Source organism: Leucobacter sp. PH1c (assembly GCF_000633415.1).
In the GTDB taxonomy this organism is placed as follows: domain Bacteria; phylum Actinomycetota; class Actinomycetes; order Actinomycetales; family Microbacteriaceae; genus Leucobacter.
The window spans coordinates 1-89,848 of the sequence record NZ_AYMV01000030.1; the positions used below are offsets into that span (position 1 = coordinate 1).

The window sequence follows — 89,848 nt, forward strand, 5'->3', positions numbered from 1 at the left end:
CCGCGATCCAGCGCGCCGCCGCCACCCGGATCCAGCGCCCCGCCGCGATCCTCTCGCTGGGAGCCCGCCCAGCCTCCGGACACGAAACTCCCAGGCGCGTGGGAAAAGCTTGTCGCAACAACCAATTGCGAATGCGGGGAACACTGTGGCGGCACCCACCGGGCGAAAGACGATCAAGCAGGAGCGCGCCGAGCGCCGCGCCGAGAAGGTGCAGCAGTACCAGCGGGAGCAGGCCGCGAAGGCGCGCCGACGCCGGATCGGCATCATCAGCGGCGCGGTGGGCGGTGCGGCCGTCGTTGCCCTGCTCGTCACGTTCATCGCGACGACGTCCGAGCCGCGGCAGCGCCCCCAGGACATCGCGATCGAGGGGCTGCAGGAGTACCCGAACCTCCCGGCCACCCACGTGGGCCCGGCGCCCGTCGACTACGCCGCGGAGTACGGCATGACCCCGCCCGCGGGCGGCAATCACTTCCCGGCCTGGCTGAACTGCGGCGTCTACTCCGTGCCCCAGCCCAACGAGAACGCCGTGCACTCGCTCGAGCACGGCGCCGTCTGGGTGACGTACAACCCCGACTCCGTCTCCGAGGAGCAGCTCGCCGAGCTGCGCCGCAGCATTCCCGAGCTCTACACGATCATCTCGCCGTTCCCCGATCTGGAAACGCCCTTCGTGGCCTCCGCCTGGGGCGCACAGATCACGTTCGAGGAGCCCAGCGACCCCCGCCTCGGCCAGTTCATCGACCGCTTCTGGAAGTCGGCCGACGCCCCCGAGCCCGGCGCCTCCTGCTCGGGTGCGGTCGAGGGCCTCGGCCGAGTCGCCGCGTGACCGAGGAGCGCGCTCGCCGCAGCGTCGGGTTCACCGCGTTCATCGCCACGATGCTGGCGCTCGTGCTTGTCGCCTCAGCGCTCATGATCGGGCGGGTCACGGCGACGCCGGATCCGGTGCCGAGCACGCGCAGCGCGGAGGCGGGCTTCGCGCGCGACATGCAGACCCACCACGATCAGGCGGTCGAAATGTCGATCATGGTGCGGGATCGCACCGACGACGAGGCCGTGCGCCTCCTCGCGTACGACATCCTCACGTCGCAGGCGCGGCAGTCCGGGCAGATGTACGGCTGGCTCGCGGTCTGGGGCCTTCCGCCCGCCGCTCCCGAGCCCGCGATGACCTGGATGCACCGCCCGATTCCGGGGGAGGGTGGCGCGCACGCTGGGCACGAGGCGGAGGCCGAGGTCGATCCGGCCGTGGTGCCCGCGACGATGCCGGGCATGGCCACGCGCGAGCAGCTCGCGGAGCTCGGCTCGCTCTCTGGCCGCGCGGCCGAGCGGCGCTTTCTCGAACTGATGATCGCGCACCACGAGGGCGGCGTCGACATGGCCGAGGCCGTGGTGGCGCGCAGCTCCCTGCCCGTCGTCACCGACCTCGCACGCAGCATGGTCGCGGCGCAGCGCAGCGAGATCCAGCTCATGCAGGACATGCTCGCCGAGCGGGAGGCCTGATCCGCCCGGCCGCGACCCGCACGACCGCACTCACGTCCCCACGCACCCACCCATCCACGTCCCCACGCACGCACCCCGCCCACCCACACGCAGAGAAGAGACCTCACCGCTATGCCCGCAGCACCTCAGTCCACCCGCCGCAGCCCGCGCCTGCGCGCGGCGATCATCGGCGGGGCGGTCCTCGTCGCGCTCGCGATCGGCGCGATCTGGTGGTTCACTGCCCGCGCCCAGGCCTCCGGCACCGCGGGCGGCGCGAGCTCGGGGGAGGTGCGCGGGCCCGACGGCGCCCCGCGCGAGCGGGCCGACGGGCTCCCCGCGGCCACGCACCTCTCGGTGAACGAACTCCGGGTGCGCGATCTCGCCGGCGTGCGCGCGTTCTACGCGGACGCGGTCGGGCTCGACGTGCTCGACGAATCGGAGGACGAGGTGCTGCTCGGCCTCGGCGGCGAGGGGATCATACGGCTCGTGCGCTCGGAGCAGCCGCTGCCGCAGCCCGACGACGCCGGGCTGTACCACACGGCGATCCTGTTCCCCGATGAGGCGACGCTCGCCGCGACCCTCCTGCGCGTGGCCGAGCGCGCGCCGAGCAGCTACCAGGGCGCCGCCGACCACGCGGTGAGCCGGGCGTTCTACTTCGGCGATCCCGAGAACAACGGCGTCGAGCTCTACGTCGACCGCCCCGAGACCGAGTGGGTGTGGGAGGACGGCCAGGTCGTGATGGGCAGCGAGGCGCTCGATCCCAATCAGTTCATCACCGACTACCTGGATGGCGAGGCCCGCGGCACCGCGACCGTGGGGCACGTGCACCTGAAGGTGGGCGACCTGGGCGAGGCGCGCAGCTTCTACGCGGACACGCTCGGCTTCGACGTCGTGTCCGAGGCCGACGGCGCGCTCTTCTACTCAGCGGGCGGCTACCATCACCACCTCGCGACGAACACGTGGATGAGTGCCGGATCCGGCCCGCGCAGCACCGAGGTGGGCCTCGGCGCAGTGACCGTCGTGCTGCCCGATGCCGCGAGCGTCGATGCGGTGGCGGATCGCCTCGCCGACGCCGGCGTGACGACCGGGACCATCCCCGACGGGATCCGCGCAGACGATCCGTGGGGCAACACGATCCGGCTCGTCGCGGCGGGGGAGTAGCCCGCCCGGACACGCCCGAGGCCCCGGACCGCAGGAGCGGGCCGGGGCCTCGGGCGTCGGGTGCGCCGCTCAGTAGGCGACCGTGAAGCGCTCGCGCCGGTGCGCGGGGCGCTCGATCTCGTCGACGAAGGCGTGCGCGAAGTCGGCGCCCGAGATGCTCGACTCGCCCGCCGCGTCGGTGAGCAGCACGTCGCCGCCCAGGCGGAACGTGCCGGTGTGCTCGCCGGGCGCCCACGCGCCGAAGCTCGCCGCGGGGCTGACGAGGAACCAGTCGAGCGCTGCGTCGGAGGCGCGCAGATCGGCGAGCACGGCGCCCATCTCCTCGGCCTCGGCCTTGAACGCCTCGGGGAACTCGGGGCCCGAGGAGACGGTGGGCCCGCCCTCGGCGACGAGCAGCGATCCCGCGCCGCCCACGACGCCGAGCCGCGCGCCCGCGGCCTGCGCCTCCGCCGCGAGCGTGCCCATGAGGCCCCGCAGCTCGCCCTCGAGCGGACCGCGCGGCGCGAGGGCGCCGACCACGACCTCGGCGCCCGCGACCGCCGAGCGCAGTGCTTCCGCGTCGCGCACATCGGCGGCCACGTACGTGACCCCCTCGACGGCCTCGCTCGGCACGGAGCGGGAGACCGCCGTGACCTCGTGGCCGCGGGCCGCCGCCTCGCGCACGATGTTTCCCCCGGCGTAGCCGGTGCCGCCGATCACGGTGATGCGTGCCATGTGTTTCGTCCTTTCGTCAGGGAGGGCTTCCGTTCGGAGCCGCCAATACTTACGATAGGAGAGTAAGGAAGTATTCGTAAGTAGGCACTTTCCGGTAACCAAGGTTCCCGGCGGTGCCGGAGGGGGCGCGCATGACCGAGCCGCACTGGGATCCCTACGAGCGTGACTGCCCCACGCGGCAGCTGCTCGACCGCATCGGCGACCGCTGGACGGTGCTCGTGATCGGCGCGCTCGCGGACGGCCCGCTCCGCTTCGGCGAGCTCTCGCGCCGCGTCGACGGGGTCTCGCAGAAGATGCTCACGCAGACGCTGCGCGCGCTCGAACGCGACGGGCTCGTCACCCGCACGCTGTTCCCGCAGGTGCCGCCGCGCGTGGAGTACGAGCTGACGCACGCGGGGCGCACGCTGCGCGAGCCGCTCGGCGCGCTCGACGCGTGGGCCCGCACGCACATGGCCGACGTGCTCTCGGCCCGCGAGGCCTACGACCTCGCGGGCTAGCTGCGCAGCCTACGACCTCGCGGGCTCGTCGCGCAGGGAGCGCGCGAGCTCGGCCAGCCGCAGCTGCAGCCACAGGGCGAGCGTGCGATCCGGATCGTCGAGGTCGATGTCGAGCCGCCCCGCGAGCTGCCGCATGCGGTAGCGCACGGTCTGCTCGTGCACATTGAGCCGCTCGGCCACCCGGGGCGCGCTGCCGCGCTCTTCGAGCCAGGCGAGCAGCGTCGCGCGGGTCTCGCGCTCCTCGGGGGCGAACAGCCGCTCCGCCTCGGGGAGTTGCAGGTCGGTCGCCTGCAGGGCGTCGGCGCACTCGCGGAGGATCAGCTGCGGCTGCACCGCCTCCGGCGTCGCGACCGCGAGGCCCAGGCCGCGCGCGCACTCGGCCACCCGGATCGCGCGCTCCGCGTCGGCCGCGAGCGTGGCGCTCGGCTTCCGCGGGTGGCTGATCCCGCAGTGCGCGGCGCTGCCGATGAGGCGCGTGAGCTCCGGCAGCAGCCGCTCGAGCGACCGGGTGACGGGATCCGTCGCGCTGCTCGGCAGGAGCGCGACGACCTTGCCCTCCATGATCGTGCACACGCTGCCCGGGAAGTACACGGACAGGTGGCGCGACGCCGCCGTGCGCACCTCGGAGAGATCCCCCTCGGGCACGGTGCCGCAGTCGACCGCGAGCACGAGGTAGTGCTGCTCGGGGCGGATCCCGAGCACGGTCGTGTCGTTCTCGTGCGGGGTGCCCGAGAGGAGTCGGCGCAACGCCGTCTCGCGTGAGCGCTCGTCGCCGTGGTCGAAGCGCCACGCGTCGACGATGTAGCCAGCCGCGAGCTCGGCCGCACTGCGCAGCACCTCCTCCTTCTCGGGCGGGATCGGGGTGTCCAGCTCGTCGCCGAGCGGGTCGATCACCCAGATCGAGCCGAGCGGGATGTTGCCCGCGCGGAGGGGGAGCGCGGCGCGTGGCGCGAAGCCGTTCTCGGTGGGAAAGCGCGAGACGCCGTCGGCCGCGAAGACCTGGCGATAGCGGACCTCGTTGAGCGGGCCATCTGGGGTGCGGCGCGTCAGGATCCCGTTGGCGCGCAGGCTGTCGATCGCCTGTCCAGGCAGCGCCGAGTACGCGAGGATGTTGCGGCGGTGATCCTCGATCGCCACCGAGCCGCCGAACGCCTGCGCCACCGAGTTCGCGAGCGCGAAGAGCCGGTCGCCCGAGTTCGTGCCGAGCTGCAGACCCGCGCCGTGCTCGCCGAGGAGCCGGCTCACGAGCGCGTCGAACTCGCGCCAGCCCACGCTCGGCGCGAGCCCGAGCAGGTGGATGTTGTGCCGCACGCACGCGCTCACGAGGCCGGCCGCCGCTTCGCCGTGCGCGGCGCGCGCCACGATCCCGCTCGCCCGCGCCGCCGCGAGCCGCTCGCAGAGCAGGTCGATGCGCTCGGGGCTCAGCTCGGCGTGGGCCGTGAGCATGACGAGCTGCCCGGCGAGCTGCTGCTCGAGCAGATCCGTGTCGTAGTAGGCCACCCCGAGGAGGGCCGCGGGGTGCTGCGGCGCGTGCAGCACCGTCAGCACGCCGTGCCCCATCTGCGTGACGAGGCTGCCGATGGGCAGGCCGGTCGACAGCGGGGAGAGGGCGCTCGTGCGCGAGTTCGATAGAGCCACGGGTAAATATTAGCGATTCCGATAACCGTGCGGCACTTTTCGCTTTCTACAGTCGGTACTGACGAAAACAAAGGAGTGGTCAAGTGGTAGCGAGCGGGTTCTACGATCCCCGGTTCGAGCGGGTGTTTCCCCCGAACGCGGCGGTCAACGCCGAAGGCGTCCTCGAGGTGGGCGGTTGCTCCGTGCCCGCCCTCGCCGAGGAGTACGGAACCCCGCTGTACGTGATCGACGAGCAGGGCCTGCGCGACCGCATGCGGGCCTACCGGGAGGGCCTCGCCGCCCGCTGGCCGAACAGCCAGGTCGCGTTCGCCTCCAAATCCTTCCCCGTGCTCGCGGCCTACGCGATCGCCGCGGCCGAGGGGCTCGCGATCGACGTCGCCGGTGCCGGCGAGCTGCTGCTCGCCCTCGAATCGGGCGCACCCGCCGAGCTCATCCACCTCCACGGCAACGCGAAGAGCCACGAGGAGCTCGTGCTCGCGGTCGACGCCGGGATCGGCGCGATCGTGCTCGACGGCGAGGCCGACGTCGAGCGTCTCGACGCGCTCCTCACCCGCCCGCAGGACGTGCTGATCCGGATCATCCCCGGCGTCAACCCCCGCGTGCCCAAGGCGATCTCCACGGGCGGCGAGACCTCGAAGTTCGGTCTCCCGATCCCGCAGGCGAAGGCGCTCATCGCGCGGCTCGAGAGCCACCCGTTCATCAACGTGGTCGGCCTCCACCTGCACATCGGCTCGCAGGTGCTCGAGGTGGAGCCGTTCGAGCGGGCCGTCGAGGCCGTGCGCGAGCTGGGGGAGTTCCCCGTCTACAACATCGGCGGCGGGCTCGGCGTGAACTACAACGTGTCGCACGACGCCCCGAGCCTCGACGCCTACCTCGACGCGATCACGGCGGCCGCGCGCCGCGTGCTCCCCGCGGGCAGCCGCCTCATCATCGAGCCCGGCCGCTCGCTCGTCGCCCGCGCCGGCATGACCGCGTACCGGGTGAACAACGTGAAGCGCACGGGCGCCACCTTCGTGGCCGTCGACGGCGGCCTCGCCGACCAGCTCAACGTCGCGCTCATGAACATGGAGTTCACCCCCATCGTGGCCGACCGCGCGAACGCGCAGCCCGACACGACCGCGCAGCTCGTGGGCCGCCAGTGCGAGTCGGGCGACCTGCTCGTCGACCGCGCCGAGCTCGCCGCCCCCGCCACGGGCGATACCATCGTCCTCGCCGCGACGGGGGCCTACGGCTACACGCTCTCGAACAACTACAACGGCGCGCTGAAGCCCGCCGTCGTGTTCTGCCGCGACGGCGAGAGCCGCCTCGCGGTGCGGCGCCAGACGTACGCCGAGTTCCTCGGCCACCACGTCGGCCCGAGCGAGGAGGCCTGGGCCTCCTGATCCGGCCCCGGTGCTCTGACCCGGCCTGCTGACCCGACTTTCTGCCCGATTTCCCACCCCACCGACCACGATTCCCCAAGGAAGAGGAACCCACCATGAAGAAGCTCATCAAGATCTCCGCGGCCGCGGCCTTCGTCGCAGCGCTCGGCCTCACCGCCTGCTCCGGCGGCGGCTCGGGGGACGCGGCCCCCGCGAAGGACGACGCTGCGGCGACGCTCACCTCGGGCGTCGACAAGGCCGCAGAGGCGGCCCTGCCCCAGTCGATCCGCGACGCCGGCGTGATCCGCGCCGCAGCGGGCATCCCCTACCCGCCGTTCATCCTCCTCGAGGGTGAGAAGCAGGTCGGCCTCGATCCCGATCTCGCGCAGGCCCTCGGCGAGAAGCTCGGCGTCGAGATCAAGCTCTCGCACCAGGCCTTCGAGACCGTGATCCCGTCGCTGCAGGCGAAGAAGTTCGACATCATCATGTCGGGCATGAACGACACGATCGAGCGCGAGGGCACCCTCAACTTCATCGAGGAGATCTACGCCGGATTCACGATCGTCGTGAAGCAGGGCAACCCCGAGGGGATCCAGAGCCTCAACGACCTCTGCGGCCACCCGGTCGCCGTGCAGAAGGCGAGCGCGCAGCTCGATCTGCTCACCGAGCTCGCCGCCACCTGCGAGGCCGAGGGCAAGGGCACGCTGACCATCCAGCAGCTGCCCACTGCGCAGGATCCGCAGACCGCGCTGAAGGCCGGCCGCGTGGTCGCCTACCCCGTCGACGCGCCCGTCGCCGCGTACACCGTCGCCACCGCGGGCAACGGCAAGGACTTCGAGATGGTCGAGGATCCCGAGTACCCGGCTGGCGTGAACCCCGTCTACACGGGCATCGGCACCCTCAAGGAGAACACCGAGCTGACCGAGGCGCTGCGCCTCGCGATGCAGGCGCTCATCGACGAGGGCGTCTACCAGGACATCCTCGCGAAGCACAACCTCGGCAACTTCGCGACCGACGAGGCGATCGTCAACGGCGCATCGCTGGAGGGATAACCCACACCATGAGTACCGCAACTGTGACGGCCCCGGAGCGGGATCGGAGCTTCGACATCGAAGCCCTCCCGCTCCGGCGGCCCGGCCGGTGGATCTGGGCGATCGCCCTGATCCTGTTCGCCGCCTGGTTCATCCAGGCGCTCTGGACCAACAAGAACATCGACTACTCGGTCGTTGGCCAGTACATGTTCAACCCGGAGATCGTGTCGGGCGTCGGCGTGACGCTCCTCATCACGGCGATCTCGATGATCATCTCGACCGTGCTCGCCGTGATCCTCGCCGCCATGCGCCTGTCGGGCAACCCCGTCGCAGTCGTGTTCTCCTCCTTCTACGTGTGGCTCTTCCGCGGCACGCCGCTCCTCGTGCAGATCGTGATCTGGGGCTACTTCGGCCTCATCTTCGAGAAGATCTCGCTCGGCATCCCGTTCACCGACGTGGTGTTCTGGTCGATCGACACGAACGTGCTGCTGACCGCCTTCGTGGCCGGCATCATCGCGCTCACGCTCAACGAGGCCGCCTACTCGGCCGAGATCGTGCGCTCGGGCATGCTGTCCGTCGACGCCGGCCAGAAGGAGGCCGCCGCCTCGCTCGGCATGAGCCCGCTCGCCACCTTCACGCGGATCCTGCTGCCGCAGGCGATGCGCGTGATTATCCCGCCGCTCGGCAACGAGCTCATCTCGATGATCAAGAACACCTCGCTGCTCTCGCTCATCGCCGTGATGGAGGTCTACACGCGGGCCACCCAGATCTCGGCGCAGAACCTGAAGCAGGTCGAGCTGCTCATCGTGGTGAGCATCTGGTACCTCCTCATCGTGTCGATCCTGTCGATCCCGCAGCACTACCTCGAGCGCTACTTCGGCCGCGGCGTGGAGCGCAACGCGCCCACCTCGCCGCTGCAGAAGGCCCGCGAGATGACCGGCGCGATCGCCGTCCAGTTCCAGGGAAAGAAGAAGGGGGAGCGTCGTGGCTGATCTCACCACCCCGCAGCTCAGTGATTCCGCCCTCGTGCAGCTCCGCGGCGTGCGCAAGCACTTCGGCAGCCTCGAGGTACTCAAGGGAATCTCCATGGACGTGCACGCCGGCCAAGTGTCGGTGCTGCTCGGCCCCTCGGGATCCGGCAAGTCCACCCTGCTGCGCTGCATCAACCACCTCGAGACGATCGACGGCGGCCGCATCTCGGTCGACGGGGAGATCGTGGGCTACCGCCCGGAGGGGGACCGCCTCCGCGAGATGCACCCCCGTGAAGTGGCCAAGCAACGCCGCTCCATCGGTATGGTGTTCCAGCGCTTCAACCTGTTCCCGCACAAGACCGCGCTTGAGAACATCATCGAGGCGCCCATGGTCGTCTCGAAGCGGAACAAGGCCGATGCCGTGGCCGAGGCCCGCCAGCTGCTCCGCCGCGTGGGCCTCGACGCCTGGGCCGACCACTACCCGTCGCAGCTCTCGGGCGGGCAGCAGCAGCGCGTGGCCATCGCCCGCGCGCTCGCGATGAAGCCCAAGCTCATGCTCTTCGACGAGCCCACCTCGGCGCTCGATCCGGAGCTCGTGGGCGAGGTGCTCGACGTGATGAAGGAGCTCGCCCAGGAGGGCATGACGATGATCGTGGTGACCCACGAGATCGGCTTCGCCCGCGAGGTGGCCGACCAGGTCGTCTTCATGGACGGCGGCGTGGTGGTCGAGGCGGGCGCCCCCGCTGACGTGATCGACAACCCGCAGCACGCCCGCACGCAGGGCTTCCTCCAGAGCGTGCTCTAGCTGGGGTGGGGTCCGGGCGCGGCGCGGCTGCGGCTCCCTGTCCCGCTCGGTGCCTGTGCCTCCATCCCGCTGGGCGAGTGTGCCGCTGTCGGCCGCGCTCTCATCCCGTTCGGTGCGTGTGCTCCGGTCGGCTGCCTCCCCATCCCGCTCGGTGCGTGTGCCCCGGTCGCCGTTTTGGCGACCGGGGCACAGCCGTTTCAGGGCGCGACGCGCCCGGCCTGCGACCGTGGTCAGCGGCCACCAAAAGTATGGGTAAGATAGAGGAGTTGTCCACGAGCAATCGTGACCAACGGGCTGTGGCGCAGCTTGGTAGCGCACTTGACTGGGGGTCAAGGGGTCGCAGGTTCAAATCCTGTCAGCCCGACCAGAAAGCCCTGACGAGATTCTCTCTCGTCAGGGCTTCTTTCGTTTTGGGGAACACTTGCTAAAGTCCGGATTGGAACCGAAGGCCTACCGGTTCGAGGGCTGTGTTGCCTGACTTAGCCAACGAGCTTACGGGCAGATGGGCGATCTGGCGGCCTGTTTCGGGCAGAAAGGGCGCTGGAGCCCCTAGGAAGTCGGGTTCACGGACAGGTGCCAGGGCGCTGAAAGTCGTGGCGAATGATGCAGACACCTGTTGAGTAACGGCCCCCCAGTGCGAGGTAATAGCTGCCGCTGTCGGGTGGGGCCAGTGTCAGCGGTTGCTGGGAGCATACTCGCAACCGGCAAGGCGGATTCAGCGCCGGTTGAAACGATGAGAGGATAAGACACATGCCGACAACGTCCGAACTTAGTGTCCTGGAGATCTGCGCAGGTGCCGGCGGGCAATCATCGGGCCTCGAACATGCAGGCTTCAGCCACTCGCTCGCCGTCGAGATCGACAAGGATGCCGCCGCTACGCTCCGCCTGAACCGGCCCGAGTGGGACGTACACGAAGGCGATGTGCGCGACATCAACGGCAAGGATCACCGCGGCATCGATCTCCTGGCTGGCGGCGTACCCTGCCCCCCGTTCAGTGTCGCCGGCAAGCAGCTCGGCGCCGATGACGAACGAGATCTCTTCCCCGAAGCTCTCCGGCTAGTCCGGGAGGCCAAGCCGACCGCAGTCATGCTGGAGAACGTCAAAGGCCTCGCATCAGCCCGGTTCGCAAATTACCGCGAATCCATCATTGAAGCACTCGACAAAGCCGGATACGAAGCCGACTGGCAGCTCATTTACTCCAGCGAGTACGGGGTGCCCCAGCTGCGCCCCCGCTTCATCCTGGTAGCGCTCAAGCGCCGTCAGTTCCGTAAGTTCGAGTGGCCCCGCCCGATGGGAACCCCGCCGACCGTGGGGAAGGTACTCCGCCCGCTCATGGCCTCCCGGGGCTGGACCGGCGCGGAGCAGTGGGCCAAGCAGGCGAACAATATCGCTCCGACGCTCGTCGGCGGTTCCAAGAAGCACGGCGGCGCGGATCTCGGCCCGACCCGCGCGAAGCAGTCCTGGCTGGCCCTCGGCGTTGACGGCAAGGGCATCGCTGACGAAGCTCCCGCAGCTGACGCCCCGCTCGACTACATTCCACGGCTGACGAACGAGATGGCCGCCCGCATCCAGGGCTTCTACCCCGAGTGGCAGTTCGCCGGACGGAAAACCTCAACCTACCGGCAGATCGGGAACGCGTTCCCGCCGCCGGTTGCTGCCGCAATCGGCGGCGCGATCGCTGAAGCCCTCGGCGCCGTGAGCCAGCGCACCACTGACACCGGAAACGTGCTCCGGGCTGTCAGCTAACCCTTCGGGTTCTGCGCTTTCCTGGCCTTTTCCCGCCTACGGATCTCCGCGGCAGTATCTCCTTCTGGCCATTCAGTCCATTTGGTGAGGATGTAGAAGGTGTGGACCCGCTCGGGGCGAGTCTCCTTACGGGTGGTGTAGTCCCAGCCAAGTTCACGGAGCTCGCGCATGCGCTTCTGCCAGTCTTCCTGGTACTGGTGCATCGACGCGACGACGCCCACGACCTGGGACGGTGCTTCCGCTCCAGCAGCGGCAAAGGCCTTCAGGAGCTCGCCGATACGCCTATGCGGCTCCATGTGCTGCGTTGCTGCACGGATCTGGTCCTCGAACGGGTCCATCGTGGCGTAGAACGCTTGCTTGTCATGGTTGCACTGGGTGCACAGCGGCTGCAGGTTGTCTATGTCGTCGGTACCGCCCCAGCTCTGCGGAACCTTGTGGTCTACTTCGAGCTTCACGCCGTCTTCAGACGGGGTCTTCCCGCACTGCGCGCACCGATTGCTGCTAAGTACTTCGCCACGGACCTTACCCGAGATTCCTGCGCTATCCGAGGTCGGGCCGGTCTGCCAGCCACGCAACTCGTAATAGTGAGTCCTGCCTTTCTGCACGGTACGAAGCAAGAACCACTTGCGAAGCTCTCGAACACGGCGACCGGTCTGCGCATGAGATTCACCACGGCCAGCGTCCGCATGAGCCTGGATCTCAACCATTGTCGGCGGATTGTCGCGGCGCTCGTAGAGGAACTTGTAGAGCTTGTGCTTCTCCTTGCTTCTAAGAATTCCAGCGAGCTCGGCGCTGTCAGGCTCCGGCAGAGGCCGCTCGGCCGCCGTCATCGCGGCACTACCGGCGCAGGGACTGTGACAGCTTCGCCCTCCTCGGCCAGGCGCCAGAATGCCTCGCCGATCTGCACCCCATCCGCTGGGGACGCCGGAACGACCTGAATGCTCACGAGCTCACCGGGTTCAGGGATCGCAGCACCGAGCGCTTCAGCAAGATTGCGCTGCACCTTGTAGTCGCCGCCGAGGATCAGATACCCTTCGGGGCGAAGCGCACCGCGGGAGCCGCCGTTGTCACGGACGCGCTTCATGTAGTCGTCCTGCTGCGCGACTGTCGCGATGATGTTCCGGGAAAGCCGCCGGTTCGTTGCGCGGCGGAAGAGCTCATTGAGCCGTGCTTGTCCGCTCCTGCCCGACATGATCTCGGCGACGACTTCAGTGGGTAGCTGGAGGAGCGCGTTCGGCTGCATCGGGGCGTCTTTGAACAGCCAGGTGATCTGGCTCCGCCCGTGCGTGTTCAGGCCCGTCTTCTTGTCCCGATTCTCGCTCGTGCGCCGGTTCTCTACCGTGACCCGCACTACTCCGGCGCTCCACACGGACTTCTGGTCATTGGCCTGCGTGACGAGCACGATCTGCTCGAAGCTCTCCACCGGGAGCATCCAGGCGCCCGTGTGCGAGTATTTGCAGTCGACTTCCAGGCCCGCGATCTTGAAATCCAGCACATCGCCGTCCTCGAACTTCAGCTCACGCTGCAAGTTGATCTCGATGAGCGTGCCGAAGTGAGTCTTCTCCGTTTTGAAGAGCTGGTCGACGCTGTACCGGCCGGTGTGTTGACCATCATAGAGCTGATCAAAAGTCGCCCGGAAGACTTTCGCCATACGGGAGCCGTCGGGGTCGAGCTCCCGGAGCTTCTTGACAACCGCAACGACGCCAGCGTCGGCCTGCTCGGCCTCATTACCTGGGAACATCATGCTCACAGCCTATGGGCTAGTGCACTTGACTATTGGCCCACTAACCTCGCCATCGTTCCTCACCCAACTCAGAGATGGGCAGATTCCAGGGAAACGACGACTCGGGCCATTCCTCTCTCAACGACTTTGTGCTCCCAAACTCGGACGACGACCCAGTCGGCCTCGGTGAGCATTCTCGTGTTGCGAGTATCTCGCTCGACGTTCCGCGCAAGTTTCGATGACCAGTAGGACTGATTGACCGAGGGGCGGCTTCCACGCTCGGGGCAGGAGTGTCAGAAGCAACCATCGACGAAGACGGCAACCCGTTTCCGGGTGAAGACGATGTCGGGTCGTACTCGGCCCTCCGGCAAGTCGATTGGGAAATCGCAACGATAGCGGTATCCATCGCGATGGAGAGCAGAGCGCAGGGCGAGTTCCGGACCCGTATCTCTCCGGCGGTTCGCCGGCATGTTCCTACGTCGCGCGGTGCCCACCGCCCCGGACCGGGTATTTCTTTCGGACGCAACCTGTTGACCCATGTGGACACCTTGCGGCCTGAGCAAGGAAGCGGGGCAGAATTCTGACGCATGACGGCTGTCTGACGTCCCGGCTGATGTGATTGAAACTTGATTAGTGCCAGACCTACTCGTGTGAGTCAGGCCTCCGGCAGGTCCTTGAGGAGTAGCGGGTAGCGGAATCTTGAGGCTAGTTTGCTACGCGATGTCTCTGCGCGCTCGCCGGGGTCAATGGACAAGTAGTAGTCGAGCTGTTTGGGCAGCGACTCAGCTGCCCAATGCTCTCTTCGCAACTCTTTCCGCCAGTTCTCGGCTCTTAGACGCGCGGTCAAGAGCCCACCCCTTCTCCTCTGAGAGAATACGAGCAACTTCGGCTACTGCTAGGAAGGCTCTTTGCACATCCTCGATCGTCAGATCAGGTCCTGAATCGACTATCCCCATTAGCTGATGAGGGCTGCGAACTTGAGAGCCTACCTTTTGAATCGCGACAAACATGCTGACCAAGAACCGGGTGTTTGTTCGCGTGAAACTGTCTGTTTCCAGCTCCGGCGCAAGCAGCAGGGAATCGATTCTTCGTTGAAGCTTTGCTGCCCAAAGATATACGGGAAGGGGGACAGACTCCGAGAACATCGCCTTATAGTCAGCTTCGTTGTTCAGGAGAGTTGTCGGGCGAGCTCGCGCGTCGTCTGGTCGCCCCAGCGTAATTGCCGCCATTGCCTGCCCAAGCGCCGGAATGCTTACTATCCGGTCGCTGGGTTTCCCCATGTTCTTGTAGAAGTTCTTGCGGCGATCGTAGTACCAGCCTTCCGCCGCGAAATGTGACTCAATCTGCCGATGAATGTCTTCCGTCGCGTGCAGGGATGCATCGGGCACCTTTGTCTGACTATTCGTGGCACGAATGACGTCATCGCGCGTCTTCTCGTCCCTTGTCTCAATAATGCGAACTTGTACCGACTTGCCAGAGTTTGGTTCTGAGTCAAGGTCTGTTTCACTCAAGGCCTGATGGATGGTGTGAGAAGTCTGCAGTCCATTGACGATTTGAACATCAGAAAGGGTGAAGGTCTTGCTGCCGCCGATGTGTGCCTTGGAACATATGACCGTTACGCCGTTATTGAACCACCAGAAATCACGGGCCTCATCGTCTCTAAGGCTCTGGCGAATCTGCCTATTTACTGCGATGGACCCCTGATAATCGCGGACATTCGAGTCAAAAAGATGTGAGAGCAGGTTCCCCGACTCATCGGTAAAGAAACGGTAGAGATCGGGTAGCCGGACCAGCCCGAGGTAGGAGTCTTCCTTTGACACATAGTCTTCGAATCGGATCTGAAGGTCGTACTCCGGAAGTGTAGTTGCGCTTTCCCAGAGCTCGTGAGCGCCGAGCATGCTTGCTTCTCCAGTAGCGCCAGGGATCTGTGCTGAGACATGGTCGATGAAGTCTTGTGCTTTGTGCTGAACGCCCGCCGCGATATTGGTTGTCGACGCCTTTGTCGCGTAGGAAAAGTGGACTGTAATCCTGGGCGCCCTAATTCCGAGAAGCAGCCACGCTCGAGTGAATATCCGGATTCTCTCAACGAGCTCGGGTGAGTAGATCTTTAGAACCTCCTCGTCACTGAGGTTGAGATCGAATAGCTTTGTGGTACTGAGGATTGCTTTCTCAAAGGCCGTTTCCTTAAACGAGGACTCGCGCTTTGCCTGAACAAGGTGAAGCGTGAGTTCAGGCCCGCGTCTTAGGCTTTTAGGGCTGAATCCATCTTCGAAGATGGGATCATCTGATTCGAGCAGGGCGCCGTCAAGGAATGTGTAGACCCCATCGATGCCACCATCTCTGCCGCCGCCAATGCGACCAGCGGCGATCTCCTCATCTGTCAAGTTCATATCTGCGAGAACCATAGTGGCCGAGAAGATCTCGAAGGCCACGTCGTCGGGGAGTGGGGTATCTCTCGCTCGCTGAGCTTCATCGATGAACTGCTCGATCAGGATCACTTCGTTGGCACCCAAAAACGAACCACTTTCTTCTCGACGAGTCGTTCCTCTTGAGGGAGCCTATCGCAGGAGAGTCGAATGCATAGCGGGAGGCTCTGATAACGCATGAAGTTCTCCGGTGCGCAACCAGTGAATTTAGTGAGTCAACATAGTGGTCGACTTCCTGCCCATGCAAAATGTGACGCGCCCTGCAATGTATGGAACGTCTTGGTTCACGAGAGGATGACCGCGGTGCTCGGGAGACGCGTTCCTCGTCCGTGGAACTGGAAACGTCAAAGATCCGAGGCCTCCTGCTGCCGGAAAGTATCGAATGCGTTGAGGTCGAGTGCGCCGAGCAAGTCCGGTTCCAGCTCGATTGGATCAGCTGGGTCGGTACCGGCGGAAAGGAGCTTGACGATTCGGTAGCGGTCTATGACAGTGCTCTTGTGAATATGCCTGCTCGTGTACCACTCGGCGCCGGGCCGACGGTAGTCATACGGGATGAAAACCATGTTCACAGGGTCTGCGGTCAAAGTCATAACTGACGACCAGGATGAAGAATGCGAGGAGTGCTGCTTCGAAACCCAGGCCGGCGTGCATGCAGCTTGCCCGAAAACCGTAAGGCGGCCGGGCAACTCATCATGTAAAGGCACCCATGCGATAAGGTCCAGACCGTTATCCCCGCGGTCTCCCCGTTCGAAGTCAGTGTTCGTTGCCAGCACACGTTCCCCGAGATCGGCGGCGAGGGCCTTCACCTTTTCGAAGAGCAGGCCGGAGTATTTGCCGGTCGTCAGGGAGTTCGCGCCGAAGAGGTGAACTTCCGCGCTTGTCGGCAAAATACGCTTGAGCACCTCGATGCCTGCCAGCTCGAACTGGGCGGCCAACTTAGTGCGGTCAGCTGGCTTCTCAACGTAGCGCAGGCAGGCGCATGCCAGGAGAAAGAGGTAGAAGCGGCGGGAGTTGGTTGCCGACCGCAAGGAAACCGTACGTGCGTTCAAGTCGACTTCAAACGGATATGCCGGGCCGTATCGTGTTGCACGATCCTGCAGATAGCTGAGAACGTCACCGGCGCGCCGTGCGAGGGCATCCTGATACTTCGCTGGCTCGCCCTGAGATTCCTCAATTAGCGGCTCTGATTCGAGCTCACTCTCGTCCTGATCGTCTTCAGATTCGGTATCTATGAAGTCTGTCCGCCGTTCGGTGGTCTCGGCAAGTTCAGGCATCGAGATCGCCCCGACCGCAGACGTGTATGCGAGTAGCTCAGCCCAGTCCGTCCATCGATGCAGCTGCGGAGCACCTGGCAGGCGCTCTACTTCGTCGAACACGCCTAGACCGATCCGTCGATCCGGTGTTGCACGAGATTGCGCAACTCCATGGCGCTTACTCGCACCCGCTCCACCGCTTCCACGTCTTGAACACCGACGCTGACGCCGACGGACTCCTGACGTGCCAGCTGAAGATCTTGTTCCGCCTGCGACACCAGGCTGCGGAAAGCGCTTCCGCTGCCGCCGAGCAACTGACGCGCCTGGGCGAGAGTGGCAGAACCATCTTCTAAGGCAGCCCGTGCTCGGGCGTCTGCCAGGACATCCGCCAGGATTCGGGTATTGCGAGATTCGCCGAGACCGGTCTTGCCATTGTCGTCCCGCTCGAAGATGAAGCGCGCGATAAACTTCCACTTCCCAAGGACCAGCTCGTGCATGCTCAAGTCCTGGCTTCCTTGCAGGCCGAGATAGTCCACGATGTTTGAGTACGCAAGGACTGAGGGAATAAGGGAGAAATTGATGCTCGTTTCGGAGAGGCCTCGGATATCGAAAAAACCGTTCTCTTCCAGCACCTGGTACAGCCCGTAAGCTGTCAGTAGCCGTCCGACATAGTCTGACCGGCTTCCGATGGATCTGGCCGTGCTCCGCAGGCGCTCCTCAACCGTTCCCTCTTCGCCCTCAAACTGTTGTTGGAGGAACCGCGCCTTGGCAAGCGGATCCCACTCCTTAATTCCTGTTACGTGCCGGTACCCCAGGTGAGCGAGGATGGCATCGCGTGACGCAAATTTGAGACACGGGATATGAAGGACCTTGGTCGGGTCTGCACCTGCAGCAACCTCACGTACCGCGTGCTGGCTGATCGGTGCTAGGTGCGGCTCCGACAAGAGAGTGCACGCTGCGAGACGCCGGTTGCCTTCCACTACAACCCAGCCTCTGCTCTCCATTGCGGGCGAAACTAGCAATGGCTCACCCGGGAAGAACCCCTGCTTCGCGATTGATCGCATCAAGTCGATCAACCCTGCATCCTGAAGCATGAACTTAAGAACTGCTCGCTGGTCCCCTCCATCAAGAGACGTTGGGAAGCGCGGGTTTGCGGTGTCGAATTGGAGATCGGCTAACGGTACATAGTCAAAATCGGGGGTGTTCGAAGGCATGGCGCTCCTTCCAGGGCGGGCACTATCAGCGTGTCCTTTTAGGACAAGACTGTCGGAGTACCCGGAGCGCGGTCAAGTCGAGGCGCTTTGGGGTTCGCTGCAGGGCGTCGGATGGGGCATCATGTTCATTATCTGCGTCGCGAGGTGTTGGTTTGGTTTGAGGAGTTGGACTCCGATGGCTAAACAGAAGCTTCGCGCCGGAGAGCTTGGAACCATTCAGGTGATCACGCTACCCAGCGGCAGGTTTCAAGCTCGTGCCCGCCTCTGTGATGAGGTGGGGAAGTTGCATCAGCTCAAAGCCAGTGGCGCTACCGCAGCCCTTGCAGAGACCGCGCTGCGGGAGAAGGCTGATTCGGTGCTGAACGATTCGGGCGGCCCGACCCTCGGTAAGGACGCCACTATTACGCAAGCTGCTGTTGTGTTTCTCTATGACAAGGGTCGCTCGGGCACGGTTGAGGACTCCACAACGGAGGCTTACGAGGCTTCGGTACGGAACGTGATCACCCCGACCTGCGGCGACCTGTTGTTGCGGGATTTCACGGTGCGTCGGTGTAATCGCATCCTTGCGGATATTCGGGAGCAGCGGTCGTTGGCGGCGGCGCGGAAAGCGCGGAGCGTGCTGTCGTTGATCTGCCAGACCGAGATCGAGTACGACATCTTCTCCTTCAACCCGGTGCGGGACGCCAGGCGGTTGCCGTTGCCGGAAAGGAAGACCTCGGTGCTTACTCCGGAACAGCTTCTGCTGGTGCAGCGACTCATCCGTGCTTGGCGGAAAGACTCGGGCTATGGGCCGCGCCCAAATGTGGAGACGCTGGAAAACGCGATGTGGATCATGGTCGGCACCAGCGTCCGCATCGGGGAAGTCCTCGCGCTGCGCCGTTGCGATGTTGACGTGGCGTCGAGCCCATCGAGCGCGTTGGTGAACGCGACGATCAAACAGCAAAGAAGAATGGCATTTACCGGAAACCGTCACCGAAGCGGACGCGGCAGAAGCGGCGGATCGTGCCGCCGAGTTTCACTGCGGCCGCCGTCCGTAGCCAGCTCGCCCGGACGGGTAGGGGAGTGGAGGCGTACTTGTTTGCGACGAAGACGGGCAAGCCGCTCAGCGTCAGCAACTACGAACGCCTTCTGCGCACCTTCATCGACGACAATAAGCAAGAGTTAGAAGCAGCGGGCATCGAGACTGACCAGTTCAGCACGCACATCTTCCGCCGCTCTACCGCGACGCTCATGGAAGCCGTTGCGGGGACTACGCTCGCCTCCCGATTGCTCAGGCATGCGAACGAGCAGATCACCCGCGCTAGCTACGTTGTCAGCGCCGAGTTGGTCGACCCGATCACGGCAGACATTATCGACGATGCCTTCTCAGAACTTCGTTGACACCCGGTGGCCTATGGGTAGCGCGCCATGCTGCGGTCAGCGCAGTAGAGGATTCGGTATAAGGAGCTGAGCTGCATTGGACTGACTCTATGGTGCCGTGAAGTTCGTTCCTCACACAAGTACGCGACTCGCTGCCCGTGAACCGCAACTGAAGGAACGGTGCCATCACCAATGATGATTGAACGACTCAGCGACTTGGGCAACGACGGAGCTGCAAAAAACCGTCAAGGCTTGCTTGCACCCGGCCGCGTAGAGACCCCTGCGCATGGAAGGGTATCGGAGGCAATTGCTCACTGTCGGGAGTGAGCGAACCATCGCAGATGTGGGCTTCATTGGGTGGAAATTCTGACCGTTCATCTGGCTGTTGGTCTAGGCGGTGAGGAATCTCACACCGAGAATTCCTACATGCCCCTGACCTGCTGGTTCTCGGGGCGGGGGTTCCTGTCGTTCAGAACAACAGACCGTACTTTCTCCCGCTATTCATTGATAGGTCAATACTGTTGGCGGCAGATGCCTTTTTGGCGTCGATTCCTGCTTCGTCTGTGACAGTCAGGGTGTAGCGGCGACGATTGTCAGGCCCTGGTGAGTCGCGAGCAAAGAGCAAAAAAGTACCTTGATAAGTCTCGACGCCGTTCTCTTCAGGGATCGGCAGATTGATGATATCCATACTGTTGTTGCTGAAGCGAACGGTGCGGTCGTGGTAGTCGTGACCGATGACTCTCAGATCTATCGCCCCGAGGGTGGTGTCTCGGGGGACTTTCTCGGACGCGAAACCGAAAAAAACGCGAGTCCCTCGAGGGGTGTTGAGCTGGCTTCCCGGTCGAGTGCCCCGGTTACGAATCACTGACGAGGCATCTATCCACAGTTCCTTGGCTGCCGCGAGTTGGACGGAAAGATCTCCGGAAATCTCATGGTCTTCCATGGAAGCTAGATAATGCCGCGTTGCTGGGGTCTTTTCCTCGCGGATTCGTGGGGGTCTCGGTAGCGCACTGCGCTTTAGTCGGTACTCATCGAGCACGTTATCAAGCGCGTCAGCATTTTCCCATGTGTCTTCGAACCATTTGTGGACAGATTGTGCCCGTCTCAAGTCGTTCCAGGCGGTTGCGTGTGACTTCCAGGTCTGAGTTGTGACCACTTCGGCACCGGTCGAGAGCGCGCTTGCGGTTAGGTTGGCGGATCCGACTACCAACGCGCGCAGGTTTGGATACTGTTCCACGCCGAAGCTGAACACCTTGGCATGGAACGCCGATTGTGGTCGCAGAGCAGGTGAACTTAGCACTTCTCGTCCGTTGGGAATACGCACCTCAGTGTTGCCGATCTCGGCGAGACGCGTGAGCGCCTTGGGCTGCGTAAACCCGAAGTCTAAACTGACGAGAAAACGTTTCCGGGCTTCGGCCCAGCTCGGGCCTGCCAGTTTCTCTTCGAGAAGTCGGACTCCCTCAGCGGATGCATACGCGACAGCGATATCGATGCATTCGTAGTCACCGGCCCTGTCGGCAGCATGAGCAATCGCTTCAAGCACGACACCGACTCGGCCGATGGTGGAATCCTGCGCGTGAACCGCGACCTGGTAGCAGGAGTCCTCGAAGTCGGCTAGCCGGTTTGTGGTTCGCGTTGAGCCCCTGGGCTCAGCGGCGTGTGCTTCCCGGTCATACTTCGCACGCGCTGCCATGAAGACTCGGGCGTTCACGTCATATCGTGTAACGGCAGCGACAACCCCATCCTCGGATTGGAAAAGATCGGCGTTGCTGTACACTCGCCCGCAACGTGAGCACACCGCGAACGCTGCAGGATCAGATGATCCGGAAGCTGCGAATGTCAGTCGGCCGGTCGGATCAGCGTAAGCCCAATCCTGGACGTACAAGTCACTTCCTCCGCACGCACATCGCTGCTTCTCACTGTCGACGTCCATGGTGAGGCTCCCACGGACGGGAATAGTGGGGTACGGCCAGCTTCTCTCAATCATTTCGTGGCACCAGATTCGACATTCTTTCGGCGGGATCTTTTGACAGCGATCGGCAGCTCGTTGGCTGTCGTGAGCTTGGCGTAGCTGGTGAACAGCGCGCGCAGTCGGCTTTCGTCGCTGACGGCACCTCTCAACCCAAAGCACTTGTCGACGGAGGAGTCGAGTTCGCGGTGTGCTCGCACGAGTTCCGGGGACATCGCGAGGGGGTTGTAGTGGTCTGCCAACGAGCGTTCAGGGTGTAGCGCTCGCGCATCCAACACGGCCCGGCCGCCAGCGATGACGGCAGCCCGCTCTTTGTCGGTCATTGGCAGCAGGGGAAACGTGTTCCAGGTCAGCGTGTTCGAGAAGCGCAAGTCCGACTTGATACGACCGCCCACCGCCTTCTGCCAGGCGATGAAGGCTGAGGAGGAGATGATTGCGAACGCGATGCCATCCGGGTCATCAGCTTTGAAGTTCGCATCACCGCAGATTACTTCCGGTGGAAACACTGCGGTCGGAAAGTAGCGTCGGGTTTCGCTAACGTGACGTGGAACGCACACGTATGGCGTGTCTGGTTGGGAGCGCTGACCGAACAGGTGCGGAGTCTCAGCCATCTTTCGAGTTGACTCCGCAGCGGAGTCCGCCCGGAACTGCCGGACGGCATCCAGTCGGCGCCGCAGAATGGGCGAGCGGGCGATGTCACTCGGGTCCAGATCGACGAGCCAGAAGCACCAGCGCGGCTCGTTGTGGATGAGCTGACGCGCACCTACAAACGGTCGGATGTATTTCGCCGCTACGGGGTCTGCGGAGACTTCGTCGTAATCCTCGACCTCGATTAGGAGGTTCCCGCCATCACGAGCCATGTTGCCGAACACCATCTGTGGAAGTTGCGGAGCCAATAGCGTACGACGCTGCTCGACGAGTACGTTAGGTCCGTCCACCAAGTAGCCGTTGAGCTGTCCGATAACTGGCAGCTCAACGGCTTCACCCTTCACGTTGCCTGAGTAGTCGAACAGGCGAGCGCGTTTTTTCTGTGTTCGGTCGAATCCTATGACAGAGCAGTGCACCGCGGCGGCACCGGGTGCTTCGCTTGTCCAGGCGAAGGTGCGGTGCGCAAACTTGATACGCCATGCGGCAGCGAAGACAGGACCGAACAGTGCCGGCACCGGTTCGCCCTGCGCAATTGAGTTCGTGGACACGAAAGCGAACTCTCCTGCATACCCTGGTCGGTTGAACAGATCGAGGGATTTGGCGTACCAGCCGGTGACGTAGTCGAGTCGGCCGATGTCTTTGCGGCGCCACACGTCCCGCAGTTCCTGGGCCTGCTCATTCGAACGGGTCGCGTGGCCGAGGAATGGCGGGTTGCCCATGATGTACAGATGTTCGGTGGGCTCGACGACGTCGCCCCAGTCCGTGCGTAGCGCGTTATCGACCTGGATGCTTCGGATTTTGTTCAGTGGAAGGGTGTCTGGCGCAGCACCGAGGGCCAGCTCCATTGCTTGATTGGCCTGGTGTTCTACCAGGTGGAGGGCAGTGGCAGCGATCTGTGCTGGCCATTCCTCAAGCTCAATCCCGTGGAAGCTCGACAGCCGGACGGAAAGGTGCTCCTCGGTGAAGAACATCGTGCGAGCTGTGTCGCCCGAGAGCTCCTGGATACGGAGGAGGATTTCAAGATCGAGCGCGCGCATCTGTCTGTAACCGACGACGAGGAAATTGCCGCATCCGCACGCTGGGTCGAGGAATCGCATCTGGCCCATGTCCGCGCGCAGCTTCTTGAGCGTGGCGGTGTCGTAATAGCCGTCCGTGAACCGCTGCCGCAGCTCGTCAAGAAACATCGGGCCGATGACCTTCAGAATGTTTGTTTCGGTGGTGTAGTGCTCGCCGAGCTCGCGACGTGCGGATTTATCTTTGACGGCTTGGAAGAGGCTGCCGAAGATGGCAGGCGAGATCGCCGACCAGTTGAACATCGCCGAAGCGATCAGCCGATCGCGCATTTCAGTATCGAACGAGGGGATTGACACCGATTCCTCGAAGACGCCGCCGTTGACGTATGGGAAACGTGAGATCAACTCGTCTAGGTTTGATTGCCGCCGGCTAGGGTGCCGACCCATAACCTGGTATAGCAGCGATAGCTGCGGGCCGAGATCAGAGCCGTCATGAGCGGTACGCGTTTCAAGGAACTCGAGGAATAGATCGCGATCCCACACGCCGGCGTCATCGGCATAAAGTGCGAAGAGAGTGCGTACCAAGAACACCGAGGCCTCGTGATCGTCGTACCCCGACCCCTCAAGAGCCTCGTACAGCGAAGCCATCAGCTTCGCGGCCTTGATCGATGCAGCTTCCTGATCCTTTGATCCGAAGGTGCGTTCACCGTATCCTGAGAGGAAGGCCAGCTTGTCAGCGTGTTCCCGCAGCTGAGTCAGCGTGAACTCCTGGACACTGTCATTCTCGGCGTGCAGGTCGAGTAGGCGGAGCCTGCGGAAGTCGCTGGTGAGAACCCAGCGGGGGACCTCCGGATCGGGGAGGTCATCAATGTAGTCGAGCGCTTGTTTTTCGGCGGCGACGAGATCTTTACCGGCGGATTTCATCTCGATCAGTGCGAGACCGGGGACCAGGGCATCGATGTATCCACGTGAGCCGGTTGAGGAGCGCTTAACACGCTTCTCATAGAAGGCAGCTCGGGTCTGGGTGATCCCGTATACCCCGAGCAGGTCCCGAACGAATGATTGAGCTTGCTGCCGCTCGTCCCCGGGCTCGTCTTGCCAATCGCGAATGAACTGCGAGGCTCGAGTTCGGATCTCATTCATCGACAAAGACTTTGGCACGGTTACTACAATATCGGTCGACCGTCAGGCCTCGACTGAGCGCTTAGCGCATCGGAGGTCCTCTGAGCCTTCGCTGAGCTAGGCGATTGGCGATGTCAATCACCAAGGTCCTCGAAATAGCATCACAACCGCACTCAACCACGGGTCTGATGCACGTTTAGGTGACAGTTTGGTCAGGCAGCGAGTGCGAGCTGTTCGTTCATGATGGTCGCGTATTCGATCGGCGTCAAACGCCCCAACCGGGCCTGTCTGCGGCGTCGATGGTACGTGCGCTCGATCCAAGTCACGATCGCTGACCGGAGCCCGTCACGAGTACCCCAGGTCTTGCGGTTCAGGACGTTTTTCTGGAGCAGGCTGAAGAACGAGTCCATCGCCGCGTTGTCACCTGCAGCACCAACGCGCCCCATCGAACCGGCCATGCCATGACCGGTGAGCGCGCGCTGTAGTTTCCGGCTTCGGAACTGCGATCCGCGATCCGTGTGCAGTTACACACCCACGCACGTCTCCACGGCACAGCACAGCGTTATTCAACGCCGTCACCGGGGGCGCGGACGTCATCTTTGAGTCGATGGAGTAACCCACGATCCGGTTTGACCACACGTCTTTCACCGCGCATAGGTAGAGCTTGCCTTCACCAGTCCAATGCTCGGTGATGTCCGAAAGCCATAACTCGTTCGGGGTAGCGGCCACGAACTCGCGCTGCACCAGGTCGTCATGAACGGGTGGGCCAGGATTCCTGCCTTTCCCGCGGGCTTTCTTCTTCCCAAACGCTGACCACCACTGCTGATCGCGGCAGAGCCGCCACGCAGTCCGGTCACACATCGGTTCCCCGAGAGTCCTCGCTTCGTCGGCGAGGAACCGGTACCCGAACTCGGGGTCCTCAAGGTGGGCGTCATGGAGCGCGTTCGCGCGATACGCCTGCACGAGGTCACGCCCGGTGACTGGACTACGCAGCCACCGATAGTAGGGCTGGCGTGAGAGCTTCAATACCCGGCACGACACCTGGACGGGGATCCCGTCGCGGGCGAGCTCTTTCACGAGCGGGTAGAGCCTTTTCCCGGCAGGTGCGCCTGCGAGAGATACGCGGCCGCCCGACGAAGCACTTCCACTTCTTGTTCAAGGAGCTTGTTATGTTTGCGAAGCTCACGAAGTTCCGCATTCTCGGAACGCGTGACGCCGGGCTTCTGGCCATGTTCGACGCGTTCTTCTCGGAGCCATTTGTCGAGGGTGCTGACGTGGATTCCGAAGCCTTTCGCGATCTGCGCCAGTGTGACCTCCGGGCCGCGATCCAACGCGATCCTCACGACGTCATCACGGAACTCTTTGGGATAACGAGGGGGCATAGGTTCATCCTTCCAGGCCAGCAGAAACTAGCCATGTTGAATGTCACCTAAACGTGCATCAGACCCTTCCTCCGCTTGCTCCAGAAGTAGGTCAGGTCAGAGCGGAAACCAAACTTCATGTCAAGTCGGGCGCAGGCTGAGAGCGCAAGACGGCCCATGCCCGAGCTTGGCGACAACGCTTGCGTCGTCGTCGTCGCCAAACAAGACTGACGTGCGGGAAACCACATGCGGACCACATCACGCCTCATTTGCGGTGTCGCGTGCAGGGCGTGAATCCATACGGTTGGGCCATGTCGGGTTCCCCAACCATCCGCGTTTCAGCTCAGCTCGGACGCGCCGCTAGCAGGCCCTCCCTGGTCGTTCTGTCGGCCTGCCTCGCTCAAGTCATCATCGTTCTCGACACCACGATTGTTGCAGTCGCGCTCCCTGACGCGCAGTTGGATCTGGGGTTCGCCAGCGCTGACCGTCAATGGGCTGTCACTGCATACACACTCGCATTCGGATCCCTGCTCCTTGTAGGGGGACGCGTGTCAACCTTCCTTGGCGCAAAACGCGCCTTTCTGATCGGCGCAGCAGGTTTTGGCATCGCGAGCCTTCTTGGAGGCCTTGCGAATGACTTTGGAACTTTGATCGCTTTCCGTGTCCTCCAAGGAGTCTTCGCCGCGTTGCTTGCCCCTACAAACCTCTCGCTCATGAATGCTGCGTTCCCAGGGGCAGCTGGACGGTCCAAGGCCTTTGCAATCTTCGGCTCCGTCGCAGGGGCTGGTGCTGCGCTGGGGCTTGTTCTGGGCGGAGCGCTTACTGAGTTGGGGGATTGGAGGTGGTGCTTCTTCATAAATGTCCCCCTGGTCGCTGGAACAATCCTCGTCGCGATCAATGGGCTCCGCGGCACGGCCGGCAGAACTTCGGGTTCACTCCTTGATGACGTGACCGGACTACTGTTGGGAACCGCGTCGGTGTCGGCACTGGTGTTCGCTTTCTCGTGCGCCGAATCCGACGGCTGGACTCACTTATCGACTCTGGTGTTGCTCGTCGGCGGCGCAGTTCTCGCCATCGTATTCGTGATCCGTGAACGATTGGCGGCTGAACCTCTTGTCCCGTTGAGCCTGCTCGCTGACGCTCGGCGTTCGTCTTCGTATCTCGCGATCGCCCTGGTCGGCTTCGCTCAGATGGGCGCGTCCGTGTACCTCACCTTTTACCTGCAAGAGGACCTGGGGTACTCGCCGCTGCGAACTGGACTCGCTTTCCTCCCCATGGTTGTGGGGCTGATCGTCGCTGCAATCGTTAGCACGCGATTCCTTGTGCCTCGCTTCGGACTCGGAGTCGTCCTGACTGTTGGCCCTCTCATGCAAAGCATCGGCTTCATTTGGTTGTCTGGTCTGGGAACCGTGGACGAATACGTTTCAGAGTTGGTCTCGCCCATGGTGGTGATAGGGATGGGGCTCGGGACCGTTATGGCTCCCGCGATGTCTTCCGCGACCGTGGGTCTTAACCCAGCACGGGGCGGCCTTGCCTCCGCACTCGCCAACACAAGCCAACAGCTGGGGGCCTCACTTGGTGTGGCTTTCCTCAGCACGATCGCAACGTCGATTGTGTCCGAGCGAATAGAGGCTGCGGCTCCTCTGACGCGAGCTGAGGCTGCCACTGTTCGTCTCTCTGCCGACGTCGCGGCCTACTCCGCGGGATTTCAATGGCTCGCAGGCATCACCGCGTTGGTCGCGGCCCTCATCGCGATGCGCTTCGCCCTCGGCCGACTTGTCGGTGGCCAATGAGCGTGAGAATCATAGCGGCCCGCCTCCCCGCAGACCTGGCAACGCTCGATCGAGGCGGCTGGAGCCCAGCGTCAGCCGCTCGAGCGGCGATGATCGCCCGCAAGCACCGCGCAATTGACCGGGTTCGATCACGGATGGCTGATTACCTCCTTCACCACGTCTGCGGCGCTCCAGCAGGGTACGACCACATCGGTCGGCCGATACATCCCACTGGCGCTGGTGCCTCTGCAAGCCACGATGGAGTATGGGTGGTCGCGGCTACTGCAAGGTACGCGATTGGGGTCGATGTCGTCGCCATTGACCGGGCTTCATCTATCCCCAATACTGCGTTCGACCCGCTTGAGCTCACTCGAATCGGCAAGGGCGTTACCAGCGAAGCCCAGCTACTCAAGGCCCGGATATGGGCGGCGAAGGAAGCTCACCTCAAACGACTGGGCATAGGCCTACTCCGCCATCCGGGCACGATAGTCAGCAGTCCGTCCGCTCGGCACATCCGCATTCTCGACGGCAACGATTCTTCGTGTGTTGCCCTCCAAAGTCTCGACGCGAGCCACATCCTCGCTGTCACGGTCCCTGACGAGAACACCGGGGTCCAGCTCCTTGAATACACCACTCCGATCGATGCGCGGCGCAATCAGGCCCGCCCCCGCTACTCGGCCCCCGAAAGGACTTAGTGATGATGACGAACACCTTCGGCCCTTACCCTGCAACATCGGCACAGCGCAGCATGTTTTTGCACTCTGCTGCCCACCCGTCCGACACTGCGTTCGACCTCGGATTCGTCTTCCGGGTCGAAGGGGACGTCGACCGCGCTCGCCTCATCGATGCGACACGCGCCGTATTCTCGGCTACGACAGCATTCTCAACCACCTTCCGGCACTCTGACGATGGTTTGATCGCTGCGCCGGGAACAGGTGTTGCGCGAGTGCTCGAGTTCGATCGGACACAGACGCCGACAGAGCTTCTCGAAGCCATGGTCCTTGAGGAAACCGAGCAGATGCTCGCATCAGGTCCGATTGCCCCGCACGATCCTCATCAGGTCACGGCTCGTTTCTACTACGGTCGGAAGACGTTGCTCCTCTCCTTCGTTGCCTCACACCTCGTCAGCGATGCGTACTCCTTCTATCGAGTCGTTGGCATGATCTCGACGCTGTACGCATCGATCGAGGCTGCATGGCCCGATCTCGTAAGTGGTCTAGGTGAGCACCCCGGCACCGTCGCTCCGCCGCCCATCTCTCCCCGGTCGATCGATCGCTACCGTGCACTCGTCGAAACGGTACCTGAGCCAGCTTCCTTGCCACTTGCAGTTCGCGACCGTGGGCGAATCAGAGGAACCCGCTCGCGGCTCCGGCTCGATGGGCCCGAAGTTCGTGCGCTGCGTGAGAGCGAGATGGTGGGGGAGTACGGTTTGGCGGCCGTTCTCTTCGCCGCCCACGCCCATGTCCTGAGTCGCCTTGCTGGCTCCGGGGCGATCACCGTCGGAGTACCAGTTGCAGGCCGTGCGGGGCATCGAGCTAAGAATGCCGTCGGCTTCTTCGTAAACACTCTTCCGCTCCCCGTTTTGATCGACGGAAGCACGACGTGGCGGAGCCTGTGCGGGCAGATCTCCTCCGGTATCCGAACCCTCCAGGGCGCTCAAGGTCTCAACATCCACGGGGAAACTGGCTCCGTCCTGTTCCCGGGGCCGAGAGCGACGGTCGACAACGCCGTGACGTTTTACGCTCAGGATCTCGCTCTCGAACTTGAGGGCGCTAGTGTGGTCTCTCTTCCCATAAATCGCACGGATCTCCCGTATCCACTCACAATCACTTTCGCCGATGAACAGGATGCGATTCGCATCGAGGTTGGCGTGTCGGATGCCTTCCATCAGCCGACGGCAGCGGCGCAGGTGATGCAAGCCCTCGCTCTCGCGACGGCACAGCCTGACGCTCTCGTTGTCGACGATGCCGTGTTCGACGATGCATCAACGTCATCCAGCCCCGTGGAAGTTGCGAAGCCCGAGCTCACGGTTATCGACCTCATCCGTTCGATCGCCGTCACCCAGCCCCACTCCATCGCCCTGAGCGCCGACGAAGAGATCAGCTACGCGGAGCTCGCTGACCGGATGCTCTCGGGCGCCGGTGAACTGGACGCCCATGAAGCCAGCCGGCTCGTGGTTGTGCGGATGAGAAAGAGCATAGACGCCGTGATTGCGATCCTGTCCGTCCTCGCATCCGGTCGAGCCTACGTTCCGATCGACCCCGCCGCACCTCCCCACCGCGTCCAGCTCATCCTGAGCAAGATCGCCAAGGAACTCGATGCATCACCAACGATTCTCGTCGACGATAGTGCCACCGGCCCTGGCGAGATGTGTGCCGCAGTGATTACCCGCACATCGCGGCGCACTCGGCCAATGCGCCCGCCGACAGTAGCGGATCGCGCCTATGTGATCTTCACATCGGGCTCCACGGGGGAACCGAAAGGAGTCGTCGTCTCTCACAGTGCGCTTTCGGCGCTACTCGGCTCTGCTCGTTCGGTCATCAGTTCGAGCGCCGGAGACCGCTGGTGTCTCTTTCATTCACTTGCGTTCGACTTCAGCGTTTGGGAGCTCTTCGGAGCGATTACTACGGGTGGCACGCTGATAGTTCCACGCCCAGAAGAGGTGTCCCACCCTGATGCCTTTGCCGACCTTGTCGAGCACGCGGGTATTACGGTGCTCAACCAGACACCATCCGCGTTCCGGCGACTGGCTGACGCTCTGCGCAGAAGCACTCGCACTTTTCCCGACGTTCGCGTGGTTGTCTTTGGGGGCGAGGCGCTCCACCCCGCTGATCTCCGGTCCTGGCGAGGCGAAGCGAACGCCCAGACACGATTCATCAACATGTACGGGATTACTGAAACGACGGTACATGTGACGGCAAAGGAGATCACGGAGCCCGAGATTGACTGTGAAAGTCGGAGCATGATCGGGGAACCCCTGGCACATCTTGGCATCATTATCCTCGACGAGCTCGGCCGCCCAGCAGCAGTTGGCGTGGCAGGCGAATTGCTGGTCTTCGGCGCTGGCCTCGCGGACGAGTATCTCGGGCAGGAAGAGCTGACGGCAGCCAGATTCCGCACCATCGAGGTCCAGGGGCGCAAGCTACGCGCATATTGCACAGGCGACCGTGTGCGCCGCGACATCGACGGAGAACTCGTCTACCTGGGGCGCATCGACCAACAGGTCCAGCTGCGTGGTTACCGAATCGAGCTAGGAGAGATCGAAGCCGCCATCGCTGCGACCGGCCGAACGAGCGCAGCGGTAGCTGCGCTCGTCTCACCGGAGGGGCGGGAACCGTTCCTCTGCGCTTGGGTCGTCACCACCTCTGAGGAGGACGCAGACGCCATCCGCGCGGAGCTCGGGGATCACATCCCGTCGTACATGGTTCCGGCCGTCGTCGTAGCCCTCGAGACGATCCCGATGACTCGGAACGGGAAACCGGATGTCGCCGCCCTTCCCCTTCCTGCACATGAGACGGACGAGGAAGTCGACGATAGCCTCTCCGGGCGCATCGCTCGGGTCTGGGCGGAGGCGATTGGGGCTGGGCGTGTGCGAGCTCAAGACCGCTTCCTCGAAGTTGGCGGCACCTCGATGCACGTGATGGAAGTCCACGAGCGATTGCGCACTGACCTCGGGCTACACGACTTGACGCTCGTCGACCTCTTCGAATATTCCACCCCAGCCGCCCTGGCCGACTACGTGCTCAGCACTCGCGCCTAACCCAGAAGAAGGCTTACTATGACCGTACAAGATCCTGCTCCCGCCTACGGGAACGACGTTGCGATAACCGGGATCGCTCTCCGTGTACCCGGAGCCGACGATGTGAACGCCTTCTGGCAATTGACCGCTGAGGGGACGTCAACATTCCGATCCGTCTCAAGGGCAGAATCAGAACGATTCGGATACACGTCCGCTCAGATCGACGATGAGGACTTCGTGTCCGTAGTGAGCGCGCTCGACGATTTCGATGCCTTCGACCACGATGCGTTCGGCATCTCAGCACGTGACGCGGCGCTCATGGATCCACAACACCGCGTCTTCTTGGAATGCGCTCGCAGGGCACTCGATGATGCTGGATTCGGTGACGTTACAGGACTCAAGGTCGGCGTTTTCGGCTCAGCAAGTTCGAGTACCTACCTCACCGGACCCGTGCGCGCGGCAGGGCTTTGGGATGAGTCAGATCTCAATTTCAGTGCCATGCTCGCCAACGACAAGGACTTCCTGTGCACGCGCACGAGCTACGCGCTCGGACTCACCGGTCCGTCTGTAGTGGTGCAGTCCGCGTGCTCGAGCTCGCTTCTGGCTGTCCACCTCGCCAGGCAAGCACTCCTGCACGGGGAATGCGACGCGGCAATCGTCGGTGGTGTCTCCATATCGATCCCGCATCTCGGAGGCTACCTCAAGCGCTCCGGAAGCATCTTTAGCCCAACCGGATCGTGCCGGCCATTCGACCGCACTGCCGATGGAACAGTAAAAGCACATGGTGCCGCGGCCGTTGTCCTAGTGAGATCAGAGGACGCCAACCTTCAACATGTATATGCGAACGTGGCCGGAACCGCTGCCAACAACGACGGGGCTGACAAGGTCGGATTTCCCGCGCCAGGGGTATCTGGGCAGGCTGCCGTAATCCGATCTGCAATGGCGTCTGCTGGCATCACCGCCGACAAGGTGCGCTACATCGAGTCTCACGGGACAGGCACGCTTCTGGGGGATCCGATTGAGATTCGCGCTCTTCGACTTGCGCGCGAAGGTTCAACCAAATCGTGCTATCTCGGTAGTGCGAAGGCGAACGTCGGCCATCTCGACGCGGCTGCCGGTGTCATGGGGCTCGTGCGAGCTGCACTCGTGCTCGAGAAGGGCGTCATTCCTCCGCTCGCCGGTTTCTCCGAATCGAATCCGCTCCTCGATGTGGGTGAGGAAGTCGTCCTCCCTACAGAACCCGTCGATGCGCCGTGGCTGACCCACGCTGGTGTCAGCTCGTTCGGGATGGGCGGGAGTAACGTGCATGCCATTCTTCGCCGACGCGCCGACGCGCGCGGCCGGCAGGTTTCCCCCCAAGGCCGTCGCCTCGTGCGAACGCGGCACTGGGTTGGCCACCCCCGGCACACTCGAACACCGGAAGTCTCGAAGGCCGCCGGTCGCGCGACGGAATCGGCACGTTCAGTATCGCTTCCATCTCTGGAAGAACTGCTTGCTACCGTCCGCGAGGTCCTGCAGCTTCCCGAACTCGCGGCCGAGGACCGACTCGTGGATGCTGGTGCCGATTCGCTCGCCCTTATCGATATCACGGCAGCTCTCGCGGAACGGCACGGAACGGCATTGGACGTCGCCGAACTCGAACGGATCGGCACGGTCGAGAAACTGTTTCAGACACACGTCATCGACAGGACGTCTGGCAAGGTGGGCCCGGTCGATGAACCGACCCGCCGTCACATAGCTCGGCAGCCACGATCGGCCTCCGATAACGCCGTCCACATCACGCCACCTCGTGAGCGTACGCTTTTCCTTGTACATCCCGCTGGTGGGACTACGACCTGCTACGCCGGCGTCGCTACTCACATTGGAGAGGATGTCGGAGTCACTGGTCTCGCTTTCCCTGCTGACTTCCTCGGGCAGCGCATTACGATGAGAGAGCTAGCGGCCTCCTATCTCGCCACGATCACCGGAATCCAGCCGTCCGGACCTTACCTAATCGGTGGGTACTCATTTGGCGGGAACCTTGCCGCCGAGCTGGCACTGCAGTTGGAGGAGGCTGGCGAGACAGTCGAGCTTCTCGTCATGATTGATTCGCATCCTCCGCACGCCTACACCAGCGGTGCCTGCGATGAGCAGGCGTACGTCGCTGCCTTCCCGGCGCTGCTCAGCACGCTTGTCCCTGGCATTCGATTCGCCGAGGACGTTCGTGCTCGCGCGGACGCACGCGGAATCCTCGAGGCTGTCGAACACCCGGCCTGGCCTGAGAGCGTGCGCAACGAATTCGCGCGATTCTTCGAGATCTGGCGAGAAAACCACGGCATGCTTAAGCGCTGGACGCCAGATCGACTGATCGACTGTCCTGTGCTCATCATCGAGGCTTCCGAACCGGAGCCCGAGGAAGTGCTCGATTGTCTCTCGATCTCCCCGTCGACTGTGAACGAGTGGTCGAGATATCTCTCCCGGGCCCCGCAGATTATTGGCGTCGATGGCGACCACTACTCCATTTTCCGAGATCTGACCTCGCTTCGGCGCATCGGTGAGATTCTCGGTCAAGCGGCGACGCAGCGAGAACTGGTTCGATGAGCGCCGAGCGCAGTGCCGGGGCAGGACGTACGGCGATGCTCATCGCCTTCGGATGTCACAACGCCGAAGAGATCGCCTTCTCTGACCATGGCAGCAGGCTTGATCCCCGTTTCCTCGCCAATCTCGGTCTTTCTGAAGAAGACTATCGCGCGGACCGAATGAGTATCGCCACCGCGCTATTGAGCGCTGTGGTGACCTGTGCAACGCATTCGAGAGGTGGTCGAGCTCGGCGGCCGATCACTGCCGCGATCGCGATTGCGTCTGCTGGTGCACTGTCCGTGAATGCTGCAGGGCATCTGCTGCAGGCCTTGGTGCGGCGTAATTACAACCCTGGTCTTGTCACCGCACCCTTGCTCCTGATGAGTTCTATCGCCGCTATCCGTGGGTTCCGGGCCGATTCCAGTATCTCCAGAGTGGGCGCCGGAACCGCGGTCGTGGCTGGAACGGCACTCTCCGTGCCCGCGATCGTCGCCTCGCTCCGCATTGCTCGGCTTGTCAGACCCACCACCATACAAACTCGAAAGGAAAGCTCCCAATGACCGCACAGCTCATTCATGGGCGCCCAGTGCAGCAAGGCCTCGTCGCGGCGGCACTCGCCAAGACCTCCTCGGCAGGCGTACTGCCGCGTGTCGCCCTGCTTTCAGTGGCCAGTGATGACCCGATGCTCGCAATCAACCGAGAGCTTCACTTGCGCACCTTCGCCGCCTACGGCGTTGAGGGTATTGACGTCGCACTTCCCGCCGACGCAACGCTCGACACTCTTCTCGAACGCATCCATGAGGCCAACGACGACCAAGCGGTCCACGGCGTCATGGTGCTGATGCCGCTTCCCTCGCGCCTTTCCATCCGCGACATCCTTCCAGCAATTGATCCAAGGAAAGAACTTGAAGGCCTGCATCCGGAGCACACCGCTGGATTGCTCCCATCGAACCGTCCGGCACCCACTGGTGTCCTGCCCCTCGTTGGAGAGGCGGTCATCCTCGCTCTTGCCGAATATGGCATCCCGCTAGAAAGCCGAAACATTGTTCTCCTGACGGAAGAGCCATTGATGCGCAGCAACCCCGTCGCCAATGTTGTCGCCAGATGCGTCGCGCCTGCGATGCTCCCGCCGAGTTCACCGTTGGCGATCGTGCCCATCGATCATCCCCAAGCTCGCCGACTCGCTTCCGCGGCTGATGTTCTGATTGTGAGTCTTGAGCGCCCGGAGGTCGTCTCCGCTGAGTGGGTGAAGCCCGGCGCAACTGTGATCGATTTCAACCCGAGTCTCGTCGGCTTCGTCGAACGTGAGGACGGCACCCAGGCACCGATTCTTCGTGGTGGAATCGCGACTGAGGACGTCGCCTCCGTCGCGGGACATATCCTCCCCGTGCCTGGGGGTATCGGTCCCGTCATGCTCGGTGTCCTCATTCGGAACGCTGCGCTGGCGGCGCTCGCATCGCGCACCCCGTAAATAGTTTGTCGGGTGAGCTCGACCCCACCCGATGCGCAGGGTCGGGGCCACACCGCGTGAGAATGACTTCTCCACGTAATATTGACACCAGCTCAAGAGTATCGGGGGGACTGCATCTCAAACACGTATCGCTGAATGACCGACTAATCGAGGAGCTGGAGAAATCAGATGCCGTTCTTCCGACGCAACGAGTTGATGAAAGCCGTAGAGCTGACAAACGGTGGCGCTGGCGCGACGGTCATCGTGCACGGCGCAGCGGGTTCCGGCAAATCTCGCTTTGTGACAGAGGCTGCAAGCATCCTTCAGCACTCAATAGCGGTGAGAGTGAATCCAGCCGAGTCGAACCGTCCCTTTTCCGGCATTGTGAATCTCCTTGCTGCGCTACCCAACCCTCGTACGCATCACCTATCCCGCGCAATCGCAAGTGCGAAGGACCGTGATTCGTTTATCGTGGCTGAACGGGTTGTGTCATGCCTGCAGGACGCAGAGGATCTCCCTGAGCTCATCTTGATCGACGACGCTGATGTGATGGACAGCGAGAGCACGAGTGCTCTCGCTGTCATCTCTCGCCGCCTCGGCGGAACATCCGTACGCCTCGTGATTATGGTCTCGACATTCGGGGGGCGCCGCCCGTTCGACGGCTTGCCTACCCTTGAGATTGGGGCCCTCGACCACAGCAGAATCCGAACCCTGGTCGAAACAGAGACGGGTGCAACGCCACACGATGCGGTTCTCGAACACATCGAAACGATCTCTGCTGCAATTGCGGGCAGAGTTGTCGATGCGGCTCACCACCTGAAGCCTGCGCAGCTCACCGGGTCCTCCCCATTGCCGACCCCACTCCGACAAGGCCGGCATGTTGCCGCGGCTTTCCTCGAACCACTCGAGGGGATGGACGACCGAATGGTGGAGGCGATCGAGTATCTCGCTTCTACGCCGAGGATGCGAGCCTCCGACTTGCGCTCCCTGGTCGGGAGCGGAGTAGTTGACGAATTGCTCGATAGGTCATGGGTTGTAGCAGCCGACCAATGGGTAGCCATACGAGACGCCTCGGCCCGTTCGGCGATCTACTACCAACACCTCGACACAGCTTCACGCCAACGTATCCATTCGTTCCTAGCGGAAATGAGCGACCAACCGGTCGACGTTGCGTGGCATGCGGGATACCTGGATCCTTCCCCGGAGCATGCATCCGCGCTACGACAAGTAGCTGCGGATTTGCTGCACTCAGGCGACGTAGCACTAGCACTCGAGTACATCGAACGCTCACTCTCACTTCCTGTCTCGGACGATACTGGTCCAGAGCTGTTGATGCTCGCCGAGACGCTCTTTTACCGAAAGAACACCTCTGCGGCAGGGCGGCTCATTGACATTGTGGATCGCGCTGCGCCGACAGTTCCTCGAACTCGCCTCGCAATGGTAAGCCTGCGCGTTCGTATCGAGTATCTAACTTCGCAGAGCATACTCGGCACACTCGCGGCAGAAGCTCTGGACCGCGACGAACACGCTGCTCCAGAAGACGCGACGCTCCTCACCGCCCTTCTGGCTATCTACTGCGCCGAGCGCTGGGAATTCAAGGAAGCAGAGTCGTACCTCGCACGTCTCAACGACCTGTCCGTGGGCAACGACCGCACGGCCACAGTTGTCGGGAACGCTCGCATCCAGATCGCGGCCATGCAAGGCCAGACGCCGCAGCTCCCCACCGCCGCTGAAATTGCAATCAGTGTCGCGGACAAGTCCGCAGCCGTCCTCGCCCGACTCGCGTACGGCCGCGCCCTCACCTTTGCGGGCCGCTATCACGACGCACGTGACTTATTCGCACTCATCGTAGGGGCGTCGGCGGAGAGCGACCCACTCTGGGTGTCGACAGCACGGTTCTATTCCATTGAGAACGACCGACTTGCAGGCGACTTCCACGGCGCATTCAGTGCGCTCGCGGACATTCTCCGCATGTCCAGCGGAGAGGGTGCGCCAGAACCGTTTCGCTTGTTCTATGAGTACTGGTACCACATCGAGCATGACGCGGATGCGGCGGCCAATGTGGTTCTCGATAGACTGTATGCGACTCTTCAAGGCCGTCGGAACCCCGCAATTGCAGCTCGTCTTGACGCTTACCTCGGTGCGCTTGCCCTTCACCGCGATGATCTTTCGGATGCCGTTCGGCTTTTGATGCGCGCCAGACTGATCACTGCGGAGATAGAAGATCCTCAACTCGCACGCGTCGATGCTGACTTGGTGGAGAGCCTTGTCCGATCTGGAGACGAGAGCACGGCCCGCACGATCTTGTCTGACTTTGAACGGCGAGCTGCGCTGGCGCCATCGCGCTGGGCCGAGCTCGCAATCGAACGCTGCCATGCGGTAATGGCTCCACCTCCAGAAACAGTGCGCACCTTCGAGAGGCTCCTCGCGCAGTTTGGCCCACACGACTCCGACTACGAGTACGCCAAGACGCTCCACGCGTACGCGGGCGCACTGGCTGCAGCAAACATGCCTGCAGAGGCCGGTCAGGCCGCTTCTGCGGCAGCAAGTGTTTTCCGCCGCATCGGCCTCCCCAGATGGGCAACACGCGCTGCCGCGGTACCGGTGTCGGATCTGAGCCGTTCAGAGAAAGCCGTCGTGGATTTGGTCGTTGCTGGACGGCGCAATAGAGAGATCGCAGCGACGCTGTTCATTTCAGTGCGCGCCGTTGAGGCGCGGCTCACGGGGGTGTATCGCAAGCTCAATATCTCTTCACGAGCTCAACTGATTGCGCGATTCAGCTCGACGGCCGATATGGGCTGAGCGCTGTTGGGACTCTCCACGAGTTCTTGAGCGAAACGCCCTTCGACTTCCGCTCGTTGTCGCTCCCGGTGGGGTTGTGGGCGTGGTCCGATTGAGTCTGTCCACTGATTCCGGCATCGGGTCGATGATCATTGTCATAAGGACGCCGGTGTTCCCATACTGCGTCTCTGGCCTCATTGCGGTCATACGTGGCCGCATACGCCCACTACCCACGCACCGCGCGGCGCGTCCCCAGAGTAGGGGCTGAGCATACCTACGCAGATCCCTGGTCAGCGCGACGATTGGGCATGGGTGCTAGGTAGTGCTCGGCTTTCGCCGTGAGTGCGAAAAAAATGCTCCCTAGTGCAGGTGCCTGCGTGGTGAAATTGCTGTGCACTCGTGAGAAGCACCCCAATGATGTGACGTGACACGCTGCTCCGGGCGCCTCGATGGATGGGAGGCAGCTGATGCTGGTCTACGGAGAAGCGGTCCAGGAGGCCGCGGCGGCGATTCGCGCGAGACGCAACGTTCGCATCGTGGGGCGCCGCCTGAGCGGACGCACCTCGGTGCTCGACGCCACGGTGGCCGCGCTCGAGAGCGGCGGCGGCCGCGTGTTCTCGGTGGCCGGCGACGAACTCGCCAGCGAACACCCGGGCTATGCGCTCCAGAAGCTGCGCGATTCGCTCGCGCTCGGCCCGCGCCAGCGGGATCTCTCCTCGGTGGTCGACTCGCTCGCCGGAGCGCTCACCGTGCGCGACGTGATCGCGCTCGACGACGTCCACCTCATCGACTCGCTCTCGCTGCGCGCGCTGACCGTGCTCCGGCGACGGGTCGGCCTCGTGATCCTCAGTACCGAGCTCGCGGGTCGCCCGAACGACGTGGAGTTTCCGCCGGTCTGGCCGGAGGCCGTGATCCCGATCCCGGATCTCGATCTCGCGAGCAGCGCGATGCTCCTCGAATCCGCGCTCGGGCACCCCGTCGAGTCGCGCACCCACCTGCAGATCTACGGGAAGGTGGGCGGCAACGCGGGGCTCACGATCGCGCTCGCGGAGAGCGCGCAGTACGCCGGGCTGCTCGAGCTCGACGGCTCGCACTGGCGGGCAAACGGCCCGCGCCTCTGGAACAACCATCTGGCGCCGCTCATCGACGGGCTGCTCGCTGAGCTCGAACCTGACGAGCGGGAGCTCGTCTGCTGGCTCGCCGATGAGGGGCCGGTGCTCCACGACCGCGTGGTGGAGCGATTCTCTGAGCCGCTGCTGCGCCGCGTCTTCGACCTCCACTACGCCGCGCCGGTGGGCGTGCGCGCCTCGCTGCTCGTGCAGGCCTGGCCGCCGCTGCTCGTCAACCGCGCGCGGCAGAACACCTATGTCGGTGCCGCCGGTGAGCGCGTCACGGGACCCGGGGGAGAGCTCCTCGCTGAGGCTCCCGGCAACGAGCTTGCGCTGCTCGCCCGGAGCTTCGTGGAGCACGAGGAGCGCACGACGCGGGAGACGTTCCGGGCGTGGAGCGTCGCGCCGACGCCCGCGAACGCGATCGCCTACGTGCGGGCGGCGATGGGCGTCACGAGCGAGATCGATCGCGTGCGCCGCGTCTTCACGCAGACGACGATGTCGCACCGGCTCGGGGATCAGCCCGTGCACCTCGCCTTCGCCATGCGCCGACTCCAGTGGCTGCGCTTCGAGGAGCACGACGCGGAGGGGGAGCAGACGATGCTCGCCCAGCTGCTCGATCTGAATCCGAGCATGGAGACCTCGATCATGGCGGCGATGGCCGCGGTCGAGATCGCCGACGGCAACGGCGTGCCCATGGAGGTCGCCCGCCTCGAATCGCCGCCTCACGACGAGTGGGAGCTCGTCGGCCGCATCGCGTGCGCGCTCTCACTCGGGGACGTCGAGGGGGTGCGCCGAGGCATCGCGGGCGCCGCGCACCTCGCCGGGCACAGCGTCTTCGTCGGCTTCGTCGAGGCCGCGAAGCTGTACCTCGAGGGGGAGGTGCGCGCCTCCGTGCGCCTCGCACTGGAGCAGCGGGAGCACGCGCGCGAGCGGTTCAGCCGCTCCGAGTTTTCGATGCTCAGCTACGTGGCGGCCGTCGGCGCGCTGTACCTCGGGGACATCGCGGGGATGCGGCAGTACGTCGACGAGGGCACCGTTGCCGGGCAGCCGTCGAGCTCGCTCAACATCTTCTACGGCGCGCTCTTCGGGCTCGAAGCCGGCCTGGCGCACTACTCGGGGCAGACCGGGCTGCGCGATACGCTCCACCGCGAAGCGGCGATCCGGCTCCCCGCCGCGGGCCCCGGCATCGGCATGGGCGCCGACTTCCTCGACGCGACCATCCGCCTCTCCGAGCGACCGGAGGCGTTCGCGGGAGCGGTGGAGGCGGCCGTGGAGCGGAGCCTCGGCCTCGGCTACCGCCTGAACGCGGTGCAGGTCGGGGCGCTCAGCCTCACGATCCGCTGGAGCGCGGTGACCGCGGGCGCGTTCCTCCGCGCGTTCGAGGCGGCGCCCATTCCGGCGTTTGCCTCCGCGGCCAGCGGCGTGCGGCTGATCCTGGACGGGGATCTCGCGGGGCTCACGGCCTGGGCCGCGACGCTCGAGCCGGATCGGGACGATGCCGAGATGCTCGTGCGCGTGCTCGGCGCCGCCTACCGCCAAGCGCGCCGGGCCGAGCTGCCGCTCGCGGACGTGCTCGAAGAGATCCTCTCGACGGTGCTCCAGCGGCGTACCGAGACGATCGCCTCGGGGAACCTGACGGAGCTCCTGAGCGCTCGCGAGCTCGAGATCGGGCTGCTCGGGGGAGAGCTCAGCAACATCGAGATCGCCGAGCGGCTGCGCATCAGCCGGCGCACCGTCGAGAACCACATCACGAACGGGCTCAAGAAGACGGGCCTCGCGAACCGCAAGGAGCTCGCGCGGCTCCTGCACTCGCTGCAGTAGCCTCGCGCGGGCGCCGCCGCGCATACCGAGTCCCGGCGCAGCCCTCACCCGCGCCGCCGCGCCGAACACACCTATTGTTCGGAGCCGAATACCCACTCTGGACGGGCATACGCACACGGCGGATGGGTAGTGATACCTAGTGCGTCGGGCCCCGTGGTGCCATGGAAATGGACACTCCCGCCAGCCGGGCGGAAGTGCCACGGCATGGGAAGTGTGAGGGGCTCGGATATGGCTCTGACGGGAACGCGCGCCACGGGCGCTCGCTCGCTGCGGCGCAGCGTGGGGCTGATGATCGGGGCGCTCGCAGCGGGCGCGGTCATTGCGGGCGGCGCGATCGCGCCGCCGGCGGCGCAGGCGCTCTCCGCCGAACTGGCGGATATCCCGGTCGGCGCGGATTCCGGGCTCGGCACGACCGAGCCGAGCGGCCTCGCGACCGCAGCAGCCGACGCGGACACCGCCGCGGATGCCACCCCGGAAGCCGCCCCGGAAGCCAACGCGGACGCCGACGCGCTGAGCGCCGAACTGCTCCAGAGCCGTGCCCTCCCCGACGATCGTGAGCCCGCGGTGATCCCCGATCCCGTGCTGCGCCGCGAGATCGCCCGCAAGCTCAACATCAGCTCGCCGCAGTCGCTCACGAAGGGCGACGTGCGCCGCCTCCAGTCGCTCACCGCGAAGAACGTCGGGATCACCGACCTCACCGGGCTCGAGATCGCGACGAACCTCGACCTGCTCTACGTCGACCAGAACAACATCACCTCCCTCGAGCCCCTGCGCAATCTGACGGCCATGCGGCAGATCACCGCGAGCCGGAACCCGATCACCGACATCTCCGCGCTTGAGACTCTGCCGAACATCAACTGGCTCGAGCTGAACTGGACGGACATCACCTCCCTCGAACCGCTGCGCGGCAACACGAAACTGTCGTGGCTGCAGGTGGCGTACACGGGGATCGACTCGATCGAGCCGCTCAGCGAGAGCACAAACATCGGCAGCCTGTACTTCCAGAACACGCAGGTGTCGGATCTCACCCCGCTCAGCGGGATCGACAACATCATGGTGATCTCGGCGCCCGATGCGCAGATCCGAGACCTGGAGCCGTTGCGCGGGAAGCAGAAGCTCTACCTGCTGAACATCAACCGCAATCACGTCACCGACCTGTCGATGCTCGAGACCTGGCCGGACATCTCCACCGTCGGCTTCAACAACCAGCTGATCGACGGTGGGGCGGCGCTCGTGCCCGCCGCGGCCACGGGCTATACCCGGAGCGACGTCGTCTCCCTGTTCGCGATGCCCTTCGGGGAGCGGCAAGCCGTCGCGGATCTCGCCGCGCCCACCGACGATGGGGAGGGGGCCGTGTGGAGCGACATCGAGGCCGACGCCGATCGCCTCGACGTGTTCGTCTCGAAGCCCGTGGTGCCGAACGGCCCGCCCTTCTCCGCGACCGTGAGCTACGCGGTGGAGCGGGCGGAGTTCCTCTCTGGCGAACCGGACGAGGCCGCGCTCGAGACGCCGTACGAGTTCGAGTTCCGCACGACGGCAGGGTTCACCGACGCGGCGAAGACCCGCGCCACGTCCGAGGCGGGCTATCGCCTGACCGCGGGCGAGGTGCCCGGCCTGCAGCTGAGCGCCGCGGGCGTGCTCAGCGGCACGCCGACCGAGCAGGGCGACTTCGCGCTCACTGTTCGTGCAGCGGACCGCCACGGCAACGTCCTGGACCGCGACGTCACCGTCTCGGTCGGGGCGGCGCCCGAGCGGCCCGAGCCGCCGGTCGTTGAGCCGCCCACCGTGACGCCGCCGACGACCCCGCCGACCGTCACCCCGCCCACGACCGTGCCGCCCACCACCCAGCCGCCCACGACGGCTCCGGTCACCCCGGGGACGCAGGCGCCGGGCGTCGGCGAGCTGGCCACCACGGGCGCGGCCCTGCCGTGGGCCCTGGGGGCTGTCGCGCTGCTGCTCAGTGCAGCAGGCACCGTTCTCGCGCTCCGCGCGCGGCGACTCCGCGCGAACGCGTAGCCGCTCCCCACAGATCCGAACCCGAACCCGAATACGAGGATCCCGTATGCAGAAGCGAACACGACGGTTCGCCGCGAGCGCCGCAACCGCCGCGGCGCTCGCCGTCGGCCTGCTGCTCGCACCCGCGCTGAGCACCGCCCCCGCACTCGCGGAGGACAGCGCTCCCGACGAGCGCGGCGCGACGACCGAGCTCACGCCGCCCGGGCCGCAGACCCGAGCGATCGGACCGGCCCAGGTGACCCGCACCTTCGCTGGCGTGCCCGCTCAGTTCGGCGCGGGCGCCGCCGTGGTGCTCCCGGGCGCTGACGGTGTGCCGCCCCGCGCCGTGGTGAGCTCCTTCTACACGGGCATCGCGCCGATCCTCGACCTCCCCACGGGGAACGCCGCGGTCACCGCGGTGACGGGGCTGAACGGTGCCCACGGGGTTGCGGCGGCCCCCGGAGCGACTTCGGCCAGCGGGCGCCTCTTCTTCGTCTCGGTGTTCTCGCGGAGCGTCGGGGTCTACGACATCGCCTCGCGTAGCTGGGTGGACGAGATCTCGGTGCCCGGCCCGCAGCCAGTATCTCTGGCCTTCGTGGGCAGCGATGACGGCACCGAGGGCACACTGTTCGTTGGCGCCGACACCGAGGACTCGATCTACGGCGTGGACGTCGCGACCGGAGACACGGTCATGGAGGCGCACGTGCCCTGGGGCGGGTGGATCGGCGGGCTCGCCCCCGGCGCCGACGCGCAGGCGCGATCCGGCAGTCTCCTGGTCGTCGACGCCGGGATCAAGGGCCAGATCCTCCGCATCGATATCGCGACGGGCGCGGTCACCGAGACGCACCGCCTGCCGAACACGGAGGGGCCCAACTCGGCGCGCAACATCGCCGTGATCCCCGGCGGGACGGCGGGATCGGAGCACGTGCTCGTGACGAGCCAGGAGAGCGGCGCGATCCGGCGCATCGACCTGGCGACCGACCAGGTCGTGGCCACGTACGCGTACGGCCCGGCGGAAGCATTCCCGAGGAACGACGCGGGCATGTCCGCCGTCGCGTACCTGCCCGGTGAACAGGCTGGTCAGGGCACCGTGCTCGGCTTCCTGCCGCGCGGCGGGATCGTCGCGTTCGCCGAGGCGAGCACGCAGCTCGAGTACGTGACGGACACGCTCGGATACCCCACGGGCGGGATCGGGTTCCGGCCCAGCAGCGCGGGGAGCGCCGACGGGGAGGTGTTCGTGGCGGATCGGCTGTCGAAGAACATTAAGGTCTACGACACCACGAGCGACACGCTCGCGCGCGAGCTCACCCTGTCGGGTAAGGACTTCCCGATGGTCGCGGTGAGCGGTGCGGGGGACGCGCGTCTCGTGGTGGGCTGGGCCGATGGCCCGGTCGAGATCCGCGACCCGGACACCGGAGCCGTGCAGCAGACGCTCTCGCTTCGTGCGAACGCGATCGGCAGCGCGCCGGGATCGAGCCAGGTGTTCGTCTCGGAGGAGGCGGCGTCCTCGTTCACGATCATCGATGCGCTCACCGGCAAGACCGTGGGTGCGCACAGTCTCCCGTACGCACCCGGCGCCGTGACGGTCGCGGACTACGCGGGGGCACCCGCGTACTTCATTCCGGATCGCGCGGGCGGCCGCGTCGAGGTGCGCAGCGTCGACACGTTCGCAGTGCTGGCGGCCTTCTCCGGGTTCAACGCGCCGATGCACGTGAGCGTTTCGGACGGGACGCTGAGCGTGCTGGAGCGCCGGGGCGTGCTCCACCTCGTGACCCTCGAGGACGGATCGGTGCTGCGCTCGGTGCGCACCGGATTCAGCGGCGCGGGCGTGGCCTCCGTGGCGGACACCGCCGCCGGCGGCACCCTGGCCTACACGACCGACGGGACGATGGGGATCGCGCGGACCCGCGTCTCGGGGCTCACGCTCGCGCCAGACTCGCTCCCGAACGGGCTCGTGGGCGACGCGTACACCGCAGAGATCGATGCCTTCGGTACCCCCGAGCCGACGCTCAGCCACACCGGCGAGCTGCCGGACGGGCTGACGCTCGACGCGGCAACCGGCGTGATCACGGGCACGCCGAGCCGCGCCGGGAGCTTCGAGTTCACGGTGACCGCGGCCAACGGGGTCGATCGGGATCAGGTGCGCAGCTACACGGTCGTGATCGGAGAGCTGCCGACCATCCAGACGGACTCGTTGCCCGAGACCGAGGTCGGCCGCGCGTACGACAGCCGGATCGAGTTCCGCGGCTTCCCCGAGCCGAGCCTCTCGGTGAGTGCGGGCGCCCTCCCCGCGGGCATCGAGCTCGATCCCGCGACCGGGCAGCTCATGGGCACCGCCAGCGCGGCCGGCGAGTTCACCTTCACCGTGGTCGCGCGGAACGACTTCGGCGAGGCCGCCCAGCCGCTCACCATCGTCGTGGCGCAGGACGCGGTGACCCCGCCCGGGCCGGGTAAGCCGGGCAAGCCGGGCGGGAAGACGCCGGGCGGCGCGGAGCAGCCGAAGCCGACCGCCCCGAAGACGGGTGCGCCCGCGCTCGCGTCGACGGGTGCCGCGTCGTGGGGCGCCGCGGGCCTCATTGGGGGAGCGGCGCTCGTGCTCGGCGGCTCGCTGCTCGTGGTGCGTCGCCTCCGGCGCCCGCGCGCGGACTAGCGCCGGGCGGAGCGGGCTCGGCTGGTCCGGGCCCGTTCCACTCAGCGCCGCGCGCTGCGCTATCGAGGGGATCGGGGTGCTGCACTCAACTCTTGGCGTGCTTTCCACTCACATCGCCCCTGGGCGTTCGGGGAGCGGGCCGCGTTCTGAGAACGTGGGTCGCAGGACGGCGGCATCCAGCCGCCCGAACTCCTGAGAGGTGGCGCCGTGATGAGCTGCACAGAATCGAAGGCTCAGCGCATGCGCCCGCTCACGCGACTGCACCGTCGAGCACGGCTCTGGTGGATCCTGCTCATCCTTGCAGGGCTCGGCCTCCTTGCCGCCGGCGCCACGTCGGCCATCAGCGAGGGCTCCGCAGCAGACACTGAGGGGCGGAGCGCGAACAGTCTTATTCCGTTCGTCATCATGGGGGCGGGAGGCGCGGGATGCTGCCTCGCCGGGAGCGTCGGCGTCGCCCTGAGCGGCCGCGTGTCAGCGACGTGAACGGAAGAACGGCACGCGGCTCTGCGGGGTCTCCGCGGCCCGGTCAGCGGGGCGCTCAGGCTCGGGGAGCAGGGTCAGATCCTCGTGGACGCGATGCTCGACGACGGTGGCGGGATGCCAGAATTCCGCCGGGGTGACCCCGTTGATGACGGGCATCTCAACTTCGATCCGGCGCACCTGACCGCGCTCCACTGAGAACACCTCGGTGAAGATCGAGTTCGTGCTCCGGATGAGGCAGACGGACGTGATCCAGTGGCGCCCGTCAGCGGTGAAGACCTGGCTGGCACTCATACGGGTGATCTCGCTGGGAGCGTTTCTCGTGAAGATGTGTGCGGAGCGCGGTCGCCTAGCCACGTCAGGAATTCCCCGCACGGCCGAGGATCCTGGCGACATCGGCATCGGAGACATCGAGGTACCCGACGAGGATCGGGTCGAACGGGTGCTGGGCTGCACCAGGGGCGGCTGCGGGAGGCTCGCCGGGCGCCGCGGGTTCGGCTGGCTGGGCAGAGTGGCTCGCAGTGATGACGTAGAAGTCGAAGCGGTCCGAGCAACGCAGATCGAGCACGAGGTCTGTGCCGCCCGACGGAGCAGAGAGGATCCCCGAGCGGGCACCGAGGTGCACCCCAGGCTGATCCACGTGCACGGTTCCCTGCGCCGCACCGTCGGCGGTCGAGGGAAGCGGGATCGTCAGCGTCTCGCAGTCGCCGATCGCCGCAGGCCAGTCGTCCACCGCATCCGCTTCGGTGTGCTCCTGCGTCGGCTCGAAACGCCACTGGCCAACTGGGTGGGTCGTTTCTGTTCGGTCATCCCACATGACGACAATCTCGTCGAACTCGAACGGCTCCGTGCCGACGGGAATGGGAGCCAGGATGCTTGCGATACTCACGCCCGAACGTGTCTCTCCGCGGCTGAGGGGCGCCGCGTCGGCATCGAACACGGCGACACCGTCGATGCGGATGCCCGCGTAGGAGTCGAGACTGCGCGTGTGCGGTCTCGCCGCCAGCACGAGCGTCGCCGGGAACTCCGTGTGCTTCGGCTGGAGGATCCGAGCGCTCGTGAGAGCGAAGTGCGGCGCTTCGGTGCGCGATGCGCAGGCTGAGAGCCAGCTCGGGCCCAGCAGCGCGAGCGCCGCGGTCGTGGCGAGCACCGTGAGCCCGGCCGGGCCCCAGCCGAACTGCTCACCGTGCACAGACGAACGCCCAGCCGATCAGGTTCGTGGGGCCGGGGGCGCAAGCCGCGCTCTCGGGGCGGCAGTACTCGCCGAATACCGAGACGATCCCCTCCTTCGGGAAGAGCCGCGCGTCGAACTCGAGCGTGCGGGAGCGCGGCCCGAGCGTCACCGTGCCCGGGCCGGCGGCGCTCAGCCCGTCGATGGAGAGGGCGGGCTCGCCCAGGGGATCGATCGTGGCGAGCGGCCCGGCGTACGCGGCGATCGAGAGGCCCGCCGGCTGCGCGGGGGAGGAGAGCACGAGGCGCAGCACCCCCGCGATCTGCAGGCGCTGCTGCGGGAGCTGTTCCTCGGGGCGGAGCAGCGCGTGCCCCTCGGGGGTGCACCAGTCGAGCGACGCGCGCTCGATGCGCACGCCGTTCACGGAGAGCTCGGGCGGGCGCGACGGGCCTGCGTCGGGGGAGTGCGGGGTGAGCGGGGTGAGCGGGGTGCGAGTCCTGGGGGCCTTTCCGGGGTCTGGCGGCGAGGGTACCGCCAGCCTGCGCCCTCGGGGCCGTGCTGGGTGCGGTGCAGTCGTGGAATGAGTGGGTCTGGGCCGGGCGAATAGGTGCGCGCACCCCGAATTCCACCCCCGCGACCATCATCAGACGTACTTTAGGGTAACCTTATCCCCGGAAATCTTCACCGCATAAGGAGCCCCATGTCCGTCACCCGTTCCCGCTCCCGCTCGGCCGGCCGCGCGCTCGGCGCGCTCGCCGCCGTCACCGTCGCCGCCTTCGCCCTCTCGGCCTGCGCCGCCCCCGCGGCGGACGAGAACGCCGGGGGAGGATCGGCCGCCGCCGAGAGCGGCGCCTTCCCCGCTTCGGTGACGCACGTGTACGGCACGACCGAGATCCCGGCCCAGCCGGAGCGGGTCGCCACGATCGGCTGGGGCAGCTTCGACTCCGCCATCGCGCTCGGCGTCGATCCCGTCTCGATCGGGAAGGCGACGTTCGGCGCCGACGCCGAGGGCTACCTGCCCTGGACGAAGGAGGCGCTCGAAGCGTCGGGGAGCCCGCTGCCCGCCCTGCACGACGAGCTCGACGGCGCCCCCTACGAGGCGCTCTCCGATCTCGGCGTCGACCTGATCCTCGGCACGAACTCCGGGCTGAGCGAGCAGGAGTACGACACGCTCAGCAAGATCGCCCCCACCATCGCCTACGCGGACACCCCCTGGGGCACGCCCTGGCGCGAGAGCACCCGCATGGTCGGCGAGGCGCTCGGCGTGCCGAAGGCCGCCGATCAGCTCATCGCCGACACCGAGCAGTTCACGGCCGACGAGATGGCGAAGCACCCCGAGGTCGCCGGCAAGACGGCCATGATCATCTGGGTCGACGCGAAGGACCTCGGCAAGGTGCAGTACTACACGCCGAACGACACGCGACTGCAGTACCTCACCGACCTCGGCCTCACGATCGCGCCGTCGATCGAGCAGCTCGCCGAGGGCTCGCAGGAGTTCGTGTCCTCGATCAGCGCGGAGGAGGCCGACGCGCTCGATGCCGACATCGCGGTCGTCTTCGTGCAGGGCGGGGGAGACCTCTCCACGCTGCAGAACGATCCGCTGCTGAGCAAGATCCCGGCCGTCCAGTCGGGCGCCCTCGTCTACATCGACGACGACGCGCAGCTCATGGCCATCTCCTCGCCCACCCCGCTGTCGATCCCGTGGGCGCTCCCCGGGTACGCCACGCAGCTGGGCGAGGCCGCCGCCAAGGTCCGGTGACCCGCACCTCCGCGCCGACACGGGTCCCGGTGCGCCGCAAGGCGCGCCTGGCCCCGGCCTGGGCGATCGGGATCGCGCTCCTCGCGGTCCTCCTCGCGGCTGCGCTCTCCCTCGCCGTCGGGGTACGCGACGTCCCGCTCGCGTCGGTGTGGGCGGCGCTCACCGTCGGTGACACCGGGCAGATCGAGCAGGCCGCCGTGCTGGCCCGGATCCCCACGACCGTCACGGGGCTCGTCGTGGGCGCCGCGCTCGGCGTCGGCGGCGCCCTCATGCAGGGCATGGCCCGCAACCCGCTCGCGGACCCCGGCCTGCTCGGCGTGAACGCGGGCGCCTCCCTCTTCGTGGTGCTCGGCATGAGCCTCCTCGGCTTCGAGGCGCCGCTCGCGATCGTGTGGTGCGCGCTCGCGGGAGCCGCCGCCGCGGTCCTCGTCGGCTACGGCGCCGCGAGCGCGAGCCCCGCGGGTGCCACGCCCGTCACCCTCGCCCTCGCGGGGGCCGCGGTTGCCGCGATCGCCGCCTCCGTGATCTCCGCGATCCTCATCACCGACCAGTCCACCCTCGAGAGCTTCCGTTTCTGGCAGATCGGCTCGCTCACCGCGGGCACCCTCGACACGATCGCGCAGCTCGCCGGGTTCCTCGGTGCGGGTGCGATCATCGCCGTGCTCTGCGCCGGTGGGCTCAACGGGCTGGCGCTCGGCGACGATGTCGCGCGCGGACTCGGGATCCGGGTCAGCCTCGTGCGCGCGCTCGCCGCCGTCGCGGTCGTGCTGCTCTGCGGCACCGCCACCGCGATCGCCGGGCCCATCGGCTTCGTCGGCCTCGCCGTGCCGCACGCGGTGCGCCTCGTGGCGGGCAGCGACTACCGCCTCGTGGTGCCGCTCTCCGCGTGCACGGGGGCGGCGTTCCTCCTCGTCTGCGACGTGCTGGGGCGCCTCATCGCGCGCCCCGGGCTGCTCGAAGTGGGCATTGTCACCGCGGTGCTCGGCGCCCCGCTCTTCATCGTGCTGCTGCAGCGGCGGAAGACGGTGGGGCTGTGAGCGCGCCGCTCGCGCAGCGGCTGCGCACTTCCCGCACGGCCCGGATCCGGCGCGACGCGCTCGTCTGCGCGCTCCTCGCGCTTCTCGCCCTCGCCCTGTTCGCGGTCTCGCTCGTCTGGGGCAACTCGGTCACGCCGATCGGGGAGGTGCTGCGCGTGCTCGCGGGCGAGCCCGTGCCCGGCGCCTCGTTCGTGGTGGGCGAGCTCCGCCTGCCGCGCGCGCTCGGCGGTCTGCTCGCCGGGCTCGCGTTCGGCCTCGGCGGAACGCTCTTCCAGACCATGCTGCGCAACGTGCTCGCCAGCCCCGATGTGATCGGGATCTCGGCCGGGGCGAGCGCCTCCGCGATCATCGCGATCGGCCTGTTCGGGGCCTCCGGGATCGTCGTCTCCGGCGTCGCCGTGCTCGGCGCGCTCGCGGCCGCGCTCCTCGTGTGGGCGTGCGCGTACCGGCGCGGGCTGTCCGGGATCCGCTTCGTCCTCGTCGGCATCGCGGTCGCGGCCGCGCTCCAAGCCGTGATCAGCTACGTGCTGACGCGCAGCGACGTGCGCGCGGCCCAGGAGGCCGTCGTGTGGATGACCGGATCGCTCAGCCGCAGCCTGTGGGATCAGCTCGGCCCCACCGCCCCCGTGCTCCTCGTGCTCATCGCGCTCGGCCTGTTCGCCGCGGCCCGCCTCCAGACGCTCCGCCTCGGCGACGACACCGCCGCCGCGCTCGGCGTGCGCGTGCAGGCGGCGCGGCTCGGCGTGATCCTCTGCGGCGTGCTGCTCATCGCCGTCGCCACCTCGCTCACCGGCCCGATCGCGTTCGTCGCGTTCCTCGCCGGCCCGATCGCGCTGCGCCTCGTGCGCCGCGCGGAGGCGGTGCCGGTCGCCGCCGCGCTGGTGGGCGCCCTGCTCGTGCTCGGCGGCGACCTCATCGCCCAGCACCTCACCCCGGCCGTGCTGCCGGTCGGCGTCGTCACCGGCCTCCTCGGCGCCCCCGTTCTGCTGATCCTGCTCATGAGAGGACGCACCCGCGTATGACTCGCGCACGCACCCACGCCACCCCCGCGGCCCGCTCCCTCCGCGCCGACGGCCTCGTGGTCGGCTACGACGGCGAGCCCGTGATCGCGGGCCTCGACCTCGCGCTGCCGAGCGCCGGGGTCACGATGATCGTGGGCGGCAACGGCTGCGGCAAGTCGACGCTGCTCCGCGCCCTCGCCCGGCTCATCCGCCCGCGCGGCGGCGCCGTGCTGCTCGACGGCGAGCCCATCGCCCGGCTCGCGACGAAGCAGGTGGCGCGCATCGTCGGCCTGCTGCCGCAGGCGCCCACGGCGCCAGACGGGATCACGGTCTCCGAGCTGGTCGACCGCGGCCGCACGCCGCACCGTGGCGGCTTCGGGCGGCGCGGCGCCGGCGACGACGCGGTGGTCGCCGAGGCGCTCGAGCTCACCGGCATGGTGGAGTTCGCGGAGCGCGGCGTCGACGAGCTCTCGGGCGGTCAGCGGCAGCGGGCCTGGGTCGCGATGGCGCTCGCGCAGGAACCCGACATCCTGCTGCTCGATGAGCCGACCACCTACCTCGACCTCGCCCACCAGGTGGAGCTGCTCGAACTGCTCGTGCGGCTCTCCCGCGAGCGCGGCACGCAGGTGGTGGTTGTCATCCACGAGCTGAACCTGGCGACACGCTACGCGGACCACCTGATCGCGATGGCCGACGGCGCCGTCGTCGCGCAGGGCCGCCCGGCCGAGGTGGTCACGGTCGAGCTGGTGCGCGAGGTGTTCGGCCTCGAGACCGTGATCTGCCCGGATCCCGTCGCGGGTACGCCCATGATCGTGCCCGTCGGCTCGGGCGGGGGCGCCGCATGAGCGGGCTGGGCGCCTACCGGCTGTTCCGGGTCGAGGTGCGCTCCGCCGAGTGGGTGACGCCGGGCTTCGTGCGCGTCACCTTCACGGGGGCGTCGCTCGCCGACTTCGGCTTCGTCGGGATCGACCAGCGGGTGAAACTGCTGCTGCCCGACAGCCGCGGGGTGCTTCCCGAACTGCGCGCGGGGGACGACTGGTACGCCGAGTGGTGCGCGCTGAGCGCCGCCGAGCAGCCGCCCATGCGCACCTACACGCCGCGCGCACTGCGCCCGGCCGACCCCGCGACGGGCGAGCCCGCCACGGTCGCGATCGACTTCGCCTGGCATCCGGATCCCGGCCCGGCCGCGGCGTGGGCCGCGGCGGCGCGGCCCGGTGACGTCGCCGCGATCGTGGGGCCGAACGGCGCGTACTCCGCGAGCACCCGCGCCGTGGGCTGGCTCCCGCCGCGCGACGCCCGCCGCCTGCTCATCGTCGGCGACGAGAGCGCCCTGCCCGCGATCGCGGGGATCCTCGAGACCGTCGACCCGGCCGTCGCCGCGGTGCGCGTGATCCTGGAGCTCGGGGATCCCACCGATGCTGCCCTGCTCGACGCACCGGCCGGGGTGACCGTGGACGTGCACGAGCGGGCCGGGCGGCCGTACGGGGAAGCGCTCGTCGCCGCCGTGCGCGCGCTCGACGACCCCGCGTTCCGGCCGGCCTCAGCCGCGCGGGAGGTCGAGGACATCGACGTCGACACAACCGTGCTCTGGGAGGTGCCCGGACTCGACGAGGCGACGGGGATGCCGCTCGCGCACGACTCCCGCTCGGCCCGCGCCTACGCCTGGCTGGCGGGGGAGGCCGGGGCGATCAAGCAGATCCGGCGCGAGCTCGTGACCGAGCGTGGCATGCCCCGCGATGCCGTCGCGTTCATGGGCTACTGGCGCTTCGGCCGACCGGAGCGCTGAGCAGATCACGCAGCGACGCGGCAATGCGCGCACTGTTTGGGGGATCGCCGCCCGCGGGGCGCCCCGCATTGTTAGCGTTCTCGCGTGAAAACATCTGGAACTGGATTCTTGCGCGTGGCACGTCGCCGTGCCGCGCTCGCGCTCGGTGCCGCGCTCGGCATCGTGGTCGGTGGCCTCGGCGCCTCCGCAGCGTTCGCGGCCCCGAGCCCCGAGCCCCTCACCGTTACCGCGACGGCGCCCGCCGGGAGCACCCAGGTCTGGATCGATCTCGAGGGAGCCGATCCCGCCGAGGTCCAGGTGACGCTCTCCGCACCGGACGCGGCGGATCAGCCCGTGAGCTGGACGGCCACCGTGGCCGGCGCCGGCTTCCGCGGCGCCGTGCAGCCGGGGGACGTGACGGCCTCGGTCGTCGCCTCGGCAGAGGCGCTCGCGGCGGAGCCCGCGCTCGCCCTCACCTTCGCCGATGACGCCGGGACGGTGCTCGCGGAGCAGCGGACCACGCTCGCAGCGAAGCCCGACGGCGGCACGGACGGTACGACCGACGGTTCGAGCGATGGCGGCACTGACGGCTCGACCGATGGATCGACCGATGGCTCGGGCACCCCGGCCGGGCCCGGCTCGGGCACCGGCGCGAAGCCGGGCGGGCCGCTCGCCACGACCGGCTCCGGGCCGATGCTCCCCATCGCGCTCCTCGCTGGCGTGCTCGTGCTCGGCGGCGGCGCGGCGCTCGCGCTCCGCGGGACGCGCGCCCGTCGTGCGGCAGGACACCCCGCATCCGTGCACTCCGCATCCGTGCACCCCGCATCCACCGACTCCGAGGAGCCGCGCGCATGACCCGCTCACCGAACCGAACGTCCGCGTTCGGCCGCATCATCGCCGCGACCGCCACGGCCGCGCTCGTCGGCGGTCTCGCCACCGCGACCGCCGCCCCCGCCCTCGCGATGCCCTCGGATCTGCGCGAGGTCGCCGACGCCGCGAACATCTTCACGCCCGTCGGCGGGCGCCTTCCCGCCGTCGAGAGCAGCCTCGGCTGGGGCGCGGCGCTCACCGCGGCACCCGGCGCCGGCGTCGTGCTGCCCGGGCTGCAGCCCGGGCAGACGGGTGCGCTCGTGCGCGTCTCGCTCGCGGCCTCGCCGCAGGCGCGTACCCTCTTCACGGGAACGGCGGATCACCCCGTCGCCGTGCTCAGCGTCCCCGCGGGCCAGGCCGCCTCGACGACCACGCTGCTGCGGGTCGCCGACGGCCAGGCGCCGCTCTGGGCCTCCGACGCCACCGACGCCCGGGTCGAGCTCCTCGCGGGGCTCGACGGCACCGCCCCGACTTTCGGCGAGGACGGCACGCTCCTCACCGCGGGCACTCCGGGCTCCACGCTCACGCTCGACGCCCCCGTCACGCGCGCCGACAGCGCGGCCGGGCTCGGCGGCTTCGGCATCGCGCCGAACCGCCCCATGGAGATCGGCGTCACCGGCGAGGGCGGGATCCCCACCACCGATGTGCGCGCGATCTACGCGGCCGTGACGGTCGAGCTCAGCGATCCCGCGAACCTCACCCTCGACGACTCCGAGCTGCACCTCCCGGCGGGAACGACCTCGTTCACGACGGTCGTGACCCCTGACGAGCAGGGCCTCGTACGCGCCGAGATCGACGGAGGCAGCGCCGCGCTGCGCCTCGACGTGCTCGGCTGGATGCCCGACGCCGACGAGTTCCACTCGCGCGTCAACGTGACCGGCAGCTTCGACCTCGCGAGCGACCGCGATCTGGAGTTCACCACCCCCGTCTCGTCGCGACCGAGCGAGGTGCCCATCGGCGACACGAGCGAGGGCGGATCAGTGCTCGTGCTCGTTCAGGCGGAGCCCGGGAGCGAGCCCGCCATGCTCGACTTCGGCGACGCCCCCGCGGGCCGCGCCACGGGCGCCCTCGTGGATCCCGCGCGAGGCGCGGGGCCGCAGCTCGCACTCGTCCCCGCCGCCGACATCGATCGGATCCAGCTCACCCGAGGCGCGAGCCGCGCGGGGATCCACCTCATCGGCGAGTACCTCGGCGCCCCGGATCCCGCAGCGGGAGCGCCCGCATCGGTGACGATCGACTCGCAGCGCGACGGCGCCGCGATCGACCTCTCCGAGTTCGGCTTCACGGAGCTCGCCGGCGCGCTCGACGCGGGCGACCAGCAGGTGGACCACGTCGAGATCGCGATCGCGGGGGTCGACGCCCCCGGCTTCGATCCCGCCGACTTCCCCGGGGAGATCGGCCCCGACGGATACATCGGCAACGCCGAGGTGTTCGTCACGGACGACGGGCGGCTCCGCTTCGCGGCAGACGTCGGTGCGCCCGTCGACGGGCGGTACCGCTTCACCGTGACCCTCGTGGACCGCGTCGGCGGCCGCACCTCGCAGGCCATCGAGCTCCAGCTCACCGCGGTCGCGGAGGACGCCGACACCATCAGCGCCGACGCGCTCGTGGTGAACGGCACGGGCGGGCCGCAGATGGGCGCGAGCGACGATCCTCGCGTGGTGACCTTCGCTGAACTGCCTGAAGGCCTCGACCTCGACAGCCTGATCGTGTCGCAGGCGACCGAGGAGCTGCCGGACGGCTTCCTCGGCCGCGTGGCGAGCATCGAGCGGCGCGGGGACACCTGGTGGGTGCGCACCACGGAGGCCGCGCTCGGCGATGTGATCCTCAACTCCTCGCTCGACGAGACGCTCGACTTCACCGCCGACACCGTGGATCCCGAGGGCGAGGCGCTCGCGCCCCTCGCGGGGGAGCCCGGGGAGGATCCGCTCACGGTCTCGGTGACCGATCCCGAGACCGGCGAGACGCTCGAGCGCGACCAGCTCACCTACCGGAACGAGCGGGTCGGCACCGGCACGATCGTCACGGGCGAGGACGCGCTCTTCCCGCACGAGCCGGGCACCGCGCGCGCGGCGAGCGCCGACGCGCTCGCGTCGGACGCCCCGGCCGCGGGCGCATCGCTCGCAGGCACGTGGGACAAGGAAGCCGCCCTCGAGGTGAACCCCGTGTTCTACCTCATGGTGGGGAAGGGCTCCGGCTCGAGCAACGTGATCGTCACCTCCATGACGGACGCGAAGCGCGAGGACACCGACAACATCCGCGACCGCATCGTGAACTACCCGGTGACGGGGCTCTTCGAGGCCATGATCCGCGCCGAGGTGAAGGCGAAGGCGAACGTGCACATCGTGCTCGACGTCCAGCTGATCAAGAAGCTGCGTGTGGTGCCCGTCGGTGCCCGGGTCAACGAGTTCACCGTCTCGGCCGAGGTCGTGGCGAGCGTGGATGCGGAGATCGCGGCGAACGGCAGCGCCGAGCGCGCGGTGAAGCTCGCCGAGCCGATGAAGCGCACCGAGGTGGGCTCGTTCACGGTGTATCTCGGGCCGATCCCGATCGTGGTGAAGAACTACGTCACGCTCACGATCGACGCCGAGGCGAAGATCCAGGCCAACGTGCAGATCACCAATCTGCGCTACGACCGCACCGTGGTGCAGGGCTTCACTTACTCCTCGGCCCACGGGGTGCAGCCGATCGACAAGCAGGGCAGTTCGAAGATCGCGACGCCCGTCGTCACAGCGCTCAACGGGAAGATCGCCCCCGAGCTCTCGGGGGAGCTCGCGATCGGGCCGACGCTCAAGACCGAGACCCTCATCTACGGCGCCGTCGGGCCGCAGTTGCTCGTGAAGCCGCGCGTGAACGTCTCGGGCACGCTGACCGATGTCGTCACGCCGCCGAATCAGCACAACCTCTCGCTGAATGTGCGCACGTGGGCCTCGCTGGAGGGCAAGTTCTCGGGCAAGCTGCGCATCTACAAGTGGGACATCGTGAACATCAACGCGGCGTCCCCGAAGCGGGAGTGGCCGATCTGGAGCCACACGTGGTTCTGGACGATCAACAAGCCGAATCCGCCGGCCCCGGCGTTCGTCGATCCGGCAGCTGCGGATCCGGCACTCCTGGATCCCGCGTCCGGGGATCCTGCGCCTGGGGATCCCGCGCCCGGGGATTCGGAGTCCGAGGCGGAGCAGACGACTCCGGACTCGGCGCCTGAGGCGGATCCGGCCTCCGAGGCGCCCGCTCCCGAAGCGGAGCCGGCACCCGCGGGCTAGGCGGAGCGTCACCGTGCGGGCCGGGCCGGGGGAGTCCCCGGCCCGGCCCGCACCCGGTTACGGGAGCAGCGCGAAACCGGACTCGTTGCGGGTCTTCCCGGCCGCCGCGAGCGCGATCTGCAGGAATCCCATGGCCTCCAGCTCTCGGGCGCGCGGCAGCGGGCCGACATCGACCGCGCGGAGCCCCGCGCCCTCGATGAGCCCCGCGACCGCGATCTTCGCCTCCGCGTAGTCGCCCGCGAAGAGCACGGTGGTGGGGGTCGTGCCGTTCGTGCCGCTCGTGAGCGTGTCGCCGAGGTTCACGTTGAACGCCTTCACGACGGCCGTGCCCGGCGGGAGGAGCCGCGCGAGCTCGGCCGCGGTGGAGGAGCCCCCGGGCAGCGCGAGCGGCTCGTAGGTGGTGAAATCGATCGGGTTGCTGATGTCGACCACCACGCGGTCGGCGAGCTGGTCGCGGTAGTGCTCGAGTACGCTCGGGTAGGCCACGAACGGGACGGCGAGCACCACGAGCTCGCCCGTGAGAGGCTCGCCGAGCGCGCTGTACGCGACACCCGGCAGCTCGCCCGAGCTGCTCGTCGTGCTGCGGCGGACGATCTGGGTGGGGGCGCCAGCCCGTGCGGCGACCGCGGCGAGCGCCGCGCTCATCTTCCCGCTGCCGATGATGCTGATCGAGGTCATGCGACCGGGGTCCTTTCGAATCGGGTGAGCGCCTGCTCGGCGACCTTCTGCGCGTCGTAGTCGAAGACGGCGCTGCGGCGGAAGTCGCGCCCCACGCGCAGATCGGCGTCGCGCTTCGCGAGATCCGCGAACTCGTGCTGCGCGTCGAACATCCAGCCGGAACGCCGCGAGCCGTGCTGCAGGATCGCGGTGCGCTGCATGCGCACGGCCGTGTAGCGCCGGAACGCCTCGGGAATGTCGGCCGGGGTCTTCGCGGCCCTGAGGAACGTGGCGAGCGCCATACTGTCCTCGATCGCCTGGTTCACCCCCTGCCCCTGGTGGGGCAGCATCGTGTGGGCGGCGTCGCCGAGCAGCGCGATCGGTCCCCGCGACCAGTTCGTGAGCGGCTCGTGGTCGAAGAGGCCCCACCAGAACGTCTCCTCGATCGCGTCGATGAACCGCGCGAGCCGGGGATCCCAGATGTCCGAGGAGAACTCGGCCGCGAGCTCGCTCACCTCCGCCGGTCCGGACCAGGGGCCGGCGAGCGGGCGGTCGCTCGGCACCCCGGCGACGAAGTTGAAGAGCTTTCGCTGCTTGAGCGGGTAGCACATGAAGTGGCGCTCATCGCCCATCCACACCTGGCTGATCATGGGCCAGTCCGCGGGTAGGCGCGCGGCGTCGACGACGCCGCGATAGACGATGTACCCCGAGTAGACCGGCTCGGGGAACTGGCCGATCGCGCGCCGCACGACCGAGTGAATGCCGTCGGCGCCGATCAGGGCATCGAACTCGGCCGTCTCGCCGTTCTCGAAGTCGAGGCGCACGCCGGCCCCCGAATGGTGGACAGCGGCCAGCCGATGCCCGAGCCGGATCGTGGCGGGGGCGACCTCGCTCGCGAGGACGCTGATCAGGTCGGGGCGGTACATGCCGATGTTGCGGTACTGCCGCGCCGAGTCCTCCCACGCGGCGTCGGTGACGAGGCCGCCCATCGAGTTCTGGTACACGCCGTGCCCGTCGGGGACCGCGCCCGCCTCGCGCACGCGGTCGAGCACCCCGAGAGCGTCGAGCACGCGCTGCGCGTTCGGCGCGACCGTGACCCCGGCGCCCACCTCGCCCAGGCGGCTCGCCTGCTCGAAGATGGTGACCTCGACGCCCGCGATCCGGGTCAGCGCGATGGCGGCGGTGAGGCCGCCCATCCCGCCCCCGATGATCGCGATGCTGGTGGATTGACTGACCATTGCTGCTCCTTCGTACTGCTGGTCAACGTGGAATGCTGCGGTGCGGGATCAAGCCGCGCGGCTCACGCTCGCGCGGCGAGCTCGCGCGCGGGTGCCGCCGGCGTGAACACCGTCGCGCCGCTCGCCTGCTCCGCCTCGTGGTCGGGGCCGAGCGGGATCCCGCTCCGATCCCGGAGGCAGAGGGTCGCCGCGCCGCCGAGGAGCGAGGCGAGGAGGAGGTACGCGGAGACGGCGATCGTCGATCCCGTCGATTCGAGCAGCATCTGCGCGATGAGGGGAGCGAACGCGCCGCCGAGGATCGCGCCGAGCGCGTAGGTGATGGAGACGCCCGAGAAGCGCACCGACGCGGGGAAGATCTCCGAGTACCACGCCGCGAGCGGGCCGTAGGTGAGGCCGAGGCTCGTGGAGATGAGCACGAGCGCCGCGTAGAGGCCCGGGAGGCCGCCGTGATCGACGAGCCAGAACACGGGGAACACGATGAGCGCCTGCAATGCGAAGCCGAGCAAGAAAGTGGTGCGGCGGCCGATCGTGTCGGCGAGGATGCCCGCGAGCAGCGTCGAGCCGAACCAGACGAGCGCCGCGAAGGCGGCCGCGATCAGCACGGCTGTGGTGTCGATCTGCTGCACGTTGATCGCGTAGTTGTTGAGGAAGCCGCCCGTGGTCATGTACCCGAGCGTGCCGTTGCCCGCGAACACGAGCGCGGCGAGCAGCACGAGGTGCCAGTGGCGGCGGAACAGTTCGAGCACCGGCACGCTGCTCTGCGCGCCGCGCTCGGCGATCTCGGTGAAGACGGGGCTCTCCTCGACGGAGCGGCGGATCACGAAGCCCACGGCGATGAGCACGATGCTCACGAGGAACGGCACGCGCCAGCCCCACTCGAGGTAGGCCGCGCCGGGGGAGATGAGGCCTGTCATGAGCGCGGTCATGCCGGAGGCGAGGAGGAAGCCGAGCGGCACCCCGAGCTGGGGCCAGGAGCCCGCGCGGCCCCGACGATCCGCGGGGGCGTGCTCGACGGCCATGAGCACGGCGCCGCCCCACTCGCCGCCCGCGGACAGGCCCTGCAGGATCCGGAGCACGAGGAGCATGATGGGCGCTGCAATGCCGATCTGGGCGTAGGTGGGCAGCACCCCGATGAGGGTCGTCGCCGCGCCCATGAGCACGAGGGTGATGACGAGCACCGCGCGTCGCCCGATCACATCGCCGAAGTGGCCGGCGAGGAACGCGCCGAGCGGGCGGAACAGGAAGGAGATGCCGACGGTGGCGAGCGAGAAGAGCAGGCCGAGTTCGCCGCCCGCGGGCTGGAAGAAGAGCTGCGCGAACACGAGGCCGGCGCTCGTGGCGTAGATGAAGAAGTCGTACCACTCGATCGTGGTGCCGATGATCGTCGCGAAGGCGATCCGGCGCAGCGAGGTGGAGCGGCCAGCGGCGGTGCCTGCTGTGGTGCCTGCGGAAGTGCCGGCGGAAGCGTCGGCGGCGGGGGAAGAAGTCATCGTGGTCCCTAACGTCATTGTCGGGCGCCGCAGCGGGGAGCTGGCGGCGGGTGACTCTCATGTTCCCGGCCCCGGCTCTCCGTGTAAATCACAGTAATATGAGGAACAAGTTCGGTTGAACTGAAGTAACCCGAGGGAGGTGCGGCGAAGTGGCCGACGTCAGCCTGCGCCAACTGGAGCTCTTCGCCGAGCTGCCCAACTTCACCACGCTCAGCGCGGCCGCCGCGCACCTGCACATCTCGGAGTCGGCGCTCTCCCAGGCCATCACGGTGCTCGAACACACCGTCGGCGAGCAGCTCTGCGTCCGGCGGAAGGCGCGCGGCCTCACCCTCACGCCCACGGGGCAGGAGTTCGCGCGGCAGGCGCGGCGGATCGTGGCCGACACCCGGGAGCTCGTGCTCAGCGCGGGCCGGGGCGAGGAGCTCCGGGGCCCCGTGAAGCTCGGCTGCTACTCCACCTTCGCGTCGAACGTGGTGCCCGAGCTGCTCGAAGGCTTCCCGCAGCGGCATCCCGGCGTACAGGTCGAGATCCTCGTGGGCACGAACGAGAAGCTCCTCGCCGAGCTGCAGGGCGGGCGCCTCGACGTCGCCCTCGTGTACGACGTCTCCCTGCCCGCGGGGTATCGCCGCAGGAACATCTACGAGACGCGGCTCGAAGCGCACCTCCACCCGGAGCACCCCCTCGCCGCGGCCGACGCGATCGACCTGGCCGAGCTGGCGCCCGAGCCCTACATCCAGTTCGACGCGACCCCCGGCACCACGAACGTGCTCGACGCGTTCGCGGCGCGCGGCCTAGAGCCGGACATCGCCGCGAGCGTGACCGAGATCGGACTCGTGCAGGCGCTCGTGGCGCGTGGCCTCGGCTACGGGCTGCTGATGTCGCGGCCCCACGTGCTGCCGCTGAGCCTCGAGGGGCGCCCCGTCGTGATCCGGCCGCTCGACCCGCCCGTCACCGTCTCGCACGTCGTGGGGATCTGGCCCCGCGACACCGGGCTCACGCCCCGCGCCTCCGCGCTGCTCGACTTCGCGGAGGAGCAGTTCGGCGCCGCCCCGCTCAGTGCCGCCCCGCTCAGCGCCGGGTCGCGAAGCGCGAGAGCTCGCGCCGGTTCGAGTGCCGCGTCTTCTTGAGCGCGTTCGCGATGTGGTTCTCCACCGTGCGCCGGCTGATGCCGAGCCGCTCCGCGATCTCGTGGTTCGTGAGTTCGCCCGCGAGGACCGCGACCTGCTGCTCCCGGGTGCTCAGCACGGTCGCGTCGTCCTCGCTCAGCTGCGTGGGCGCCTGGCGGTCCAGCACGAGCGTAACGATCTCCTCGAGCGCCCGGGCGAGCTCATCGGCCCCGCGACTGCGCGCGTCGCGGAACGCGGCCCCGAAGAGCCGGATCAGGAGATCGGCGTCGTCCTCCTCCGCTGAGAGAGCCTGCCCCCACGCCCGCAGCTCGGTCACGTCGCCGGCCTCGACGAGCCGCGCGCCGGCCGCCGCCGCAGCGTAGAGCGGCAGCGGAGTCTCCTCGTGGCTCGCGAGAAACGCCGCGGCGAGCTCGGCGCTCCACTGGATCGTGAGCGCGGTCACGGCCGTCTGCTGCGCGCCGACGCGGTAGCCGAGCTCGCGGCTGCGCGTCACGACCGAGACCGAGTCGCGTGCGAAACTCGGCGGGGTGTCCGAGTGCCGGATCACGGTGTCGAGGAACTCGAGGCTCATGCCGAGGAACGGGCCGATCGAGGGGATCCGCGCGGCGGCCTCGCGGAGGAGGCTGTCGCGCAGCGCGTGCTGGTTGTTGAAGTGGGCGGCACCCGCCTCCATGTTGAAGAGTGCGCCGTAGAACGCGCTCAGCTCGCCGCGCGGGGCGCCGACGACGGTGCCCTCCGAGAGGTACTGGTGCATCCGCTCGGTGGCGCCGAGGTGGTGGGCGCAGACGGCGGCCCAGTAGCTGAGCACGCAGAACTGGGTGCGATCGGACCGCTCCCGCGCGTCGAGCCTGCGCTCGAGCGTGAGGCGGAGCGCGTCGCGCACGCGGCCGTCGAAGAGCAGCTTCGCGGAGGCGATGCAGGCCGGGATCGCGGCAAGCGCCGCGCGCGACCGGGCGAGTTCGAGCAGTTCCTCGACCCGGTCAAGCTCGCCGCGCGCGAGCGCCGCGACCATGCTCCCCGTGAGCGTGAACGCCTCGCCCGGCGCGGTCGCCGCCGCGCCGAGCTGGGCGAGCTCGGGCACGCCCTGCCCCGTGAACACCGAGACGGTGGCGTCCGCGCCGAGGAGCGCCGACTCGTGCAACGGGTTGAGTGAGCGCAGCTGCTCGAGCAGCGCGTCGGCTCCCGCCTCGTCGTGCTCTTGGAGCCGCAGCCACTGCATGCGGCGCACCGCGTACTCGAGGTGGGCGGCGGACTGGCCGATCCGCGTGCCGTGCGGGGTCTGGCGGAACACGCGGCGCACGTGCTCGGCCTCCCGCGGCAGACCGAGCGCGAGCCGCAGGTAGGTGAGCGCGTTCGCGAGCGTGGGCGCGATGCGCCAGGCGCGGAGCGCCTCCTGGGCGGCGCGGACCTCGTGATCGGCGAACTCCTTCGCGAGCATGGCGAGGCTGTTCCCGGCGGCGTCGGTGGTGTGCTGCCCGTGGCGGGCCACGGCGTCCTCGGGGAACGCGGTGTGCGCGTCCGCGGAGTACTGGTGGCGGCTCGCGAGGATCGGCGGCCAGACCTGCACGAGAAGCGCGCCCTGCGCCCCCATCTGCGCCGCGAAGTGCTGCTCAAAGACGCGGCGCAGCACGCTCGCCGAGAAGCGCTCGGTCACCGATTCGAGCGGGGTGGGGCCGTTCTCGGCCAGCCAGGACACGAGCTCCTGCTCCTCCGGTTCGAGCTCGGCGACGAGCCCGCTGAGGAGCGGCCCGAGGTGGGTGTTCCACAGCCGGAGGTTGCGGGCCTGCCACGAGCCGTTCGTGAAGATCAGCAGCTCGGCGTGCCGCGCGCTCTCGGCGAGCGCGACGGTGAGGCCCACGTTGCCGCCGACCTTGCCGTAGATCTGGGCGTGCGCGTGCGGGTCGACGGGCCCGCCGAGGACCGATTGGAGCAGCAGCGCGCTCGTCGCGAGATCGACCTCGGGGATCGCGAGCACGTGCTCGGGCCAGAGTGCGGGGAACTCGTCGTCGCGGCTGCGCCCCGTGACCTCCGTCGTGATGACCCGCACGCCGACCCGCTGGCGCACGGCCGAGACGACCCGGAGCGAGAGCGAGTCGGCGAGGTTCACGTTGTCGATCGCGATGATGTCGCGCGCCGAGAGCACCGATGCGAGCGTGTCGACCACCGTGTACAGATTGTGCCTGCGCTGCGAGATGGCGAGCGATTCGAAGAGCTGCTCGAGTACGTAGCCCGGCTGCTGCCGTGACAGCTGATCGCCCGCGGCCTGGAACACATTGTGCCCCGTCAGTTCGAGCGCCTCGACGATGCCGCGCAGCACCGTCGACCGCCCGCTCAGTCGGCGGCCGAGCACGCGGATGCTGCGGCCCGCTCGGGCCGCCTCGACGGCATCCTGCACGTTCTGGTCAAACACGAGCATGGTCGGCTCCCTCGGGTCTCGGGTGTGCGGGGGCGGCGCGCGTGCCGTCCGCCGGGGCGGCTGCGCATACCGTGCCTCGTCGCGGGCGGGATCGCGGCCAGCGGCGAGACCCCGCACGTGGCGGGACCCTGCAAGTGTTGACCGGGGGCCGTGCGGTGAGTGTGACGGGGGAGCGGCGCTAGGTGCCGGCAGGGCGCGCTCGCGCAGGCCCGTCGCGGTTTGCGCACGGGCCGGGGGCCGAAGCGCAGCTCGAATGAGTGTGGGGCTCGGTCGACTGAGTGTCGTCGCCGCTCGTCCGTGGGTGTCGTGGCGGGTGTGGTGGCGGTGTTGTGGCGGGCGGCGCGCGGGCGCCGCCGACCGGGGACCGCTACCGGGTGAGCAGCAGCTCCGCGAGCTCCGCCCGGTTCGTGAGCCCCGTCTTGCGCAGCGCGTTCGAGATGTGATTCTCCACCGTGCGCTTGCTGAGGCGCAGGCGCTCGGCGATCTCCAGGTTCGAGAGCTGCCCGCCGAGGCGGCCGATCTCGCGCTCACGGGCGCTCAACTGCGCGAGTGCGCGCTCCGCGGCCGAGTAGCCCACGGCCTCGCCGAACTCCGCCGTGATGATGCTCAGCAGTTCCTCGGCGATCTCGGAGTCGGCGCCGGGCACGGGGCCGGATCCCGCCTGCGCCGCGACCCGTGGAGCATCCGCTGCCGCTCGCACCGCTTCGGCCGCAGTCTCCGCGTCGGCAGCAGTCCCAGCATCGGGAGCAGTTTCAGTACCGGGAGCAGATTCAGCACCGGCAGCCGTCTCCGGCTCGGGCGCGATCGCCTCGGCGCGGAACGCGCGGAGCGCGGCCCCGAGCATGCGGAGCAGCAGCGCACGATCCTCGGCGTCGTCTCCGGCCTCGGCGAGCACGGCGCGTACCCCAGCGAGGTCCCGCGCGAGCAGCCGCTCCGTCACCGCGACCGCTCGCGCATAGGCGGGGAGGTGCACGCGCTCGGCCGCGCGGAGGAGGGCGTGCGCGAGCTCGGCCCGCCACACCAGTTCGAGCCCGGTCACCGCGGTCTGCACCGCGCCCACGAGGAAGTTGCGAGAGAGGCGGGCCTCCACGCACGCGCTCGCGAGGGCACCGAAGCGATCCGGATCGTCGGAGTGCTGCACCGTCGCCGTGATGAAATCGGTGCCCATCCCGAGGTACGGCCCGGTCTCGGGGGCGTAGCTCGTAGCCTCGCGGAGCAGCGAGTCGCGCAGCGCGGTCTGCCCCGTGAAGTGCGCCGCCCCGGCCCGGATGGTGAGGAAGGCGCTGTAGACGATGCCCCAGACGACGCGCGGCCGCCCGACCACGGCCGCCTCCGAGAGCACCCGGTCCAGCAGTTCGTACTCCCCGAGGTGCTGCGCGCAGAGCGCGGACACGTAGGAGAGAATGCAGAACTCCGCGCGGTCGAGCCTCCTGCGCGCGTCTTCGCGGCTCAGTTCAGCGAGCTCGAGCGCGGCGCGCACCTCGCCGTTCAGGAGGAGCACCGCGGGCTCCAAGTACGCAGCGATCGGGCGGAAGTCCGGGCGATCGCCTGCCGCCTCGAGCCCGGCGCGGACCCGCGGCAGATCGCCCCGCACGAGCGCGAGCCCGAGCGAGACGGAGACGAGCGAGACGTCGGCGTTCGCGAAGTCGATGTGCTCGGGCGCGCTCGGAGCCGGTTCGCCGTTCAGCACGCCGAGGGCCGCGGCTCCCGTGCGCAGCGTGAACTCGTGCTCGGGGAGGAGCGCGATGGATGCCTCGAGCAGCTCACGCGCGGCCGCAGGATCTCGCTCTTCGAACAGCAGCCAGTCCAGCTTGCGGAACGCGAGCAGCACGTTCTCCGGCGCCGAGCGGCGCTGCGGATCGAAGCGGGTGCGCGCGAGCACGGTGCGCACCCGCGCGGTCTCCGCGGGCATGCCCATCGCGGTCTGGAGGTAGTGGATCGCGTTGCGGAGGGTGGGGGTGAGGCTCCAACTGCGGTACGCGGACGCGGCGAGCTCCTCGTCGTGCACCGCAAAGGCGCGGGCGAGGAGCGCGAGCGGGTGCGACGGGCGTTCCCCGAGCAGTACCTCGCCGAGGCCGCTCACGTCGTCCCCGGGGCCCGATCGCGTCGCGCCGACGCGCGGTGCCGCCCGGAAGCGCTGCGCGAGGAGCGGCGGCCACACCTGCACGAGTTCGGACTCGCTGAGCCCCGCGGGGGCGACGAACTTCAGTTGCAGCACCCGCGCGAGCGTGGCCGCGTCTGCGCGGGTGCGGGCCTCCTCGATCGTCACGGGACCGTCGGCCGCGATCCACTCGATGAGCCCGCGCTCCTCCGGCGCGAGCTCGGTGAGCAGGCCGTCGAGCAGCGGGGCGACGTGCGGATTCCAGAGCTCGCCGTTCGGGGCGCGCCACTGAGCGCCCTCGCGGACGAGGAGCCCGGCGGTGCGGGCGGAATCCGCGAGGGCGAGGAGCAGCCCGAGCACCCCGCCCGAGCTGCTGAAGAGCAGCGTGAGCGTGCGCTGCTCGACCGGTTCGCCGAGCAGATCCTGGAGGACCGCGGCGGTGCGCGGCAGATCGAGATCCGGCACCGGCACGACCGTCTCGGGCCAGACCGTGGGCAGCTCGGCGTCGCGCAGCCGGCCCGCGCACTCGGTCAGCACGATGCGGAAACCGAGGCGCTGGCGCAGTGCGGCGATCGCGCGGAGGGAGAGTGCGTCGATGAGGTGGGGATCGTCGAGCGCGAACACGTCGTCCGCGGTGAGCGCTGCGGCGAGCGCGTCGACGGTCGAGGCGAGATCCCGCGCCCGCGGAGTGACGCCGAGCCCGCTGCGCAGGTGCTCGAGCACGTAGCCGGGCTGCTCGGCGGCGAGCCGATCGCCCGCGGCCGAGATGACGCGCACACCGGTGCTCTCGAGCTCGGCGACGGCGGTGCGGAGCACGGTGCTGCGCCCGCTCAGGCGCTTGCCGGTGATGCGCACGTTGCGGCCCGCGCGCACCGCCGCGAGCGCGTCTGCCACCACCTGATCCAGAACGGCCATCGTGCTGCGCCCCCTCCCGGAGCCTCGGCGGGAGCGCCCGGCCTCCTGTGCGGCAGCTTAGAGGCTCCTGGCCTGGCGCGCGTGGATCCCGCGCCGGGGTGGGGTGGGGCTGGGGCGGGGTGGCGCTGGGGGCTCGGGTGCTCGGGGTGACGGGCGAACCGCGCGAATCGGGGCGTACCGGTGCAAACTGCAACTTTGTTCGAGTTTGGGTGAGTATCGAGGGGTCAAACCGGGGCAAAGTCGCCCCAATCTTCCCGCTGGCCGGGATCCCGCCTGGAACGCGAGCCCCGATCCCTGCCCGCGGCCGAGCACCGCACACCCTCGGGCCCCTGGCTCCTCGCCACGGTCGGGATCCCGCTGCTCCGCGCCCGGCGGGAGCGGACCGCGCAGCGATTACAATGACCCCATGCAGAGCCAGCGCCTGCGGGGGCAGACGGCCTCCGGCTTCCGGGAGTGGGACATCGCGTTCGACGCCGACGGCGCCGCGGAGATCCCCGAGGCGTTCGCGCGCCTCCGCCCGTACGCGGAGCGGTTCCGTACCCTCGGTGTCGCCACGCTCCGCTTCGTGCTGCGCGACGGCGACGCCTGGTGGCGCGTGGCGCTGTGCGCCCCGGGGCTCGCGGAGCACCAGGCCGCGGCCGGTCAGTTCGCCCCCGTCGACCGCGTCTCGCTCGCCCTCGAGTATGGGCCGGGCGCCCCGGGCGGGCTGTCGAACCGCGAGATCGAGATCGCTACGCTCATCGCGGCAGGCCTCGCCGACAAGGAGATCGCGCAGCGCCTCGGCACGAGCCCCCGCACGGTGTCCACGCAGATCAGTCGGCTCCTGATGCGGCACGGGCTACCGACGCGCTCCGCGCTCGCCGCAGTCGTGGCCGATGAGGGGTGGGCGCTGCTCCCGGTGCCGGGGGAGCCCCTGCGGGATCCGGTCCTCCCGGTCTTCGCGCTCGACGCCGCCGGGCGCGCGTCGAGCCGGCACCCCCGCCCGTTCGCCGAGCCGAGTCGCGCGCCGCGCCCCACGCGGGCACCGCTGCGCATCGGCCTCCTCGTGACGGACGGCTCGTTCGCCGACGATGGGCGGGAAGCCGCGCACGGGGCCGAGCTCGCCCTCGCCCAGATGACCCAGATGCACCGCGGCGCTCAGGGGCGCCCGTTCGAACCGGTGCGGATCGCGATCGACCCGCTCTCCGCTGACTCCGTGGCGGCGGGCCTCGCCCGGCTCGCCTCCGAGGACGTCGACGCGATCCTCAGCACCTACGCGAGCGCCCTCGCCCCCGAGATCTTCGATTTCGCCTCCGACTACCACCGGCCCTTCCTGCACACGAACTCGTGGACGGATTCCGCGCTCCGGGTCGCGCAAGATCCCACGCGCTTCGCCCACACCTTCCAGACCTCGCCGACCGAGCGCTCGTACACCTCGGGCCTGCGCGCCCACCTGGTGCGTGCGCGGGAAACGGGGCAGCTGGGTGCCCCGCGCGTCTCCATCATCGAACTCGACGGCTACGGCTGCTCGCTCTCCGCGGGCGGGATCCATGAGGAGCTCGATGCGAGCGGGATTACGGTCGACGCCACGGTCGGCGTGGGGCTCACGATCGGCGATGCCGACGCGATCGCCGCCGAGGCGCTGCGCACCGCGCCCGGCCTCGTGATCGTGTCGCACCTCGACGTGGAGGTGGCGATCGAGCTGCAGCGCGCGCTGCGCCGCGTCTCCGTGGAGACCCCCGTGTTCCACCTGTACACGCCCTCGATCCCGCGCTTCTTCGACGAGCTCGGCGACGACGGGAACGGGGTCATCTGGTCGACCACCACCGGTCGCACGGGGGACCTGCTCGGTCAGCGCTTCGCCGAGGGGTACACGCGCAGCTTCGGCCGCGCCCCCGGCTGGAGCCAGGCGAGTGCCGCCTTCGATCAGGCCCAGCTGCTCGCCCAGGCGTTCCTCTTCTCCGGATCGCGCCGGGCCGATGACGTGTCCGACGCGCTCCGACTCATGGTGCACCGCGGGGTGAACGGCACCTACGCCCTCGGCACGCCGGGCCAGACGGTCGCGGGCTACCCCTTCGACTCAGCCGACGCGACCCTCACCACCAGAACCGTGACCTACCGATACTCCGGCGGTCGCATGTCGGTCCTCGACTGAGGCGGCGGGCTGGGCAGACTCCGTCGGCCAGCCCGGCCCAGCCCGATCCAGCCCGGCCCAGCCAGCAGCACCGCTACAGCACGGACTGGCCGCCGTCGACGGGCAGCACCGCCCCGCTGATGTAGGCCGCCTCGGGGGAGGCGAGGAAGACGCACGCCTCGGCCACCTCGGGGGCCGTGCCCTCGCGACGGAGCGGCACCCGCTGCGCAAAGAACGCGGACGCCGCCGCGGGGTCGTCGGTCAGCGTGGTCATGGCGGTGTCGATCACGCCGGGGGCCACCGCGTTGACGCGGATGCCGAGAGCCCCGAGCTCTGCGGCGAGCTGCCCGGTCAGCGAGGACACGGCGCCCTTCGACGAGGAATAGGCAGCGCTCGGCTCGTGGTCGTCCCCGCGGATCGCTCCGATACTCGAGAGGAGCACGATCGCGCGGTCGCCGGAGCCGCTCCGCATTCGGCGCGCCGCTTCGCGCGCGACCAGGAAGCTGCCGCGCGCGTTCACCCCGAGCACGCCGTCCCAGGCCGCAGCCGAGGTCTCGGTGAGCGGGGTGACCCGGTAGACGCCTGCGCAGTGCACGACGGCGTCGGGGCCCTCGGGCCAGAGCGCATCGAGCGCGGCGAACGCCCGCTCCACCGAGTCCTCGTCAGCGACGTCGCACTGGAGGATCGGGAACGGGCCGGGGCGGGCCGCCGGATCTGCTCCTCCTGCGCGCGGGGCTTCCGCGAGCGGGGTCCCCGCGAGATCGAGTCCCGCGACCTCCCAGCCGCGGCGGAGCGCGACGGCCGCGGTCGCCGCCCCGATCCCCGCGCCGGCGCCCGTGACGAGGAGCCGTCGTGCGCGGGGCGCGGGCGACTGGCGGGCGGGCTCCTGCGCTGCGCCGGGCAAAGCCGTGCCGTATCCGGCCGTCCCGGATCCGGCCGTCCCGACGCTGGGCGCTCCTGATGCTGCTCCTGTGGTCATGAGATCTGGACTCCTCCGTTGATGTTGAGCGTCTGCCCGGTGATGTACCCCGCCGCCTCGGACAGCAGGAATGACACTCCCGCGGCGATGTCGGCGGGCGAACCGTGGCGTTCGAGGGGGATGAGCGCGCGCACGGCTGCGGCCTGCGCGTCGAACGAGGTGCCCGCGCGCTGTGCGCGGAACGCGAGCTCCTCGCGGTGCATGTCGGTCATGATGTATCCGGGCGCGATCGAGTTGACCGTCATCGCGGGCGCGAGTTCGAGCGCCAGCGCGTGCATGAGCCCCTGCACGGCACCCTTCGAGGAGATGTATGGTGCCGCGCCCGGAACGGGCTGCTGCGCGAAGAGGGAGCCGAGGAGCACGATCCGGCCGCGTCCCCCGTGCGCCCGGATGTGCGGCACGGCGGCCCGCACCGCGTGGGCAGCGCCGAAGTAGTTGATGTCCATTACCTCGCGGATCGCGTCGAGCGGCAGCTCCGCGAAGACGCCGTCCGGGCCGCCGATCGCGGCGTTCGCGACGACGGCGTCGAGCCGCCCGAAGCGGGCGACCACCGCTGCCGTCGCCTCCGCGAGCTGCGCGGCATCGCGCACGTCGGCGCAGACGGGGTGCACACGGGCGGGATCGTCTCCGGCGCCCGGTGTGGGCAGCTCACGATCGATCGCACCCACGCGCCAGCCCTCCGCGCTGAGACGCTCGACCACCGCGCGGCCGATGCCGCGTGACGCCCCGGTGACGATCGCCACGGGAGGCGGCCCGCCGGGCGTGGCTTCTCGGGGCTGTGGTGCGTCGGTGCCGGGAGCGGGCATCGGGTCCTCGTTTCTTCGCGTGCGGGGCGGCGCCGATCGCTGCGAGCGCAGCGCCGGGCCTCCCACGAGTCAACGCGACGCGGGACCCGTCGGCAATCCGCAAGATTGCGTACTGCCCGGCTGCGTAGGATTACGCATTGCTCGAGACGCGAGGCGTCGGCGAAGGTTGCAGATGCGATCCCGCTCCGTCGCGGGTGACATCCCAGAAAGGACCCACAGCGATGTCGTCCTCATCGACCGTTTCCGACGCCGCCCAGGCGACGGACGGCGTCGGCCTCCGCCGCACGCTCAACCTGCCCACCCTGATCCTGTTCGGGATCAGCTACATGTCTCCCGTCGCGGTGTTCACGACGTACGGGCTCATCAACCAGCAGACCGAGGGGCACCTTCCGGCGACCTACCTCGTCGCCACCGCGGCCATGCTCCTCACCGCCTACAGCTACGGGCGCATGGTCGCCTCGATCCCCACCGCGGGATCCGCCTACCGCTACGCCCGCCACGCGTTCGGCCCGAATATCGGGTTCATGACCGGCTGGACGCTCATGCTCGACTATCTCTTCCTCCCGATGGTGAGCTTCCTGCTCGCCGGCGTCTACCTGAACTCGATCCTGCCCGGCGTGCCCGCCTGGATCTTCAGCCTCGCCCTCCTCTCGATCGTGCTCGTCCTCAACATCCTCGGAGTGAAGCTCGTCAGCCGCGTCTCCGCGGTCATCATGGGGCTCACCGCCATCGTGATCGGCGTCTTCGTGGTGCTCGGCTTCGCACGGGCCGAGGTCGAGCCCGGCCAGCTGTTCGCCTCGTTCACGCCCGGTTCGGAGCAGTTCCCGCTCATCGTCGCGGGCGCCGCGATCCTCGCGTTCAGCTTCCTCGGCTTCGACGGCATCTCGACGATGGCCGAAGAGACCAAGGATCCCCGAAAGACCGTGCCGCGCGCCACCCTCCTCGCCACGCTCATTGCGGGACTGCTCTTCGCGCTCGTCGCGTGGGCGGGGAACCTCGCGCACCCCGGCACCGACTACGCGAACCCGGATGCTGCGGGGGTAGAGATCATGGTGCAGCTCGGCGGGCAGGTGTTCGGCGTCATCTTCGTGATCGTCTACGTGCTCGGCTGCTTCGCCTCCGCGATGGTGTCGCAGGCGAGTGTGTCGCGCATCATGCTCGCGATGGGTCGCGACCGCGTACTGCCGCGCCAGCTCGGCATCGTGCACCCGCGCTGGCAGACGCCGGTCGTGGCGCTCGTGGTCGTCGCGGTGGTGGCGCTGCTCTCGACGGTGCTCACGATCGAGCAGGCCGTCGTCATGATCAACTTCGGCGCGCTCGCCGCTTTCTCCATGGTGAACCTGAGCGTCATGAAGCACTACCTCGTGGATCGAGCGGAGCGCTCGTTCTCGTCGCTCCTGCGGCACGGCCTGATCCCGCTGCTCGGATTCGGCGTGACCGCCTGGCTGTGGACGCAGCTCACGGGCCCTGCCTTCATCGTCGGCTTCATCTGGGTCGCGATCGGTCTCGGCTACCTGCTGTGGAATACGCGGGGATTCACCCGTCGCATGGCCGACACCGACTTCAGCGAGACGGGGGACCGCGCATGATCGCCTACCCGGACGGTGCGCGCTTCGGGGCAACGATCTCCTTCGACTTCGACGCCGAGGAGGTGTGGATCGGCGAGGACCCCGCCAACGCGGAGCGGCCCGGCGTGCTCTCCCAGGGCGCGTACGGCGCCCGCGTCGGTACGCCGCTGATCCTCGACCTCCTCGCGCGCCTCGACGTCACCGCGGCGTTTTACGTGAGCGGCCGCGACGCCCTGCGCCACCCGGAAGCGATCCGCAGCATCATCGCGGCCGGCCATGAGGTGGCCCATCACGGGCACAGCCATGTCTCGCCGACGCGCATGGATCGCGACACCGAAGCGCGCGAGCTCGCGGCCGGCCTCGAGGTGCTGCGCGACCTCGGTGCGACGGTCACGGGATACCGGTCGCCGAGCTGGGAGTTCTCGGCGCACACGCTCGACCTCATCACCGAGGCTGGCTTCGCCTACTCCTCGAATCTGCTCAACGACATTCGTCCCTATCGGCACGACACCCATCCCATGGTCGAACTGCCCATCTCGTGGATCTTGGATGACGCCCCGCACTTCTGGTTCGCGAATGACACGTGGGAGAAGACGATCCGCTCCCCGCGCGAGGTGTGGGAGGTGTGGGAGCCCGAGATCGAAGGGATCGCGGACCTCGGCGGGCATGTCATGCTCACCTTCCACCCGATGATCTCGGGGCGGCCCTCGCGCCTGCCGCTGATCGAACGGGCGATCATGAAGCTCCGTGAGCTCGGTGCATGGATCGGCACGGGCGCAGAGACTGCGGCGCTGCCCGGGATCCCGGTGCTCACGGGAGCCCTGCCCGCGGCCGAGCCGCCTGCCGCGTTGCCTGCCGCGTCGGCTTGACGGGGCGGGTGGCGGGCGACAGGATCGGATCGTGCCGAAATCTGACGCAGAGCTGACCATCCGCCCGAGCCGTGGCGCTGCGGAGTACCCCGCGCTCGTGGAGATCTGGCGCAGCGCCGTGCGGGCCACGCATGAGTTCCTCGCCCCGGAGGACTTCGCGCGGATCGAGGGGCTCCTCGCCGAGGCCTACTTCCCGGCCGTCGAGCTACTCGTCGCCGAGCGGGCGGGCGAGCCTGTCGGCTTCGCGGGGATCGCCGAGGGCTCGCTCGAGATGCTCTTCGTCTCGAACGCCGCACGCGGGGGCGGGGTCGGCAGCGCCCTGCTCGCGGAGGCCGTGCGCGCGCACGCGGTCACACGGGTCGACGTGAATGAGCAGAACCCCGGGGCCCACGGCTTCTACCTGAGCCGAGGCTTCGTCGAGGTGGGGCGCAGCCCGATCGACGGCGACGGGCGGCCCTACCCGATCCTGCACCTCGCGCTCGAAGCGCCCGCCGGCGCGTAGCCGAGCTGGCGGCCGGGCGGGCAGCCAGGAAAGCAGCGCAGCCGGCAGCCGAGAGCAGCCGAGCTGGCAGCCGAGACAGCAGCGCAGCGGGCAGCCGAGACAGCAACCGAGCAGGCCCCCGCGCGTCGCGCCATTGCGCGCACGAAAAGGTGCAGATCGCGTCACCTGGCGCGGGGAGTCGGCGTGGGCGCTGATCCGGCGACCTAATCTTTGGACATGATCCATGTTTCAGGAAAGTCCACGTCTGCAGGTGCCGGCGACGCCGCCGCGCCCACGTCCCGCGCCCGCTCCCGGTTCACCCGCCCGCTCGCGCTCGTCGCGACGGCGTCGATCGCGGCCGGCTGCGTCGGCTTCGCGGCCGTCAGCCCCGCGGTGGCCGCCCCGCTTCCCGCGCAGCTCGAGGCGCCCGCCGCGCCCGCGGCGCTCGATGCCCCGGAGAACGTGGTCACTTCGACCACGACGCATCAGATCCTGACCTCGCCCGCGGTCTACGGCGACGCGCTGATCGCGAGCGCCACGGTGCGGCTCGACGGCCCGTCCGACCTCACGGGGAAGACCGTGCAATTCCTCATCGACGATGTCGTCGTGGGCGAGACGATCCTCATCTACACCGGATCCGGTCGCTTCGTGCCCCTGCTGCCGTACCTGGGCCAGCCGGGTGCCGGCACGCACACCTTCTCCGTGCGTTTCCCAGGTGCCCCCGCCACCGAGTACTTCCCCGCGGTCGCCCCGTCGGAGAGCGAGGCGGTCTCGTTCACGGTGGCGCAGGCCCCGACCACGACCACGATCACCTCCGCACCGAGCACGCTCACCGCCTTCTCCGCCGTCGATGTCTCGGCCACCGTGACCCCGTCGAAGCTCGGCCTCCCCGATATGAGCGGTGTTGCGACGCTGCTCGCCGACGGCTCGCCGATCCAGAGCGCCGATGTCACGGCAACCGCTCTGGGTGCGGGCACCGTGACGTTCTCCGGCGCGCAGGTGCCGTGGGGCACGACCGAGCTGACGGTCGCCTTCACGGGCGACGCCGCAGGGAACTGGGCGACCTCGGTCTCGGCCGCATCGCCGGTGACCATCGAGCCGCTCGGCACCTCGGCCCTGCTCAGCCTGTCGTCGCCGCGCATCCGCGCGATCGACGGTGTTGTCGCGAGCCTCGAGGTGCGCGCCGGGGGCCTCGGTTCGCAGGTCGACCCCCGCGGCGGGATCGAGATCTTCATCGACGGGCAGTCGGTGTACGCCGAGACCTCGGCGGATGATCGCGACGCAACCCCCGGCGACGGGATCGCGCGCTTCGACGTGACGCTCGGCGGGATCACCCCGGGCGCGCACGTCATCACGGCGGAGTACACGCCCGCTCCCGGCTTCGGCACCGCCGAGATCGCCCCGATCGAGCTGTTCGCCAGCGCGGTCGGCACGGTGCTCACGCCCGGGGCCGACGTGGTGCAGGGTACCCCGGCGCACCCGGCTGCGGTCGACGTGACGGTGGGGCTCGACGACACCGAGACCGACGGCGAAGGCGAAAACCAGGGTGAGGACAGCGGCGAGGACGACAGCGCCGTGCTGACCCGCTCCGGGGGCGACGCGGCTGCCCTCTCGCTCATGATGCCCACCGAGAACGCCACCCCGAGCGGCACCGTGCAGGTCTTCGTCGGCGACGAGCCGCTCGGCGAGCCCTTCGCCGTGGTCGAGGGCGTGGGGCGCGGCACGCTTGCGGGGCTCCCCGTCGGCACCCACGAGGTGGAGCTCCGCTTCGTTCCGGACGCCCCCGGTCTGCTGCGCAGCTCGGCGACGGTGACGGCGAAGATCACCGCCGACAAGACCCCTGATGGCGGTACTGACGGCGGTACCGACGGCGGCACGGACGGCGGCACCGACGGTGGCACCGACGGCGGCACCGATGGCGGCACGCGGCCCTCGGGCACGACGCCCGCGAAGCCGGCCCCCGCAGGGACCCTCGCGCAGACCGGTGGCGAGGCCCAGGCGGGCGTGCTCCTCGGCGGGGCGGCGCTGCTGCTCGGCGCCGGCGCCGCGCTGACGGTGGCGCGCCTGCGCCGCCGCTAAGACCCCCTGGGGCGCCGGTCTCCGGCGCCCCAGCCGCGGCCCGGGAATCCCCTCCCGGCGCGCGGGCTCCGGCCCCGGGTGCCCCCACCCGGGGCCTTTTCCTTGCTAGCTCAGCACCGCCACGCCGAGCGCGGCCAGCACGCCGAACACCGCGCCCCAGATGATGATCGAGATGATCTGCCAGACGATCACCTGGTTCTTTGAAGCGCCGAACGACACCATCGCGGCCGAGGTGATCTGGCTCGGGAGGATGAGCTGGCCGAGCAGGCTCACCCCAGGAACGCCGAACTGGTCGAAGCGCTCCTTCAGCTTCGCCCGGCGCGGGCTGAGCGGGCGATCGGCCTTCCCCTTCGTCGCCTGCGTGCGCACCCCGTGGGCGGTCAGCACGCACACGAGCATCGAGATGATGTTGCCGAGCACCGCCACGGCGACCGCAACGATCGGGTTCAGCCCGATGATCACGCCGATCGCCGATCCGAAGTACGACTCCACGAAGGGGATCGCCGAGACGAGCATCACCCCGAGCCACTGGAGCACCTCGGGGAGCGAAGCGGTGAAGTCCTGGAGCGTGGTGATCATGGCTGCCTTTCTCGGGCGGTCTGGGGTGCTGCGGGATCGGGATCCCGGTCCGGCTGCGGTGCGGCCGGCGGTAATTCCATCGTTCCGGGATCCCGGACTCCGGCGTAGTGCCGACACGTCACCCGATCGTGTGGCACCGCGCACGGCCCGGCCATGACAAGTGTCATGCCCTGCCCGCCGCGCGGCTCGGCCAGGGCTGTGGCACCCTAGGCTGGATGCGTGCCTGATCAGACGACCTCTCCGAACCCCGCAGCTGGGGTGACCGCGACCTGGAACTACACGCTCGGATCGATCGTGTTCCTGTTCGTCGTGATCGATCTCTGCGTCGTGGGCGACGCCCTCGCCCGGCTCGGCGCCAGCGACTCGGGCCCGGAGCGCGGGATCCTCTTCGCGTTCGTTGTGACGAGCCTCGCCGCGTCGGCCACGCGGATCCGGTTCTGCTGGTTCATGCGCGACGCCGCCGAGGAGCACGCGCCGCCGCTCGGCTGGACGATCGCGCTCGCCGTGCCCGCCTTCGCCTCGTGGGGGATCGCCTTCGCGCTTCCCGAGATCACGATGTTCGCGGCCGTGCAGCTCTGGTTCTCGGGCACGGTGTACACCTGCTTCATGCGCCGCCCGGCCCGGTGGGCGGCGCTGATCGGGCTCCTCGCGCTGACGCTGGTGCCCATCCTGCTGCACGATCGTGCGGGCTCGCCCGCGTTCTCGCCCGCGGAGGGGGTGCAGCGCTGGCTCGTGATCAGCTACGGCGCCATGCTGCCGTTCATGCTGTACATGAGCCTGTGGATCTGGCAGATCGTGCGGAGGCTCGACGCCTCCCGCCGCCTCGCGGCGGAGCTCGCGGTGGCCCAGGAGCGCCTGCGCTTCGCCTCCGACCTGCACGACATTCAGGGGCATCACCTGCAGGTGATCGCGCTCAAGGCCGAGCTCGCGGAACGCACCCTCGACGCGGCGCCTGAGCAGGCGGCGCAGCAGGTGGGCGAGATCCGCGTCATCGCGAAGGAGGCGATGGAGGAGACCCGGGCGCTCGTCGCGGGCCTGCGCGAGGTGGGCCTCGGCGAGGAGCTCGAGAACGCGGGGGAGGTGCTCACCCTCGCGGGCGCGGAGTGCGCGCTCCGGGTACGCGGGATCCCCGAGGGGCGTGAGGCGCAGCGCGCGCTCGCCTTCGTGGTGCGCGAGGCGACGACGAACATCCTGCGGCACAGCGACGCCCGCACGGCGGAGATCGAGCTCGCCCCCGCGCGCGGGGGCTTCGCGCTCACGGTGACGAACGACGGAGTCGCGGGCGCCGGTTCCGCCGGTGGCGCGGGTGGCGCGGGTGGCACAGACGGTACAGACGGCACCGGCGGAACCAGCGGCACCGGGCTCGCCGGGCTGCGGGAGCGGCTCGCGGCGATCGGGGGCACGCTGGAGGCCGGGGTGGGTGCGGCGAGCCGCGCTGGAACCGGTGCGGAACGCGCAGCCGGGCAGCAGTTCGTCCTTACGGCCTGGGTGCCCGGCTCCGCGCAGGCGACCGCGGATCTGACGAGCGTAGCGCAGGGGCGAGGGGTGCAGTGATGAGCGAAGGACAGGACCGGATGACTACCGCAGCGCACGAGGGGGCGGCGCCGATCCGACTCCTCATCGCGGACGACGAGCAGCTGATCCGCGGAGCGCTCGAGGCCCTGCTCGGGCTCGAGACGGACATCGAAGTGGTCGGCGGCGCCGACGACGGTGAGGCTGCGGTGGAGCTCGCCCTGCGGCTGCGCCCGGACGTCTGTCTCCTGGACCTCGAGATGCCGCGCGCTGACGGGATCGAGGCCGCCGAGCGGATCCTCGCGGGCCTACCCGGGGCCCGCGCGATCATCGTGACGCGGCACGCGCGGCCCGGAGTGCTGCGCCGCGCCCTCGCCGCGCACGTCGCGGGTTTCGTGCCGAAGTCGACTCCCGCCGGGGAGCTCGCCGACGTGATCCGCGACGTCGCGTCCGGGAAGCGCTACATCGACCCCGAGATCGCCGCGGCCGCGCTCACCGCCGAGCGATGCCCGCTGACGGACCGCGAGCTCGACGTGCTGCGGGCGACGCGCACCACGTCGAGCGTGCAGGAGATCGCTGAGGAGCTGTTCCTCTCGGCCGGCACCGTGCGCAACTACCTGTCCGCCGCGATCACGAAGCTCGGCGCCGTGAACCGGCACGACGCGGCCGAGCTGGCCTGGCAGCAGGGCTGGATCTGAGCCCCGCCTCGATGTCCCGCCGCTAGGCCCCGAGGCGCCGGGAACGCTGCAGCGCGGCCGCTCCCACCGCGAGTGCGAGCAGCGCGACCGCCGCCGCGAAGATCAGCCCGGCCGGGCGCAGGCCGATCGCGTTCGCGAGCACGCCGACACCGATCGCGGGCACCGCGAGCATGAGGTAGAGCCCGGCGAAGAACGAGGACGACACCTCTCCCCGGTGCGCGGGCGCGACCTGGCCGACGGTGGTGGCGAGCCCGGCGTTCATGCAGAGGCCGCCCGAGACGCCGAGGACCGCCGCCGCGATGAGGAGCGGAGCGAGTGCCGATCCCGCGAGGGCGACTGCGAGGATCCCCGCGGCGATCGCGAGCCCCGCGCAGCCGAGCGGGAGCGCGGTGCGGGGGCGGATTCGCGCCGCGATCAGCTGCCCGGCGGCCATGCCCGCGAATGCGAGGAAGACGACGAGCCCGGCGAGTGCGTGGTTCTCGATCCCGAGCTCGCGCGCGAGGAAGAGTGCCGAGACCGCGGTGAGGACGCCGGTCACCGCGAAGCCCGTTCCCGCGGCGAGCACCGCGCGCACGAAGTCGCCGCGGATGTCGGCGGGAACCCGGAGCCGCTGCGGGCGCAGCGAAGGCCGCGCGGTGATCACGTGTGCCGGGGTCCAGGCGAGGAGCAGCGTGCAGGCGAGCGCGCAGAGCGCGAGGTGCGCGGCGAACGGGGTGACGAGGGGCTCTGCGGCGAGCTCGGCGATCAGCCCCGCGCCGAGCGTGCCGAGGGCGAGGCCGCCCGTGTTCGCGATGACCGCGAGGGAGCCAGCCGCGCCGCGGCGCTCCGGCGGGAATAGGTCCATCACGGCGGCCGTGCCCGCGCCGCTCATGAGCCCGGCGCCGAGCCCGGACACGATCCGGGCGGTGATGAGGAGGGGGAGCGAGGACGGGAGGAGGAACAGGATCGCGCTCACCAAGGCGAGTGCCACCGCGGCGAGGAGCACGGGGCGGCGCCCGATCTGGTCGGAGAGGCGCCCGAAGAGCAGGAGCGCGGCGACGACACCCGCGGCGTACACCGCGAAGAGCACGGTGACCACGAGCGGGGTGAAGCGGAGCTGCTCCGCGTAGAGGGTGTAGAGCGGCGTGGGGATCGTGGTGCCCAGCATGGTGACGGTGAAGGCGAACGCGGTCGCGATCGTGGCCCGGGCCGCGCGGCCGCGCGCTGCGGGTGTCGGGATCGGAGTGGTGGTCATGGGATCTCCCCTATATCGGTGCATGGTGTCTCGAAATGAACGTAGCACATTGCGGGGCACCGTGTCTTGATAAGGTGGCCAGCGAGGCAAGGTGTCTCGATAGTGAGGGAGTGTGTGACGTGACCCAGGTGATGGATGCGGGAGTGGCGGGCGCCGAGCGCGTGGCGGCCGCGGGTTCGAGCGGTGCGACTGTTGGCGGGGCGGTGGCCGACGCGCTGACGCCGATCGCCGAGGTGCTCGCGCGCTTCGCCGCGGGCGAGGTGGTGCTCGTAGCCGATGAGGCCGCGCGCGAGAATGAGGTCGACGCCATCGTCGCGGCCGAGCTCGCGACTCCGGCGACTATCGGCTGGATGGTGCGCTACACCTCGGGGCTCCTCTGCGCCCCGATGACCGCGGCCCGGGCGGACGCGCTTGACCTGCCGCCCATGGTCGAGCGCAACGAGGATCCCCGTGGTACCGCGTATACGGTAACGGTGGATGCGCGCACGGTGGGGTCGACCGGGATCTCGGCGACGGATCGGGCCCGCACGGTCGGTGTGCTCGCGGATCCTGGCGCCGGGCCGCGGGACCTGATCCGACCGGGCCACGTGCTCCCGCTGCGCGCGCACCCCCGGGGCACGGCCGGGCGGGGCGGGCACACGGAGGCCGCCGTCGACCTGCTGGAGCTTGCGGGCCTCGGCGCCGTCGGGGTGCTCGCCGAGCTCGTCGACGATGCGGGGGAGATGCTGCGCCTGGGCGACGTGATCGGGCGCCTCACCTTCGCGGGCATGGCGCTCACGACGGTCCCGGAGATCGCGCGGGCGGCGGAGGCGGCCCGGGCAGCACGGGCCGCACAGGCCGCCCAGCCCGCCCAGGCCGCTCAGTCCCGATAGTCGCCGACGCCGGCGCGCCAGTAGCCCTGTGCGTGGAGTGCCGAGACCTCGCGAGCGCGGAGCGCGCGCCGGGCTTCCTTCGCGGCCGAGGCCTCGGCCGCGAACCAGGCTGCGGTGCCCGGGAGGAGGTCCATGAGGTGCGCGGCCGCCGCGAGTCGCGTGCCGGGCGCCTCGTCCGGGGCGCGCACGAGCCACACGAGCTCCGCGTGCGTGGGGGCCTCGAGCTCCTGCCGATCCCGCGCATCGCCGAGCTCGATGGCCGCCCGCACCGGGCGGCCATGCCTGCTGTGGCTCTCGCGCTCCAGGACCGCGGCGACGGCGGGTAGCGCGGTCTCGTCCGCGAACAGGGCGAGAGCCTCCGCGCGGCGGCCGGCCACTCCGCTCGCGCGCGGCCCGGCGATCCGCGCGCCCGACCCGATCCGGCACTCGCTCGCCCAGTGCGGCATCGTGCCGCCCGCGTGCAGGAACACGTCGATCGTGATCTCGTCGCGGAGTGGATCGAAGCCGCGCACCGTGTAGGCGCGCCCGTGCTCGGAGCCGTCGCCGAGCGGAGCGAAGAGCTTCACCCAGGATCCGGGGGAGTCGTGCACTGCGGGCGTGAGGTCATCGCCGCCGAGGTGTAGGCGCAGCATGTGCTCGGTGAGCTGCTCGCGGGCAGTCACCACGACGTCGCGCGCGACCGCAGGCCGGCGTGGTTGCCGTGCTGCCCGGGCGCCGGGCGCCGCGCTCGCCGCCGGGGCGCTCACGGGCTGCTCGCTCGCGGCCGGGGTGCTGGTCGTCGGGGTGCTGAGGAAATCGGTCATGACGCTCCCATCTTTCCGAGTCATGATGTCCCGTAATCGTAGTCACGAGACTTCCGGGACAGCAAGCCTCGAAAGTGGTACGCTCGCCTCATGACCGAACGCACGCGCCCCCTCGGCCGCCCCCGCAGCGAGGACGCCCGCCTCGCGGTGCTCCGCGCCGTCGACGACATGCTCGTCGCCGAGGGCTACGCCGCGATGACCATGAAGGGCATCGCCGAGCGCGCAGGCGTCGGCCGCCAGACGGTCTACCGCTGGTGGTCGTCGAAGGCCGAGATCCTGCTCGAGGCGAGTGCCGCCGACGCGGTTCGGGAGCTCACGGTGCCGCCCGGCGCGACTGCGGAGGAGGAGGTCACGGCCTTCCTCGGGGCGCTGGCCGCGTTCCTCACCCACTCGGACGCGGGGCTCGCCTACCGGGCCCTGCTCGGCGAGGCGCAGCACGATCGCGCGGTCGCCGAGCTCGTGCGCGGCACCGACGTGCTCGGCGACGCCGCGCGGGAGGTGCTCGACCGCGCCCGCGCGCACGGCGCACTCACGGGCAGCGCCGACACTGCGGCGCTCGCGGCCGAGCTCGTCGGGCCACTCGTATTCCGCATCCTGGCCGAGGGATGGACCGCGGACCCGGCATCGCTCCGCGCGATGGCCGAGCGCTTCCTACGGGGCGCGGCGGCTCAGTAGAAGGAGCGGAGCAGTGCTTCGTTCGACTCGATCAGGTGCGCGCTCATGGCCTGAGACGCGCGCTCCGGCTCGCCCGCTGTGATCGCATCGAGGATTTCGCGGTGCGCGGAGAGCTCATCCTCCGAGAGCACGTGGGCGCTCGCCTCCTGGAAGAGATAGTGCATGCGCGTCGTCTCATCGAAGTACGTGCGCAGCAGGCGATCCACACGGTCATTGCGTGCGACCGCGGCGATGAGGCGGTGGAACTCGGGGGCCGCCTTCAGTCGTTCGTTCGGTGCGGCCTGTTCGTCCGCCTGCACGTCGAGTAGGGCGTTCAACTGTTCGATCAGCTCGGGGGGCCGTCGCTTCGCCGCGATTGCCGAGAGTGGCGGTTCGATGTAGAGCCGAAGGTCCATGATGTTGCGGATGTCGGTGATGCCAACCGGGCGAACCATGTAGCCGCGACGCGGGAACACCATGACGAAGTCCTCCGCGAGCAGGCGTTGCAGGGCTTCACGGACGGGGGTCTTTGAGACGCGGAAGCGCGCGGCGACGTCGGCTTCGCGGATCACGCTGCCCGGGGCGAGCTGGGCTGTGACGATCTCCTGGCGCAGCTCGGCGAGCACGCGCTGCGTGACCGAGAGCTCCGCGGCGCCGTCGCCCGTGCCGGTCGACACCTGATCCATGTGTGCGTCCATCCTTCGTGATCCTAGCGGACCGGTTGCGGAACGGCCGGGTGCGCGGCGGGAAAGCCCGCGGCGCACCCGGCCCTGACTCAGCGGCCGTTGATGTAGAGATCCGCAGCGAGCTCAGAGATGCTGTTCTCCTCCAGGGCACGGGCGACCGTGCCGTCGGCCTTCGCGCGCTCGTAGTAGTCATCGATCGCGGCGGTCATCGCGGTGTTGCCCTTGGTGTGCGGCCAGTTGTTCTCGAGCAGCACGGTGAGCTCGGGGTACCCCGGTTCGTCGGCAAGGATCTTCGTCACGTAGTCGCTGTCGCGGTCGGTGAAATTGAAGCCCTGAATGCTCTGCCAAGCGACGGCGTCGATGCGGCCGGCCTTGAGATCCTCGAAGGCATTCGAGTCGCTCTGGTACTCCTCGACGTTCTCGGCACCGTAGGCGGCCTGCAGCGGGGCGACGTAGTACGAGCCCGAGAGCGTGCCGATGCGCTTTCCCTGGAGTGAGTCGACGGTGTCGTAAGCGTCGTCCTTCGCGGAGGTGAAACCAAGCGTCTCATAGAGGATGCTTCCCTCGGCCTGGGCGAATACCTCGGCGCGCTCGGGCGTCTTCAGGATGAGCCCGCCGAACATATCCGACTTGCCCTCGCGCAGATCGAGCTGCGCTGCTGCGCCCGTCATGGGCTTGAACTTCACCGTGAGGCAGTTCTCGGCGGCAAACTCGGGGATGAGGATTGCATCGATGCCGGAGAACGGGCCGCTGTCGGAGAGCGCGTGGAACTTCGGCGCCGCATTCATGGCTGCGACCGTGAGCACGCCCGATTCGATCGTGGGGAACTCATGCAACGGCGTGCAATCTTCGGCAACCGAGCTTTCTGCTTCGGAAGCGGGAGCGTCGCCACTCGAACAGGCGGTGAGCAGCAGAAGCGCTGCGGCTCCCGCGGCTGCGGCGCGGGTGGCTGCGGTGCGGGGCGAACGCCGGAACTGGGGTACGGGGTACATGCTCATCGGAATACTCCTCTGTATGTGTGGTGAGCGGGAATTGCAGGAACAGGGTGAGCTACGAGTGGGCGGCCGTGATGTTGACGACCCTGGTGCTGGGGGCGATCTCGGTGCTGCCGGGGCCGCGCCCGCGCCGTCGGCCGGGGCGCCGACGGGTACTGGTTCCCGTGATGCGCTGCAGTCGCCGATCTGCGAGAACCTCGCACCACGCGAGGAGCGAGGTCACGGCGAGGTAGAGCAGCGCTGCCACGAGGAGCGGTTCGAGCACGCGGAAGTTCGTCATGCCGATCGAGTAGGCGGACCCGAGAAGCTCTTTCCCGCCGATCGCGTAGGCGAGCGCGGTGCCCTGGAATGTGATGATCGCGATACCGATGACCGGAGGCACTGCGATGTTCAGCACGTGCGGCACAACGATGCGCAGTGTCGTGTCACCGGGGGAGAGCGCGAGTGCCTGGGCCGCCTCGATCTGGCCCCTGGGCACGCTCGCGATCGAGGCGCGGAAGATCTCGGCGGTGTAGGCGGCGGTGGTGAGACCGAACGCGACGGTAATCGCAGCGAACCGGTCGAGCGTCACGACGCTTGCGAGACCGAAATAGACGAGATACAGCGTGAGGAGCGCCGGGAATCCTCGGAATGTCTCCACGAGCGCGATCGTGATGATCCGGAGCCAGCGGCGGCGGCTGTTGAGCGCGAGTCCGGCAAGGAACCCGAGGGGAATGCCCGTGACGAGGCTCGCCGCGGCCATAGCCACACTCGTGCCGAGCCCGGGCAGGAGCTGCACGACGAGGGAGAAGAACTCGGACATTAGGCTGCCACCCCCAGAGCGCCGCGTGCGGTGCGGGTGCCGAGGTGGCGCGCGAGTATTCCGATCGGGACCGTGACCGCGAGGTAGACCGCCCCGATCACGAGGAAGGAGAGTACGGGATCAGCGCCGACCTGCACCGCGTTGTACGCGTAGAACACCATCTCGTTCGCGCCGATGATCGAGGCGATCGCGGTGTTCTTGATCAGCGTGATCGAGTAGGCGGCGACGGAGGCGAGCATCACCGGAATCGCCTGCGGGAGCACGACGCGAGTGAGCGTATCCCACCGGCTGAGGCCGACAGCTGCAGCGCCTTCCCACTGTCCCGTCGGGACGGCGTCGAGCCCGGCGCGGATGCTGTCGCCGATGTAGGCGGAGTTGATGATGCCGAGCCCCACGATAGCCGCGAGGACCGGCACTTCCGAGATGATGCCGAGCGTCAGTCCGAAGTAGATGATGATGAGCCACGCGATCGGCGGGATACCCCGTGCGATCCAGGCCCAGAGTGCGCCGAGACCCTTCGCGATGGGGTTCCTCGACCTGCGAAGAACCGCGACGGGGATGGCGAGCACGAGTGAGAGGGCGAGCGCTCCGCCCCAGATCTGGAGTGTGACGAGGAATCCCTCGAGCACATATCGGGGATCGAGCATCACATCACTCCGCTCAGAGCATTCACGAAGCGTCGGATGCGCTCGTGCTCCGGCTCGACGAGAATCTCATCGGGGGTGCCGAGGCCGAGCACCGCGCCGTCGGCGATGAACATCACGCGATCCGCGGCTTCCTGCGCGAACTGGATTTCGTGGGTGACCATGAGCATCGTCATGCCGCCTTCGGCGAGCTCCTTCATGACCTTGAGGACTTCGACGCGCATCTCGGGGTCGATCGCGCTCGTGGGCTCGTCGAATAGGATCACCTCGGGATCAAGCGCGAGGGAGCGCGCGATCGCCACGCGCTGCTGCTGGCCGCCCGAGAGCTGGTTCGGTCGCTTGTGCATGTGCTCTGCGAGGCCGACGCGCTCGAGGAGCTCGGCGGATCGCTGCGCGGCGCTCGCCCGGTCTCGTCCCAGCACGCGCCGCTGTGCGAGGCTCACATTCTCGAGCGCCGTGTGCGTGGCGAAGAGATTGAATGACTGGAACACCATGCCCACGCGTTTGCGGAGCGCGCGAACGGAGGCGACGGGAACCCGACGTTCCGCATCGAAGACGCGCTCGCCCTGGAGATCGATCGTGCCCGCGTCTGGCACCTCCAGCGCATTCAGGCATCGGATGAACGTGCTCTTCCCAGAACCGCTCGGGCCAATGATGGCGATGTGCTCACCTTTGCGCACATCGACACTGATGCCGCGCAGGATCTCCTTCTCGCCGTAGCTTTTTCGGATGTCGCGCGCAGAGAGCGCGGTCGGGGGGTTACTCGGAGACATTTCGGGTCGCTTCCTGGAAGTGGGCGGACGGTTCCTCGGCGCTCGGTGCGCCGGGGATCGAGGGGTCACGGAGAAAATCGAAGTCGCAGCCGTCCTCTGCCTGGAGCACGTGCGCGTGGTGAAGCCGGGCGAAGCCGCGGAGAGGGGCCGTGGCGGGGCGAAACGGTGTCCGGGCGGCGAACTCCTCCGGATCGACGCAGTGCTCCAGCCTGCCGGACTCAGCATCGAGGAACACCTCGTCGCCGTCGCGCAGGTAGGCGAGTGGGCCGCCGACCGCCGCCTCGGGTGAGACGTGGAGCGCGACAATGCCCGTCGAAGTGCCGCTCATCCTCGCATCCGAGATGCGAACCATCTCGGTGACGCCCTGCCGGTGCAGTTTGGCAGGGATGGGGATGTGTCCAACCTCGGGCATACCTGGTGCGCCGACCGGCCCGAGCCCCCGGAGCACGAGAATGCTCTGGGCGTCAACGTTCAGATCCGGATCGTCGATGCGGGCGTTGAGATCGTCGAGGCCATCGAAGACGACGACGCGACCGCGGTGAGTAAACAATCCGGGATCGCCGACTCCGGCAGCCTTGAGCACCGCGCCGCCGGGCGCGAGATTGCCGCGGAGCATGCGGAGGGCGCCGCGCGGAGCACGTGGGGCGGCCGCGCTCGCGAGAATGTCCTCCGGGGGAGCGGGGCGCCCGGCGAGCTCGGTCTGCCAGCTCGTTCCGAGCGCCGTTCGCTCCGTGAGGTGGAGCAGCTCGGGAAAGCGGCCGAGGGTCGCAGGCACTCCGCCTGCAGCCTCAAGCTCCGGGAGAGTGTGTGCGCCGCCGGGGCGCACATTGGCCAGATACGGCGTGGTGCGCGACCACTCCTCGAAGCGATCGATCCCGATCCGGTGCCCAGCCCGCCCGGCGATTGCCTCGAGATGGATGACGGAGTTCGTGGACCCGCCGAGTGCGGTCACCGCCCGGAACGCGTTCTCGAGCGAGCCCGGCGTGACAAGCTCACGCGGCGAGACGTCGCGCTCCACCGCGGCGACGGCGGCGATGCCCGTGCGGTAGGCGATCTCCCGCCGTTCGAGGCTCGTGGACTCCGCGAAGGCGCTTCCGGGAAGCGCGAAACCGAGCACCTCCGCGATTGCCGCCATCGTGCTCGCGGTTCCGAGCACGTTGCAGGTTCCCACGTCGGCGTTGAGGTTCCCCTCGAACTCGAGCCACTCAGCGTCGTCGATCTCACCGACGCGGCGGCGGTCGCAGAACGGCCAGGCGTCATCCACGGTGATCGACGAGTTGCCGCGATGGCACGATACCGGCCGCGGACCGGCGACCACCATCACCGCTGGCTTGCCGGCGCTCACCGCGCCCATGAGCTGGGCGGGCACGGTCTTGTCGCAGCCGCCGAGCAGCACGACCCCGTCGATCGGAGAGACCGAGATCATCTCTTCGACATCCATTGACATGAGATTGCGGAGGTAGAGGCTCGTCGGCCGGGTGAAAGGCTCGGAGATGGAGATCGTGGGGAACTCGAGGGGGAGCCCGCCGGCTTCGCGCACGCCGCGCTTCACCTCCTGTACGAGGCGGCGAAGGCCCGCGTTGCACGGGTTGAGGTCTGAGGCGCTGTTCGCGATCCCAATCACGGGGGTGCGGCGCACTTCCTCCGCCGAGGCCCCGCCGCCCCTCAGGAACGCTCGGTGCATGAGACCGTCCTGGCCGGGGTCGCTGAAGAGTGCTCCGCCGGACCCGGCAATGCCTCGCTGTGACATGGATCTCCTTCGATCACCGACTGCTCTGTCGGACATATAGGAACCTACCAACAAAAAAATCTCTTTACGCATATGGCAGATATATTTGTGATATATGACTTGGCTCCCTACGCTGGGCCTGGGCGGCGAGCCTGCTCGGTGAGCCTGCTCGGGAACCGCCGCGCTTCGCGCCGAGTCGGCACGCGGCGCTTCGTACTCCGAACGCACTGAGGAGATTTCTCATGAGCGACGACGCTCTCCGCATCGCCATCATTGGTGAGGCCTACGACGGCCTGGTGGCCGAGCTCGAAGCCGCCGGGGCGCGCTGTGTTGCAGACCCTGCGGAAGCCGATGGAGTCGTGGTCGCCTTCGGTGGTCGGCCGGAGGCGCTTCGTGCCGCGCTCGACGCCCACTCCAACGTGCGGTGGGTGCAGCTGCCGAGCGCGGGCATCGAGCTCTTCGCCGATTCGCTTGCCGCTCACCCGCAGTGCGACTGGACGAGCGCAAAGGGTGCGTACGCCCTCCCGGTCGCTGAGCATGCTCTGGCGCTCACGCTTGCGCTGCTCCGTGAGCTGCCGAGACGCGCGCGTGCTCGGGCCTGGGGTCCTGCGGCGGGCACGTCGCTTCACGGGCTCCGGGTGACCGTGCTCGGCGCGGGCGGAGTCGCGCAGGAGATTGTTCGGCTGATGGGCTGCTTCCACACTGAGGTGACTGTTGTGCGGCGCCAGGCCGAGCCCATGCGCGGTGCCGCGCGCACGGTCACCACGGCCGAGCTCGGGCGCATTCTGCCTGACACGGACGTGCTCGTGCTCGCCGCAGCCCTCACCTCAGGGACGCGGCAGCTGCTCGACGCGACCGCTCTTGCCGCGCTCCCTGAACGGGCGGTGCTCGTCAATATTGCGCGTGGAGCGCTCATTGATACCGATGCGCTGGTGGCCGCGCTCCGGTCGGGGCATCTCGCCGGCGCCGCGCTCGATGTGACCGATCCCGAACCACTGCCCGCGGGGCATCCTCTCTGGAGCGAGCCCCGCGCCCTCATCACACCGCACTCGGCAGACACGCTCGAGATGATTCAACCGCTGCTCGCGGCCCGCGCCGCGGAAAACGTCGCGGCGCTCAGGAGTGGTGCTCCGCTCGTTGGACTGGTCGACGCCGCTGCGGGCTACTGAGACAGCGCGGCCCGGACCTGCTGAGCGTGATCCCCAGCTGGCGCGCGGGAGCCGGTACCACGCGGTGTGGTCCGCGCCGCTCAGCCGCGCGTTGCCCGCTCGAGTTCCACCAGAGCTGCGAGGTCTCGTGATCCCCAGCCCCGCGCCCGCGCCTCGGTGAAGCGGGCGGCTGCGGCGGCGAACACCGGGAGGCCGACGTTGCGCATCGTGCCGATGCCGTGCACGAGCTGCTGCGCCTCCGCGAGCCCACCGATCGTTGCGTCGGATGGCTCCTGAAGTGCGGCGCCGGACGCGTCGAGCGCGAGCGGAAGGCATCGTGCGAGCATGGCGCTCCCGGCCCAACCGCCGGTGAGGGCCCGGGTGGCAGCTCCGCCCTCAATGCCCAGCTCCTGGATGAGTCGCGCTGCCTCGCTCGCCGCCGCGACGTGCGTGCTCACCAGCATCTGATTGATGAGTTTGAGCGCAAGCCCGCTCCCTGCTGGGCCGAGCCACTCGACGACAGCAGCGTAGGCGGAAGCGACCGCGCGGAGTGAGGCCTCCGCCGCCGACGGGCCTCCGGCCATCACGACGAGGGCGCCGGCCGCAGCGGCGACCGCACCGCCACTCACGGGAGCGTCCACGAACGACAGTCCGCGCGCTTCGGCGGCGGCGGAGAGTTCTCGCGCGGCCTCCGGAGAGAACGTGCCGTGCTCGACGATCACCTGCCCGGGCCGGGAGCCGGAGAAGGTACCGTCCGGCCCGGTGTGGACCTCGCGGATCACCGCGGTATCGAGCAGGCAGCTCAGCACGAGGTCATTCTTCGCCGCGAGCTCCGCCGGAGAGCTCGCGAGCTTGGCGCCGCGATCGGTGAGGGGGCGCGTGCGCTCGGGGGAGCGGTTCCACACCGTGACGTCGTAGCCGGCATCGACGAGGCGGTGAGCCATGGGGGCACCCATCGCGCCGAGACCGATGAAGCCGATGCGCCGCGGCTCGGGTGCGCTCGAATTGGGCATAGTCGTTCCTTCGAATCAGACGAGGCGTTGCCCGCCGTCCACCGGCAAGATCGCGCCGGTGACGTAGGCGGAATCGATGAGCGCGAGGCAGGCTTCGGCAATGTCCTCCGGAGTGCCGGAGCGACCGAGCGGACTCTCCGCGATCACGTGATCGCGG

General features: G+C 68.1%; 70 protein-coding genes, 1 tRNA gene and 1 pseudogene. 40 read left to right on the forward strand and 32 right to left on the reverse strand.

All coding sequences use genetic code 11. The annotated features are described in order from the left end of the window. The first annotated feature begins 145 nt into the window (after nt 1-145). The 3 genes from U874_RS0110605 (at nt 146) to U874_RS0110615 (ending at nt 2,634) form a co-directional block, all read left to right on the forward strand. Entirely contained in the window at nt 146-823 is a 678-nt protein-coding gene (locus U874_RS0110605; protein ID WP_025134517.1) for a DUF3105 domain-containing protein, read from the forward strand. Then, entirely contained in the window at nt 820-1,494 is a 675-nt protein-coding gene (locus tag U874_RS0110610; RefSeq protein ID WP_025134518.1) for a DUF305 domain-containing protein, read from the forward strand. The genes U874_RS0110605 and U874_RS0110610 overlap by 4 nt, the downstream gene beginning before the upstream one ends. Nucleotides 1,495-1,605: 111 nt before the next feature. Next, nucleotides 1,606-2,634 (forward strand): VOC family protein, encoded by a 1,029-nt coding sequence (locus U874_RS0110615; RefSeq protein ID WP_025134519.1) that lies wholly within the window; start codon nt 1,606-1,608, stop codon nt 2,632-2,634. Between the two features lie 69 nt (nt 2,635-2,703). Here the strand turns inward: U874_RS0110615 and U874_RS0110620 are convergent, their stop codons facing one another. After that, the gene (locus U874_RS0110620; RefSeq protein WP_025134520.1) at nt 2,704-3,348 is read right to left on the reverse strand and encodes an NAD(P)-dependent oxidoreductase; all 645 of its coding nucleotides are present in this window, start codon (nt 3,346-3,348) and stop codon (nt 2,704-2,706) included. 131 nt (nt 3,349-3,479) lie between these two features. On the opposite strand from U874_RS0110620, the gene U874_RS0110625 reads away from it, so the two are divergent. Beyond that, complete coding sequence (locus U874_RS0110625) at nt 3,480-3,845, forward strand: helix-turn-helix domain-containing protein (RefSeq protein ID WP_025134521.1); 366 nt, start codon at nt 3,480-3,482, stop codon at nt 3,843-3,845. A gap of 9 nt (nt 3,846-3,854) precedes the next feature. Here the strand turns inward: U874_RS0110625 and U874_RS0110630 are convergent, their stop codons facing one another. Continuing rightward, on the reverse strand, nt 3,855-5,483 hold the full coding sequence (locus U874_RS0110630) for a CdaR family transcriptional regulator (RefSeq protein WP_051582887.1): 1,629 nt from the start codon (nt 5,481-5,483) through the stop codon (nt 3,855-3,857). 83 nt (nt 5,484-5,566) lie between these two features. On the opposite strand from U874_RS0110630, the gene lysA reads away from it, so the two are divergent. The 6 genes from lysA (at nt 5,567) to U874_RS0110665 (ending at nt 11,397) form a co-directional block, all read left to right on the forward strand. Beyond that, nucleotides 5,567-6,865, forward strand: coding sequence for a diaminopimelate decarboxylase (lysA, locus tag U874_RS0110640; RefSeq protein WP_025134524.1), 1,299 nt, complete (start codon nt 5,567-5,569; stop codon nt 6,863-6,865). A 95-nt stretch (nt 6,866-6,960) separates the two neighbouring features. Beyond that, nucleotides 6,961-7,896 (forward strand): ABC transporter substrate-binding protein, encoded by a 936-nt coding sequence (locus U874_RS0110645; protein ID WP_025134525.1) that lies wholly within the window; start codon nt 6,961-6,963, stop codon nt 7,894-7,896. 8 nt (nt 7,897-7,904) lie between these two features. After that, on the forward strand, nt 7,905-8,867 hold the full coding sequence (locus U874_RS0110650; protein ID WP_025134526.1) for an amino acid ABC transporter permease: 963 nt from the start codon (nt 7,905-7,907) through the stop codon (nt 8,865-8,867). Further along, entirely contained in the window at nt 8,860-9,651 is a 792-nt protein-coding gene (locus U874_RS0110655; protein ID WP_025134527.1) for an amino acid ABC transporter ATP-binding protein, read from the forward strand. Before U874_RS0110650 ends, U874_RS0110655 begins: the two co-directional genes overlap by 8 nt. Nucleotides 9,652-9,941: 290 nt before the next feature. Then, nucleotides 9,942-10,018 (forward strand) — tRNA-Pro (locus U874_RS0110660). 383 nt (nt 10,019-10,401) lie between these two features. Next, nucleotides 10,402-11,397, forward strand: coding sequence for a DNA cytosine methyltransferase (locus U874_RS0110665; protein WP_025134528.1), 996 nt, complete (start codon nt 10,402-10,404; stop codon nt 11,395-11,397). On the opposite strand, the gene U874_RS0110670 is transcribed toward U874_RS0110665, so the two are convergent. The 6 genes from U874_RS0110670 to U874_RS0110685 form a co-directional block, all read right to left on the reverse strand. Beyond that, a complete protein-coding gene (locus U874_RS0110670) occupies nt 11,394-12,227 on the reverse strand; it encodes an HNH endonuclease (RefSeq protein ID WP_025134529.1) in 834 nt (277 codons plus the stop codon). The genes U874_RS0110665 and U874_RS0110670 overlap by 4 nt on opposite strands. Further along, complete coding sequence (locus U874_RS0110675; RefSeq protein WP_025134530.1) at nt 12,224-13,141, reverse strand: NaeI family type II restriction endonuclease; 918 nt, start codon at nt 13,139-13,141, stop codon at nt 12,224-12,226. The genes U874_RS0110670 and U874_RS0110675 overlap by 4 nt, the downstream gene beginning before the upstream one ends. Nucleotides 13,142-13,413: 272 nt before the next feature. After that, nucleotides 13,414-13,659 (reverse strand): very short patch repair endonuclease, encoded by a 246-nt coding sequence (locus U874_RS15820; protein WP_255342053.1) that lies wholly within the window; start codon nt 13,657-13,659, stop codon nt 13,414-13,416. Between the two features lie 243 nt (nt 13,660-13,902). Then, on the reverse strand, nt 13,903-15,618 hold the full coding sequence (locus U874_RS15160; RefSeq protein ID WP_081809982.1) for an AIPR family protein: 1,716 nt from the start codon (nt 15,616-15,618) through the stop codon (nt 13,903-13,905). A gap of 272 nt (nt 15,619-15,890) precedes the next feature. Continuing rightward, entirely contained in the window at nt 15,891-16,922 is a 1,032-nt protein-coding gene (locus tag U874_RS0110680) for a hypothetical protein (RefSeq protein WP_029988261.1), read from the reverse strand. A 2-nt stretch (nt 16,923-16,924) separates the two neighbouring features. Beyond that, complete coding sequence (locus tag U874_RS0110685; RefSeq protein ID WP_157834250.1) at nt 16,925-18,013, reverse strand: ParB/Srx family N-terminal domain-containing protein; 1,089 nt, start codon at nt 18,011-18,013, stop codon at nt 16,925-16,927. 1,002 nt (nt 18,014-19,015) lie between these two features. Between U874_RS0110685 and U874_RS15825 the strand changes: the two genes are divergently transcribed. Then, nucleotides 19,016-19,393: a tyrosine-type recombinase/integrase gene (locus U874_RS15825; RefSeq protein ID WP_025134534.1), complete on the forward strand. Its 378-nt coding sequence runs from the start codon at nt 19,016-19,018 to the stop codon at nt 19,391-19,393. 448 nt (nt 19,394-19,841) lie between these two features. Here the strand turns inward: U874_RS15825 and U874_RS15550 are convergent, their stop codons facing one another. The 3 genes and pseudogenes from U874_RS15550 to U874_RS14380 form a co-directional block, all read right to left on the reverse strand. Continuing rightward, entirely contained in the window at nt 19,842-21,083 is a 1,242-nt protein-coding gene (locus U874_RS15550) for a hypothetical protein (RefSeq protein WP_157834251.1), read from the reverse strand. 272 nt (nt 21,084-21,355) lie between these two features. Further along, nucleotides 21,356-24,145 carry a DNA methyltransferase gene (locus tag U874_RS0110695; protein WP_029988262.1) on the reverse strand — a complete coding sequence of 930 codons (2,790 nt, stop codon included), beginning with the start codon at nt 24,143-24,145 and terminating at the stop codon, nt 21,356-21,358. Nucleotides 24,146-24,336: 191 nt separating this feature from the next. Continuing rightward, nucleotides 24,337-25,506: pseudogene (locus tag U874_RS14380) on the reverse strand (IS3 family transposase). A gap of 290 nt (nt 25,507-25,796) precedes the next feature. On the opposite strand from U874_RS14380, the gene U874_RS15165 reads away from it, so the two are divergent. The 11 genes from U874_RS15165 (at nt 25,797) to U874_RS0110755 (ending at nt 45,847) form a co-directional block, all read left to right on the forward strand. Next, a complete protein-coding gene (locus U874_RS15165) occupies nt 25,797-27,278 on the forward strand; it encodes an MFS transporter (protein WP_025134538.1) in 1,482 nt (493 codons plus the stop codon). 134 nt (nt 27,279-27,412) lie between these two features. Then, nucleotides 27,413-27,952 (forward strand): 4'-phosphopantetheinyl transferase superfamily protein, encoded by a 540-nt coding sequence (locus tag U874_RS15930; protein WP_369802351.1) that lies wholly within the window; start codon nt 27,413-27,415, stop codon nt 27,950-27,952. 2 nt (nt 27,953-27,954) lie between these two features. Further along, entirely contained in the window at nt 27,955-31,017 is a 3,063-nt protein-coding gene (locus tag U874_RS0110715; protein ID WP_081809984.1) for a non-ribosomal peptide synthetase, read from the forward strand. 18 nt (nt 31,018-31,035) lie between these two features. Next, on the forward strand, nt 31,036-33,576 hold the full coding sequence (locus tag U874_RS15175) for a beta-ketoacyl synthase N-terminal-like domain-containing protein (RefSeq protein WP_081809985.1): 2,541 nt from the start codon (nt 31,036-31,038) through the stop codon (nt 33,574-33,576). Next, the gene (locus U874_RS15180; RefSeq protein WP_081809986.1) at nt 33,573-34,115 is read left to right on the forward strand and encodes an HXXEE domain-containing protein; all 543 of its coding nucleotides are present in this window, start codon (nt 33,573-33,575) and stop codon (nt 34,113-34,115) included. Before U874_RS15175 ends, U874_RS15180 begins: the two co-directional genes overlap by 4 nt. Further along, nucleotides 34,112-35,026: a bifunctional 5,10-methylenetetrahydrofolate dehydrogenase/5,10-methenyltetrahydrofolate cyclohydrolase gene (locus U874_RS15185; RefSeq protein ID WP_081809987.1), complete on the forward strand. Its 915-nt coding sequence runs from the start codon at nt 34,112-34,114 to the stop codon at nt 35,024-35,026. The genes U874_RS15180 and U874_RS15185 overlap by 4 nt, the downstream gene beginning before the upstream one ends. 168 nt (nt 35,027-35,194) lie before the next feature. Beyond that, the gene (locus U874_RS15190; RefSeq protein WP_081809988.1) at nt 35,195-37,807 is read left to right on the forward strand and encodes a LuxR C-terminal-related transcriptional regulator; all 2,613 of its coding nucleotides are present in this window, start codon (nt 35,195-35,197) and stop codon (nt 37,805-37,807) included. Nucleotides 37,808-38,253: 446 nt separating this feature from the next. Further along, the gene (locus U874_RS0110740; RefSeq protein WP_025134545.1) at nt 38,254-40,719 is read left to right on the forward strand and encodes a helix-turn-helix transcriptional regulator; all 2,466 of its coding nucleotides are present in this window, start codon (nt 38,254-38,256) and stop codon (nt 40,717-40,719) included. A 228-nt stretch (nt 40,720-40,947) separates the two neighbouring features. Further along, nucleotides 40,948-42,735: a leucine-rich repeat domain-containing protein gene (locus U874_RS0110745; RefSeq protein ID WP_025134546.1), complete on the forward strand. Its 1,788-nt coding sequence runs from the start codon at nt 40,948-40,950 to the stop codon at nt 42,733-42,735. A 46-nt stretch (nt 42,736-42,781) separates the two neighbouring features. After that, nucleotides 42,782-45,364 (forward strand): Ig domain-containing protein, encoded by a 2,583-nt coding sequence (locus U874_RS0110750; RefSeq protein WP_025134547.1) that lies wholly within the window; start codon nt 42,782-42,784, stop codon nt 45,362-45,364. Nucleotides 45,365-45,574: 210 nt separating this feature from the next. Further along, on the forward strand, nt 45,575-45,847 hold the full coding sequence (locus U874_RS0110755; RefSeq protein WP_198525843.1) for a hypothetical protein: 273 nt from the start codon (nt 45,575-45,577) through the stop codon (nt 45,845-45,847). Here U874_RS0110755 and U874_RS0110760 read toward each other — a convergent pair. The 3 genes from U874_RS0110760 to U874_RS0110770 form a co-directional block, all read right to left on the reverse strand. Continuing rightward, complete coding sequence (locus U874_RS0110760) at nt 45,836-46,138, reverse strand: hypothetical protein (protein WP_025134549.1); 303 nt, start codon at nt 46,136-46,138, stop codon at nt 45,836-45,838. The genes U874_RS0110755 and U874_RS0110760 overlap by 12 nt on opposite strands. A gap of 64 nt (nt 46,139-46,202) precedes the next feature. Further along, nucleotides 46,203-47,036 carry a hypothetical protein gene (locus tag U874_RS0110765; protein WP_025134550.1) on the reverse strand — a complete coding sequence of 278 codons (834 nt, stop codon included), beginning with the start codon at nt 47,034-47,036 and terminating at the stop codon, nt 46,203-46,205. After that, nucleotides 47,026-47,439, reverse strand: a complete 414-nt coding sequence (locus U874_RS0110770) for a hypothetical protein (protein WP_025134551.1) — start codon at nt 47,437-47,439, stop codon at nt 47,026-47,028. Before U874_RS0110770 ends, U874_RS0110765 begins: the two co-directional genes overlap by 11 nt. A 276-nt stretch (nt 47,440-47,715) precedes the next feature. On the opposite strand from U874_RS0110770, the gene U874_RS0110775 reads away from it, so the two are divergent. The 7 genes from U874_RS0110775 to U874_RS14390 all read left to right on the forward strand — a co-directional run bounded on the left by U874_RS0110775 (nt 47,716) and on the right by U874_RS14390 (nt 56,710). Next, nucleotides 47,716-48,774 (forward strand): iron-siderophore ABC transporter substrate-binding protein, encoded by a 1,059-nt coding sequence (locus U874_RS0110775; protein WP_025134552.1) that lies wholly within the window; start codon nt 47,716-47,718, stop codon nt 48,772-48,774. After that, complete coding sequence (locus U874_RS0110780) at nt 48,771-49,811, forward strand: iron ABC transporter permease (RefSeq protein WP_025134553.1); 1,041 nt, start codon at nt 48,771-48,773, stop codon at nt 49,809-49,811. The genes U874_RS0110775 and U874_RS0110780 overlap by 4 nt, the downstream gene beginning before the upstream one ends. Continuing rightward, entirely contained in the window at nt 49,808-50,833 is a 1,026-nt protein-coding gene (locus U874_RS0110785; protein ID WP_025134554.1) for an iron chelate uptake ABC transporter family permease subunit, read from the forward strand. Before U874_RS0110780 ends, U874_RS0110785 begins: the two co-directional genes overlap by 4 nt. Beyond that, nucleotides 50,830-51,657 (forward strand): ABC transporter ATP-binding protein, encoded by an 828-nt coding sequence (locus U874_RS0110790; RefSeq protein ID WP_025134555.1) that lies wholly within the window; start codon nt 50,830-50,832, stop codon nt 51,655-51,657. Before U874_RS0110785 ends, U874_RS0110790 begins: the two co-directional genes overlap by 4 nt. Next, nucleotides 51,654-52,598, forward strand: coding sequence for a siderophore-interacting protein (locus U874_RS0110795; protein WP_025134556.1), 945 nt, complete (start codon nt 51,654-51,656; stop codon nt 52,596-52,598). Before U874_RS0110790 ends, U874_RS0110795 begins: the two co-directional genes overlap by 4 nt. Nucleotides 52,599-52,712: 114 nt before the next feature. Beyond that, nucleotides 52,713-53,432 carry a hypothetical protein gene (locus U874_RS15685; RefSeq protein ID WP_025134557.1) on the forward strand — a complete coding sequence of 240 codons (720 nt, stop codon included), beginning with the start codon at nt 52,713-52,715 and terminating at the stop codon, nt 53,430-53,432. Next, nucleotides 53,429-56,710, forward strand: a complete 3,282-nt coding sequence (locus tag U874_RS14390; RefSeq protein ID WP_025134558.1) for a hypothetical protein — start codon at nt 53,429-53,431, stop codon at nt 56,708-56,710. Before U874_RS15685 ends, U874_RS14390 begins: the two co-directional genes overlap by 4 nt. A gap of 57 nt (nt 56,711-56,767) precedes the next feature. On the opposite strand, the gene U874_RS0110810 is transcribed toward U874_RS14390, so the two are convergent. From U874_RS0110810 to U874_RS0110820, 3 genes are all read right to left on the reverse strand, one after another. Continuing rightward, nucleotides 56,768-57,388, reverse strand: coding sequence for an NADPH-dependent F420 reductase (locus U874_RS0110810; protein ID WP_025134559.1), 621 nt, complete (start codon nt 57,386-57,388; stop codon nt 56,768-56,770). After that, nucleotides 57,385-58,605 (reverse strand): NAD(P)/FAD-dependent oxidoreductase, encoded by a 1,221-nt coding sequence (locus U874_RS0110815; RefSeq protein ID WP_025134560.1) that lies wholly within the window; start codon nt 58,603-58,605, stop codon nt 57,385-57,387. The genes U874_RS0110810 and U874_RS0110815 overlap by 4 nt, the downstream gene beginning before the upstream one ends. A 62-nt stretch (nt 58,606-58,667) precedes the next feature. Continuing rightward, nucleotides 58,668-60,095 (reverse strand): MFS transporter, encoded by a 1,428-nt coding sequence (locus tag U874_RS0110820; protein ID WP_025134561.1) that lies wholly within the window; start codon nt 60,093-60,095, stop codon nt 58,668-58,670. A gap of 149 nt (nt 60,096-60,244) precedes the next feature. Here U874_RS0110820 and U874_RS0110825 point away from each other — a divergent pair, with 149 nt between their 5' ends. Continuing rightward, the gene (locus tag U874_RS0110825; RefSeq protein ID WP_025134562.1) at nt 60,245-61,222 is read left to right on the forward strand and encodes a LysR substrate-binding domain-containing protein; all 978 of its coding nucleotides are present in this window, start codon (nt 60,245-60,247) and stop codon (nt 61,220-61,222) included. On the opposite strand, the gene U874_RS14840 is transcribed toward U874_RS0110825, so the two are convergent. Continuing rightward, nucleotides 61,164-63,638 carry a LuxR C-terminal-related transcriptional regulator gene (locus U874_RS14840; RefSeq protein WP_025134563.1) on the reverse strand — a complete coding sequence of 825 codons (2,475 nt, stop codon included), beginning with the start codon at nt 63,636-63,638 and terminating at the stop codon, nt 61,164-61,166. The genes U874_RS0110825 and U874_RS14840 overlap by 59 nt on opposite strands. A 367-nt stretch (nt 63,639-64,005) precedes the next feature. Beyond that, the gene (locus U874_RS14395) at nt 64,006-66,654 is read right to left on the reverse strand and encodes a helix-turn-helix transcriptional regulator (RefSeq protein WP_025134564.1); all 2,649 of its coding nucleotides are present in this window, start codon (nt 66,652-66,654) and stop codon (nt 64,006-64,008) included. 406 nt (nt 66,655-67,060) lie between these two features. Here U874_RS14395 and U874_RS0110840 point away from each other — a divergent pair, with 406 nt between their 5' ends. Continuing rightward, nucleotides 67,061-68,788: an ABC transporter substrate-binding protein gene (locus tag U874_RS0110840; protein WP_025134565.1), complete on the forward strand. Its 1,728-nt coding sequence runs from the start codon at nt 67,061-67,063 to the stop codon at nt 68,786-68,788. Between the two features lie 73 nt (nt 68,789-68,861). On the opposite strand, the gene U874_RS0110845 is transcribed toward U874_RS0110840, so the two are convergent. Beyond that, on the reverse strand, nt 68,862-69,746 hold the full coding sequence (locus U874_RS0110845; protein WP_081809991.1) for an SDR family NAD(P)-dependent oxidoreductase: 885 nt from the start codon (nt 69,744-69,746) through the stop codon (nt 68,862-68,864). After that, nucleotides 69,743-70,552, reverse strand: coding sequence for an SDR family NAD(P)-dependent oxidoreductase (locus tag U874_RS0110850; protein WP_081809992.1), 810 nt, complete (start codon nt 70,550-70,552; stop codon nt 69,743-69,745). The genes U874_RS0110845 and U874_RS0110850 overlap by 4 nt, the downstream gene beginning before the upstream one ends. Nucleotides 70,553-70,773: 221 nt before the next feature. Here U874_RS0110850 and U874_RS0110855 point away from each other — a divergent pair, with 221 nt between their 5' ends. From U874_RS0110855 to U874_RS0110870, 4 genes are all read left to right on the forward strand, one after another. Beyond that, nucleotides 70,774-72,141 (forward strand): APC family permease, encoded by a 1,368-nt coding sequence (locus U874_RS0110855; protein ID WP_025134568.1) that lies wholly within the window; start codon nt 70,774-70,776, stop codon nt 72,139-72,141. Then, entirely contained in the window at nt 72,138-72,989 is an 852-nt protein-coding gene (locus U874_RS0110860) for a polysaccharide deacetylase (protein ID WP_051582889.1), read from the forward strand. The genes U874_RS0110855 and U874_RS0110860 overlap by 4 nt, the downstream gene beginning before the upstream one ends. A 31-nt stretch (nt 72,990-73,020) precedes the next feature. Continuing rightward, nucleotides 73,021-73,491 carry a GNAT family N-acetyltransferase gene (locus U874_RS0110865; RefSeq protein WP_369802352.1) on the forward strand — a complete coding sequence of 157 codons (471 nt, stop codon included), beginning with the start codon at nt 73,021-73,023 and terminating at the stop codon, nt 73,489-73,491. A 216-nt stretch (nt 73,492-73,707) separates the two neighbouring features. Beyond that, nucleotides 73,708-75,549: an Ig-like domain repeat protein gene (locus U874_RS0110870; RefSeq protein WP_025134571.1), complete on the forward strand. Its 1,842-nt coding sequence runs from the start codon at nt 73,708-73,710 to the stop codon at nt 75,547-75,549. Between the two features lie 105 nt (nt 75,550-75,654). Here the strand turns inward: U874_RS0110870 and U874_RS0110875 are convergent, their stop codons facing one another. Then, the gene (locus U874_RS0110875; protein WP_025134572.1) at nt 75,655-76,128 is read right to left on the reverse strand and encodes a hypothetical protein; all 474 of its coding nucleotides are present in this window, start codon (nt 76,126-76,128) and stop codon (nt 75,655-75,657) included. A gap of 219 nt (nt 76,129-76,347) precedes the next feature. Here U874_RS0110875 and U874_RS14845 point away from each other — a divergent pair, with 219 nt between their 5' ends. Then, nucleotides 76,348-77,682: a sensor histidine kinase gene (locus tag U874_RS14845; RefSeq protein ID WP_081809993.1), complete on the forward strand. Its 1,335-nt coding sequence runs from the start codon at nt 76,348-76,350 to the stop codon at nt 77,680-77,682. Between the two features lie 20 nt (nt 77,683-77,702). Then, nucleotides 77,703-78,338, forward strand: coding sequence for a response regulator transcription factor (locus tag U874_RS0110885; RefSeq protein WP_029988272.1), 636 nt, complete (start codon nt 77,703-77,705; stop codon nt 78,336-78,338). Nucleotides 78,339-78,360: 22 nt separating this feature from the next. Here U874_RS0110885 and U874_RS0110890 read toward each other — a convergent pair whose 3' ends face one another. After that, nucleotides 78,361-79,572 carry an MFS transporter gene (locus tag U874_RS0110890; protein WP_036058118.1) on the reverse strand — a complete coding sequence of 404 codons (1,212 nt, stop codon included), beginning with the start codon at nt 79,570-79,572 and terminating at the stop codon, nt 78,361-78,363. Between the two features lie 119 nt (nt 79,573-79,691). Between U874_RS0110890 and ribB the strand changes: the two genes are divergently transcribed. Beyond that, nucleotides 79,692-80,444, forward strand: coding sequence for a 3,4-dihydroxy-2-butanone-4-phosphate synthase (ribB, locus tag U874_RS0110895; protein ID WP_232755914.1), 753 nt, complete (start codon nt 79,692-79,694; stop codon nt 80,442-80,444). On the opposite strand, the gene U874_RS0110900 is transcribed toward ribB, so the two are convergent. Further along, nucleotides 80,432-81,271, reverse strand: a complete 840-nt coding sequence (locus U874_RS0110900) for a siderophore-interacting protein (RefSeq protein WP_081809995.1) — start codon at nt 81,269-81,271, stop codon at nt 80,432-80,434. The two genes, ribB and U874_RS0110900, sit on opposite strands and share 13 nt — an antisense overlap. 66 nt (nt 81,272-81,337) lie before the next feature. On the opposite strand from U874_RS0110900, the gene U874_RS0110905 reads away from it, so the two are divergent. Next, nucleotides 81,338-81,922: a TetR/AcrR family transcriptional regulator gene (locus tag U874_RS0110905; RefSeq protein WP_025134578.1), complete on the forward strand. Its 585-nt coding sequence runs from the start codon at nt 81,338-81,340 to the stop codon at nt 81,920-81,922. Here the strand turns inward: U874_RS0110905 and U874_RS14850 are convergent. The 6 genes from U874_RS14850 to U874_RS0110935 form a co-directional block, all read right to left on the reverse strand. Next, a complete protein-coding gene (locus U874_RS14850; RefSeq protein WP_081809996.1) occupies nt 81,916-82,599 on the reverse strand; it encodes a GntR family transcriptional regulator in 684 nt (227 codons plus the stop codon). The two genes, U874_RS0110905 and U874_RS14850, sit on opposite strands and share 7 nt — an antisense overlap. A gap of 77 nt (nt 82,600-82,676) precedes the next feature. After that, nucleotides 82,677-83,423, reverse strand: coding sequence for an ABC transporter substrate-binding protein (locus U874_RS0110915; protein WP_025134580.1), 747 nt, complete (start codon nt 83,421-83,423; stop codon nt 82,677-82,679). Between the two features lie 214 nt (nt 83,424-83,637). Then, nucleotides 83,638-84,384, reverse strand: coding sequence for an amino acid ABC transporter permease (locus U874_RS0110920; RefSeq protein ID WP_025134581.1), 747 nt, complete (start codon nt 84,382-84,384; stop codon nt 83,638-83,640). After that, on the reverse strand, nt 84,384-85,031 hold the full coding sequence (locus tag U874_RS0110925) for an amino acid ABC transporter permease (protein WP_025134582.1): 648 nt from the start codon (nt 85,029-85,031) through the stop codon (nt 84,384-84,386). Before U874_RS0110925 ends, U874_RS0110920 begins: the two co-directional genes overlap by 1 nt. Beyond that, on the reverse strand, nt 85,031-85,801 hold the full coding sequence (locus U874_RS0110930; RefSeq protein ID WP_025134583.1) for an amino acid ABC transporter ATP-binding protein: 771 nt from the start codon (nt 85,799-85,801) through the stop codon (nt 85,031-85,033). Before U874_RS0110930 ends, U874_RS0110925 begins: the two co-directional genes overlap by 1 nt. Next, on the reverse strand, nt 85,788-87,551 hold the full coding sequence (locus U874_RS0110935; protein ID WP_025134584.1) for a dihydroxy-acid dehydratase: 1,764 nt from the start codon (nt 87,549-87,551) through the stop codon (nt 85,788-85,790). Before U874_RS0110935 ends, U874_RS0110930 begins: the two co-directional genes overlap by 14 nt. A gap of 221 nt (nt 87,552-87,772) precedes the next feature. Here U874_RS0110935 and U874_RS0110940 point away from each other — a divergent pair, with 221 nt between their 5' ends. Continuing rightward, nucleotides 87,773-88,699, forward strand: coding sequence for an NAD(P)-dependent oxidoreductase (locus U874_RS0110940; RefSeq protein ID WP_025134585.1), 927 nt, complete (start codon nt 87,773-87,775; stop codon nt 88,697-88,699). Nucleotides 88,700-88,779: 80 nt separating this feature from the next. On the opposite strand, the gene U874_RS0110945 is transcribed toward U874_RS0110940, so the two are convergent. Beyond that, on the reverse strand, nt 88,780-89,691 hold the full coding sequence (locus tag U874_RS0110945) for an NAD(P)-dependent oxidoreductase (RefSeq protein ID WP_029988280.1): 912 nt from the start codon (nt 89,689-89,691) through the stop codon (nt 88,780-88,782). Nucleotides 89,692-89,706: 15 nt separating this feature from the next. Then, complete coding sequence (locus U874_RS15195; protein WP_081809999.1) at nt 89,707-89,838, reverse strand: SDR family oxidoreductase; 132 nt, start codon at nt 89,836-89,838, stop codon at nt 89,707-89,709. Nucleotides 89,839-89,848 lie beyond the last annotated feature (10 nt).

Coding starts and splice junctions, on each gene's coding strand:
- U874_RS0110920 (WP_025134581.1), bottom strand. CDS start 84,384: ATGTCCGAGTTCTTCTCCCTCGTCGTGCAGCTCCTGCCCGGGCTCGGC.
- U874_RS0110755 (WP_198525843.1), top strand. CDS start 45,575: ATGAGCTGCACAGAATCGAAGGCTCAGCGCATGCGCCCGCTCACGCGA.
- U874_RS15190 (WP_081809988.1), top strand. CDS start 35,195: ATGCCGTTCTTCCGACGCAACGAGTTGATGAAAGCCGTAGAGCTGACA.
- U874_RS0110760 (WP_025134549.1), bottom strand. CDS start 46,138: ATGAGTGCCAGCCAGGTCTTCACCGCTGACGGGCGCCACTGGATCACG.
- U874_RS15165 (WP_025134538.1), top strand. CDS start 25,797: ATGTCGGGTTCCCCAACCATCCGCGTTTCAGCTCAGCTCGGACGCGCC.
- U874_RS0110750 (WP_025134547.1), top strand. CDS start 42,782: ATGCAGAAGCGAACACGACGGTTCGCCGCGAGCGCCGCAACCGCCGCG.
- U874_RS0110775 (WP_025134552.1), top strand. CDS start 47,716: ATGTCCGTCACCCGTTCCCGCTCCCGCTCGGCCGGCCGCGCGCTCGGC.
- U874_RS0110900 (WP_081809995.1), bottom strand. CDS start 81,271: ATGACTCGGAAAGATGGGAGCGTCATGACCGATTTCCTCAGCACCCCG.
- U874_RS0110665 (WP_025134528.1), top strand. CDS start 10,402: ATGCCGACAACGTCCGAACTTAGTGTCCTGGAGATCTGCGCAGGTGCC.
- U874_RS0110810 (WP_025134559.1), bottom strand. CDS start 57,388: ATGACCTCGATCAGCATCATCGGCAGCGGGAAGATGAGCGCGGCGCTC.
- U874_RS0110650 (WP_025134526.1), top strand. CDS start 7,905: ATGAGTACCGCAACTGTGACGGCCCCGGAGCGGGATCGGAGCTTCGAC.
- U874_RS15820 (WP_255342053.1), bottom strand. CDS start 13,659: ATGGGTCAACAGGTTGCGTCCGAAAGAAATACCCGGTCCGGGGCGGTG.
- U874_RS0110870 (WP_025134571.1), top strand. CDS start 73,708: ATGATCCATGTTTCAGGAAAGTCCACGTCTGCAGGTGCCGGCGACGCC.
- U874_RS0110840 (WP_025134565.1), top strand. CDS start 67,061: ATGCAGAGCCAGCGCCTGCGGGGGCAGACGGCCTCCGGCTTCCGGGAG.
- U874_RS0110645 (WP_025134525.1), top strand. CDS start 6,961: ATGAAGAAGCTCATCAAGATCTCCGCGGCCGCGGCCTTCGTCGCAGCG.
- U874_RS15930 (WP_369802351.1), top strand. CDS start 27,413: ATGGCTGATTACCTCCTTCACCACGTCTGCGGCGCTCCAGCAGGGTAC.
- U874_RS14395 (WP_025134564.1), bottom strand. CDS start 66,654: ATGGCCGTTCTGGATCAGGTGGTGGCAGACGCGCTCGCGGCGGTGCGC.
- U874_RS0110745 (WP_025134546.1), top strand. CDS start 40,948: ATGGCTCTGACGGGAACGCGCGCCACGGGCGCTCGCTCGCTGCGGCGC.
- U874_RS15180 (WP_081809986.1), top strand. CDS start 33,573: ATGAGCGCCGAGCGCAGTGCCGGGGCAGGACGTACGGCGATGCTCATC.
- U874_RS0110935 (WP_025134584.1), bottom strand. CDS start 87,551: ATGTCACAGCGAGGCATTGCCGGGTCCGGCGGAGCACTCTTCAGCGAC.
- U874_RS0110695 (WP_029988262.1), bottom strand. CDS start 24,145: ATGAATGAGATCCGAACTCGAGCCTCGCAGTTCATTCGCGATTGGCAA.
- U874_RS0110930 (WP_025134583.1), bottom strand. CDS start 85,801: ATGTCTCCGAGTAACCCCCCGACCGCGCTCTCTGCGCGCGACATCCGA.
- U874_RS0110925 (WP_025134582.1), bottom strand. CDS start 85,031: ATGCTCGATCCCCGATATGTGCTCGAGGGATTCCTCGTCACACTCCAG.
- U874_RS0110845 (WP_081809991.1), bottom strand. CDS start 69,746: ATGACCACAGGAGCAGCATCAGGAGCGCCCAGCGTCGGGACGGCCGGA.
- U874_RS0110615 (WP_025134519.1), top strand. CDS start 1,606: ATGCCCGCAGCACCTCAGTCCACCCGCCGCAGCCCGCGCCTGCGCGCG.
- U874_RS0110820 (WP_025134561.1), bottom strand. CDS start 60,095: ATGACTTCTTCCCCCGCCGCCGACGCTTCCGCCGGCACTTCCGCAGGC.
- U874_RS0110905 (WP_025134578.1), top strand. CDS start 81,338: ATGACCGAACGCACGCGCCCCCTCGGCCGCCCCCGCAGCGAGGACGCC.
- U874_RS0110685 (WP_157834250.1), bottom strand. CDS start 18,013: ATGCCTTCGAACACCCCCGATTTTGACTATGTACCGTTAGCCGATCTC.
- U874_RS0110890 (WP_036058118.1), bottom strand. CDS start 79,572: ATGACCACCACTCCGATCCCGACACCCGCAGCGCGCGGCCGCGCGGCC.
- U874_RS0110790 (WP_025134555.1), top strand. CDS start 50,830: ATGACTCGCGCACGCACCCACGCCACCCCCGCGGCCCGCTCCCTCCGC.
- U874_RS0110875 (WP_025134572.1), bottom strand. CDS start 76,128: ATGATCACCACGCTCCAGGACTTCACCGCTTCGCTCCCCGAGGTGCTC.
- U874_RS0110885 (WP_029988272.1), top strand. CDS start 77,703: ATGACTACCGCAGCGCACGAGGGGGCGGCGCCGATCCGACTCCTCATC.
- U874_RS0110850 (WP_081809992.1), bottom strand. CDS start 70,552: ATGCCCGCTCCCGGCACCGACGCACCACAGCCCCGAGAAGCCACGCCC.
- U874_RS0110940 (WP_025134585.1), top strand. CDS start 87,773: ATGAGCGACGACGCTCTCCGCATCGCCATCATTGGTGAGGCCTACGAC.
- U874_RS0110670 (WP_025134529.1), bottom strand. CDS start 12,227: ATGACGGCGGCCGAGCGGCCTCTGCCGGAGCCTGACAGCGCCGAGCTC.
- U874_RS14840 (WP_025134563.1), bottom strand. CDS start 63,638: ATGCTCGTGTTTGACCAGAACGTGCAGGATGCCGTCGAGGCGGCCCGA.
- U874_RS0110795 (WP_025134556.1), top strand. CDS start 51,654: ATGAGCGGGCTGGGCGCCTACCGGCTGTTCCGGGTCGAGGTGCGCTCC.
- U874_RS14850 (WP_081809996.1), bottom strand. CDS start 82,599: ATGGACGCACACATGGATCAGGTGTCGACCGGCACGGGCGACGGCGCC.
- U874_RS0110945 (WP_029988280.1), bottom strand. CDS start 89,691: ATGCCCAATTCGAGCGCACCCGAGCCGCGGCGCATCGGCTTCATCGGT.
- U874_RS0110815 (WP_025134560.1), bottom strand. CDS start 58,605: ATGGTCAGTCAATCCACCAGCATCGCGATCATCGGGGGCGGGATGGGC.
- U874_RS0110715 (WP_081809984.1), top strand. CDS start 27,955: ATGATGACGAACACCTTCGGCCCTTACCCTGCAACATCGGCACAGCGC.
- U874_RS0110625 (WP_025134521.1), top strand. CDS start 3,480: ATGACCGAGCCGCACTGGGATCCCTACGAGCGTGACTGCCCCACGCGG.
- U874_RS14390 (WP_025134558.1), top strand. CDS start 53,429: ATGACCCGCTCACCGAACCGAACGTCCGCGTTCGGCCGCATCATCGCC.
- U874_RS0110620 (WP_025134520.1), bottom strand. CDS start 3,348: ATGGCACGCATCACCGTGATCGGCGGCACCGGCTACGCCGGGGGAAAC.
- U874_RS0110740 (WP_025134545.1), top strand. CDS start 38,254: ATGCTGGTCTACGGAGAAGCGGTCCAGGAGGCCGCGGCGGCGATTCGC.
- U874_RS0110855 (WP_025134568.1), top strand. CDS start 70,774: ATGTCGTCCTCATCGACCGTTTCCGACGCCGCCCAGGCGACGGACGGC.
- U874_RS15185 (WP_081809987.1), top strand. CDS start 34,112: ATGACCGCACAGCTCATTCATGGGCGCCCAGTGCAGCAAGGCCTCGTC.
- U874_RS15175 (WP_081809985.1), top strand. CDS start 31,036: ATGACCGTACAAGATCCTGCTCCCGCCTACGGGAACGACGTTGCGATA.
- U874_RS0110675 (WP_025134530.1), bottom strand. CDS start 13,141: ATGATGTTCCCAGGTAATGAGGCCGAGCAGGCCGACGCTGGCGTCGTT.
- U874_RS0110860 (WP_051582889.1), top strand. CDS start 72,138: ATGATCGCCTACCCGGACGGTGCGCGCTTCGGGGCAACGATCTCCTTC.